Below are 114,840 nucleotides of genomic sequence, written 5' to 3' on the forward strand. Positions count from 1 at the left end.
GCTGGGGCTGGGCGCTGCGCGCCCGCCGCTGCAGGCGAAACGGCAAGCCGTTCCGAAGAACTCGCGGACTCGGTCGAAGCGCTGCGCGCCTTCGCGGTTGCATCTGTTATTCGATCGCGCTCAATTTGCAATTTGCAATCGAGAATTTTTCGAGGGCGGTCGAACCGAAACCGGCTCGCCGATGCATGGTGTATTCAGCGAAACCGGTTTCGGATCAATCGCATTCAAGTCATTCGTTACGGGATCGCTCGGATTCTGCATCGAGCGCAGCGGGCCGAATCTGCTCCCACAGCGCCGGGTTGATTCCCGCGTTGTATGCGCGTTCGAGCAGCTGCCCCAAGGAATGATCGGGGGCGAGCCCACGGGCAACGTTCATTGCCTCCCGCGCCGGCACCGCCTCCCGTCCGATCCAGTAACTCAGCGAAGCGAGGACGAAGGCGGGGCCTGCCTCGCTGGCGGGCAACACCGCGCCAACCTGCCGCCACAGTTCGCCGAGGACTGCGGCGTTGGCTTCGGTGAAGTGAACGAACAGCACATCGCGCACGCGCACGTCAGAGGCGGCGGCTGCGAGCATCGCAGCGTGGTAATCCGATATCTCGATTCCGCGGTTGCCTGAATCGAGATACCCGGCGAGTACCTCGCGGTGGATGGTCTCTGCGGCCGAGATCGGCCCTACTGCCGGGAACGCCCCGCGTGCAGCCCGCATCATGTCCACCACACTCGCGGCGCGTTCGGCACCGAACTGTTCGGCAACGAAGCCCGCGCGGATTTGGGCGCGAGAGGCCAGACGTACCTGCCCCTCGAGCAACGCTCCGACCACGTAGGGGTGAGCCGTCAGGTCGACCGCCTCGCCGACCTCGTGCGGTCCCGCCAGTACCCCGTTCATCAAGTAGCGGCGCGCACGTCCCTCGTGGAACTGGAACACAGCAACGTCATCGCCCGAGAACTCGTGGAGAACGGCCATCGATGCCGCATCGGCGTGTGTGTCACTGCCGAACACGACCACCACGCGCGGTCCGGATAGATCACGCACGGGGTGACCGCTGGGCACCAGCAACGGGGCACCACCGATCGGCGCTTCCTCCCCCAGCGGGCAGGCCATGACGGCCCCGCCTGTCGAGTTTGGGGTGAACACCACCATTTCGTTCTCGGGAACGTAGCGGACCAGCATCACGGCCACGGCAACAGCATCAGCGGGTGAGGAGATACGAAAAACAGAGGACATCGGACAAACCCCTTTCAGGGCACAGGGGCAGATGGTCAGTCCGCCCGATCAACAGAACACCCACAATCTAGCCGAGACCACCGACAAGAACGGCTCACGCGCAACACATTTGGTCCCCGGCGCACTCGGTGCCGGGGACCGCACCGAGTGCGCCGGGGCTCGGTGGGGAAAGACAACAGGCCCGCCCATGTGTTTCGCTGGGCGAGCCTGTTGTCGAACGTCTAGGGAGAAGCGAAAGGATCAGAGCGACAAAGGCTCTCGCTCTAACTCCTCGGGAGCGGAGTCGGCTTCCGAGGCCCATCTAGGGCTCACGTCCATACCCGACCACACTTTCGGATCGGTGTCGAGCCGATCAGGAGACGTTCGGATCAGCACACACGCCAGCAGCCGACATTGCAAGACGCGCCACACCGTCGATGATCAACGTATGGCATCCGTTCGACGCTGCGGAGGTGACCGGCCCTGGTACCGCGTACACCGCCCGCCCGAGCCTGTGCACTTCCCTGGCCACAGACAGTGCACGTCCGCGTGACCCGGCCTCGGGCACCACTACCGCATCGGAGAGAGCCGCCAGCAGCGCGCCACTCCCGTTGAATCGTTCTCGTCGAGGCTCTGCACCGAACGAGTACTCGCTCACCACCACACCCTGTTCCGCGACGCGCTCGAGCAACCGAGCGTGACCGGACGGATACGCCCGATCCAAGCCGCACGGCATTACCGCTACCGGTCCTGCACCGACCCCCAACGCTGCCCGCAACACCGCTCCCTCGATCCCGAACCCGCTGCCCGACAGGACCGCCACCCCACGCATCGCCAGATCCCCGGCAAATTCCGACGCGACATGCTCGCCGTAAGCGGTCGCAGCCCGGGTGCCGGTGAGCGCCACCGCCGACACATCAGCACCGGGCAGCGCGCCCTGTCCACGAACCCACAGAGCGACCGGAGTCGATCCCTCCAGCCATCCGGCCATCCGCAGCCGCTGCGGCCACTCAGCGTCCGCAGGAGTGACCAATCGTGCTCCCAGCGTTGCCGCCGTCTCGAGGTCTGCCTCGGCACCTGAGTAGTCCCACGAGCGAGCCGTCGCACGCAACAAGTCCTCCGACACCTCCCGATGCCGCACAGCCTCGGCTGCAGCCTCCACGCCCGATAAGGACACCGCCAGATGCACCAACGAGCCCTGCCCCCGCGCCACGTGAGCGAGATACGCCCACGCAACACGCTCACGCCACACCATCTCGCTACCCGACACCGCGTTCTCGCTCGACACACCGCTCACGACGAAACCCTCCCAGGGCTAACACAAGGGCAGATGGTCAGTCCGCCCGATCAACAGAACAACTCGAACCTACCCCGACACACCGACAAAAACAGCACCTGACAAGCGAAAATGTCCCCGGCGCACCCGGTGCCGGGGACAGCGGGTGCGCCGGGCGGTAAGTTCACGAAGCGGCCAAAAGAGCAGACCGAAGTGTCCTGTTCGAGTGATACAAATACCGGAGCAGATCTCACGGGCCGCCGACGAAAAACGCACCAACCGCGACGTTCGAGAGGGAAGCTGCACACATGACCGAGCCCGAGCCATGGCGTCGAAGCAAGACGCCGGCCCCGCTCCCCTCGAATTCCGCCGACGCCCGAGCGATCAGCGAACTGACGGACCCGGAACTGGCTGCGATCATTCGTGACAACCTCCTGCCGCGCTCGAACACCGCCGGCGATACAGCCAATTGGCGTGCATTCTGGAACACCCTCACTTTCGATCCGCAGCTCAACGATCGCGCAAACGCGATCATCGATGTCTACGTCGAGCAAGCAGCAGCAGCGCTCGATACCGGCGAACTCGACGACGCCCAATACAAACGTGCCGGCAAGTTCCACGACCTGTGTATCCACGCCCTCGACAGGCTCGACAAGGTGGTCGACGACCCCCTGGCCTGGGCTGGTGCGCGAGCTGCCGGATTCAATCCACGCTCTCGTGAGGTCATCAACACCCTCGTGCAGGCCATCGCCGATCACCGAGACGACGGCGACGACGCCAAGCTCTGGGCGATTCTCGCCGAAGTTCGTTTGGATCCAGGCCATCGACGCCGGTAAGCGCTCCGCTCAACATGGCCGCCCGCGGAGCCTCTGACCGATGAGCTTCTGGGATTCACTTGCGGCCGGCCTCTCGGAGGAGCCGCCGCGACGGGTGATCGTGTCGACCAGAACGCTCAGGTCGGCGATCGAGGACACCTTGATCTATGGGTTCTCGCGAGCCGCCCTCGAAGTGGTCCTACCCGACGAACTCGACCTGACGTGGGCAGGTACAGGTACCCCGGTTGAGGCCGACACCAAGCGGTCGCTGATCGATGGTTACCTCGTAGGATTCGAGATCCCCCAGCTCGTCGCACTGGCGCGTCGCGTGCTTGCAGAATGCGACGTCGCGGACCACGGGCTCGCGGTGCTGATCGCAGAGTACGAAAAGGGCTCCAGCGGTGTCGATTCTCCCGCAAAGAACCTCATTTTCGCGGCCAATGGTCCCAAACCGGAGATGGTGCTCCGCGACGCGGTCAGCAACGACATCCTGATCACCAAGAATGCTGAGTTCTGCCTGGTCTACGACAGACCGATAACCGAGGCCGGCCTGTCCTTTCAGGAGCTGATTCAGTGGTGGCGTGAGCACCAAGCAATGGCAGACACGGACGATCGCGATGTCGGGCGGTCACTGTACAAACGGCTGCGAGAGAGCCTCGGTAAGAACGAACCCGAGCGGATGGTCTTGGACGTCTACTCACGTCGATACGGAGAGCACGGCTTCGGTATTCCCGCTCTGATCCCGCAGGTCTACCTCCACTACGACCCGTACACCAAGTATCAACGCAAGGGCAGCAGTCCCCTCGAACGCCAACGCATGGACTTCTTGCTGCTCTTCAGTGCAAGAAAACGCGTCGTCATCGAGGTCGACGGTCGTCAGCACTACGCCAACGAAGACGGCCGCGCCAGCACGCAGCTGTACGCCGAGATGGTCACCGAAGACCGACGTCTCCGGCTAGCGGGATACGAGGTCTATCGGTTCGGGGGCAAAGAGTTCGAGAGCCCCGACGCGCCGTCGATGCTCGCAGCATTCTTCGACGAACTGAGCTCGCGAATGAAGTAGACCGACGGGGAACTCATGCCGGGGCGAGGTATCGATCCTCCTCAGAGCCGATCTGGAGTTCGTCCTCGGCGGCTGCGATGACTGCGTCGACGACCTCAATGGGTAGCCCGGTCTTGGTGGCCACTGCAGCGTGCTCGTGGCCTTCGCTGGCCAGTTTCAGGACGTGGACACACAGAACGGCTGTTTCGGCCTCTGTGGAGCTGTTCGGGGCCGAGTGACGCTGGTCGGTGCTGTCGTCTACAGCTGATGCTTCGAGTCGGACCAGCTGGATCATCAGGTGCGTGGTGACCAGCAGCACCAGCGGCGGCGCAGCAGCGGCCAGCGCGGCCACGGTGAAGGTCGAGCTGTAGTCCACCATCGAGACGTGCACGATGTTGCCGGCCGTCGATGCGATCGACCCGAGAATCAGCAAGGCCCACGCGAACCAGCGGTGTGAGGCGTCGACGACGAGCATGAGTGTTGCGAGGATTACCATTCCGTCGAGCACCAGTGGCAGAACCCATCCCAGTGTTGCCGGGTATCCGCTGGCAGTAGCGAGCTGCCACAACGATATTCCGCTCTTTGTGAAGGCGCTGATACCGATCACCGCATTGCCGATCACCGCGCAACGTTTGATGGTTGTCAGATTCCTCATCAATGTCCTTCGCTGGTGGTGATCGAAAAGTGGCCGGCCGCTGCCGTCGGGCGTGCTAGATCGGCGTGCTTGAGGGTGGGTGTGTTCGACAGTCGGTAAATCGACCACAGGGCGGTGAATGCGATACACCCGCCGATCACTATCTGAGCCGCGGTGTAGTCACCATTGTTCGCAATGACGAATGCATTCCAAGCTGTATGGGCCAGAACGAGTCCCGTGAGACTGCGGAGTCGATAGTAGACGTAGACGGCCACAGCGCCCCATACGAACGCCGACAACGCTTGCCCTGTTCCCTGGTACAGATGGATGGAGGCTCGAAACAGAGCTGAGCTCGCGATGACGATGCCGAGCATCCACGGCTGGACGCGCCAGACCAGTCCGACGACCCCGAAGAGCAACAAGACCGGAAGCGCACTGAAGAACGGTTCCTCGGCCAAGCCGGCGACGAGAAGGTGCGCACTGTTCCACCATTGTGCCGGGTTGCCGTAGTCACTGGTGCGCGAAAGGTTTTCGGCATCCTCGGGGGACAGCAACGAGGCCATGCACAGGCCGATGGGGAACAATCCTGCACTCATCAGCGTCCGCGCTCGCCACGTCCCAGGGAAGCTGTTCGGTTCGGTCTCGTTCGGTTCGATGAACCGGCGCACCGCCGCGACGAGAGCGAGACCGGCAACTGCGGCGAAGAAGAGAATTAGGAAGCCAATTTGAGCGCCGGGCATCGTCGGCGGGGTCGACTCGGTGACTACCTCGGATCCGGTACCGAGATGCCTCTGAACCGAGACTAATGCCTCGAAAGGCCAACACACGACTAGGTAGGCGGCAGCAAGCCCGAGCGGAACAGCAGCGATATACAGGCTTGAGTTCCAGTTGTTGTTGCGATTCATCGCGATTCACTCTTTCTTTGACATTCTCTCGTCGCGGCGACACAGGACAGTCATGGGTGCGGATACGAGTACTGAGCGTGGGTACGGCGGTCGAGGCTGATCAGTTGTCGAGTAGGCCCGCACCGCGGGCAATAGCGGGTAGGTCGATCGGTGGTGCCCATGCGGCCCACACGCGGGTTCGGCCGAGCTCGACGACACGGTCGTCCGGATAGAGCCGCCATGGGCCGACGCGGTCGAGCAGTTCACCGACGAGGGCGTCGGCGTGGAAACGGGTGGGAACGGTGACGAAGTCATCGAGCGGGCCCCGCTTATGTAGTGCCGCGACGGGGCGTGGTGCGCCTCTGGCGATCGCTACCTGCCGCAGGTCCGGAGAGCCGTGGGGACGGAGGATCGCCACGACATGGGGGTCCAGCCATCGTCGCTCTCGCCATTCCTTGCGGACACCGCGGCCACGGGGAAGATCGAGCCCGGTCAAGACAGTTCGTGCATTGTCGAGGGTCTGCTGTTCGACACGTCGGATTTCAGGAAGGGGAAATTGAAGTTGCTGCAACCGGCGGACGGGAATGGCCGCTCGAGCGCGAGGTGAGCCCTGCAGCCAACGCTGAACGGTACGGCGAGTCACCCCGAATGCCGCTGCGACATAGTCGATATCGACACCACCGTTGACCAAGGGGCCGTAGCACGCGGTGAATGCGACCTCGAGCTGTCGTTTGGTCCACCGCGGCCGCTTCGGGTTCATGTCGCTCTAATGGAGTGGTCCGAGAAAGACGCCGTATCCCATTTTGGCCTGCACAGCCATGCTGACGAGGATCAGACCCGCCAACGCAGAAACGACGCGGGTCTTCCACTGCTGAGACTTGGTCTCGAACATGTCTTTCTGATCCCTCCTGCAGAGCGCTGCCGTGCGCGATTCCACCGATACCGTAGCGGTTGCACCGGACACTCCGAACACCTGAACTCGCAGACTCTTATGGTCAGACCGGGTCGATGGAGATGTTGTCGATGCTCTCGAAGGTCCATCCGTCGACGTACCGATCGCTGGCGTAGCCGCTGAGCCACTTCGAGAGCGCTTTGTCGCCGCCGCGTTCGTACGCCGACCACATCGACTCGACATCGGATGGCGACATACCACTCTGATCCGGGGGGATCTGGATGGAACGATTGCGAATGTAGAACCCTCCCCCACCGGCGACGCCTTGTCGGCCCTTGATCTGTACGCGCGCACCGTATTTGGCGATCGACTTGCCCTGTTTGCTCTCTCGGACAGCTTTGATGGCGGCGCGCCGGCCCTGTTGCGTCGTCGCTGCCTGCCGCGACTTGGTGGTGAGCTTGCTCAGAGTCTCGGCCTTCGGCTTCGAGATTCGCTGGCGTCCCTCGGCGGCAACCCAGCGTTCCACCGTACGACGTGAGACTCCGAGATCGCGCGCAGCTGCGGCAGTGTTCACCCCGCCCCGAGTGCCCGGGCCGTACGCGGCGAGGAGCATCCCACGCATGTCAGGGGTGGTGCCGGCCTTGCCGGAGACATCGGCACCACGCCTGCCCGTCAAGCCCTGGAACAGTGAGCTGCGTCGGCGTTCGTCTGCTTCCAGGTTCTCTTTGAAGCCAGCATGCTTGCGCCCGGCCATTGGCTATTCCCCCTTGCCTGTCGTGGCATCCCAGTTCATCGTCAGCGCTTCCTTGCCCTTGTAGCGGCCACCGACGAGGAACTCGAGATGATCGCCGAGTCGAGCGGAGCCCTCCCACTTGTATTGGCCGAACCCTCGACCGAGCTGCTTGTCCTCCCCAGGCCAGGACGCGATCGGATCCGGATCGTTGCTGGTGTAGAGAACCGTGTCGTTCGTGATGGCCACCGGCCACCGGTCGGAGACGGTGCCGATCTTGACGATGCGACGAGTGATGTTCGCCCGCGCTTTGGCGATGATGTGATGGCGTCGCTCAGGCGAGAAACCTGCTCGTCCGGTCATATGAACCGAGGACCCCATCTGGCCGATCGTGCGCGTGTAGACGCCCTTGAGCAGATCTCTGGCCAACTGAGCGTCGACGTCGTCGACGTCCAAAGCTGTTCGTGCGTCCCGGATTCGCTCGTACCACGGATCGAGTACTCGGCCATGTTCGTTCCACACGTAGGCCTCGACAGGTTCGAGCTCGTAGCCGAGTTCTCCGGCGACCTGCAGACTCGGTGTGGTCACCCACAGCAGGCCCGGCCGGCCGCCGAGAGGCATCAATGGATGTGGGATGCGCCAGTCCCCTGCCTCGGGAACCTCTACCCGCCAATAGCCCGGCAGCTTCTTGTCGAACGCTCGCCCGTCTGGATGATGAGTGGCCGATCCGATCGGCATCTCCAAACCGGCGATTCCCGCAGCATGCGAGCCTCCTCGGTCGTACGCGTGGACGTAGATCATCGATGTCTCGTCGCTGGTCGGTTTGCGGGACCATGCGTAATCGTCCTCGAGGGAGCTGATGGTGGCCGGGCCGACGGGAGTCTGTGCCCCGAACATCCGCTCGCGGTCCTTGAATCGAGTCGAGATCATCAGGTCGAAACCTGTGGACTGCGGGGTGATCACCCACGGCATCTTCAACGCGCTGGCGAACAGCGACAATCGACGCGCGAGTTTGCTCGGGGACGGTCGGTCTCCGAGAATAGGGATATCGCGTGGATCGGCGTTCATGCCGGCAGCCAGGACGACCCACACACCGCGGTGCTCGCCCTGGGTGCGCCACACACGGGTCCACGCACCGAGCCGGTCACCGGGCTTGCCCAGGGTCCAACCGTCGGCGATTGCATCTGTGACGAACGCTGTGCCGGCAGTGGCCTCGCCGACGTCTTTGCGTCGCTGCGACGGATCGTCGCTCAGCGTGCTCAGATCCACCCCGAACTTCTCGGTCATCGCCGCGGTCACCCAGATCTGTCCCGGTTCGCTCTGCCACGACGAAGTCTGAGTGCCCAGACGCAGCTCCTGCACCAGCGCGGCGACATGACCGACGTGAGAGATGTTCTGTGGCAAATTGATTCGACTTCCGTCGGGCATCCAAATGCCATCGACGTCCAGGACGGCGGCAGGGGCAGCGAACGGGTTGGCCGCGGTCTTCGCGGGAGCTGAACGCCGAGGCTGCGTGGTCTCGAGCGGCGCACTGGGTTGCGCAACCGTAGGAGCACTCGACTCGGCGGCCTCGGAAGCAGCTCGACGAGCAGGTTCGTTCGACGGCCGCGGGCCAGTGGAGGCGGGTGCAGGCGGCTTCGCTGCGGCTGCGGTATCGGCAACCAGTGCAGCGCGGGAGGCAGCTGTGCTTCCGAACCAGCACTGCGCGTGCAGAACGTGGCCATCGAAGCGAAGGCCCGAGCCCACTCCGCACTTCACGCACGGGACGCTCGGCGAAATATGTTCTGCCACAGCGATATGGCCCTCGGCATCGGGGTAGCTTCCCACTGGAATGTCCTCCTGTTCGGAGTTGTCAGACGTAGCTTCCGCGTCGTTGGCACGAGAGCTGCCCGTCGTCGATGAGGTGTCGCTGTTCGATACCGAGAACAACGTCGCGAGGTCGGCCACTGCGGAGGTCGAACCCGGAACGTCGCTCGGTGTCGTACCGTCCGGTGCATCGTCGGGTCCGCCATCAGCGTCGAAGATGCCGATCTGACCGTCGTCGGGGCCGTCGCCGAGGATCGCCCACAGACGGAGAGCGGTCATCCGCTGCCGCCGTTCCTCACAATGGATGGTGCGTTGGACGGTGTAACGGGGTGTCTTGCCTGCGCGTTCCTCGGCGATCAGAACTCCCTCGTCGTAGAGGGCCCGCAGCGCCGTGCCTCGATCGATCTGTGGAGCATCGGACATCGTCGATGCCGCGGCTTTCAGAACCTGTTCGAGGGCAGTCGATTCGATCAACAGCTGCGCTTCACCGTCGCGTGGTCCGGGGTCGGTGAGCACGTACCCCAACCGGATCCCGCGTGCGTCTTCGCGGTACTTCTTGACGTCCTGATAGTCCGAGACCAACGTCCGTCGCCACCCCAACCGGCCGGCGAGCGGGCGGTCGGGTGCTTCACCGGTACGAACGTCGTCGACGTAGGCCAACCCGGTACGCAGTGCGTGCGCAAGGAGCTCGCGCACCCGCGCCCCGGTACGTGAAGGCAGATCGGGATCGGCCGCAGCGACGACCGCGTCGTGCAATCCGCCGTCGACGACGTCGAGAACTTGCTCGACCTCATCGGCATCGAGCGCGCCGACATCGAGCAGAAAAGCGGTGAACGCCTGCCACCCTGCCCACACTGCACCGACCGCTTCGGCCTGGCGCACGGTCTCACCCTGCTCACGTAAGCCCTCGGCGTAGTGCGCGCCCTCGTTGAAGACCTTTTCCCGCAGTTCCTCGAGGCGGGGGCACAACCACTGCAGGAACGAGGCCATCAGCAGGGCGCGTCCATGTCGAGACTGCTCACTGTCGAGTCGAATCAGCTCGTCGAGTTCGATCTCGTCGGACTGCAACGGCACCACCAACATGCGCTGAGCGCCGGACCCTGGTCGAGGCATGACCTCGGAGGTCACCATCGCGGACGATCGGGGGGCGGTGCCGTCGAGGATGCTCAACCCGTCGCGACTGGAACGGCTCCGTTGTTCGCCGTTGTGGACCATGCGCGCGAACTCTTCGAGCGCTTTCTGTGCAGCCCCCCAGTCTCGTGTGGGAGCGACATCATCGGCCCAGTACAGCGCATCTTTCGACGAATTCAGTTTGATGCGAAGCGCATTGAGAGTGTCACCGTTACCTGACATCGACGATGCCGGCCGCCGACGATCCCACAGCTCACCGAAGTGATGCATCGCGATCGACGCGATCGAGGTCTTGTACGAACCGGGCGAACCAATGAGCGAAAGAACCCAGGGGTTGGGTCCCAAGGCCGCGCGAAAGACGTGCCCGAGCAACGGAGCAGCGATTCGCACCGGCAGACGCGTCAGCATCGATCCCGAATCGACCATGAAGGCATCACGCAATCGAGGTGCATCGGCGATCGGGCACGGCAGGTCGTAACGCGAGAGCGGTCCACTGAGCAGAACCGGCGCAACACGGGCACCGGCAGCACTGATAGCGCCACCCGCGTGCACGTAGAACCACTCGTCGTTTCGGTCCTTACGCCAACCGGTGGAACGGAATCGAACCGTCCGGGCAATCGTCACTCCACCCGCCACTTTCAGGGCGTCGCGAAGTTTGGCGATTCCAGAGGGTTTGGAGTCGTACGTCGGCGGCCCGGGAAGAGAATCCGCCCAGGTGCAGTCCCGATAGTCCTGTGCGTCCACCCGCATACGCATGAACTCGCCCGTATCGGGATGGGTGTACCCGATGACGACAGCGGAAAGCTGTTCGGGCGACGGCGGATTGGCTTCCCGCTGCCCGACGATATCTTCGCGTCCGAGCAGGGTCGGTGCGTCGACGTCGAGGCCGTCGTCCTGCGATTCGAGGTATTCCATCTCCACGATCCGAGCATCGATGCTGAGCACCATTTTGGCGGTCTGCTCGCCATCTCGGTTGGTGACGATTTCGACGAGGCTTCCCTCTACGACCCGATACGTCGGTGCAGATATCTGAGCGCCGCGGGTGGCCGCCCCGACCAGGTGCAGTCGGGGTCCGTCAGGGAGCGGATGTGTCGATTCACCGGCGTCGATGTGGCTGGATCCGGTCGCCGGCGGCACCGCGTCGTGCTCGTCCTCGTCGTGCAGCAGCGGTGGAATCGGAGTGCGCGAAATATCGTGTGCGGCACGGGCAGCCGTGCGGGCAGTACGCCACACAGCGGTAGCGGCATCGACCGCTTCTTGCGACCACTTCGTGCCCTCAGCGGCAGCGAAACTACGCACCGCATCGACGGCTTCGCTCAACGGCTCGAACAGGCGCTCCGCCTCGACGGCCCAGCGCCCAGCGAGGCGGATCTCGTCTGCGCACTCATCCTGGTGACCTGATACTCGCCCGCGCTCGGCACGCGCAGCCGCTTCCTGAGCCGCCTTTTCGACCTCGGCGGCCTTGCCGCGCAGCTTGGCCAGCGCAGCATGTGCCGCAACCTCACCGACATGGACGGGAATCAACCCGTTCCACATATCGTCCGGATCCCACAGCTGGGCCTCGACGTGATCTGTGAAGTCTGATTTGTCATCTGTTGTGCCGGGTAGCAGCAGTTGTACCTCGGCATCAACTGCGCCGAGCAGCGACGCCAGTTCGATGCCGCGCTCGTATCCTGCGGCGTCACGATCGAGCACAACGCGCACTGCGGCACCGGCGAACACCTCGGCGAGCTGTGGCGGAAAGTTCAGGCCACCCTGGGCATTCGTGGTCGCGCACAGACCGAGACGCATCGCGGTCTCGACATCCTTTTCGCCCTCGAGCAGCCACACCGGCTGGCCGGCCGACAGCGCCGCTTGCAGCTGCGGCATCGCGAACAGGACCGGAGTGAACACCGCAGGCTTACGTTTGACGTACGTGCGATTCGGACCGACGAACAACTGCCGGAATCGTTTGTGTTTGACGCCGCACGAGGTGCACTCCTCGCGGATGACCTCCTGCACCAATACGCTGTCGGCATCGGTGTAGGGATAGCGCGCAACTTCCGACCAAGAGTGCTCGACCTCGGGCTCCGGCATCGGACCGGCAATCCGAGCAGGCAGACGCCCCAGACGCCCACGTCGTTTGCCCGCTGCCCGTTGCTGCGGGGATCTACCGACACGCGGTGCGCTCGGATCCCGACTCGGCAAGGGTTCGTCGAACAGATCGGACACACCGATATCGAGACGCTCGGCGATTTCTGCGGCCGTCGCTGAGCAGCCATGGCACCGCAGCAGCACCATTCCAGAACCGTGGTGGCCCGGAGTCCAGGTGACAGACAGCGAAGCGTGACGGTCGTCGTGAACGGGGCATCTCGCCTGAAACTGGGTACTCGATGTGGCTTTGAAGCCGCCGAGCTGCTCGAGGCGTGGACGGATGTTGTCCATCGACCACATGTGGCCGCGGTTGGGAGTCGGTGACGTCACGACTCACCGCCGACACGTAGATGTACGACGCGCGCTGGGTTCGGAGCGCAAATCACGGCGAGGCAGGGGTACTGAGCTATGATGTCAATACACCTCCTGTCGTGTTCGTGGTTGTTCCCGGTGGGTGGTTGGAGCGGAGCGATTCGCTCACTTGTGAATCCGGAAGACCCCCCTTCTCGCCGCCAAGCACGAGGGGGGTTTTTCACTGTCTAGGGGTAGGTCATCACGCGCCCAGCTTGTACTGTGCGGGATCGATTCGATCTTGGATGTAATGCGGCATGGGTAGATCATGGTGCAGCGCCATGACATAGACGTAGTAGTCGCTGAGGTCGAGGCCAAGGGCGTCGGCCTCGTTTTTGTAATGCGCATACTGCGTGTCGGGCGTGCGCACCATTGCGGGTATGCGAGGGCCCTTCGACTCTCTCCCAGGTTTGCTTCCAGCCATGCGATCACATTAAACGGATTCGGTAACAGAAACAGGGAGGCCGCGACATCCGGTGTGTCGCCTGCCTGTCGTGCCACGTTCACATGTTCCTCCGCACCTCGTCCGTACCCGCCCTCGCACCACACATGACAGGTAGATCCGTCTCGATCTACCTCTGTGACAGAAGTGGCGAAATCTCTCGACATTGTCTCTGCGGCACCGGACACGACGAACACCCCAGCTCGTCGAACCGACCCGCTGCGCAAGCCCCTTCATCGATATACGCGTGACCTTGGCTCTTTTATGTGGGGAGCATGGGGAGCATGGAGATAAGGGCAGCTCAAAGGCAAAAAAACGCTCCCCACCGGAGTGGGGAGCATGGTGGGGAGCACGGTGGGGAGCCAGGAGCAAGACGCTCTGGCCCGGCGGATCAAGAGATCAGATAGTCCTCAACGACCGCAGCAATCAGCGCGCTTCGTGAGGGGATGAGCGGACTTGCTTCTACCTGCTCGTCTATCCATCGGGTCTGGGCTACCCACAGATGTGGACGCACCTCCACTCCCCCGCTCGCGACCTTCGGGCGGGCCAGACGCGGCATGCCACCGCGTGGCGATTCGACGGCGCGAGGGGCGAAGAGGCGAACCAAGGTTTCCGGGGTGTGCGCGGCGAAGGCATCCTCGACGATCTCGCCGTAGGACTTCTTCTCCCGCTGAGATCGCGTCTTCCAGGCCTCTTTGACCGTCGCGGGAACGTAGACCGCGATCGGGCGCACATCTTCATCACCGACAATCGCAGCCAACGGCTCCGCTGTAGCGGTGTCGGCCCCGGTTTCGGGTGTGGTGGCTACGTCCTCGGTTGCGGCAGTGCTGCCCCCGGAGGGCGAGGCAGATGTAGCAACCTCGGTCGGAGGCTCTGGTGCAGGTGCTACAGGAGCATCCGGTGCAGATGTCACGTCCGGAGCCTGTACGTGCGGCTCGTCGACGGCTCTTTCGGCAGCCACGTCGGTCGAGCGTGGTTCCACTGCGGCAGGCCTGGCGAGGGAACCCGTTCCATTGCGAGGGAAAATGTTGGCGAGGCCAGATCCACGGGGAGCGGGCTTGTCGAATTGGTCCGCCAGGCTGGGTCGCTTCTTGCGATCAGTGGTGCTCATGCGGGTGCTACCTCTTCTGCGTGATCGGCTTCGGCAGCAAGCTCGGCCAAGCGTTGCAAGACCTCAGCTGCTAGGGCCTCGTAGTCATCCGCCAACCCGGTTGCATCCCGAGAGAGCAGAAGGCTGGGTGGTTTCACCTTGTCCCTCAGCGCTTTCAACCGAGCCTTCTTTGCGCTAGCAGTAGCGCCTTCGAGTTCGTGAGCTAGGAGCCCATGCCGCCGCGCGTCGGCAGCGGCGCTCTCCATGTAGCGGATTGTCGTGCCGAAGATGGGGGCAATGGTGTCAGGAATGGCTTGCGTAATACTTTCCCTCACCTGGTCCTGGAGCCGTTGTGACCTACTGCCGACCGCAAACAGAAGCATGCCAGCCAATCTCAGTTGCGGATTGTGCTCCCGGGCACGCGCGAAGCGCTCGGCGACGCGGTCGAGGCCGTCGAGGCTGCCATCGTCGGCGCGAGTAGGGATGAGAACGGACGACGTGCAGTACAGCACCGCATCACCGATGATCACGTCGCCTGGCGGGGTATCGAAGAGAACAATGTCGTAGTCGGGAACGATCGGGGCAAGGACTTTGTGGAGGATCTGCCCCAGCGATTCGCCCCCGCGGCTGAGCCTGGAGAGCATCATGCCAGCAACGTCGACGAGCGCAGGACCAGCGGGAATGACGTCTAGACCGGGTCGGACGTCTTTGATGATCGGGGGTTGTCCGCCTGACATCAACGACATCAGAAGTTCTTCACCGGACTGCTTTTCGTAACCGAAATCGCGGGCCAGGTTGCCCTGAGGGTCGAACTCCCCGACGAGAACACGGTAGCCGGCAGCGGCGAACAGGCCTGCGAGGTTGGCAACAACCGTCGTCTTGCCCACTCCCCCTTTACCTTGGGTGACTGCGAGGGAATTTGATATTGCCATCGATAGAACCTTCCTTCCAGAGTCCTGGATCCGCGTGCATCTATTCGAGCGCTGCCGTGGAGAAGCGTGACCGGGAGGCGTTCACGGTGCCGAATCGGTACGTGCGAGCGGCTCGACTTGTCCCGCACGCTCTTGTGCGGGCGGATGCGCAGGTTGTCGTGCGTGGTTGTGTGCGCGAGAGTACGCCCAGTCACGCACGTCAGTCAACACGGTCTAAGTCGTGTAACACCATGCGTATCAATGCTCGCACTCTTACGCGGCAAAACACGCGCAATAAAACATGTAGTGCTGCGCCCTAGTAACAGCGTACCAATACGCACGTTAAGTCGCATATCAACACCCTTGTTAACACGTGAAGAAACACGGGCATTGATGTGCTGACCAAAACGGTAATTAACCCGCGTGTTGACGTGCGGAGTTATACCCGGTATTGCATGCGTAGTATTACGCGTATTAACCAACGGTGTAACAAGCGTATTTGTACGCCCTCAAACACGCGGTTTAGTACGCGATGAAACCAACGCTTTACTGTGCGAGGAGTACTACGAAGTGCTACGCCCATTGTGTTGGGATGATTGCCCGGTAGACGGTAACGGAGGTAGGGGAGCAGAGCACTGGGATGATGAACGGGATCGAGAGTGGGTAGTTATGTCGGATCAACAAAGCGTCGATATGTGCGAATCAGCGTGCGATTCGAGCTGCGATCATGGCCGCGACTCCCAATCCGCAGGCTCTGCTGGCTTCGCGAAGGCTCAAGCGAAGTGTTGAGGGGAGAGGTATCGGTAGGGGAGTGCGAGGATTGCTACGTAGTTCGACGCGAGCCTGGCACGAATTTCACATAAGACGCCAGGTCAACGGGGGACTGTTCGCGTTCCAATCAGCGTAGATCCGAATAGCTCTGACGCAGTCGGCGGCGGGGATCGCCAGGCTCTCCGCGGGTCGTTCGCTGTTCGGCTATCCGTTGTTCCAGACCGATCTTCGACGCCATTTGGGTGGCCCACAGCAGGGTGGCGTCAGGGACTGATTCTGAGAGTTCAACGGTGAGATCTACAAGGGTGTCTTCGAGCAGTGTCTCGGCGGCTCGGTAGAGGCTCCACAGGTGGCTCAATTCCCAACTAAGAATGAGGGGATTTCCGAACATCATGCGCTCACAGGAACGTTGAATGCGCCGGACTTGAGGGTTGCTCAGAGCTGTCGGATCGTGCGGGTCGGCCCAGGTCGCAAGGTAGCTGCTCTGCTCGCATGTCCACGGCAACAGCAGGAGCGCATCAGTCGCGAAAGTCCAGCTCTGCGTGTCGAGAACGTGTTGTGACTGTTTGAGGGCGCGGCCCAGGGCTCGCTGGCAGGTCGTGGTGTAGTCGGCGAGCGCTAGCCGACATCGCTCCAGTTGTGCCAGGTCGTGCACTGTGTGGAACTGGTCCTGTCCACGAGTGAATTCGGTGGCAACGAGCGCGGCCTCGGTGTCCCACCAGCGAAACTGGGACTGACGATGGAACTCGCGGTGCCATCGTAGGTCGTCGAGCGTTCGGGCTGCGACGCCGCTGCCTGGCGCGGTGGCGGTGTCGGAGAAGCTCATCGTTCAATGGTTGCAGGTAAATGGTGGTGTGTCACCACCCCTCTGGCATCAGTTCTATGACTGTGCCCACGGCCGAAGAGGTAGATGTGGTGGTTTTCCTGGTGAGCTCTGCATGGCGATCGGTTCAAGATCGTCGGTGAACGACGCTGCGTTGAAGAAACATTGGCGGCAGATTGTGGACACACATGAAAGCCATCAAATCAAATAGCACTGAGTCACGAGAACCACATCAGTCCGACATGAGTGTCAAACGATAACAAAATCGTGTTGTGATCACGTGGCAGTGATCATAATCCAACTTGTCTTGGAGTCAAGAGGCAGCGCCGAGTGCAGTTCGGTTGAGAGTCAGTCAACGGCCCGTAGAAGTTGCAGAGGACATTGCTTGCGGCACGGACCGTCAGGGGTCGGTGCCGCGCCGCGTTTGCTTCGGAACTGAACGAGTGCGCGATCGACTACCTTGTTACTGAAATGTTATGTACCGCGTGTTGATCACCACTGTTGTTGAGGTGGAGATAGCCTTTGTCCTGGTGGGGAGGGGATGGGGTCCTCTTGCGGGACGAACACGGGGTTCGTTTTGCAGGGTTCGGTTCGGATCGACGCTGTTCGCGGTGTCCGGGAGACCCGGTATATCTCGTACGTCGCACTCAAGCCTGCGACTCAGGTACACGGGGACATCGGAAGGATCGTGAGTGAGGACCGACAGCGCTGAGAGTGCGAACGTGCCGACATCTCCGCCTGCGCGACAGTCGCTCGGGGCAGCCTTCATGCCACCGCCGCCGGCCGGATCGATAAGTGCTATGTCAGCGGAGGTGGTGCAGTTGAGTTCAAACGAGGAGGAGACATCCTCTGGTGCAGCTGAATTGGGGCACGACGACACGATTGTGCCGTCGACGGTTCATCTTGCTGTCGGGGTTGCACACGGTCTGGCGAAGGAGAGCAAACGGACAGGGAGAACCCACGGCGAGGTGGTCATCACTGCTATCGAGGATGTCCACAGCGATCTCGAAAGCCTTCTGTTTCCGGGAGGCAAGGTCGGCGGAGGTCTGTTCCGCGCCAGGGGAGTAGGTGGGAAGCCGTCTGAGGGTAAGGCGGAGAAGAAGGGAGTCACGGTCGGGTTGTACGCCGATGACTGGGTGATCATCGATCAACTGAAAGACCAGTTCAAGGCCCGTTCCCGCAGCCACCTCATCGGAACTGCCCTCAAAGCACATCTCGGCCTCGACGCCACGACACAAACGGAAAGTGACTGAGCTATGCCCATGTTCGGCAATCTCAAAGAAAAGACATCGACCGCCACAGTGGGGGAGCCGCGCAGCGCAAGAGAGGCATCTCCTAAGCCGGGCCATGACTTCACCGAAGTCGTATCCACCACCAAAGTGCGCCGTCGACGGTCGTACTGGATCGCGGGAGTCGCCTTGATGACCGTCGCAATCGTAGGAGCGGTCTTTTTGGTGAACGCCATGCGCGCCACCACGACAATTCTGGTGCTCGCCCGCGACGTGCCACAGGGGGAGACGATCACCACCGACGACCTCAAAACCGCAGAGGTCAACAGCGATGCGACCATCGCGACCGTTCCTGCCACAGACAAAGCATCGGTCGTGGGCCAGAGCGCAGCAGTTCCGCTCCTGAGCGGATCGGCACTGAACCCATCGTCGTTCACCAACGCCGTAATCCCCAGCGGGGACAACACTTTGGTCGGCATCACCGTCGCAATCAGCAAACTTCCCGCAGAGCCACTGCTCGCAGGCGACAACGTCCGGATCGTCGACACTCCCCGAGATCAAGACGATTCCCCGGTGCAGGGTCCGGTCACCGCGAACGCACAGGTCGTTGCCGTGAAGGACATCCCCGAGACCGGACAGACGACAGTGGACGTTCTGGTCAAGAAAGACGAGGCCAGCTGGATCGCCGCCCGAGCCGCCACCAACCGCGTCGCCATCGTCCTCGACTCCCGGGAGCGCTGAGCCATGCTCGTCACCCTGACCTCGATCTCCGGCTCGCCAGGCGTCTCGACGACCGGCCTGGGCATCGCTCTCACCGCAGACTCCCGCAAGCTGCTGTACATCGAGGCCGATCCGATCGGATCGTCCCCGACGCTGGCCGGGTACTTTCACGCGCGCCGCCGGCACGACCGATCGATCATCCAACTGGTCGAGCCGAACAGGCACGGCCGAATAGGCCCAGCCTTCCAGCACCAAATAGTTAGAATCGGGCCGTTCGATCCAGAGGAGCCGACCAAGGCGCAAGGATGGTTCGTCCCCGGCCTGGTCAATGCAGCTCAAACGGAATCGATGAAGTCGACGTGGGGCCCGTTGGGGGCACATCTGGCGTTGTTGTCGAAACAGGGCGGCGGTGACCTGCTCGTCGACGCCGGTCGCCTCAATCTACGGTCCGGACATCAAGACCTGATCCGTCACAGTGACGTTATCGCCATAATGCTCAGACCGACCAGGACCGCAGTGGCAGCGGTTCGTGCTGGCTTGGGCCCACTACAGCAGCATCTGGAGAATACGAAGTCGCCGGCCAGCATCGGCCTCATTGTCAGGGGTACCGAGCCCTACAGCGCAGCCGAGACCGCCGCGGCGACCGGCCTCGACGTCATCGCAGTCCTTCCCGAATCACCGGTACACGCGCAAGTTTTTTCCGAAGGTGCCTCGCTCAGTAATTGGCGGCGACGTCGATCAAGCTATCTACGCGCAATCGACGGAACCTGGCAAAAGATCGAGCGCTTCCACGAAACGCACCAGCCCGTATGGATCGCCAACTCGCCATACAGCTCACAGCCCGCGTAACGAGCCGACAAGGCCAAAGGGAGAACACCCGCATGACCAACAACGCCCCCGACTTCGACTACGACGAGCGACCAGCCCTACCCGACCTACCGATGTTTGCCGCCGATCCGATCATCCTCGACGATGGCGACAACGAGATAACTCGTTACAGGAGCGGGCAATACGGCTCCTCATCTGCAGGTCTGCTCGCCGCAGCCGGCAAGGACGGTCGCCACTCCCACCCGGAACCCGAGCGACTCGAGACGGTCCCGTTCACATCGCCATCACCATTTCCAGCTGAGCGGTCGGACGTCGCGAGGACCAACCACCAATTGGTCAAGCAACTGACCAAAGAAGCATCCGAAATCCTCTCTCTCCGTAAGACCCAACGAGCAGATCAGGCCCTCAACCCTGAGCTGGGCGTCACTGCCATGACCCCGGACGAGGAGCGTGAGTCGGGCAGGCAGATCGTCATAGATCTCGTCAGCAAAGAAGTGCAGTCCGCGATCGACACCGGTCACGAACAGCTGAGCGTCCAAGAGGAACAGACGCTGGTCAAAGCGGTCTTCGACACGCTGTTCGGACTCGGCCCACTTCAGCCGCTCGTCGACGACCCGAACGTCGAGAACATCCTCATCAACGGCGACAGCGTCATTGTGATGTACCCCGACGGGAGTCTGCAGGCACGACCGCCGATCGCGGACAGCGACGAAGAGCTCTACGACTGGCTCACCAACCTCGCGCAGCGCGCACCCGGTGGTGGACGACCGTTCTCGCAGGTCAACCCCAACCTCCGCCTCAATCTGCCCGGCGACATCCGCTTGTCCGCGATGGGCTACTCGGTCCGCCATCCCAGTATCGCCATCCGCATGCACCGCCACAAGGATGTGACCATCGACAAGATGGTCGAAATGGGTGTTATGCCCCAACTGTTGTCCGAGATCCTCAGCGCCGCAGTCATCGGTGGTGCCTCCATCGTGATCTCCGGGCCCATGGGATCAGGTAAAACAACCAACCTTCGTGCGCTCGCCAACTGCCTTCCCCTGCAAACACGGATCGGCACAGCAGAGACAGAGTACGAACTGTTCCTCGACAAACTCGACGGTCGCAGACCGTATGTTGTTGCAGCCGAGGCAATCACCGGCGGCGGCGAACGAAACGAGCTGACCGGAGCGCTACGCGGCGCGACGACGCTGTCCGACATCCTTTACCAGTTCGTGCGAATGCAGCTCGACCGTGTCATCGTCGGAGAGGTAGCCGGCGGCGAGATCATCGACATGTTCAAAGCAATGCAGATGGCCAAAGGCTCCCTGAGTACCACGCACGCCGAGCATGCCGCCGGCGCGATCGACCGCCTCGTCACCTGCGCCCTCGAAGCAGGAGTGCCGGTCGAGTACGCCTACCGCCAAGTGGCACACCACATCAATCTGATCATTCAGCTGCAGACGGACTACGAATTTACCGACACCGGCGAGAGGCGTCAGGTCCGATTCGTCAGCGAGGTCATCCATATCGAGGCCGGCGAAAACGCCATGCCCGCAGTAACCAAAATTTACGAAGGAAAGCCGGGCGGGACCGGCGAATACGGAACTTTGCCCCCAGCTTTGCTCCGCAAGCTCTACGCAGGCGGTTTCAGTCCGAACCAAATCCCCATCAACACGATCACAGGTGGTGGGCTCTGATGTACACGTTCACGGCCGTCGGTATCGTCCTTGTCTTTGCCGCCGGGATGTGGTTTTTTGCCAACGGAATTCGCGATCGCCGCGACCCGACTGCGCCGACACGCCACCGCACCTCACGTGCGCGGATTGCCCGGCGGACAAAATTACTCCTCGCCATCGGAACTGCCGTCGGCCTTGCTGCATGGCTCCTCAGTGGATGGTTCGTACTCTTCCCCATCATTCCGATCGCAGCAGTAGGCGTCCCCTACCTACTCGGATCGTCAGCCGCCGCCGACGACATCGAACGCCTCAATGCCCTCGAAGAATGGGTGCGCAACCTGACTGGAGTGCTCGCAGCAGGATCCGGCCTCGAACAGGCCATCATCGCAACGCACAGGGGAATGCCTCAAGCATTGCGTCCGGAAATTACGAGCCTCATCACGCGCCTGCGTGGCAATGTGTCGATCGACGAAGCGTTGCTTCGGTTCGCAGACGATCTCGACGATTCCACCGGCGACTACGTGGTCGGTGCACTGCGGCAGGCAGCTCGCCTGCGCGGCTCCGGACTCACCGCAGCCTTGAAGCGACTTTCAGAATCGGTGGCAGAGAACGTGCGCAACCGCAGAACGGCCGAAGCGGAACGGCAAGGGCCCCGCACGACCGCTCGCGGGGTCACCGTCATCACCGTCGTTGTCATCGTTGGGTTGTTCCTGTTCACCAACTACATGGACCCGTACAAACAGCCCCTCCTCCAGCCCGTTCTGTTCCTCGAATTCATCGGTTTCGGCCTGGTGCTCGGGTGGATGAAGCGATACACCTTGCCAGTGAAATACCCCAGGTTCATCGGCACCAAGGACCGCGACGCAGCAAACACCGCACGTGAGAGGAGCGCAGTATGAACAACTTCGAGCTCTGGGCGATCGCCCTTGCCGCTCTCGCCGCTCTCGGCTTGATCCTCCTCGTTCTCCGCATACTGCCGGCCGACCCAGCACTCGGCGATGCCATGGAACGACTGTCCGGTGCAGCCCCGGACCCGTACACCGTCGACACCCGCGGCGGTGACGACCTCACCGGTTCGGATGCCCTGTCCTACAAGGTCGGTGCCCGCTTCTACCCGCGGCTGCGATCGCAGGCGTGGTTCAGGATCCCGACCGCGGACCTGGCGATCCTCCGAGAAACTCCACAAAAGTTCATCGGAGACAAAATCCTTTCCGCTGCAATAGGTCTGATCATCGCGCCGATTTCGATCGCACTCCTGGCGCTGTTCGGCATGGCAGTGCCCCTGACTTTTCCCGTAGCCGGTTCCCTCGTCCTGGCGCTGGTGGGATTCTTCGCGCCCGACGCCGACGTCAAGACTCGCGCCGCTAGTGCCCGACTCGAATTCACCCGAGCATTGGCGGCGTTCATCGACTTCGTTTCGTTGAACCGAAGTGGCGGCGTCGCTGCATTCCAAAGTCTCGAACGCGCTGCCGCAGTGTGCGATAGCTGGGTGTTTCTACGTCTGGATGCCGAGCTTCAGAAAGCGTCCCTCGCCGGACAGGCACCATGGGCTGCTCTGTCCAATCTTGCAGCCGAACTGGCGCTGCCGGAGTTGGGAGATCTCGCGGACATCATGACCTATACCGGCGACCAGGGAGCGAGCGTGGCCGACACTCTTGCCGCGCGGGCCGGAGCGCTCCGCAGTGCCCTGCTCTCGAAAGAACAAGGCGAAGCAGGAGCCAAAACGAAGAAGATGGACGCACCTCTCGGCACCTTGGCCGTGCTGTTCATGATCATGCTGATCGTGCCGGCCGGAGTGAACATCATGGGCGGCGTCTAGACCGAACAACCCGAATGCGTTGTCATTCAACGATCAACTACCAAGTTTGAGCTGTGCAAACACCGATCCGTGCACTTCACCTGCTCGAAGTGTCCGGTCTTGGCGATAGTCTGACCGGCATCCAGAACCGTCATAACCAGGGCTTTTACATATCGAAGGGAAACGTCACATGGCAGCATCGCGCACAATCGCAAACCGGATCGCAGCAACCACCGCAACACTGTTCGCATTGGCACTGTTCTCCTATACCCGGATGACCGAGCGCGCCGGCGGACGCAAAAGCGACAAGGGCTACAGCATGGAGACCGTCGTCATCACCGCCGGCCTCGTCATCCTCGCCATCGCTATCGTCGCCGGAATCACCGTGGTTGCACAGCGCTACCTCAACCGAATCCAGTAACCCCACCACTCGCCCAACGAGACAGGGGAGGACCAGCGTTGCTCACCGACACACATGTACCACTACGCGAATGGCTCACCCGCATACGTCGAGACGACCGCGGCGCAGCCCTCGAAACAGTCGTGGTATTCGGCGTCGTCCTACTGCTCTTCCTCATCGCAATCCAGGCAGCTCTCTACGCTCACGCACGGACCGTAGCGATTTCGACCGGTGAAGAAGCTCTACGACAAGCGCGATCGCAATTCGGCAGCGCTGCGGCCGGAACAGCGGCGGGCTACGCCTTCGCATCCACCGCCGGCCCGACGACCCTTCGAGCACCCGTCATTGTCGTCAACCGAGGCTTGCGAGAAGCAACTGTCCAGATCACCGGACAACCCATCCGCCTCATCCCCTTCTTCTCCCTCGACATCAATGTCAGCGAGACGCTTCCCGTTGAACGAGTCACTGCCCCAGGAACCAGATGAACACCGCGAACAAACTGCGCCAGCTGGCAGCCGCAGCCAGAGCCGACGACCGAGGATCGGCCCTGCAGACTGTCATCGTCGCCCCCGCCACACTGTTCCTGATCGCACTGATCGTCACCTTCGGCGTTCTCGCGCAAGCGCACCAGAAAGTAGTCCACGCCGCGAACGAGGCCGCGCGTACCGCCTCCATCGCGCGAACGGCGTTCTCCGCAGCCCCCGATGCGCAAGCAGCCGCGCGAAACGACCTGGCAGCACGAGGGCTCACCTGTTCCGCTCTCAACGTCAACACCGACCTCGGCGGATTCAGAACTCGCCCCGGCGTCACGGCTTCCGTCTCGGCCACCGTCACGTGCGTCATCTCCCTCGACGCACTCGGATTCCCGCAAGTCATGGGCTCACGGACCATCACAGCAACCGCGACTTCACCCGTCGACACCTACCGGGAGCGCGCCTGATGACCGAAGCACTACGCCGGGCGGTGGCCGCCTGCACACGGCGAGACGCGCACAACGACGCCGGAACCATCGCCATGTGGAGCGTCATCACAGCCATGGCGTTGCTGATCATGATGGGTCTCGTCGTCGACGGCGGCGGCAAAGTTTACGCCAAGCAGCGCGCCGAGCAAGTCGCTGAAGAAGCAGCCCGCGGGGCAGGACAAGCCATCATCGAACCACTCGCAGTCCGCGGTACCAACGTCGTCGTCAACCCGCTGACAGCCCAAGCCAAAGCCACCAAATACCTTGCCGCAGCAGGAATCCCCGGCGTCGTCGTGCAGACCGGACCGACAACACTGCTGATCACCACCACAACGACCTACCAACCCCGTGTCCTCGGTTTGATCGGCGTCGGGCCACAGCAGATCATCGGAACAGCCACCGTCAACCTGAACCGCACCAACCTCGGAATCCCCGGCACACCATGACCAATCGACCGCAGAGCAGACGAGTCGCAGAACTCCACGAGAAGACGGAGGACGTGATTCGACAGCTCGCGGCGCAACGCTGCACGACCCCGGCCACCCTGCAGCCATCGGAAAGGACACCCGCATGACCACCATCCGACGGCGCTTGACTGGTTTGCTCTACCTGATCGTCCTACTCGTCCTCGTCGTCGGAATTCCGCTCGCACTGTGGACATTCCGCGGCAACCCAATACCGACGACGCTGCCCGATCTCGACCAGATCAAAACAGCTCTGACCACCCAAGACGACGGATCACTCTTCCTCGGATTCGTGACCTGGATCGGCTGGCTCGCCTGGGCCACCTTCACCTTCAGCACCGTCATCGAACTCGTCGCAGCACTACGCGGCATCAAAGCACCTCAACTCCGAGGCCTCGGCTTCCAGCAGCGAAGCGCCTCCGTTCTCATAGGCGGAGCGCTCATGCTGGTAACAGCGGGCACCGCCACAGCCCAACCCCTCACCGCCACAGCACTACCGCTCTTCGACGCCCCTGCCCACTCGGCACCGATCCAAGTAACGCAACAAAGCCAACCGCATCCAGCAGAAGCCCCCGCCCGCCCCATCAACGGGGAAACCATCACGGTGCAGCAGGGCGACAGCCTATGGAAACTCGCAGAACGCCACCTTGGCGATGGCTTTCGATACACCGAGATCAAGCAACTCAACGCCGACGTCCTGACCGTCGACGGATGGCTGCAACCAGGATGGAAACTTCAGCTCCCCGCCGCCGCACCCACAACCGTCGACGGGGCCTACACAGTTCGAGAAGGCGACAGTCTCTGGAGCATCGCCGAGCAACATCTGGGTGACGGACACCGCTACAAAGAAATCATCAACGCCGACGGAACTGCACCGTCGACAATCATCCACGTCGGCCAGCAGCTCACCGTCAACGATCAAACCGCCGAGACCGTCACGCCCGAACCGGGTCCGGTTGCTTCCCCCGACCCGGCCCCGGTTGCTGCCGCTCCTGTACCTGCTGCTGTGCCCGAACCGACCGTCGCTCCTGAACCGGCCCCGGTCGCTGCCGCTCCCGAACCGGCTCCGGCTGCCGCTCCTGAACCGGCCCCCGCAGCAGCGCCTGAACTGTCCTCCGCTGCACCTCTCCTGGGTGGCACCGACGTTCCGGAACAAGCGGAGATGGTTCCGGGCGGTGACGAACAGGCTCAGGCAGAAGCGCAGGCCGCTGCCGCCGCCGCTGCGAAGATTTTCGGCATCGAACTCAACAGCGCTTCGTCACAGCTACCTGCTCCGACAGCGGCGGCTCCTGAGCCAGCGCCTGCTCCAGCAGCCCCTGAGCAGGCAGAGGCCCCCGCCCCGTCGGCGGTTCCTGAGCCAGCGCCTGCTCCGGTGGCCGCCCCTGAGCCAGCAGAGGCTCCCGCCCCGGTGGCAGCTTCCGAACCTGCTGCTGAGTCCGCGGGCGCAGATGTTGTGGCACCCGGGCCGGCACCCGCTCAAATGCCTGCTCCAGCGCAGACGTCGTCACCCAGTCCTGCTGCAGCTCCCGCCCCGACTCAGCCAGCCACCCAGATCCCACTGAATACATCGACGACAGACCCGGTATATATCGCCGCCACTGCGCAGCCAAGCGATGTCTCCGAGGATCAGAACAGCACATTGTGGCTCGGTATCTCAGCCCTAGCGGCCATCGGACTGGCTGGGGCCTTCGGGCTGCGCCGGCACCGTCAACAGCACGATCGCCGCAGAGGCGAGACCCTCCCTCAAACCTGGGGCGCTGCAGCAGTTGTGGAAGAACAGATTCATTCTGCAGCGGACAACAACGTCCTCACGCGGCTCGACGAAGCACTGAGGACTATCGCCGAACACGCTCGGACACAGGGCAACGCACTGCCGGCATTACTCGGCGCATTCATCGGTCCCGATGCGGTGGAGCTAGTAATCCTTGATGACTCCGTACTGCCGGACCAGTGGCTCAGATCAGAGACCGGCACCTGGACCCTCCCCGCCGACGTCCGGATCGCCCCAGCACCCACCACAATCAGCCCGTACCCCACGCTCGTGACACTCGGTTCCACAGACGACCGAACCCAAGTTCTTCTCAACCTGGAAGAACTCGGCTACCTCGGCGTCTCAGCTTCACCAGAGCACGCCCGCGGCACTCTCCAGGCCCTGGCCCTCGAACTCGTCGAATCCCCGCTCGCCGACAATCTGCACCTGACGCTGATCGGTTTCGGACAGGAGCTCCCCGAACTGTTCGGCAACGGTCGAATCGAGCACACCGACCAACCAGGCGAAGTGCTGGCCAGACTCGCCCGACAAGCCGAACGTGACCAAGACACCCTCGTCGAACAACACATCGACAGCATTGCAGCGGCCCGTTCGATCTACGACACAAGCGAAATGACCGCCCCCGAAGTAGTTCTCATCGCGAGTCAGTTGACGGCCGACCAACAGCAATCACTCGATCAGATCCTGGCCGCCACACCGCGCGTGGCGTTCGCTGCCGCCAGCACCGCCAGCACCGCCAGCGAGAACACCCAGGCCGCGTGGACACTCGACATCGTCGACCGCAACACCGCAAGCCTTGTCAAACGAGACACCGACGGCGGCTTCGCATTCCAGCCAGCATTTCTCGAGCCGGACCAATATGAAGGCATTACCGCCTACCTCGCGACCGCCACACAGCCAGCTATCCCCACAGAGTCGTCCATGCACGACCCCTGGGCTGCAGCCGAAATCGACGCACACCTCACCGACGCCGAAAGCGCTGAGACCTTCCTCGACTCCGTCACCACGATCGACCCCACCGACCAGCTGCTGCTGAACGGAACTACCGCATCGGAGACCGCCCCCGACGTCACAAACGTTCCGACCTACAGCCCGGACGCCGCGCAGTGGACATCCCCAGAAGCGATCAGGTACGACGACCAGGCCCCACCCATCGCTCCTGTCGCTGGTGACGTACCGGCCCCGGGACATCTCTGGCTCCATCTTCTCGGGAAACCAGCAGTCACCACCCCGACCGGGGAGCCACCCAAGGACGGCCGTGAAGTACTCCTAACCGAGATCGCCGCTCTTCTCTCCATCCACCCGGGAATCAAACACGACTCCATCGACAAAAAGATCTGGCCTGCAGACAATTTCGACAAACTCCCTCTGGAGGATCAGCCGAAAAAGAAGGCGACACGACGCCAGAACTACCTCTCGAGACTGCGAAATTGGTTGGGAGAGACAGAGAACGGTGAGCAGGCATTTCCGAAGCACGGCGACCGCACCGGCCGCACCGGCTACCGACTGCACCCCGATGTCCGATCGGACTGGGACTACTGGCAACAACTGATCGACACCACTCCGGCCGCCGCCACCGATGCGGAATTGCGGACGGCTGCAGAACTGGTAAACGATCAACCATTCGCCGGGACACGGTCAGACCGTTACGGGTGGGCACGAAACCTACAGCAGCACATGATCTCGACCCTCGCGGATGCCCTCGAAGAGCTCGCCACCAGACAAATAAAGACCGGAGATCTTTCCGCCGCGCTCACCACCGCAAACCGCGGCGTCACCGTCGAACCGTTCCGAGAAGGTCTCTGGAGACTGGCGATCATCGCTACCCACGGGAGCGACGAGATCAGCAAGACCCAGGAGCTGATCGACCAACTGCTCGCGAACCTCGCCGACATCGATGTCGACCCAGAACCCGAAACCGACGAACTCTTGCGCGCCCTCGCGCAATTCCACAATGGCGGCAACGCCCTCTACCGGATCGGAGCAATAGCCAGTTGATAGCAGTCGCGTCAATCGAGGTGTCTGAAGTGTCCGGTAAGCACGTTACGGTCCAAACAGCCGCACCATTATCGTTATCGCAGTACAACGCACAGAACAACGTAGGGGGTCCACGATGATCAGCACACGACGTCGCACAGGCGCGGCAATCCTCGCAGTAGCAGCCGCTGCAAGCATCAGCGTCGCATGCGGGAGCGGTGACATTGAGGCGACCCCCGTAACGACCACCACGCAGCCGGTCCTCACGGGACCAGAGGGCGTCGAAAAGTCCCCGGAACAACAGGCGACCGAGCAGGCAACAGCAAAGGTGAATGAGTTCTTCGCCGTTCTCGCGAAGGTCGAGAGCGATCCTGCTGTAGACATCAACATGCTGGACTCTGTTGCGAGTGGAAAGATCCTCGATCAGTTGAAGGCAAACGTGAACCTGCGCCGATCTCAAGGAATTGTCTCCACGGGTGCTGCGACTGTCGCAGATGCATTCGTGACGGAACTGCAGGCACCAAAGGATGCTGACGGGAACCCAATTAAGGAAGAAGCGTCGGCAACATTGCGAGTCTGCATCGACAGCTCGAACTATGACCAGATCCGTCCGGACGGCACGAGTGTGCTCCCTCCTGACCGAGTCCGGCGGGAGCTGGGCAAGCCGACTCTGGAGAACGTGGCGTGGCCAGATTCATCAGGCTGGCGCATTGTTTCCGATGCAGTGACTTCTTCGGGTACCCCATGCGACGCACCATGATCGACGGTTTGGCAAGTAGGCAACTGGAATCCATAAGGGCGGTGGGTCATGCGTAAGCCGCTTGGGGTTATCGCATCAGTGCTTCTAGTTGGAGTGTTCAACGCGAACCCAGTATTTGCGCAGCCGGGGATCGGCACCGGAACTGGCGGTGCCTTCGGCGGAGGCTTGGGTGGTTCGACAGTTGTGGTCGAAGGTACGTACACGAGTGTGCCGTCAGGGGGTGGAACGACTGGATCCGCGCCAGCTGCTGTGGGCGGGGGAGGTGGTGGGAGCGCCGCGCCGTCCGGACCGCCGCTCGAGTTCGTTCCGTCGACTGACGCCGCCAATATGACGCTTGTTCGAAATGCTGATAGTGGTGCCCCGATGGCAGTGAACGTCGTTAATGATGACGGCACAACATGGTCCTGCGAAGCGGCCGGTCCGTGTGTTCAAATTCCGGACGTTGGGGTGCCGGCTACGCCTCCGGTGGTCGACGTTATGACCGTTGTCGGCCAAGCGGTTACGGCAATGCAGTTGGATCCGCCCGGAATAGGCATCACCCCGAACCCCGCAAACACAGGTGCTGTCGGCCTGGTTGGTCTACCCGGCTGGTTCTGGGTCGCTGACCCACGGGAATCGACAGTCGGCCCCGTGACCAGAACTGCAGCAGGACCGGGTGTCATAGTTTCTGCTACAGGGGTCAATACGTCCGTGGTCGTCAATTGGGGGGACGGATCCGTGCCGTCGGTGTGCCCAGGTGCGTTACTGCCCTTCACGCCGTATACCGATGTTGCACAAGGGCTTCCAAGTCCGACGTGCGGCAATATCGTTTATCACAAGACGTCCACTACCGAGCCCGGTGGGACATTCAAGGTCTCCGCGACATCGAATTGGCTCGTCACGTGGACAGCGACGACACCCAACGGGACGGTCGGTGGAGTCATACCCACGCCGCTGACTTCGCGTACTGAAGTTCGGATTGGTGAACTGCAGGTCCTGGTCACAAATTAGAGCCGTGCGCCCCCGCTCCTCGGGTGCGAAATTGAGTCACTCCAGGCTTACCGGTTTGTAGGCTGGTGGAATGCCTGAACGGTTGACTGTCAACGTCACGATGCCACCGGAATTGGCTGGGGGGCAAGTGCAGGCCTACCTGGAAGAGTTGGGGTTCGAGGTCGCCCACACGTCCGCGCCCGATGTGTGGGCGTTAACCGAGCCGGCTGCCAGCATGGACTGTGTCGATTTTATGACCGTTCGCACCCTGTCGGGTTCGGAAGCGGACGTCGATGACGAGCTCGTCGACCTCCCGCAAGACCCTTACGTCTCCAGGCTGGACCATGGGCGAGTCGTTGAGGAGCGCCTTCGCGCGATCAGACAGATGAGCGCGGGTGCGGTGGGATCGTTCCTGTACGGACTCCAGCTACCTGTCATCACCGCCAGCGATCGAGCCTTGTCCGCGGCAGTACAGGACGCGAGTAGGGAGTTGGCCGGAACTTCGGACGACGATGACGAGCATCCGTTCGACCGGCATGCTGTCCACGTTGTTCGCTATGGCAACGCCACGCACCGTCGGATCAGGTTTCCTGGTTTCGTGTTACGTCTGAATCAGGACCCCGAACTTCTCGACGACATACGACGCGGGCCGATCGACGTCGATGAGACCATTTTCGCGTCGGGATCGTCGATCCTGAGCAGTGTCTTGATTCCCGCGAGCCATCTCGGTCCGTTGTTGGCCGCACGGTCTCCATGGGTATGGGCGTTTCAAGCGAACAGGGTGTCGGGTGCGGTGATTTTCACTCTCGGCACAGATATTGTCGGGAGGTCTCCTGTTCCGTACGAAGCGCATCAGGTACTTCCCCGATCACCAGTGGGTCGCCTTCCCCAGCGGCAGGAGCCGCCGGCACCGGAGGCGTGGGGTGCGGCCGTCGCTTGGTGGGTTGCTCAGATGAACTCTGTTCTCGGGCATCTCCTGAACCCATGCCTGTTCGCAGATGCTGACGGTGACTACCTCCCCTATGCGCAGCAGAACCGGTTGATGGAATTTGCGGATCTTCTGCAACGAGTTACCTCGACGCTGCTATCGCTGCACGACGACTACGCAGCCGGAGTTCTGATGTGGTCAGCAATGGACCTGATCGAGGCGACCTGGCTTTCATGGGATCTCACGGCACTGTGCAAGCCCTCGGTTGCGGCGAAAGCGCTGCAGCAAGTTCGAGAACGTATGCCTGCTGATGTTCAGTCCGTCCTGCTTCCGTACGCGGCTTTTGGTGTGGAAGCGTTGACCGAAGTGGGGGACGGGTTCTTCATCAAGAATTACCGTAGGTCGGAGAAGGTAATTCTGAAGCTGCCCGGTGGAGCGGACAAATCCCTGTCACTCGATGACGCAGTGAGTCAGTTCATGCGTTTGCGCAGGAACACTACACACGGGTTCGACAAACCTGATCCCGTCCGTGACCGACTTTTCGCGCAACACAACGGCCGGCTGCCGGCGACACTGATGTACCTGCCGCTGCTGTACTTGATGTACATCATGTCCGATCCTGATGACCTGAGACGTCGTCTGCTCCGTCGATCCGCTCGAAGACGCAGGACGCAGTGAGAGGTGTTCACACACGTTGCCGGTGGTGTGCTGAGACAATATTGCGGTGAGTGTCATGGTGCGCCGGCTGATGGGTGCGGTGTGGCCGACGAGGTTCGGCGCAGCCGAAATTGATGTCGAAAAGGGGGCGCTAGCAGTGGAATCGAACGACCGGGGTGGGCGCGAAAATGCTTCACCGGACTCCGCTGCTGGCGAAGAGATGGCGTCCGAGCTCAACCCGGTGAGTGTCGAGCTGAATCCGGCGGCAATCGAGATGGTGCACGCGAGCATCGAACGGACGCTGGATTCTCAGGAACGCCGAGTGACGAGCATCGATCAGCGCGGGGGTGTGCTGCTGGGATTCGCGGGCATTCTGGTGGGGATCGTGTTGCGCAATCCCGCGGGGATCGGTGTGTGGGAGGTTGCGGGTGCTGCCCTGGCCGGTGCGGCGGCAATCATGGCGGCATTCGTGATTGCACCCAATACCGCGTCGGGGCTCAATCCGGAAGTGGTGTTGGAGGAGTATTCGACAGTCGATGAGACGACGGGCCGGTTCGAGATCGCGTCGACACTGGTGTCGATTTATCAGGTGACAGAGATGCGGCTTCGGAGCAAGCTGATGCGGTTGCGGATCACGACGGGTCTGTTGGCTGGATCTGTGCTGGTGTTGCTCGTGACGGCTATCATTCGGATGTAGGAGGACATCATGGCTACGGTGAACGAGCAGCAGAAACCTGATCGACCGGTGGGCTCGGCGAGCCCGGCGACGGCGTCGCGGCGTCGCAAGGTGGCCTTGCGTCCCAATCCTCGGCTGGTGGGCAACTACGAGGGCAGTTCCCGCACGATCGACGAAGTGCGACGCCAGATAGAGAAGCAGCAGGGGGCGTCGGCGTGACGGCCTCGAAAGATCAGAATCCGCCGGCGGGGTCGTCGGCTCCACGTGCCAGCGCGCGCCCTGTGGTGGTGGTCCCGACATCGGCTGCGGGTGATCGCACCATTGTTCGGGCAGCACCCAACGAGAGAGCTATCCGCAGCATCACTGCGGGGGCTGCACCTCAAAATGTGCGGTCCGCTGTCCGCCGCGAGCACTAATTTCGCGCGCACGCCTTTGCGCTGTGTCGTAGATGATCCAAAATTGGGCTAGCAGACGGTGCCAAACGTGTTCGTCCAGGTCGCCGATCTGCAGCGTCGACTGTGTCTGCTCCCGATCACGCTTGGCCGTTACCTGGGCAGCTGTGGTGATCGATGCAGCAGCGGGGGAGGGCTTACGATGCGGCCACCGACCCGCGTCGAGTGCTCGATGTAGTAGTCGAGCATCGGGTGAAACTCGGCAGGGTAATCCCTTAGCCAAAAGCTTGCACGGTGTTCGACGAATTTCGACGCAAACCCCGCGACACTCAGACAGCGGTGGTGTGGGCAACCGGACCGCATGTATGGATCTCATAGCGATACTCCATTGCCGCGTGTCCGAACGGCGAGGACCAAACGTGGCACAACCAGCCATTGCTTACGACTTTGCGACGGACTCCTGTCACGGGCGGCGAAGTAGCCCTGCAGGTGTGGAAGCGTACGCGGGGTCGTTGAACACGGCGCTGTCTTCGCCGACATGCTCCGCAACGCCAGCGGGGGGTGGCCCGAGGATTTCAGTTTTGATGCAGCCTTTGGTCGAGTCGAGCCAGGTACGGGAATCGGCCCCAAGTCGAAATGGATGGGCCATGTCGTTGGAAATGATGTTGCGCATGATGTTGTACACCGCCGAATTGGGTTGCCGGGCCAGGAGCTGATTCATCAGCGATTGCCGGGTGGGCACCAGGTATTGCGGTTTCTTTCCTGTTGGGGACATGCACTCGAGCATCACGTTGGTCGATGCAATCAACTTCACGAGCTGGATAGCCGTTGCTCGCTTTTCCTGGGCGATGGCCACATTGACGGAAAGTGCGTCGGTATAAAGCGGTATCCCCACTTTTTCGATAGGTTCGGAGCTCAGCGGCATGACTGAATAGGTCGAGGCGTCGACGTTGTCGATGAAGTGGAAGATTTCGGTCAAGCCTACGAAGGCTCGACCGATCCGCTGGTTCCATTTCGTGATTCGGTCGTAGCCCGAGTCGGGATATGTCGCCTGGGCGTACCCGGCGATGTTTCGCAGCACCTGCATGTCGGCGAGGCCTTGCTGATCGAGTCCTGGACAGGGGGGAAGGGCGGGAGTGAGCGGAAACTGGCCCGACTCCTCCATGACGGCCTGCTCGTACATGCACGCGACGGTCGTTCCCCCAGTAAAATCCAACAGCATGCCTTGACCCTGCGCGGGCCAGACTGCTTTCGGATCCCCGTCGCCGAGGATTTTGTGTAATTCTTCGACAGTCATCCCCGGCGCACCCAGTGCTGCGTCAGTGAGACGGCGAATCAAAATTTGCATGCACCCTAAATACGGTATTCCTTGATACTCCGAGGATTCCGTTTTCAGCGATGCGAGAGACCACGGGTAAAAGTCTGCGGTGCCGTCGATATCGAACTCGACACAGAACTGACGCATGTGATCAGCGAAGATGCAGTCGTAGGCAAAAACGTCCACAGTGGACGGCGGATCGCCTTTGTAACAGTCGTAGGTGTAGACGAAATTGAGAGCGACATCCGGTTGGACGCTGTGCCACGCGGCTCTGATGGTGGACTCGAACCATTTCGGTTCGGGCGTGTACGGGTACAAGGCGACGTTCAACGTGGATGCGTCGCTGGCTGGAGGTGGCTGGTTGGTGGGGCCGGAATCCTTGTTCAAACTGCGTCCGAACTCGGTACTGGTCACTGCACACTTCCCGTCATCACACTGTCTGCAGGGGAACGGCGATTGCCTCATACAGTCGCATGATTTTCCGAAAGTGGCAAGGATCACATTTACTTACCCTCGATCCACGGACTGAGGTGACCCACTGTGGTCGATGACCGAATTGTGGGGTCGGGACTGGTTGGGCGTGTTTCGTCCGCTGGTCTACCCAGCATTTCCACGATTGTCGTTGCTCGGGCCGAGTCGGCGGGTCGGGTGAGGATCAGGCGGGTGTGGGTGGGCTGATGCCAATGATGTTGCGCCATAATTGAAGCCACGCATCGAGCCACGGCCAGTGTCGCGGCAGGTGCAGTGTGGGTGTGCGTTGTGGCCGCACGAAACGCGCGGCAATGTTGACGATTTGCGCCGTAGCGTTATTCCGCGAGCTTTCGCGTGACGCCCGCCGGAGACGGTTCCGGCGGCGCGCAGCAGGTTGTGGGCGATCGCTGCGCACTGCACCCAGGCAGAGCTCGCGCCAAACGATCCTGACGGCATGTGCGCGAGCGGTCCGTCGATCAGATCCGAGAACACAGTCTCGATGACCGCGTGTGCACGGTGGACGACATCTGCGGTCGTCGTCGGCAGGGTGCTGTTGGTAAAAAACGGGTGATACCGCCACACCGGAAACAATGCATCGCGGTAGCGGGCGTCTTTGACCCGCCGCACGATCAACCGTGCAGAAACAGGATACGCGGTGGAAGAGAAAGCGGTGAACGATGTTTCGGCGACCTCGGCGTCGGAGATCCAGCCGTCGGTGTCGGGGTCGCGGACCGCTCCCGGGTAGCGCACGGGCGTCCACGCGGTGTCAGGGATGGAGGCGATCGCTCGTTGGACGATTCGGTTCTTGATCAGTACGAACGAGAACTTGATGCAGGCGCGTACGACGCGGCTGTTGCCGTAGGCGGAGTCGCCGCGGACCATGATTTTCCCGCTGGCGAGACTGGATGTCGCAGCTCAGCCCTAGTCATCCGGGCGAGCACGGGTGGCCCATTCTAAGTCGACTCTCAGCCCGGTCGCCTGCCCTCCGTACGATCAAGGGGGTGCTGACCGATCCACTGCCGAATTCCGGCTCACTTGAGCGCTATGAGGCTTTGCCCACGATTCTCCAGCTGAGGAGCTACCTCTCGGAGATCCAGGCGGAGCCGACCGAGTGGATCTCGGTTCTACGGAATCGAGGGAGCGGAATCAAGTACAGCTCGCTTCAACCTCTTCTGGTGGCGACATCGGACCAGCGCAAATTCCTCGCCACTACCGATTGGTCCATCAACGACCTCGGCGAGCCCAGTTACAGCTCTGATCGCCTCCCGGCCTTCCGCGACGGCTTGACCTCCAACCCTGATGGCTACGACCTTCATCTGTTCGTCAACGTGTCCTGGGTGCCATCGGCAACCACAGAACCCGTTATCGAATTCACGCCGTCGTTCGTATGGTGGTTGGGCCTGATCACGCGATCGAACGAGACAATGTATCGAACTAATCACGCGGGCCGCGATGAGGAGGTCGTCGAGATCGTCAGACCGAATCCTGGTGAATACGAGGTTCGAGTCAATGCACGGCACCTCCGAAAGTATCTCGCGGCCCGGAGCATGAGCCTGGTGATCCAGCACGCCCATTCTCGGGCTGACGACAGCGTGCATGAAGCTCGGATCGACCTTGAGATTCGCACCAAAGACGCAGCGTTCGCCTACACGGCGTGGGACGCGTATCGGGGGCCTGGTTTCGTAGCGCAGTTGGTTGGGAAACAGGCAGTTTTGCCGTTCGCGTCCGCTGGCGAGCACCCCGACGATCTGCAAAGGCCTGAGCGGTTTCAATCGTTCATCGTTGACATCGACCCCTCGACCGGCGACGAGGTTCGTTTGAGTTGCGAGCGCGATGAAGCGAACTACCTCACCCCAGTCTTCTTCGACACGGATGTTCTGACCCGATACCGCGACAACCCAGACCGCTACACGGTGCTGCGGACCGATGTCTCGTGCCACGGTCGGTGGGCCATCGATGTCGACATCAACGGTGCCAACCTCGTCCAGGTGTGGCTGGGACACCTCATCCGGCTACCCGAGACCGAGCGAGAGCACTGGCTCACACACAACGTCCCGCCGAACGGTGGAATAACCATCACACGTAGCGTGCGGGACCTAGCGGGCCAGTGGGTAGAGGACGAACGCCCTGACCCTGCTCGGCTGAGACGAGCTAAGGCAGAACTCATCGAGGCGTTCACTGGCTACTTCGGTGAGTCGTTGTACAAGCAACTCGGCCCGGCTGACCTCCGTGCGTTCGATGCCTTGGCATTGTGTACCAATCCAACCGAAGGCCAAAGCGACAACGGTGTCATGGTTCTGTCGAAAGGGATCGTGGATGCACTCGATGTCAAGACTCTTCGAGAGTCCTCGGGCGCGGACACGAATAGTCCTTCGCTTGCCTGCCTACAGCTACTCGTCGAGAACTTGGGTGCCGACCCGAATGGTCTCGTCGGACCCCTACGCCAGCTTCAGGGAATCCGATCGGCAGGCTCGGCCCACATGAAGGGCACGAAATTTACGACTGCGCTGTCGGCCGCAGGACTGAATTCTCTTCAGCCGGACAAACAATTCGAGACAATCGTAGATCGGGTTACGATGGCTCTGCAGGGCTTGTCCGAGCTGTTCCGAAGGACGCCCCCGCAAGTGTGATGGTGCCGGTCATTTTGTTCCAGTCTCGCTCTGATCATGGGTTCGCATTGATCTCACCCCACGCGTCTAACGCGTGTTGGTAGGTCGCCACAGCACCCGATTCAGTCGGAGCATCGCAGAGCGCGATCGCAGCCCTGGCAAGCGACGCGAGCGCAAGATCTCCCAGATCCAAGATCGCGTCGTCGCCATGACTGAGCAGAGTAAGCATCGTGGTAGCCATCATCTTCGGATGTTCCAGGACTTCAGCGGGCTGAGGCTGGCCCAACTCGATCAAGGCCAGCGCTTCGAGAAACATCGGTACAGCGAACGCCACCCTCGGATTGATTGCGCTCATAGCGTGAAGGTTAGCAATCGGCCGAATACCGGATGTTCTGGAGAATCTCTGAGACGGTGGAGGTATGACATCGAAACGTACCTCCGCCGGCGACAAACGCGCCCGCAAGGTCCAGCAACGTCGAAAGCGACTTGCACAGCAAGGGGTCTCACGTGAGCAGCACGCTGCGCTGGTGCTCGAGCGCAGCGGTGATCCCTCGTTCGTGCAACGGCGCACCAACGCCGACGGTGGGCGCACTCTGTCGTGGAGCAAGGACATGGTGGGTGGTGCGGAGCTCAACGACTCTCTCGAAGAGCAGCGACAGGCGTTTCGGGACAAGTTCGGCCGAGATCTCGGGCCGAACGATCCATTGTTCTTCGACCCAGCTGCTGACACGCCGCAGGAGATCAGTGAGGAGAACTTGTTGGCGGACGTGGACTCCCTGATCGACAAGGCCCGCGAAGCAGGGGAGAACCCCGCCTACTTCCAAGCATGGCGCGACACCGGGTTCTTGCTCACCGAACACAACATGCATCTGTTCTCCGCGTCGGATATCGACGAATGGAACGCGGCGCTCGAACGGCATTGGGACGAAGCGGCATTCGGGCCGTTCGACGATGCATCTTAGGACCTACGGCATGTTCGGGCGGCTGCAGCGAGTCCGAGAGCGGTGGTGAAATTCCCACGCCGCTGACCGCGCGCACTGAAGTCGGATGGGCGAACTTCGGGTTTTGGTCACCAGTTAGTGCTGTGTCGCGTCGAACGGCAATTGCACCCTCGCACTATTTGCGCTCTAATTATGTACATGACTACTTTGCCGGTCGCGGATGCGCGTGCGCGTCTGTCCAAGATTGTGGACGATGCAGAACAAACCCACGCCCGGTATGAGATCACCCGTAATGGGCACCGGGCTGCTGTGTTGCTCGCTGCCGACGATTTCGATGCGCTGCAGGAGACCATTGCAGTGCTATCGGATCAGGAACTGCTGACATCTCATCTTCGGGGCGTGGCGGAGCTGCCTGAGGGTGACAGTCTCGATGCGAAGGAGTTGGCCGAGGTCATGCGGGTCGCTGGCCGGTCTACCCGCGCGTGAGTGAGCCTGAAGCGCCGTATCGGCTTGTGATTGCTCGATCAGCGTCTCGCGCTATCAGTCACACTCTTCCCGAGAAGGTCGCCGCTGCGGTGTACGAGTTCATCACCGGAGCATTGCTGGAGAATCCGCAGCGGGTCGGGAAGCCCCTGGCCCCGCCGCTTTCGCCCGCCTACAGCGCCCGCAGAGGCACCTACCGGGTTCTCTATCTGATCGACGCCGGGCAGCGCATCGTGCAGGTCACCGCGATCTCACACCGGTCAGATGCCTACCGCTGAGAAGATTGCGTAGCTACCGGATTATGTTGCGGAGATCAAGCCTCGTAGGCGTAAGGCTTCCACCAATGGTGGGTGGGTCGCGGTCTCCATCCAACCAGATTTTCGGTCCGCCTTGCTGCCGAGTGAGTCGGATACTGCGCTTCGCAGAATTCGGAGGGCATCTTCGATCGCCTCGCGATCGGCGTGATCGCGATCGAACCAACTCATGTCCGCGCCGATGACTCGTTCGTACTGCACCAGGGCACCATCCTTGTTCACTCCCGCTGTCTCCATCAGATCTAGTGAACCGATCGAGAAGACCAGAGCCCGAGTGATCGTTGTCGGCATTCCGCGCCGGTTTGCTTGGTAGACGGTCGGATCGACAATCCGGCCCATTGCCGGAATCCACAACACTAGGTGTCCTGTCCACCATGTGTCCGACTCCCATTTCGGTGTGCGGCTTCCCAGCTCCACCCACTGCTCGTCCGACCACGCCACCTGCCCGTACACGACCAACGGCTCAGCCTCGATCCCGTAGTCACGCAATGCCGGAATCAGGCAACGCACCGCAGCAATGCAGGTGCCGGAAAAACCGCCCTCGGTGTAGGCCTGCCAAATCTGGCAATGCCGGTCGATGATCTGCACTTCTGCCGGTGCAGTCACGCCAGGATTCGCAGGGGGACGGATCCCCGCTACCGGTGGTGTGACGTACCCGGCCCGCTGCGCCCATTCTGGCAATGCAGCGGCTCCCGGACCGCTACGCGATCGCCCTGACCCCTTGCCTGCACCCTTGCGTTTCTTGCTCACCGGTGACATTTAGACGCTCCCAACCCACCTCGACTCTCTGCCCCGTCGCAGGAGTTTCGCGTCCCGACCGTACCGGCCAGGTACGACACTTCCCGCACGCTAACGATCACATCCCTGTATTCAGGTTGACATGGTTGACATGACGCGAACAGCCGGGGATGATCAGGGTATGTCCACTGTCGAGAAGGATTTCGAGGTCATGGCGCACCGGCTGGTCGAGGCCAGTGGCGCGCCGGACGAGCGTGATCTGGCGTATGCAATAGCGGGCCTCGGCGGCATCGTCAACGGCCTCAAGGCGCGTCGCGCGTGGAGTGAGCACGTAGGGGAAATCTTGACCCCCAGTCAGGCCCTCGACGTTGCGGGTTGGACGCGTGCTGCCTTGAGCAAGGCTGTGAAAGAGAACCGCGTTCTTCGGTTGACCGGCAGCAACGGCAAATACGGCTACGCCGCCGCAGGCTTCACCGATGCCCAACCGGCGAAGCCGATTCTCGGCATCCAAGAGGTGCTGCGTGTGTGGGCGGGGCAGGACCCGCGTGGATGGTTGGCGGTCGCGTGGCTGACTACCGAACAGCCAGAGCTCGACGGCCGTACACCTCGGCAAGCACTTCTCGACGGGGACGTTCCTACGGCTGCTCGCGCTGCCCGGGCTGCGGTCAGTCGGCTTGCGGCGTGAGCGCTGAACGCGCCGTCGTTCATCTGTTCGAGCCCAAGCCCGTCGGTGAATTGGCGGAGCGATTTCCGTCGTGCGTCTACCCGGCTGGGGCCGAGCTGTTTCGATCGCATCAGGCCAGTCTGGGACCGTGGTGGTACTCATCGAATGGCGGCGGCAGGTTCGACCTCGAAGCCCCTGATGGGACTTGCTACCTGGCCGAAGACGAAGTGGTCACTCTCCTGGAGATTTTCGGTGGCCAACAGGTCGTGCCGAGATACGAGGTCGATGCGCGTGCAGCGTCGACGATCACGTTGGATGCTGATATCAGGCTCGCTGATCTGACTGCGAACACCGGTGTCGCGCTCGGAGTCACGGCAGAAATCTTTACTACCGCCGACTATCCGCTGACGCAGCGGTGGGCGGCCGCGTTACGGGAGGCCGGGTTCGAGGGTCTGCGGTACTGGGCCCGCCACGACCTCGAACATGCCCGGCGGTGCATTGCACTGTTCGGGCAAGCGGGGGTGGCAGGCGAGGAGCATCGTCATACCGTCCAGGCCACGGTCACCCTGTCTGAGCGAGCGGACCTGCTGGAGCGGTGGCGTGAAGAAACTGGTGTCGCGATCTTGGACGTACCAGATCTGTTGTAGCGATCGTGGTCAACCGCCCGCAAGGTATTGCTAACGAAACTTACAGTAAGTACTGTAAGTCTCATGAAGATCAGCGCACGTCCTCTGCTCGACAATTCCGTCGACGCCGAACTGTTCGTCGGCCGGCGAGACGAACTCGCCGCGATATGGGACGGATTGAACGCTGAGCTCAACGTTCTGGTGACGGGGGACCGCGGCACAGGCCGAACGTCGCTGCTTAGACAGCTGCAGCTCGACAGCCGAGAGCCGTTCACCGGTGCCCGCCGCGAAGGCGACTTCCCGATGAGCTTCGTTCGGGTCGAGGGGATCTCGGACGGCCGTGACGTGCTCGCCCGCGTCGTAGAACAGGTCACCGGCGAACCGGCAGTCGACAGTGACGGGCCCGACGTCTTGCTGCGGCGATTGAGTGACTTTCGCCTGCAGTTCATCGACGCCACGCTTCGGAGGTGGGCAGCAGAAAGCGACGACGGCACTGCTCCGCTTGGGACGCGGCTGTATCCGGTGATCATCGTCGACGACGTCACCGCATCGGCCGGGCACGCACTGTTCGGGCGGTACCGCGATGAGGTGTGGGCGACGGGATACCTGTGGGCGGTGTCGGTGCGTGAAAGTGACCGTCAAGGTCTCCTGACTCCGCCTGCAGATGCATTCTTCGAGAAGATCGTCGACGTACCCCCGCTCTCGAGAACGGAAAGCATCAAGTTGATCACTCGCCGCGCGGGAATCGACATGGAACCGCAAGCCAGCACCCTCGCTGATGCGGTAGGGCGAAACCCCCGAGATCTGGTAAGTGCTCTGCGGGGATTCCTGCAGGACCCCGGGTCGTACGAGGACAACTACCTGGCCCTCGCCGATAGAGACAATGCGCTCTGGGCTTTGGGTCGCCCAGCGTCGATGCTGGCGGCCGAAATGAAGGTGCGGGGCCCGGTCAGCGCATCGGATGAAGACTTGCTGGCCGCGTTGGGGTGGACGCGTCCTCGTGCTGTACAAGTCTTCAAGCAACTTTACGAGAAGGGGCTGGTCCGGAGCAGCGAAGTCTCGTCAGGTCCCGGGCGGCCGCGGCGGGTGTACGAGTTGACTCCGCCGGCGGAATGGCTGCGGACCGAACACGCTGATCCGGAGGACCAGAAATGAGTGACGCCCTACTGCGTCAATTGCGGGACTCGAAGGCCTTCGACCCGTCGCCGGATCCGGATCGTATGTGGCAGGTCCATGTGCCGTTCGACGTCCTCACTGGCCCCGTGAGTGGTGACTACGAGCAGCGCTTCATGGACGCTGTTCGGCGGCGTGAGCGTGTGGCTCTGATCGGTGCCAGTGGCTCGGGTAAGTCCTCGATCACCGAGTACGTGATGGACGCTCTTCACTCCGAAAACGTTGCAGCACTGAGGATCAGGATGGGATTTCAGACCGACTCCCTCGTCTCCGATCCGGCTGAATTCCCGCGTCTGTTGGTCAACACCATCGCCAAACAGCTCGACGAGAACCGGGCAGTCCAGAAGATTGCTCGGGAAATGCGTGGAGGTTCCCCACATCGACCGGTCAAATTCTCGGTTGGTCTCCCATGGTTGGCCGGCAATCTCGCGATCGAGCTCGGCAGCGTGGTGAACGAACCATCGCAAGGTGAGGATGTCGTGGATCAGGCCATCAGGGTCCTGGAACTGATTTCGCGCAGTGGCTTGATTCCGACGCTCGTGCTCGATGACACGGACCAGTGGATACGTCGTCCAGGTATCGGCGTCGATCCGGAGCCGCGGATCGCAATGTTCTTCGGCTTGACTCTGAGGATGATCGCCGAGCGACTTCCGGCAGCATGTGTCGTCGCCGTCCATAACGACTACATCGACAGCCCCCACTACAAACAGGCTCGCGAATACCTGAACACGCGAATCACCCTGCCCGCCTTAGCTAATTCAGCCGCGCTGGGGTCGATCATCGGTAGGCGGGCCCGCCAGGCCGCGGGAAATCCGAATCTCGGCGCGGTCGACGTCATCGACGCTGACGCCCTCCAGCATCTCTTCGACCACTACGGGGCCGGTCGCAGTGTCCGCCGGGAGCTGGTCGTATTGCAGGATGCGTTGGTACGAGCGTGTTCTGCAGTAAGTGAGACCATCGCCGCAGCTCACGTCGTCGCTGCGATCGCTGCAGGCTAGGACACGACTACCGGCGTAGGTAGTTCGCAAAATGCATCGCCTGAACTGCAATTCGGGTTTACCAACCCCTTTGCAGCTTCAGTAGTAGGTGTGAAACTGCTTGGCCCTGTCCACCGCATCGAGGACCTCAGCGTCGAGGCCTTGAGCTTCTCGTTCGATCGCGTTTACCCGTCGCTTCATGCCTGCTCTGGCGAGCCACGGCGACCACATCAGTCGACTGAGCTGCGCTGCTGACAAGCGCACACATCGCCCCAGCGCAGTGTTGATTCCCCCGGCTTCTTCCTGACCGTCTTTCTGCTTTACGTCGTCGTCGCTCGTCAGGCGCGCCACAGTGGCCAGTTGGATGTACAAACGCAGTGGCCGTCGCGGAACCCGTGCAATGATCGCGGCCGTCTCAAGCTCGCGGACACTGTCCTTGAAGTGCTGAAACGACGGATCAGTGGACGACGACCCTGCCCATCGGGTGCGTTCGGTGCTCGCCAAGTGCCGGAGAACCTCGCTACGCAGTTGACGGCGTTGCTGACTGCCGATCAGGTACTGGCCCGCAAAGGATCCGATACCGAGAGCTCCGATAATCGAGGCCACACCACTGATATCCATTTCGTAACAGTATTCGGATCCAGAACTTGGGGTCGGTTGACGCAACGTGAGTGGTGAAAAAGGAGAGATTTTTCCGTACCTATTGCGCCTCACGCGGCAGCAGATGTTCCGACTCCCGAATATTTGCCGGTGCTCGAAGTGTCCACCTCCGCAGGCATAATCGTGGACTGTTGGAGCCGATCGACTTTGGAATGGCGAAATTCCTCGCCTAGGGACGGTAGTGCTTCGGTCGCCGACAGATGGTCGGATCCGCGCGTGCGAATCGGAGTAGAAGGCAGTCCTATGTGGCGATGGACCGGAGAGAGTGTGACATGACGGTTGCCGATCAGAAGGTTTCGGAGCGGGAGAATGCCGAGCATCGCGCGCGTCCTCCGCAGAAACGTGCGCAACGGACCCGTGACGCGTTGATTACCGGTGCGGCTCGAACCATCGCATGTGGGGGAAGCGGCGTCACGGTCAACGACCTGATACAGGCTGCAGGGGTGACCAAAGGGGGCATGTACTTCCACTTCCCATCGAAGGACGCTGTTGTTCATGCAGTGGTCGACCAGGCTGCTCGACAATGCGAGTTCCTCCGGGCGCATCGCCCGTCTACAGGAGACACTGTGGCCGATGTTCAGGACTTGCTCGGCGGCTACTTCACTCATGCGAAACGGTATTGGTCTCTGAGGGCAGCAGCGGTGTTGTGGACCGACCTCCACTACGAGGACGTCGCACGGGCCGCGACCTACCACCCTCTCAGGGCCGCGGTCCTGGCCCTTCTGACCAGCAACGGCAGGCTGCCGACGATATCGGTGGACACTGCCGATGCTGTCATGGCCATCGTGTGCGGCGTGACGACCACCGCCGGGCCGGGGGGCTTCGGTGACGGCGGCGATCTCGACACCGTCCTGCGGTTGACGGGGCCCGTGATCGCGGCTGCCGGTGCAGTGGCGGTATGAACAGCGGTGGCGGGGACTCCGGGAAGCCTTGATCTCCGCCGGTTACCCGCGGCCGGTAGTGGGCGACGAGCCGGGCCAGCTCACGTTGTCGTGGGGCACCGGTGTCGGCGTACGAGAGATGTGTGTGAGCCCTTCAGGGGTGGTCGCCCGGACACCGGACGCGGTCTTTGCCTTGGGCCTGTTACGTCAGTCGGCAGCAGACTGGGTATCGCCGCTGCACCCGCTGATCGCAGAGCCGATCGTGCGCACATCCGAATCGCCCTTTCGGGTAGTCGAGCCGGTGACCAACATCGTTCGGAGCGCGTCGGTGATCCGGCGTTCGATGACGTGCCAGGTGAGTTTCCTGGGCTGTCAGTGTGCGGCGTTGTACGCCTCTTCGATGTCGGTGGGGATGCGGCCTCGATCGCCGATCTCGTGACCGTTGTCCGCCGCCCACTGCCGAATTGCGCGAGTCTGCGCCGGGTCACGCTTGGCCGGTGTCCCGGCTGTCGAAGGCGTCGACGCGGTTGCGGGGAAGGGTTTACGTTTGCGTCCGCCAACCCGCGCGGCGTGCTTGATGTAGTAGTCGAGCTTTCTGTGAAACTCGCTGGCGTTCTTTGCTTTCAAGTCGATCACGTACTCGACGCCCTGGACCGCGAACTCGATCGTTTCACCGGAGTCGTCGATGACCGATCCGTCGATGTCGTCGACCAATTGAATCGTTTCTAGCTTGGCCACAGTGAAGAAACCCTCTCGCAAAAATGTATGGAAGACAGCTAAGTGAGCGTATAACGGGTCTGCGTGGTCGTGACAACTGTGGGTGCGGCGCGCGTGGTTCGGATGCAGGATCGAGAGAGTGCGATTATGGGCAGCGCTCCATTCGTGGTCGGCGATGAAGCCCAAGTTACTAGTCGGGCGATGACGTCGACGCCGTCGAATGTCTGGTTGTGCTGTTCTGACGACCGTTCGATCAGGGAAATGAGGCGGACCAGCCCTTCCGCGTATCGGGCCAGGGTCCGCGGCGAGAGGTCGTAAAATCGGTACACCCATATCGTCCCGGAAGTGGCCTCGTTGAGAACGCGCGCGGCCGTGCGCGGATCGATGACAACGCTGCCGCCTACATCAGAGGGGTCGTATTCGCCCGTGTCGGCGGGTCCTTCGACATTCTGCGCGTAGTAGCCCACAACGTTGGTCGCGTCTGTGTAGCGGTACCTCTTCGCTTTCAGTGCGCGGAGCAGGAAGCCCTCGTAGATGTAGTTGTCACCACGCTTGGTGGGGTAGACCGTGCCGTCGTTGTATCCCTGATACGCACTACGCTGATCATCAGCGACATCGACGCCGCCGAACCCCCTGATCAGGATTAACGGTCGGCATTTTATTTCGCCCATCTGAACCTCCACGAGTGTTCGTCGCAGCAGGCACATGCCCCCGCTGTAACTCGTCGTCCTTGACTCAAATCGACGGGTGGAGATACCTGAGGTGCAACCGCGAACCCGCTGAGCTGGTCGTTGCGGCCAGGCCGCTTCTGATGGTCCTCGTGTTGGGGGGCGATGTCACTGGTAGTTAGGGCTGACAACCGTTTGAACGGCAGACCCGTTGGCCTGCGGATGAGAATTCGAGCTGTTCGTGGTGTCCGGTCCTGACGCTAGTGTGCATCGACAGAGACAGCCAACAGGGGCCTTGGCCTATCGGTGGGGGTGAATGATCATGCGAGACAAGAGCGGTGGAGATGTGAACGTCGACGGAAGCGGGGACGCCGTAGGACACGTCGTGGACAGGTTCGCCGCGGTGATGACCGAATTCGACGTCGATACTGCCGGCGTGGGTGTGCCGTGTATCGATTCGGTGTGGCAGGGGGAGTTGCGGGGATGAGGGGCCGGCAGCTCGTCGTTGTTGACGTCCACACCACGGGGCCGTCGTTCGAGGCTCACGAGGCCTTCGAGCTCGCCGCGATCGACGGTGCATCCGGGAGGGTGTGGGATCTCGCGCTGCCTTTGACATCGGCACAGCTCGAACGGGCGGATTCAACATTCCTGCAGCTCAGCGGATACCACCGTCGACGGCTGGTGGAAAAGGCGCAGCATGACGCGTTGACCATTGGAACGGAGCTCGCGGCGCTCAGTGATGTGTTGGCTGGAAACACGCTCGGCGGCGCAGATCCGGAGATCCATGCGGCATTTTTGAGCAAGGTCTTTCACCGGCATGGTGTCCGGTCGCGTTGGCACCACCTGCCCGCAGATATCGCGGCGTTGACCGCCGGTGCCCATGGGATCCCCGCAACCAACATTCCGCGGCTGGAGGTGTGCTGCGAATTGTGGAATGTGCAGCTCGCGGAATTTCCTTCGGCGCTGGATCGGGCGCACGCTGTCGCCGATTGCTTCGCGGCGTTCGACCGCAGAAGCGGACGGGAATCGGTGTCGGCAACGCTCAGAGGCGAGTAGGTGTTGAAGCAGCCGCTTATTGCGCTGGGCCACACCTGAGCCCCGCAGTTCTGTCTCGGTAGTCACGCTATCGCAGGCGGCGAATCCAGACGAATGGTATTCTACGAGTTAATACTCGTATTTGATGGCAGCGGCCGTCACCGTTGGACGTGGGGATCTGATGGATCTGTTCATCGATGTCATAGCCTCAATCGCTTCCTGGTGTGCTCCGATGGTTCTGCTCGTGGCTGCCGCAATCCTCTTGGTGGAATCCGGCTTGCTCGTCGGGTTTCTCCTCCCGGGTACTGGCACGGTTCTGGCGGTCGGTGCTCTCGTGGGGCTGGGCGAACTTGATCCCGTCGTGACGGCGATCGTCCTGATCGCTTCGTCGACAGCAGGGGCTCAGCTGGCCTTTCGGTCCATCAGGCGTGGATCGTGTCGCGCTGATATCGCCGGCGCAGGCCGCTTTGCGCGCCTGATCAACAGGGTGCTTGCTCGGGCACGTCAGTTGTTTTCGGGGGATGCGCGCGTCGGGACAGTGACCACGCATTTCGTCGGAGGCGCGAGGACCTTGGGGCCACGTCTCGCTGCGGGTTCCTCGTTGTCGTTCTCGAGGTTCGCGGTGTTGAATATCGTCGCCGCAACCGTGTGGGTCACTCTTCTGTTGACCACGGGAAGCGTGTTGGGAGCCAACCCCGCGTGGATCCCCTGGGCCACTGGCGCTTTCGTCGTGGCCGTAGTTGGAGTCATCGCAATTCGGGCATTTCGGCGCAGTGACGCTCCGGTTCCCGGCGGCACAATTCCCGCCCGTCGATCTGATCGACGGGGCGGGAATGCGGCTGTGCCGTGCAGTTGTGCCCGTGTCATTCGCGGCCGGCTGATACCCAACTCATGTCGGGTGCTCGGGTTCCGGTGACGGCGTCGGCGAGGGTGTCGAGGACGGCGAGCTGGTCCGCGGTGAGTTCGATGTGCACCGAGCCCGCGTTTTCGGTGACCCGATCCGCATTCCGAGTGCCGGGTATCGGAACGACGGGCAGCGCGAACTGTGTACCTTTCACCCGTAGCCACGCCAATGCGATCTGGGCGGGCGTGGATCCGTGCTGTGACGCGATGTCTGTCAATGGGGCGAGGGCGTCGGTGTTCGTTTCGAATGCGTCGAGTTGAAAGCGGGGTAGATACCGCCGAAAGTCGTTGTCGCCGAGCTGTTCCTGTTTCACTTTTCCGGTGAGCATTCCGCGTCCCAGTGGGGAGTAGGGAACGAATCCGATGCCGAGTCGAGCTGCGGTCGGGACGATGGCGTTCTCGACGTCGCGGCTGAACAAGCTCCATTCGGACTGGACCGCGGCGAGCGGATGGGTCCGGTGCGCTCGTTCTAGTTCGGGGGCGGTTACTTCCGATACTCCGATGTGCCGGACTTTTCCGTCGGCGATGAGCTCGGCCATCGCTCCGATGGTGTCGTCGATCGGGATGTGTGGGTCGACCCGGTGAAGGTAGTAGAGGTCGACGACGTCCACGTCGAGGCGACGCAGGCTGTTGTCGATGCACTGGCGGACGTAAGCCCTGTCTCCGCGGCTTCTGCGGCCGGGTTCGGTTACGGAGGTATCGATACCGAATTTGGTGGCGACGGTGACCTCGTCGCGACGGTCGGCGAGGAGTCTGCCGATCAGTTCCTCGTTGGTCCCGAGGCCGTACACATCTGCGGTGTCGATGAAGTCGATGCCGAGGTTGACGGCGTGATGCAGGGTCTTCAGTGCTTGGTCGGGGTCGGATTCGCCGTACATCGAGGTCAATGCCATGCCGCCGAATCCGAGTGCGGATACTTCGAGGCCTGTTCCGAGGTTCACGTGTGGGAAGTCGGTCATGATGCTGTCTCCTTGGAGGCGCTCGTTTCGGGTCGACCGCGTTCGACTGCCTGTGTGTCCGCGGGTCCGGCCACTGCGGTGAGGTAGGTCCGTATGGCTGCAGGGTTCTGCAGCGAGCCGGTCATGCCCACTATGCGGTCGGGACGCACGACAGCGACACCGCCCTGTCCGAGCTCGCTCGAAACGATCTCGTGGGTGTCGATCACGGTGGGAGTTGCGCTCAGAAGTGTGGTGGGGGAGTGGACCACGACCACGACGTGCAGCCGCGACCCCCACGAGTCGAGGATGGCATGTAAGGCCCGGAGTTCGTCGATACTGGTGATGGTGGCCAGCGCCAGGACTCGTCGGTCATCGAGGAGGTCGGGCAGCAACTTGTCGACCTCTCCGTCGAACTGGACGGGATGCGGGGGCAGGAACTTGCCCGGCGAGATGGTTCGACCGCGCCCGCCCCCGCGGGCCACTGACGGGCCGTAGGCCGTATCGATCTGCGCCAGTTGAGGAACGACACGCCGGGTGAGGAGCCCTGTCGCCGAGAGGATTCCGAGGATTCGGTCGCGGATCCACCGCGAAACGGCAGCACGAGTTGTCCACAGTTTCGTCTGAAGATCGGTCATCGCGGCGACCGATTCTGCGACGGGTCGTCGTTCGAGTTCATATGTTTCGAGTAGTGCTGCATCGGCTCCGTCGACCGCTACTGCTGCAAGTTTCCACGCGAGATTCGCCGCGTCCTGTATTCCGGTGTTCATACCTTGACCTCCCGCAGGACTGTGAATATGTGCAGCGTCGCCGGCAAGGATGAATCGGCCCGACACGTAGCGCGAGGACAGTCTCCGGTGTACTCGAAAGTCGCTCTGCCAAAGCACATTACTGACCCGGAAGCGGCCGAGGCCGCGTTGGCCGAGCATGATGTTGGCGCGATCGGTGATCTGAGTCGGCGGTATGAGCGCAGGGGAAGCGGACTGACGGTGTCCGAGAAATACCCGGTGTCCACCACCTGGGAGCGGGACGACGACCGTCACCCCGTCCGGGTGGAGATGGTACTGAGCCTCCCCGACCGACCCATCGGTTTCTAGGGTGCCGTCCACCAGCAGAAAAGCGTCGTCGTAGCTGTCGCCGTCGAAGTCGATGGCCGCTGTTTTCCGCACGGTGCTGTGTGCACCGTCGGTGCCCACGATCCACTCTGCTGTTGTGGTGAAGCGGATTCCGCTCGGACCGACCAATGACGCCCTCGCCCCGTCGCTGGGCCCGGCAGGGTCCGGATCGAGGGCACCGAGGAACTTGTGCCGCCAGCGGACCGTACCTCCCAGCGCCTGGTAGAGCTCGAGGAGAGCTGCCTCGACGAGGGGCTGCGGAAGGGACAGGGGTTTGTGCAGGCCGGGCTGGTCGAGGCCGGTGAAGTCGACGTGGCCGATCTGTGACCCTTTCGACCAGTACGACGCTCGGTCGAGAGTGACGCCGGCATCGAATACCGCGGGATCGACACCGAGGATGCGCAGGCTCTCCTGGGCGGCACTCCAGAGTACGAGGGCTTTCGGTTCGGTCGAGGGCCCCGACTTGCCGTCGATAATCATGTGGTCGACGTTCCTGCGGGCGAGCTCGCAAGCAAGCGTCAGACCTGTGGGGCCCGCGCCGACGATGAGGACGGTGTGCTCGGTCATGTCCGGACTCCTGACGGGCGAGGCGGGGCGAGGCTGGATTGTTCGGCCGAGATCACGTCCTCGTATCCGGTGGACGGCGCGTCGCGGGGTAGGGGAGAGGCCGCTGCGTGCGGGTCTGCTGCCGCGGGGTCGACGAGGAAGTCCTTGCGTCTGATGAGGGTGAATGCCGCGATCGCACCGATGAGGGTGACGATTCCCGCGATCGTCGTGACCTGATGCAGCGCCGAGATGAACGCGATTTCTGCTGCCACCCCAACGTCCTGCCCGGTCTCTTGCAGCGCCGCGACGGCCCCGGAGGCCACGGCGTCGACGGTGGCGTCGAGCTGGGCCGGAGTCAGGGCGGATCCGTACGCGGTGTCGAGTTCGGATTCGATGGTGCGATGAGCCAAAGCTCCGAGTACCGCCACGCCCAATGCCGCACCGACCTGCTGGAATGTCTCGTTGATCCCAGCTCCCATCCCTGAGTCTTCGGCCCGAACGAGAGCCACTGCCGCGCTCGCACGGGGTGGATTGTGTAGTCCCATACCGAGTCCCGCGATCACAAACCCCGGTAACAACGCCGTCCAGCTGTCACCGACGTCCGCGAATCGAAACAACAGAAACCCGATTCCTGTGCACAACAGCGAGATTCCGATCAGAATCGATGTCGAGATCCGGGCGCTCAGTATTCCGCCCACGGCACCGGATATCAGCAGGACGCCGGTAAGCGGCAGGAACCTCAATCCGGTCTCGATAGCCGAGTAGCCCAGCACGCCTTGCATCCACAGCACCGAGAACAAGATGGTGGCCGTGACGGCGAAGTTGATCGCAAACGTTGCCGCGGACAGGCCGTTGAAGGAACGGTTTCCGAACAGGACCATGTCGAGCATGGGATTGCGGACGCGGCGCTCGACCACAGCGAAGCCGAGGAGGGCGAGCACACCGACCGCCAACGCTACCGCGGTACGTGGGTCGGTCCATCCCACGACGGGTGCCCGGATGATTGCAAAGATCAACGCGAACAGACCTGCGGAGAACAGTGCCAGACCGAGGGGGTCGAGACCGCGGCGCGCGGTCGATGTCTGGTGGTCCCGGACTTTCAGAGCGACGACGGCCAGAATGATCAGTCCCACAGGGATATTGAGGTAGAACACCCATCGCCAGTCCACTTCGGTGAGGATGCCTCCGATCAACGGTCCCGCAGCGATGGCGATGCCCGAGGTGGCCCCGAAGATGCCGAAGGCGGTTCCTCGTTGGCGGCCGTGGAACGTCGCTGCGATCATCGCTGGGCCGACGGCGTACATGATGGCCGCGCCGAGGCCTTGAACTCCACGTGCTGCGTTGAGCAGAGTTGCTGACCCAGCGAGACCGCAAGCCACGGACGCGAGGGTGAAGGCCAGCGCGCCGACGGCGAAGATCCGGGTGCGGCCCAGTCTGTCCGCGATCGAGCCGGCGGTGAGCAGAAACGCGGCCAGTGCCAGGGCGTAGGCGTCGATCACCCATTGCAACTGCTCGAAGCTGGCCGAGAGGTCTCGTTGTATCGCGGGCAGTGCGACGTTGACGACGGTGAGGTCCAAGAACAGCATGAATGTTCCGAGGCAGACCGCTGTCAGCGTCCACCAGCGTTCGGGGGCCGACTGCAGCGGTTCGGGGGTGCTCATGCGGACTCCTCGAGGAGCGCGTCCGCGGTGGGTTGCGCGGCCGGCTGCTGGCGTCCGAACCAGGCGTCGATTGCCTCGATGGCTCCCGCGGTGTCGGTGAAGTGATGTATCTGCATTCCGTGCGCTCGGGCGGCTTGGCAATTGCGTAGGTCGTCGTCGACGAACAGGCATCGAGCGGCAGGGACGCCGAGTCGTTCGGTCGTCCGGCGGTAGATTTCGGGTTCGGGTTTGCGGACACCTTCGTTCGCGGAGACGACCTCGACGCTGAACAGGCCTGTGGGGACGATTCCTCGCCACTCGGGTTCCCATTCTCGGACGTTGTTGGTCAACAGTCCCAGAGTTCGTCCTTCGGATTTCAGCGTGTGCAAGTAGTCGAGAAGTTCCGAGTTGGGGACCCGGCCGGAGAACCATGCCGGCCGGAACTGTGACAGGTCGATAGCGCGTCCGGTCATGGTTTCCAGTGCCGATCCGACTCGGTCGAGGAAGGCCGCTTCGGTGATTTCGCCGCGTTCGAGCGGGGCCATGATCGTTTCGTCCGGGTCATCGTGCGCGGTGAACAGGGCACCCATCAGGTCCTCCGGTTGCACGGACATGTACTCGGTGAACGCCGCGATGGTGTCGGCGATGGGGTTGGTCAGGACGCCGCCGTAGTCGACGACGAGAACGAGGGGACCGGTGTCGATACTGTTGTCGGACATCGTCATCCCACCTCGACCTGCGAGCGGACGATGACGACGTCACCCTGGACGAGTTCGAAAGATGCGACGATCCCAGTCCCGGACTCGGTGGGTGCGGTGTCGATCAAGCGGCAGTAGACAGGAAGCTCGTGTTCGGCGAAGTCGAGGAACTGGATGTCGTAGCGCACCGGGGAACCGACCGACGATTCCGGCAGTGAGTGGGTGTCGAGGACGGCGCACACCGATGCCTGCCTGCACGCTTCGGTCAAGAGCATCCCCGAGACGTGGTCGACCTTGTGATCGGAGAGCGACGGGTGGTTGTTGTCGACGACGACCTCGTACGTCGTGTCGGGGTGTTCGGTGCCGGTGGAGGCGATGACGACGTTCTTCGAGTCCCGCCGGGCAACGCGTGCAGGCGGAAGCGGAACGGCGGCAGAGGTATACGGCTGATCGGGGGTGTTCTTCGCTGCCCGCCCGGCCGCGCGCATCTCGGCGAACATCTGCTTGGGCATGAAGCTCAGGGATCCGACGAATTCGCCGACAGGCACGCCGTCGAGAACGGTCTGGTACCTACCGACTGCCCCGGTCAGGTACCCCTCGACGTGGAACCGCTTCTCGAATTCGACTCGGATGACCAACCGGCCCGGTGTTTCCCCGACCTGGAGGGCAGCGAGGTCGGTCACCGACACCGAGGCCTTGCGGAAGACGAACGCCCAGTCCTTGGGTACTCCGTAGAACTGGTGACTGATCAGGATCGAGGCCTGCCTGCATGCCTCCACGAGGATCATGGGGTCGTACCGGTCGTCGAGTCGGTCGCTGTAGAGGGCATGCCCTCGCGGTAGCTGCGCGGCGACGACGAATCGGTTCTCGCCCGTCGCAGCAGCGTCGGTGAGGAAGACCTCGCTGACAGCTGCGCGGTGGACGAGGCTTCGCGGCACAGTGCGATCGAATGTCAGTTCACTGGCGATATCGAACGGTGGTGTGGTGACAGTCATTTCTTCCCCCAGGAAGGTGGTCGCAGATTTTCTGCTTTGTGCGAAACGCACCGATCGGTACGTGGTTTCAAGTACAGCGCCACGTTTTCGATAAGTCAATTCTTTTCACGTTAATTCCAAATGTTCGGAAAGTGATTCCCGTAACAATATAATTTCAGTTCGAGCGCAGATATACCGCCAGTAATTCGAGCACTATTGTGAGCCTGTGCACACGGTTAAGTGCACAGGCTCGCAATAGTGCGTTCAGCTATTTGATGCCGATCTGATGCGGTCAGTGGGGTTGTCGGGCGTCGAGCCACTGGTCGAGCGAGTCGAAGACGATGGCGGCGTTCCGTGCGTGGCCCATGTAATGGCCTGCGTGAGGAATCGTGATCGCCTTTCTGTCCGATGTTCCGGTGAACGATGCAATATGTTCGTCACCGAATTGCACGCGTGCGTCGTCCTGTCCGTAGAGGCCGAGAACTGGAATGTCTATGCTCGACATTTTGGCCAGGTCGAGAAGAATTCCGGGGCCTTGTGAAAGCATGTCGCCGCACGGGTGTTGGTTCTGATAGGGCGCTGCTGTATCGATTACTTGTTGTTCGGTATCGGCATAGTTTCCTGTCACGAATTCAGTGGTTCCTTGGTCGTAAAAGGTGTAGCCCTTGGCGGCGGGATTGTTTTCCGATGCCGAGCCTCCGGTGAGGCAGCGTGGTGTGGCGGCGAAGAATCTGACGTAGGCCTCGGGTGTCAGTCCGCGATCGGCCCAGTCCATGACGACGAGAGCGTCGACGTCGTCGAAGGTGTAGGCCTCGATCTGGACGATCTGCCCGCCGTTCGACTGGCCGGCGAGGGTGATGTGCCCGAAGGTGGGGGCCGTTCCGGATGCATCCCATTGATAGGTGCCGGTACGCAGCGCTTGGACGATCTGATGGGCCATCGTTGCTTGGGACCCCACGCACATGGCCCCGCCTGCCGGAGCGTCGCTCGTGTCGTATCCGAGTCTGTCGATCGTCAGTGAGGTCTGTCCGCGAGCGGCCATTTCGTAGGTGTGGTGGTATCCCTCGACTGGAAGACGCCAGTACCATTCGCCGGCTGCGATGCCGTGTTCGTAGAGGGTGATGGCGTTGCCGAAACCCTCTGCGGGAGCGGTGAGATGGCCACGGATGGTGTAGGTTCCGCCGTCGGCGGTGCACGGGACGGCTGTGTCGTTGGTGTTGCGGACTGTGAAGGACACCGGTACGTCGATCACGTCCGATCGGGTCGGCTGCGCGGAGGCGATGGCCGTTCCACCGAGAAAGATGGCGGTCGACGCGACGGTTATCGCAATCGCGGCGAGGAGCCGTGAGAGGGGGTGATGGCGGCTGTCGAGCATGGGGTACTCCGATCGGGGCGGGGATGTGGTGGCTGGGAGCGTGCGAGTGCAGTGCTCATACAGGGGTTTTGGGTCTTCCAGGGTCGACTTCGGTACCAGGTGTATCGACGCGTGGAGCATCGGTGATGCCGATGAGCTGGTGCAGGCGTGCCAGTGGGCGCGGTGCCCACCAGTTCCAGCGGCCGGTCAGGGCCATGATGGAGGGGACGAGGATCGCTCGGATGACGGTGGCGTCGATCAGGACCGCCAGTGCCATGCCGATTCCGAGTTGCTGAAGGAAGGTCACCCCGGAAGTGGCGTAGGTGGCGAAGGATGCGGCCAGGATGAGAGCTGCTGCGGTGACGACGGGTGCGGAGCGTGAGATGCCATCGATGATGGATTGGCGATTGTCTCCGGTACGGTCGAATTCTTCTTTGATGCGCGAGAGCAGGAAGACTTCGTAGTCCATCGACAGGCCGTAGGCGATGCAGAACATCAGGATGGGGATGCTCGGCTCGATGGCACCGGTAGGGGTGAAACCCAGCAGCCCAGCAAGATTGCCGTTCTGAAAACCCCACACCAGGACACCGAACATGACCGTCAGTGACAGCAGATTCAGAATGGTGGCTTTGATGGGGGCGATGATCGATCCGGTCATCACGAACAGAATGGCGAAGGTGATCAGTGCAATGAGCACGGCCACGAGCGGGAGCCGGGCGGTGACGCCGTCGGTGTAGTCGTCGAGCATCGCGGGTGAGCCGCCGACGAGTACCTGGCCGGGAGGCTCCACCGACCGTACCGCGGAGACGAATCCGGCTCTGTCGTCCAGTGATTCGCGAGTCGGTACCACCGAGAGGTAGCTGCCTGCGGTGTCGGGAGTGAAACGGACGGCGCCGTTCGGTGGAGCAGTGAGCGCCCTGTCGGGTTCGACGGTGCCCAGTGCGCTGTCCACTCGTAGCACCTGGGGCAGTGCTGCGAGATCGGAGGCGTACCGAGCGAGGCCGTCCGGTGCGATGGTCGGTGCGACGAGCAGAATTGCGTCTGCATCCTCGCTGGCGTAGTCGTCGCGGATGGTGTCGTACAGGGCGCGGACCGGAACCGACTGCGGCAGGATGCGATCGTCCGGTGCGCCGAACCGAACGCCTAGTACCGGCGCTCCGAGCAGTATCAAGATCACCACACCGGCGATCGCGAACACTGCAGGTCGGCCGGTCGTGGCCACGGTGATCCGCCGCCACACGGTACTTCCGTCGGTGTCCGGTTCCTTGCGCCGTAAGGCGCGGTGCCCGAGCAGCACCAATGCGGCCGGGAGTACGACCGTAGCGGCGAGCACGGCGGTGGCGACGACGGCTATCCCGGCGTAGGCGAACGAGGCCAGGAACGGGAACGGGAAGACCAGCAGAACGGCCAGTGACGCGGCGACGGTGGCGCCGGAGAACATGATGGTGCGTCCGGCTGCCTGCGCTGCTCGCTGCACGGCCAACGTCAGGTCAGCGGTGCGGCGGGCTTCCTCTCGGAAGCGGTAGATCAGGAACAGTCCGTAATCGACGCCGAGTGCAATGCCCATCACCAGCGCGATGTTCGCCGCGAAGGTCGATACTTCGGTGAAGGCTGCCACCACGCGCATGATGGCCAGGGTGCCGACGACGGAGAACAGTCCGGTTGCGAAGACCACTGCGGCGAGACGGAGCCGCCGTAGGACGGCCCACAACAGTGCGATCACCAGCGGGGCGATGATCAGCTCTGCTCGGAGAAAGTCGGTCCTGGATTGTTCTGCGACGGAGCGGAACACCTCGTCGCTGCCGCCGAGAGCGATGTCGATGTTCGAGGTAGCCGACCGGCTGAGTGCCTCGTCGAGAGCGGGAAGGACCTGTTGCCGGATTTCGGTGGCGTCGCCCGGTGCCCACGCCTGGATCAGCGCCGAGCTGCCGTCCCCGGCGGCGAGGGTCGGAACCTCTTCGGTCCAGTAGGACCATGTGTCGTCGATGCCGGGGAAGGTGTCGACGAACTCGGTCAGACGTAACCCGTCCGCGGCGACGGCCGAGCTGTCGACGTCGCCGGTCTTCGCGGTGACGAGGATGGTGATGTTGGGTGTGCCGGTCTGAAAGGTGTCGTTGAGCAGCGCCTCGGCTGCCGCAGACGGGGCGTTGGTCGCCTCGAACCTGTTCAGGGACAGTGCATTCATCGCACCGGCAGCGACTGCTGCGAGCACGAGGAAGAGGACGCCGGCCACTACGAGGGTGAGGCCGGGTCGAGTTGTGGCGAATCGGGTGGGCATCGCGGGTCCCCCTGCTACCGTGGATACGAGCGATTGCTCGTGATTTGCGAGAATACGAGCGAAAGCTCGTCTTGTCTACCGGAAAGCCTGGAGTTCACATGCCGAATACCTCGACGCCAACTACCTCTCCTGCACCCAAGCGTCAGGATCGCGGACTCAAGCGCATCGCTGCGATCCTCGACGGTGCGGAGGAGTTGTTCGGAGAAGTCGGGTTCGACGCAGCGACCACGAACGCTATCGCCAGCAAATCGGGCATGTCACCGGGTTCGCTGTACCAGTTCTTCAGAAACAAGGAAGACATCGCCGCAGCATTGGCGGAACGCTACGTCGTGGAGTTGACCGACGCCCAATCGGCCGCGGTCGATCCGCGACCGGACGGCTTCGTGGAATCTCTACCGCAGTTCATCGACCGGGCCGTCGACAATATGGTCGCCTTCAATGCGGCCAATCCGGCTTTCCTGCAACTGTTCTCGCGAGCAGATACCCAGCCTGCCCTGTATACCGCAGTCGTACCATTGCAGAGCGAACTCTCCCAGAGGGTCGCCCAGACCTTGGCCGCACTCGCACCGACCCTGTCCAGCGAACGCATCGACCTCCACGCGCTGGTGGCCTTGCAGATCACCCGCGGAATGATGCCCGTCATCGCCGCAGAAAAAACTAACAAGAAGGACCAGCTCGTGACCGAGCTCAAGGCGGCACTGATTCGTTACCTGTCCGAGGCACTCGCCTCACCCTGACGGAACAGAGACCCGCGCCGCCGCAGGCCGTGCGTACTCCCAGTCTGAAAAAAGCTGCAGCAGTAGCTGTTTTGACGTTTTTCAGTTGTGCTGCCAGCAATCACTGCTTTTCGTACACTATGGGATCCGCGCCGATCGATACTTCGATGCGTGGTGGAGCATTCGGTCGAGGCTCAACGCCCCGCGTCGTATGCTCGGTCAGCGATCGGCGACCTTAGGCGCGCACCCGGCGGCGGACCATGCGACCGGCGTGCATCGCCGCAACTTTGGTCCAATCAGGGTGTGCAATTAGCCGTCACAGCTGGACCGATGACCGCCGGACTCACGCAGGTTCCGGTGTTGCCGCGCCGGTCACCGCATGACCTGGGGGACGGTTCGCTGTTTTTCGTTCTTTGGGTGTGTCGATCAATGCGTTATGTGCAGCATCGCGTACCCAGCCTGTGATTCTGTCGAGGGTTTCGGATGGCAGGTGCCATCGTTGCCAATACAGGGGAATGGTGACGTTGTGGTCGGGGTCGAGGTGAACGAGTGTCCCGTCGGCGAGGTCGCGTGCGATTTGTCCTTCCGGTAGCACGCCCCACCCGAGTCCGAGTCGAGCTGCAGTCAGGAATTCGCGGTTCGATGGGAGGTAGTGGATCGGGGGCTCACGGTGCGCCTTGATCTTGCGTAGATAGGCGTGTTGCAGGTCGTCCTTTTTGTCGAATCGCAGCATCGGGAGGCGGCTGGGATCGCAACCGTCGGAGTCGGCGTCGCGAATGAGTGAGGGTGCGCACGCGGGCCAATAGACCATGGCTCCGAGCGGTTCGACCGTACAGCCAGGTGCTGCGGTGCGTGAGGTCGTCACGGCGGCCATGACCGCGCCTTGACGCAGTAGAGCGTCTGTATGGTCCTGATCTTCGATGTGGAGGTCCAGCAGTATCCGTCGGTCGACGGCTATCGCTTTCATCACCGGTTGGAACCACGTCGAGACCGAATCGGCATTGATAGCAAGTGAAAAGCGCAGCGGTGCAGCAGTATTCGTTGTCGTTGAGCCGCCGCGTAGCTCAGCGTCGGCGTCGACGGTGAGGACTTCGATCTGCCGCGCGAGTCGGAGCAGGGCTTGCCCGTTTCTGGTGGGTAGTACCGGCCTGGTTCGCTGTAGCAGCGCGGCCCCCGACGCTCGTTCGAGCGCGGTAATGCGTTGGCTGACTGCAGAAGACGAGATGTGCAACGCCGTTGCAGCTCCCTCGAACGACCCTGAATCGCAGATCGCGGCAAGTGTGGCGAGCTGATCGTGGTTGTACATCCACAAATACTAAACCTAGATCAGCGATACTTAGGAAACGTGCATCGATGCTGGAGCGGTCGTACCGTTCTTGCCGTGAACAACCCCGTTCTGGCCTATCTCCCCGTCGCTATCGTCTTCGGAATAATCCCAGGTCCTGACGTCATGTTGGCGGTCAAGCACTCGCTTACCGGCGGTGTGCGTCACGGCATCGCCGTAGCTTTGGGTGCGGCGACGGGGTCGATGGCCTGGGGCATCGCTGCGGCCGTGGGGTTGGCGTCCTTGCTCACCAGCGTCCCCGGGGCATTCGACGCGGTACGTATCGCAGGTGCCGCCTACCTGGTGTTTCTAGGAATTCAGAGTATCTGGCAGCGCAAGGGCAGCTTCACCGACGTCGATGCCGCGACTTACAACGCGCACCAGCCGAAGTGGTCGCGAGCGTTCATGACCGGTTTCGTCGCGGACCTGTTGAATCCGAAAATGGGTGCGTTCTACCTGGCGGTGCTGCCGCAGTTCATTCCGCGCGACGGGAACGTTTTCGTTTGGTCCATGCTGCTCATGTCGATCGAGTTCGTGGTGGCGCTGATATGTCTGTCCTCGTACGCACTTCTTGCCTCGTCCGCTCGCCGGTTCTTGGAGAAGGGCCGCTTGGGGGCGTGGCTCGAGCGTGGACTGGGTGTTGTTCTGGTGGGATTCGGCGTCCGGCTGGCCTTCGAGTAAACACCCCCGCCGTCCGAGCCCTTCTCCCTTCGCTCTTTCAACTACTCGACCCGAGCCCGACCTGACTTGATTGTGTAACGACGCCTTGGCCCGGGTCCGCGCCCCGGGCCGTCCAATCCCGCCAGGTCTTGGCTTTGCCGTGCCCTAACCCGAACTTTCCTGTACCGAAACCGAACCATCACGCACACAGAGGGGTACCGATCAATGAGCGAAAAGCTCTGGGGTGGAAGATTCTCCACCGATATCACCGACGATGTACTTCGCTACACAGAGACAGCATCGGTAGACAGCAGAATGCTCGAACACGACCTGTGGCAGAACATCGCTCATGTTCTGATGCTCGGTCGCGCGGGAATCAACACCGAACCCGACACCAAAGCGCTTCTCGCTGGGCTGCTCGACATGGAGAGCAGCCGAGCCGACGGTGGATTGCAGCTCGACGTCCGACAAGAAGATGTGCACCTCAACACCGAATTCATGCTCATCGAACGGATCGGACCCGTCGGCGGCCGCATGCACACCGCACGGTCCCGAAACGATCAGGTGCAGACCGACGCACGCATGGTCACCCGCGAGTGGCTGCTCGATGCCAGCGAAGAACTGCTCATGTTCGTGCAGGATCTGCTCGGGTGCCCCGAGTCGGAACGAGAAGCAGTTCTACCCGGCTACACGCATTCGCAGGCAGCGCAACCGATTTCGGTAGCATTTTGGAAGGCTGCGCACGCACAGGCCTTGCTGCGTGATGCCTCCCGACTGATGGATGCCTGGAAGCGCATCAACATCAATCCGCTCGGCGCGTGTGCGCTCGCCGGAACTACATTCGCCCTGGACCGCGATTACACCTCCCGGCTTCTCGGGTTCGATGCACCGATGGTCAATGCGCTCGATGCGACGTCGACGAGGGACTGGACAGTCGAAGTAGCGGGCGCAGCTGCCAGCGGTGCTGTGAATCTATCTCGCATGCAGGAAGAGATCGTCACCTGGAGCTCGAACGAATACGCTCTCGCCGAAGTGCACGATTCGTTCGCGACCGGTAGCTCGATCATGCCGCAGAAGAAGAATCCGGTGGTTGCAGAACTGGCGCGAGGGAAGTCCGGTCGCGCGGTGGGTGCGCTGGTGCAACTGCTGGTGATGGAGAAGTCGGTCGGTCTCGGGTACAGCTGCGACCTGCAGGAGGACAAACCGGTTTACTGGGGCGCCCTCGATACGTACCTCGACACCATTCGCCTGTGCCGACGCCAGAACCTGCACACCGCGTTCGACGGTGCTCGCGGCAGAGCCCTGTGCTGGGACAACTTCTCGACCGCGACAGAGATCGCCAACATCTTGGTCTCTCGGTTCGACGTTCCTTTCCGCACAGCCCACCGCATCACCGGTGACCTCGTCAACGCCGCCCTCGCAGCCGGTCACACCCTGCGCAACGTCGCGTTCACCACCACTTTCCTCCGCGAGGAACACGACATCGACATCAGTGAGGTCGACATGAAGCAGATATGCGATCCGCTCCACACACTGCGCAGCTACATCTCTGCCGGATCCACCGGACCGACGCGGGTCTCCGAACAGCAGGAGCAAGGCCTGGCCGACGTGACCGACAGACTCGCCGAAATCCGGCAAGCCAGAACCCGCCTCTGGGAGGCGAAGGCGGAATGCCTACGAGCAGCGCGATCCGTCGTCGGCGGCGTGAGCGTGCCCGAACTCGCGATGGAGGTCGGGGTATGAGCATCGTCCTGGCATATTCCGGCGGATTGGACACATCCGTTGCCGTGCACTGGCTCAAAGAGCGCTATCAGACCGAGGTCATCGCGTACTGCGCGAACCTCGGCCAAATCGAGGACCTCGAGGCCGTCTCGAAGCGCGCAACCGCGGCCGGCGCGTCGGAAGTTATCGTCGAAGACGTCCGAGACCTGTTCCTCCACGACTATGCAATCCCGGCTCTCGCCGCCGGCGCTGCATACGAGGGAAAATATCTTCTGGCTGCACCGTTGTCTCGACCGTTGATCGCCGAGCGGCTGGTCAGCATCGCTCGCGAACGCGGTGCATCCGCAGTCGCTCACGGTGCCACGGGCAAGGGAAACGATCAGGTCCGGTTCTACACCTCCGTGCGGGCGTTGGCTCCCGAGCTCGACATCCTCGCACCTGTCATCGATTGGGAAATGACCTCCCGCGGTAGCGAAATTGCCTACGCCGATCGTCACGGTATCGATGTGGGTGTCAGCAAGACGACGCCGTACAGCATCGACACCAATATCTGGGGCACCAGCATCGAGTGCGGGGATCTCGACCTCATCGACCACGCTCCACCGCCCGATGCATGGCAGATCACGACCGCGCCGGTGCAGGCACCGGATCGTCCAACAACGATCACGATCGAGTTCGAAGCAGGCATCCCCGTCGCTCTCGACGGCCGCAAGCTCGACCTGATCGACCTGGTCAGCGAACTCGGGGACACAGCGGCCGCGAACGGTATCGGGCGTACCGAAATTCTCGAGAGCCGCATCGTCGGATTCAAGAGCCGCGGAATCTACGAAGCACCCGCTGCAACAGTTCTTCTCGCTGCACGAACCGATCTCGAAGCACTCGTACTGGACCGAGAGACGCTCCACCACAAGCGGTCCATCGCCGACCAGTACGCAGAGTTGGTCTACTACGGCTACTGGTTCACCGATCTGCGTGCAGCACTCGATGCTTACTGCGCCCGTCTGGCTCACCGCGTGACGGGCACAGTGACCGTCGAGCTGTACAAGGGCTCCGCTCGATGCATCGGCCGGACGTCCCCGAAATACGGCCGATACAGCTCGGCTCTGGCCGATTACGAAGAGGCAGACACCTTTCTACACGAAGCAGGTGCCGGATTCGCGTACTGCTGGGCTCTCCCACTCACCGAAGGAGTTGTCACTCGATGAAAGACACCCGCTCTGTTCTGCTCATCTCCGACGGATCACGGTGGGGCGAACTCGCCCACGACTTTCTCCGCCGCAGATTCGCCGACGTCGACTGGTTTGCCTGGGACTACGGCGATCCAGTAACTCGATCGTTCGATCAGTGGCACGGGTGCGACCTGCTTCTGTCCTTCAAATCGGACTTCATCCTGTCCGAGGCCACACTCGATCGAGTGCGGGAACTGGCCGTGAACTTCCACCCGGCGACCCCGAACTACCGAGGGATCGGCGGATATCGCTACGCGATCGACGACAACCAGACGCAATTCGGGGCCACCTGCCACATCATCACCCCGAAGGTAGATGGCGGTCCGATCATCGCAGTCGACCGATTCGACATCGTCCCAGGCGAATCCGAGACGAGCTTGAGCGAACGCACCGCCGCCGCCGCACTGGCTCAATTCCATCGAATCGTCACCACAATATGCAACGGCACCGCTATCAGCGCCGATCACAGCGAACAATGGGGACAACGTCTCTACACACGCCGCGCCCTCGACGCAGACCGCCGAAAGCGTGGGGAGCTGGTCGAAGCGTGAGAACACTGCACTCACCCTCCGCCACCCACGAGCCCCACGATCGGCCCAGGTCGCCCGAAGCCCATGGCGGTACTGCAGTTCGCAACGGCCCCTTGGCGATCATCGAATTCGACGGTGAAGGACACAACACGTTCTCCACAGACAAGATGCGCGGCATCACCGAGTTGGTCTGGCAGCTAGGGGACACCCCGGATGTCGAGGGGCTGGTTCTGTACGGGGGAGACGGTCGATCCTTCGGTGTCGGCGGTGACTTCAACGAAGTCAAGGACTTCACGGGAGGCTCCGAGGTCAACCGATGGATCGACGCCTGCGTGGACATGTATCGAGCAGTTCTGTCGATCTCGAAACCGACCGTGGCAGTCATCGACAAATACTGCATCGGCATCGGTCTTCAGTTGGCACTGTGCGCCGACTGGCGCATCGGAACGTCGACGTCGGACCTCCGTATGCCCGAGCTCAAGTTGGGTATCTCCTGCATACTCGGAGCTCCGCTCCTGCAACGCCGAGTAGGGCCTGCCGTGGCGAATCGAATGATCATCGGGTGCGATCGATGGCTCGGTACCACCGCACTCTCCGACGGCCTCCTCGATGAACTCGTTGCAGCCCATAGTGACCCGCTCGCTGCAGGATGCACCCGAGCACAGGCACTGGCCGAGTACCAATCGGTGCCGTTTGCCCGCACCAAGGCGTTCGTCAACCACGATCTGCTGCTCGACATGGAACGAGCCCGTATTGCAGCAATAGCCGGCCACCGAGCGGGGTTCGCTGCAGGCGATGCGGCCCAACAGAAGATGCGCACAATTGTCGGAGACAACCCATGACCCCAACCGATCATGGGTGGGTCGTCTTTTCGCACAGCGGCCGCATCCGCCGTGTTGGCGGACATACCGGCCCCGTTCTGAACCGCAACGACGGAACAGTCATGATCACGACGCCGCTGCACGGCGAATGCCGAGTCTTTCTCTCCCGCACCGATGATGCACGGACATGGGCGGTGGGAGCGCAATTCGCGGCGACCGCCGCGAGTGTCGGTCACCGCGCAGGAACCACCACGGCACTTCGCCCCGGGACGACTCTGGTCTGCTCCGCCGACGGAGAGTTGTCGGTGCACCGCGCTGTCCCCCGATCGTCGCCGTCGGGCGGTGTCCCAGGGTGTTCGCTCGAACAGGCCATGGGGTGGCTCGACCATGGATTACGCACTGCAGCAACGGAAATCGCATCGTCGGGTCGTCCCATTCGCTTACTGCTCTCCGGTGGTGTCGACTCCGGACTCCTCGCCTCCTACTTGTGGAGGGCCGGTGCCGACGTCCGTGCACTGACCCTCCGCACACCCTGGGGTGACGAAATCGACGGTGCCTCTCGAACAGCGCGCCACGTCGGTCTGCCGCTCGACGTCATCGACGTCACCGCACAGGAATCGACAGCGGCGATCTACCCGTGCATGCAGCACACTCAATCCGATGATGCAGAAGTCATCACCGTGCATCTGCTGGTGACAGTGGCCTTCGAGTTGGCGCGAGCATGTGGTGCCGACCTCGTGACCGGACTCGGCAGCGATCTGCTCAACGCCGGAAGCGATTTCGGTATGGGCGCAGTCGCCGGCGATCTGAACGAACGTATCGACGACGCCAGCGCATCAGGAATGATGGTGACCGGCCAATTCACCCCAGGGCCGCGCATGTACCACCCGTACTGGAGTCCTGCTCTACTGCACCTTCAACAGAGTGTCCCCGCTCAGCTGAAGACCGTCGACGGCATCGAAAAGTACTACCTCCGCGAGCTCGCGGCCTACCAACTGCCCCGTGAGACTGCGTTCGGGAGAAAAGTCGCAATCCACCAAGGGGCGGGTTTGTCAGCAGGGTTGGACGGCGCGCTCGGAGAACAACTGGCTGCCGTCTGTGCCCAAATCCGGGCACAGACCCTCGATGAGGTCCCTCTGGGAAACCACGATGTTGCGGTCGGCGGTGAGCAGCGGTGACGGCCACCGATCCCGGAGATCTCGCGGCAGTGGCCACCCGGGATGGATTCGCTCTGGTCGGCGACGTCGACTTCGGCAGAAGCGACTTCGAGGTCTTCGTGCAGGGGCTCGGGACTCTCGCCACACATCGGTTCGGCACCGGAAGCGCAGGTCTGCTCGATCTCGACGCAAGCCCGCTACCGGACCGCGTCGTCACCGGGCGCAGTGCCCTGCCTCTGCACACCGACGGCACACTTGTCGGGACCTGTCCCAAATACATTGCGCTGTATTGCAATGCAGTCGATCAGCCCACAGGATCCGGACGCACAGAACTCTGTCTGCAATCGGATCTACTCGATGCAACACTCCCACCGGACCTGAGCACGGTGACCGACGTGGATTGGGAGTACTACGTCACCGACCAATCCCACTTTCCCGACGTCGCGCACCGCTGGCTGTCGATTCCACCTGCAGTGCGATCAGCAACGGGGACAACGCGGTTGAACGTGGCACTCCCGTTCACCGAGGAACGGACCACCCCCGCAGGATGGTCGGTCCGTCTGGCGGGCTCGACCGAAGAAGACAGCCGGGCCGTCTTCGCACGGCTCGACTCCTACCTGCGGGGCAGTACCAGCTTCTACTCGCACGACTGGGCCCCGGGTGATCTTCTCGTCCTCGACAACGAACAGGTTCTGCACGGGCGGACAACGATCGAACCGGGCAGCGTCAGACACTTGTTCCGAGGACAGATCAATGTCTGACGCGCGAGGGTTCCTCGCCGCACTGAACAGCATGCCCCAACAGGATCAGGACGCACTTCACCAGGGACGACGCCATACGACGTTCGGGGAGCTGTCGGCCGCGGCGATGGCATGGCGTGATGCACTGGCACCGGTGATCGACGAAGGCGACGTGGTCGTCGTCGATCATCACCCCGGGGCCGCAGACTTCGTTGCAGCACTACTGGGAACGATGGCCGCCGGCGGCGTGCACCTGGCGAGCCGGACGCGGCATCCAGCATGGGACCGACTGAGCGCACTGGGCCGCCGCTGGCACGCCATTACCGACCACGACATCGACCCCGACCTGCCCGAACTGGCCTCCGTGTTCGATGCAGCAACCCGAAAGCTCCGATACTGCAACCCAACGCGTCAATGCGACGTGACCGAGCACGACACCGTGCGAGGAAGAATCCTCGAAACATCCGGATCGAGTGGTGAGCCGAAATGGGTGTACTGGACCGAGGAATCGCTGTTCGCCGACCGCACCGACTGGTGCCAGCAGCTCGGTCTGACAGCCGACGATGTGATCATCAACATCCACCCCCTCGATTTCGCGCACGGGATGGACGTTCACGTTCTCGCGGGCTTGCTCTCGGGAGCACCCACGGTGCACCTCGACGCCGGTCTCCCGGCCTCTGCCCACGCGAGAGCGATTTGCGACTGGAACGGTACCTATATGAGCGCCCTTCCCTCGCACTACGACGCGATCGCAGCGTCACCGGCGGCATCGGAGCGAATGGGTGAACACCTGACCACCGCACTGACGGGCGGGGCTCTCCTGACGCCGACCACTGCGCGACTGATCCACCAGCGGTGCGGGGTCCACCTACGCAGGCTCTACGGGGCCACCGAGTGCGGCATCATGTGCGCAGATCTGCGGCCACAGTTGCAGAGCGCGGCCGAACTGCGGCCCCTACCCGGGGTGGAGATGCGAGTGCGCCCCATCCACGGAATCGACGCAGATACCTATCGAGTGGGCGAGCCCGAATTCCGCCGAGCGCACCGAGCCGAAGGCTACTGGGGACACCCGGACCGTACACAGAGCGCATTCACGGACGGCTGGTATCGAAGCGGGGACGCGGTGATGGTCCACGACAACGGTGCCATCAACGTCCTGGGCCGCATCGATGACGTATGGACAAACAACCACGGTCAACTCTGTTCGGCAGGCGTCCTGGTCGACGAGATCACCGCACTCGACGAGGTCGACGAGGTCGTCGTCTTCGCCCCAACGGCCACAGGAGCAGACACACCGACGACAGTACTGTGCCGCCTGGCACCCACCGGGGCAGACCTCGGACGAATCCACCTTCGCGTCACCGAAGTGATGAACAGCTGCGGTCTCATCGGAAAGATCACTCTGATGTCCGACTGGCCGAAAACGTCTGTCGGCAAGCCCGACCGGCGCGCATTGCTGGCATGGTGCAGAGCGTCCTGAGTTCGACATCACACGGATCAGAAAGGGCAGACATGAGCGCCGCGTCCCCACAAGGGTTTCACTGCTGGACAACCCATTTAGGACTGGCAGACGAAGGTAAAGACGACTTCTCCATGGTCATCTCCGACAGGCCGTGCACCTCGTCGGTCGTTTTCACGAAGTCACTGTTCGCGGGCCCCTGCGTCACCTTGAGCAAGACCTCGATCGAGCAGACCAGTCCGCGCGGGGTCCTCGTGTTGGCGAAGAACGCCAACGTCGCGACCGGCGCGGAAGGGCTCCGCAACGCCAGCGAGATACGCGCATCCGTCGCACGAACCGTAGGAATCGAACCCGATGCCCTGATAATGGCCTCCACCGGAGTCATCGGAGTGCAATATCCGATGGACACCATCCGCGCCGGACTCGACGGGCTCGGCCAGGGAACACCACTCGACGCGCACGCGGTGGCCCGAGCGATCATGACCACCGACACCCGCGCCAAGGTCTCCGAACGAGCCGTCGGCACCAGCACCATCGTTGGAATCGCGAAGGGCGTCGGGATGATAGAACCGGACATGGCGACCATGCTGTCGTTTGTCTTCACCGACGCCGACGTCCCCCAGGACACGCTCAACCGAATCTTTCGTGACGTTGTCGACCGCACCTACAACTCGGTCTCGATCGACACCGACACCTCCACCAGCGACACAGCGGCGGTCTTCGCCAATGGTGCCGCCGGCCCGGTACCCGATACCGAGTTCGAGCAGGCTCTCGAGGAAGTGTGCACGGATCTGGTGAAAATGATTGCCAGCGACGGCGAAGGTGCGACCAAGCTGATCGTCACTACGGTCTCGGGTGCATCGAGCGAGCGCCAAGCGCGCGTGGTCGGGAAGTCGATCATCAACTCTCCCTTGGTCAAGACGATGATCCACGGTGAAGACCCCAACTGGGGTCGAGTTCTCATGGCTATCGGAAAATGTAGCAACGAGGTGGACATAGAACCCGACAGAATCCGAGTCGCATTCGCGGACATCGATGTGTATCCGAGCTCGTCACTCGACCAGCACGACACCGTCGAGGTGGTTCGTGAACACCTTGCAACTGCCACCGTCGAGATCAACGTAGACCTCGGAATCGGCACCGACACCTGGAGAGTGTTCGGTTGCGACCTCACCGATGAATACATTCGAATAAACGCGGACTACACCACATAGAGATCACTCCAATCACTTCACCAACAGGCCGCAGTAACGTGGAGTGGGCATCCGGCCTCGACGCCTCGACCTGTCGAAGCCGTTACAGCACGTCGCCTGTGGCCGTTGATGTTGCCGGTTCTGCCGGACTCTGGACATGAGCAAATTAAAGACCGAACACGATTCGCGCCGGGGGGCGAAAATGGCTGCAACCGATAGAGAACCTTCAAAAAGGTTCCGAGACAATGCCCATAACGACCGCAATGCCACAACTCTGATCAAAACTTCCGACCACGCATCTAGCGAAGAGCGTAGTCACGAGCTGTACACCGTGTACGGAACCGCGTGTCACGCGCCTGAACGACAGTGTATGACACGACTCACTGCGCGAATAGTCGATGGGGACAGCTTAGCGTCGATTCGGTGCGGACCAGGAGAAATTACTCGTCGACAGGTTGATCTCGAAGCCGATCCACGATTCTCCGTGAGGATTCAATACGTCTTATCGGGCGAAGTAATTCTGTCGCAGAACGGCGTCCAAATATCGCTGAAGAGTGGAGGCATTGGCCTATACTATAGCGATTACAGTTATACAATGACTGTAACCCGTGCCAGCTGTTTAGCGGTAGTCACGTTACGGCAGAGGGTGGGCTCAAGAGAAGACTTCGACGCCGCCTCGGGTCGAGGTCTTCGCGTTGTGCCAAACGCTGAAGGTACGGGGAAAATACTCTCAGATACTTTACATTCTACTTCGAGAGAAATTGGAATGCTGAACACGTTCACGGCTCATAATGTCATCTCAGCCGTTCGATTACTGGCGTGGGAAGGAATGCACCCGCCCCATGGCCACGCACCGCCTGACCAGCAATCCGGCCTCGTAGCGACGGCGCGCTTGATGATCGAGAAGAATCTTTCTGATCCCACGCTCAATCCCGACCTACTCGCGCGCAAACTACATGTATCGGTTCGTCAGCTGCATCGCGCTTTCGAGCGAGAGGAGCGAACTCTGTCCGCTTATATAGCATATGAGCGCATTGAAAGGTGCGCTGCCGATTTGATCGACCCAAGCTTACAACAGATACCGATAGGCGACATCAGTGCGCGGTGGGGGCTTAGTGACCAGTCGAGACTTTCTCGGCTATTTCGCGAGTTGAAGGGTTGCTCGCCTTCGGAATTCAGAAGGTTTTACGCGGAACCCAGCTAATTCGAGAACACATCCACCGATCAATTCCGAGTGGTCAAGACCGGAACGAAGGTTCTCGTACCGGCGCGCCGCGTCGACGTGATCGAACTCGCTGGGCAACAAGTACACGACCGGGTGACGGATTCATCAAGACAAAATTCTTGACCTTGCTCGAGGTAGTGACGGTCCGGCTATCCGTCCACGGTAGCTACCACGCAACTCCGTCACGTCCGCGCGCACTCGCGCCGATCGGGGCATCGCCTTCACGGCATAAGACGATTGATCTGCGGGTTCTCGCGGTAGACGTGGCTGTAGTCGTTGTCGACTTTGGAGGGCCCGACTCCGAGGACTTGATCGTTGGCCGGTTGCGGCTTCCATGGTCTCCTCACGGCCGGCGCAGATGGGTGCCTACCTGCACTGGACCCCGTAGGGGACTTCGACCCCACTTGTCGCACGGTGCCAAAGTTTTGTCGCTTCGCGACGAAGAGCTGTGGAGGTATTTCCGCAATTAATTTCGATAAGTAGCGTCGAAGACATCATCAAGTCGCCGACCTTGCAGGTCGCAATGGTTCATTCGACATGTCGACTTGAGATACAGAAATGATGGGGAGAACCGAAGAAGGAGACTGTGATGATCTCGGCAGATCAATATGCGCGCGATAGCTATGAACGTGAGTTGAAAGCTCACTGGGACGCTAAAACAACCGATGACATCAATCTCCTACTGGGCGCTGATGATGATCTTTACCACCATCACTACGCGATTGGCGATTTCGACCGCTCTATTCTGGATTCCGTAGGTGAGGAGCGAGAGAACGCGATTTTGCGAGAGTTGCATCGAATGGAGAATGATCAAGTCGGACTGATCCTCGACGCCCTCGGTCCTTTGCCGCCCAACTCTCGCGGCATGGATGCCGGGTCAGGTCGCGGGGGAACATCTTTTCGTCTCGCTGGAGCGACGGAGAGCCGAATCGACGGCGTCAATTTTTGCGAACATCACGTCGCGTTCGCCGAGCAGATCGCACGCAAACGCGGTTGGGATAGCCGCGTTCAATTCCACCTCGGGAACATGCTGCAGGCACCATTTCCTGATCACACTTTCGATTTCGTGGTCTCAAACGAGACGACGATGTACGCCGACGCGTACGAAGCAATGGCCGAGTTCTCCCGCCTACTGCGACGGGGCGGTCGCTACGTAATGACCACCTGGTGCCGCAACGACGCAGTCGACCCACGCTCGGACGCGACAAGGCAGATCGATGAACATTACGTATGCCGAATGCACCGCCGAAGCACTTACTTCAAGGCCTTCGCGGCAAACGGCCTGATTCCGTACCGCGTGGCTCAGTACACACACGAAGCTATGCCGTACTGGGAGCTACGCAACAACAGCAAACTCCGCACCGGCGTTGAGGATGCGTTCCTCAGCGGCTACAGCGACGGTTCACTGAACTACCTAGTGATTGCGGCCGAACGCATCTGAGACATCCACCCGGAAACCACAAACTTGAAGGAGCCTGAAATGCCGAACCTCGACGTGGCAGTCCTCGGCCAGCATGACGTACAGCAGCGCCGCTACTGGGATGCCAAAAAATCCGACGATATCAACCTGCTGCTGGGCACTGAAGACGGCTTGTACCACCACCACTACGGAATCGGTGACTACGATCACTCTGTACTCGCTGCACCTGCGGAGCTGCGGGAGTCACTGATCCTGCGCGAACTTCACCGGATGGAGTCGCTGGAAATCAACCTTATCGTCGATGCATTAGGGGAGGTCTCACCGAGCTCTCGTGTCATGGACGCGGGATCGGGGCGAGGCGGAACGACCTTCACAATCGCTGATCGATTCGGCTGCCGGGTAGACGGGGTGAACTACTGCGCTCACCATGTCGAGTTCGCAGAGAAGTTGGCCCGTGAACGCGGGAGCTCGGACCGTGTGCAATTCCACTTCGCAAACATGGTTCAGGCCCCCTTCGAGGACAACACCTTCGATTACATCGTCTCCAACGAAACCACGATGTGTGTCGACCTAGGGGAGGCGTTCACCGAGTTCGCCCGGTTGCTGCGCCCCGGCGGCCGCTATGTCGCAGTCACCTGGTGCCGCAACGACGTAGTTGCTGAGCGTTCCGAGGCATCACGGTTGATCGACGAAGAATATCAGTGCGCTATGCACACCCGCAGTACTTATTTCCAAACTCTGGCAGCAAATGGTCTGGTGCCGTATCACGTTCAGCGATACACCGACGAAGCCATCCCGTACTGGGACCTGCGCAACCAGGCAGCGTTGCGCACAGGTGTCGAGGAACCATTCCTCCAGGGCTTCCGCGAACGCAGCATCGACTACTTGGTTATCGCGTGCGAGCGTCTGTAGCGGTGGCCTGAGATATCCGAGTTATCCACGCGCCAGCGATCCTCGGCATCGGCGCGCCACTTCGTCCTTCTACAAACAATCGAAGGGATTCCGGTATGGCCGGAACGGCTGATTTACCTTTAGAAATGCGACGCAACGGCCTGAACCCGACCGAAGAGCTCGCCCAGGTCCGTGACCGCGACGGTGTTATCCCAGTAGGAGAACTCTACGGGGCCCCGGCTTTTCTCGTCTGCCGTTACGAAGACGTCCGGCGAATCTTCGCAGACTCAAACCGGTTCAGCAACGCCCACACGCCAATGTTCGCAATACCCAGCGGCGGCGATGTGATTGAAGATGAACTAGCCGCCATGCGCGCCGGTAACCTCATCGGACTCGATCCCCCCGACCACACCCGCTTGCGTCATATCCTTGCTGCGGAGTTCTCAGTGCACCGGCTCAGTCGCCTGCAGCCGCGCATCGCAGAGATAGTGGACAGTGCATTGGATGGTCTCGAGCAAGCCGGGCAACCCGCCGACCTTATGGACCGTTACGCGCTACCAGTCTCTTTGCTCGTACTGTGTGAGCTGTTGGGAGTGCCCTATGCCGATCGCGACGAATTGCGAGATCGAACAGCACGCCTCCTGGATCTGTCGGCATCTGCAGAACAACGAGCGGTTGCCCAGCGAGAAGACCGTCGATACATGGCCACCCTGGTTACCCGTGCGCAGGAACAACCCGGTGACGACTTGTTGGGAATTCTGGCGCGCAAGATTGGCGACAACCTCAGCACCGACGAACTTATCAGCATCATCAGTCTGATCATGCTCGGTGGACACGAGACCACAGCAAGCATGATCGGCCTCAGTGTACTGGCCCTTTTGCATCACCCGGAACAAGCCGCCATGATGATCGAGGACCCGAACTGCGTCAATTCCGGAATTGAGGAATTATTGCGGTGGTTGTCGGTCGCCCATTCGCAGCCACAGCGCATGGCAGTAACCGAGGTGCAAATCGCCGGGGTGACCATTCCGGCAGGATCTTTCGTCATCCCGTCCCTATTGGCCGCTAATCGCGACAGCAATCTGACGGACAGACCCGACGACCTCGATATCACCAGGGGAGTAGCCGGTCACCTCGCCTTCGGGCATGGCGTCCATTTCTGTCTTGGGCATTCACTCGCTCGGATGACCCTGCGCACGGCCGTGCCGGCGGTACTGAGGCGCTTTCCCGACCTAGCCCTCTCACCCTCGCACGACGTTCGGCTCCGCTCCGCCAGCATTGTTCTCGGCCTCGAAGAACTACAGCTGACGTGGTGAGAAGCGAGCGGTCATGAAAGTCGTCGTGAACGAGCGGAGGTGTTTCGGCTCCGGTCAGTGCGTGCTCGTCGCGCCCGAGGTCTTCGAGCAGAGTAACGACGGCACAGTCACATTGCTCGTGGACAAACCTTCCCCAGACAACCATTCGCTGGTACGCGCGGCTGCACGTTCCTGCCCAGCTACTGCTATCCGCTTCGAAGAGAATGCGATGCGACAAGAGCCAACCGAATTCAGCTATGACGATCTGCCTGCTCTGATCTCCCGTATGCGGGGAGACGAAAGGCACTCGTTCTCATCCTCATCGACGATGGACGTGCTGTGGGTACTCTACGACGAAATCCTCAACGTATCCCCCGAGAGCCCCGACGACGACGACAGGGACCGCTTCTTGCTGTCCAAAGGTCACGGCCCGATGGCCTACTACGCGGTACTTGCGGCCAAAGGGTTCCTCCGACCAGAGCTCCTCGATACCTGGGCGACAAAGAACTCACCACTCGGCTTCGCGCCGGATCGAACCAAAATCTCGGGTGTAGAAATGTCGGGTGGCTCGCTCGGCCATGGCTTGCCGCTCGCAGTGGGCGTCGCGATGGGACTCCGTATACAAAATCGTCACGCACCGAGAGTCTTCGTGCTCATCGGCGATGGAGAGTTCGATGAGGGCAGCAACCACGAGGCGATGGCTTTTGCAGGACGCGCGCGCTTGAACCAACTGACGGTCATCGTCCTGGACAACGGCACGGCAAGTATGGGTTGGCCGCATGGAATCGATAAACGGTTCGACGGTGAGGGTTGGGACACAATCAACATCAACGGTGCTGACCATGAGGAGATCGCTGCGGCACTGAATCGAGATCACAACGACAGACCGCTCGCGGTGGTCGCCACCGTGACTCGGCAATCGGCCCGTTCGTCCATTCAGCAGAGATGAATCGCCATGAATTCCGCAGACACGCAAGAACCAAAGTCCTTCAACCACACTGACATGTGGACCGCATTCGGAACGACCATGTCTGGTGCATTGGAAACAGACCCCCGCGCCGTAGTTGTGCTGGCCGACATCGGAGCCCACCTCTTCAAAGCGGCCGCGATCGCAGATCCCAACCGCGTGATCAACGTAGGGATCAGGGAACAGCTGATGATGGGGGTAGCCGGCGGGCTCGCCATGTGTGGCATGCGACCCGTGGTACACACAGTCGCCGCCTTTCTCGTCGAGCGGCCTCTTGAACAAATAAAGCTGAACTTCGCCCAGCAAGATGTCGGCGCAGTCCTGGTCAGTTGGGGAGCCTCCTACGACTTGTCGGAGTTCGCCTTCTCCCATTTCACCCCGGGCGATATCACCGTCATCGATTCGATGCCCAACTGGACAGTTCACGTGCCAGGCCATCCACAGGAGGCCGCCGATCTTCTCCTCGAATCGCTACCAGGCGATGGACGGGTCTACCTACGGCTGTCGAGTCAGGTCAACCGTTACCCCCATGCGGTCCGAGGGACATCGTTCACACCTATCAAGTACGGCACCCGCGGAGTCGTCCTCGCAGTCGGGCCCTGTTTAGATGCGGTGCTGTCGGCAACCTCCATGCTCGACGTAACCATCCTCTACGCGGCGACGATTCGCCCCTTCGACGCCACGGGCCTGTGTGCCGCGGTGCAAGCCGTGAACCGTCCGAACGTCGTGTTGGTCGAGCCCTATCTGGCAGGCACCTCGGCGCACCAAGTCTCGTCCAGTCTCGTCAGCCATCCCCATCGGCTGCTCTCCCTGGGCGTTCGACGTGAGATGGAAGATCGCCACTACGGAACCCCCGACGACCACGACCACATTCACGGACTTGACGCCCGTTCCCTGAGTAATTCGATCAATTCCTTCCTCGGCTGAGCACGACCCGCGAGAGAAAGGAATCGGGATGAAGGAATCAACCATGGCACAGACGCAAGCAAGGTTTGATCGGGTGCGATGGGAACCCGGCGTATACGCAATCGTCGGTGCCACCGGAATTGGAAAGAGCGCCGAAGCGAGCAAGTTGGCATTGAGTCACTCGGCTCCGATTGTTGTTGCCGACCGTATCCAGTGTTACTCCGATCTCCTGGTCACCAGTGGTCGAGCGTTCGACGCGAAAGTGGAAGGGCTCAACCGCGTTTGGCTCGACAACCGGACCATACATCAGGGCAACTTCGATCCGGACGAGGCCTTTGACCGGCTGATAAAAGTACTGACCTCGTACGTTGATCGCGGCGAAGCGGTGGTAATGGAGGGCGGTTCGATATCGCTCATTCTTCGATTCGCGCAAACGATATCCAACCTACCGTTCCCAGCTGTCGTGAATGTTATGCCTATTCCTGATAGGCAACACTACTTTGCCCAGCAGTGCGCAAGGGCACGACAAATGTTACGGGGAGATTCAACGGGCAGGAATTTACTCACCGAACTGGCGGAAGCGTGGGTTCTAGGCGATCAGCACAACTTCATAGCCTCGGTTGCGGGTCTGGACTGTGTACTCGACTGGTGCGCCACGCATTCCGTAACACCAGAGGAGTTGGCCAACCGAGACCTCACCACGGAGGTGCTCGACGAACTGGCGGCATCAATGGGTGGCCGGTATGTCGAGCACGGCGTCCTTCAGCAGGAAATATTTTTAAGAACCTTCGGTGCCCCAGGTGTGACCGCCAGATGAGCGGGATCTGGCACACCGACGACGTGCACCTGACATCCGCCGGGGCTGATTTCGGAAACTGCATCCATGCGAAACCGTCCGTCGTTGTCGTGCCACGGACCGTGGCCGACGTGCAGGAAGCCCTGCGCTACACCGCGGCGCGGAACCTATCGCTCGCGGTGCGCGGATCCGGACACTCGACTTACGGGCAATGCCAGGCAGATGGCGGAGTCGTGCTGGACATGAAAAGGTTCAACACCGTCCACGACGTTCGATCGGGGCAGGCCACGATCGATGCGGGTGTGCGATGGAGCGACGTGGTCGCTGCCACGCTCAGCCGCCAGCAAACCCCTCCGGTACTCACCGACTATCTCGGGACCACCGTCGGCGGAACGCTTTCGGTCGGCGGCTTCGGGGGATCGAGTCACGGCTTTGGCTTGCAAACCGACAACGTGGACTCTCTTGCTGTAGTTACCGGATCGGGAGATTTTCGGGAATGCTCCGCCGTATCGAACAGTGAACTTTTCGACGCCGTGCGCGGCGGCCTCGGTCAATTCGGCGTAATCGTCAACGCGACAATCCGTCTGACCGCTGCTCACGAGTCGGTTCGACAGTACAAATTGCAGTATTCCAACCTCGGCGTATTCCTTGGCGACCAACTCCGCGCCATGTCCAACAGACTATTCGACCATGTACAAGGACGAATTCGTGTCGATGCCGACGGCCACTTACGTTATCGACTGGACCTAGCCAAGTACTTCACCCCACCACGAAGGCCAGACGACGATGCGCTGTTGTCATCGCTCCAATACGATTCGTGCGCCGAATACAACTCGGACGTAGATTATGGTGACTTTATCAACCGTATGGCGGATCAGGAGCTTGATCTTCGGCACACAGGTGAGTGGTTCTATCCACATCCATGGGCCAGCCTGCTGATCCCGGCAGACAAGATCGAGCAGTTCATCGAAACTACCAGCTCCTCATTGACGGATGACCTAGGAAACTCCGGGCTGATCATGGTTTACCCGATTCCAACAACACCGATCACCGCACCGTTCATTCCGATTCCTCACTGCGACACATTCTTCATGTTGGCCGTACTTCGAACAGCATCCCCAGGGGCCGAAGCCCGAATGATTGCCAGCAACCGCCTGCTCTATGAACAGGCTCGGGATGTAGGCGGGGTGGCCTACGCAGTCAATGCTGTCCCCATGTCACCGGGAGATTGGTGTACGCACTTCGGTTCGCGATGGCAGGCCATCGCACGGGCTAAGCGTCGCTTCGACCCATACAGGATCCTCGCCCCTGGATACAGAATGTCATTCGACTGATGAACCTTCGACCAATGCCCGCGACTACGGTCTCGGCACAGGCCCGCCCGACCCCCAAGAGCGTCACGGTCTTCTGCGGAGCTATGCCAGGGCGCGGGACCAAATATGGAAAGCTCGCAGAGGGGATGGGGCGTGCGATTGCTAGATCGAAGCTGCGCCTCGTTTATGGTGGCGCCCGAGTCGGCCTCATGGGCACCCTCGCGAACGCGGCCTTGGACTCCGGCGGAACCGTCGTTGGCGTGATCCCTGAGAGCTTCACTGCGATACCCGAGGCTGCGCATCATGGACTGACAGAACTACACGTCGTCCATGACATGCACCAACGCAAAGCTCTCATGGCCGAACTCGGTGACGCATTCATTGCCCTCCCCGGCGGTGTCGGAACCGCAGAAGAGTTCTTCGAGGTCCTTACGTGGTCACACCTGGGGCTTCACAATAAACCCTGTGTACTGCTGAACGACAACGAGTATTACCGCCCCTTGCTCTCCTACATCGAGCACGCTGCCGTCGAAGGATTTATCACCCCCGCAACCCGGTCTCGCGTAATCGTCTGCAAAGACATCGAGGGGGCTATCGCGGCCATTCGCTCACCCTAATTAGTGGGACTTCTGCCTGGCCGGTAGATCTGCTCCGTCCTCGGTGCATTCTATATCGCTCACGTTCCACCCAGTTCGTCCGTATACGAAATTTGGAGGCACGTCGATGTCTGTACGAAAATTTCACCTAGGCTGGTTTGTCGGTTTCTTTGCTAACGATTTCACCGGCGACTTCTCGCCGCCTGAAGAGCCATGGGATGGCCGATTCTATGTCGAGATGGCGAAGTCGCTAGAGCGCGCAGGATTCGACTACATGATGTTCGAGGACACGGTGTCGGTACCCGATGCATACGGGCGATCCTTCGATGCGTACCTGAAACACGCCCTGTGGGTGCCGAAACACGACCCAGTGCCGTTGGCGTCGGTGATCGCGGCCGCGACCGACCGCATAGGCGTAATCGCTACGATGTCGACGGCCTTCTATCCCCCATACATGCTGGCACGCACTGTCTCTACGGTCGACCACATCGCTGGTGGGCGCTTTGGATGGAACATCGTCACCACCGGTCAAGATCAGGCCGCGCGCAACTTCGGCATGGATCGTCTGCTGCCGCACGACAAGCGCTACGAGGTAGCACATGAGTACGTCGACCTTGTCCGAGATCTATGGAATTCCTGGGATCGAGACAACATCGTCCGTGACCGCGAGTCAGGGACTTATGTTGCGCCCGGCACTGTTCGGGCAGTGAACCACACTGGGGAGCATTTCCGTTCGGCGGGTCCGCTCAACACGGTGCACCCACCCAATGGGCAACCAGTTTTCGTCCAAGCTGGCGGATCCCCCAAGGGCCGCGACTTCGCCGCGAAGTACGCCGACTCGATTGTTGCCAACGTCAACACCGTGGAGACGATGCGGGAGTTTCGTGACGATGTCCGTAACCGGGCGCAGGCACACGGTCGAGACCCTGACGACATCAAGGTTCTCTTCATCGCGATGCCAGTACTCGGTGCCACTATGGATGAGGCTCAGGCCGCGAATAAACGGAGAATGACCAGCGACCGGGCCATCGAAAACATTCTTTTGCAACTGTCTTTCGTCACCGACATCGACTTCTCTCAGTTTCCGCTCGACGAAGTACCTCCGCAAGACTTGACAACCAATGGCGAGCAGTCATCACTGGAGAGCTTCCTGCAGCACGGTAGCGGTAAAACTCTGCGCGAGCTGACCATTGATTACCTCGCTCCGTCTATCGAACTGGTGGGGACGCCTGATCACGTAGCGGAGCGCATGGGGGAGATCGTCGACGAGGTAGGCGGTGACGGATTCTTGATTTATACCGGGTCGAACTCGCTCACCCGCCGATTCATCGCTGAGATTACCGACGGCCTCGTGCCAGCTTTACAACGAATTGGGCGAACGCGGGTGGGATATTCGTCGGTGTATCTACGTGACAACCTTCGTGAGTTCTAGTTTTGGTGCTCGTTCGCGCCATCTCCCGAGGCCATCCCATGATCAGAAACGCTCCTGGTGGTGCCGGGCTCGTGATCATCGAGCTGCACGTCCCCTATCGAACAGCAATTTAAGTGACAGGAATTTGTGGTGACTGTGGATTACTCTATTCGGGGGCTCGCTCCCAGTGAGGCGCTCTACGTCGACTTGGGAGTTTTCATCGGGTATTCGGTGCGGGCTCGCGGCGATTTGAACATATCGGGGCTCTCGGCGGCATTTGCGACATTGCGACGCTCGTATCCTGTGTTGGCTGCGCACGTGGAGACGATCGATGGAGACCATATGATCGTCAAACCATCCGGTCCGCTGCCCGGCCTCAGCGTGCACACAGGGGATCCCGGTCAGCCGCTGAGCGGGGTGAACCTCAGTGCGGGCCGCGCCCTTTCCGGGCTACACGTCGTCGGCGATTCCGCCTGCGCGAGTGTGACTTTACTAACCCACCACTGCATAGCCGACGGTCGCCATTCTGTAGATTTGCTCAGCGATCTGTGGTCTTTCTACACCGACATTGTGGAAGGAAAGACCCCTGACGCGGTTGTTCATGGCTATCCCGAGTCGCTGGAAAAGCTGTTCTCCGAGAGAGGAATCGACACACCCGATGTCGGCAATGACGAACCATTAGAGTCGGCATTAAACAGGCCGCCGACGGCTGGCTATACCGAGCCACATCGTGCGATGACCCAACTGCGTTGTCGTTTGAGCAGGCGAGTCACGACCGGGCTCATCGACTTCGGACGTCACCATGGAGTTACGGTAAACGGCCTAGTATCTGCCGCTATCATGCGGACCGAGTCAGATCTGAGAAGTGTTCGGCTCGCCGACATCGCCTACCATTTTATTGTGGACCTCAGGCCTCACGTCACACCTGCAGTGGATTCCACCGCGGGAACAAATATTGTCGGCTTCCCCGTCTATCGGGCTACGGCCGAGTCCGTAGAAATCGTGGATCTGGCTCGCAGTTTAAATGAGGAATTGCACATCGATCTCGCCGCCGGCCACCTCCAAAGTGAAGCCCTGACAGCCGCGAAGATGGCAGTGCTGTTGCCTGAACCCAACGAGGTTCGTTGCACCAATGGAGGCACGGTTCCACCATTGCGATCGCCCGCAGGACTCAAACTCGAGGACTGCCGGCCCGCGCCAGCTGGGTTTTCCTTTCCTGTTTACATCGTCCATGGGTATGGCGGTCGACTGAACATCGAGTTTGCTTTGCCGCACGGAGCTTCCCGCTACGACATCGGCCGAGGCCGGGAACGGATCAGAACGCTCGAATCCCACCTTCGTTCCGTGGCGTGATTGACCAGGCACCGGTTCCGTGAGGCCGCGCCACGCAAGGTCAGCGGATCAACCGTTATTCAGACAGTCCCGGTCTCGCAGACGAGGCTCAGCGAAATTCCGCAACGCTTCGGAGATGCGTGGGGCGTTGAGATCGGTGATCGTGGCGAGGTAGACGTTGGCGCGGTGTCCGCGGTGAGCGAGGACGGACAGGAGTTGGAGACTGCGGTTGCAGGTGAGGCGGAGGGTGTCTACGACGCCTTCGAGGGAGTCGATGACGAGGTATGCGGGGGTGAAGTCGTGGGTTGTGGCTTGACCGTTGTCGATCAGAGTTTTGCGTTGGGTTGTGAATCGCCAAACGGAATCCATGATGTCGACAGGGTCCGGGTCGGTGTCCGCGGTGGTCGAGAACGTGGGGGTTCTGGACGGGCCAGTGATCATCCATACGTGCGGAGAGTGGCCGCTGAGGGTGTCGGCGAGGGTGTGTGCGAGGTGCGTCGACGCCGCGGGATCGGCGTTCAGGAGGAGATGACCGTCGCGCTGGGGGTGCCACGTTTTGGTACCCCCAGCGTCGTGCACGTCGATGCGGACAGCGATGTCGGTGTCGGGGTCGTCCAGCTCTGTCAGCATCGTGACGGTTCCTTGTGTTCGAGTAGGGAGGTGGGTCGGCTACGAAGCAATCTGTGCCGTGGGGTTGGTGATGCGGGTGCGGAAGAGGTTGGTGAGCTCGTCCGCTCCGGTTCGACCGTTGTCGGCCATCGGTTCGTTCGCGTAGGAGTTGTGCGAATCGGTGGCGAGCGAGGTGGCGTAGTTGAGCACCTCGTCGAGCACGCGGCCTGGGGTGAGATTATCGGCCAGCCGGTTCAAAAGGGGGAACTCGTCGAGGGGGAGTGCGCGGAGGGTCTTGCGGACCGCGTTGTTGACCTGGCCCACGAGTTTGCCGAGATCGGCCGGTAGAGCCACATAGTTCTGGGCCGCGGCGTTGGTGGAGATCCGCGCTGCGGTGGTGCCGATCGCGATGTACTCGTTGATAGGCAGCTTGGACACCACGGTCCCGATCATCGAACTGAATTGGCTCGCGAAGCTGATGACTTGGGGTGTGAGGGTCGCCAGCAGTGCCGGAACGGCGAACATGTCACCGCGGTGGATTGCATCGGTGAGCTGCGAGACGGTGGTGGCCATCGGGGCGATGTCTGCCCCGGGGATGGTCATTTCTGCGACCTTTGCGCTCAGTGTTGAGACGTTGCCGGCGAGGTCGAGTGCGAGCTGCGGCACGGTGAGCATGTTGCCTGTGGTCACTGCGGTGTTCAGTTTGCCGAGCGTGTCGGTCAGGGGTTGGCCGTCGAGACCGAGAAGCGTGGTGACGACTCCGGCGACCGAAGACGCGGGATCGGTGGCGTCGATCTTCGATCCGAGTTGCCCGATGAACTGTGTGGCGATGGCGTCGTCGGGGGTGTTGCAGTACGTGTCGTCGGGATCGCACACGCTGGCGGTGACGTTGTTGAGAGCTCCGAATCCCTTGGGTCGCGCACCGACGAAGCCGTTGCCGGTGGTCTTGGTTCCGAGTTGAACGCCGGCGGTCGGGCTCTGGCCGGGGTCGGCCATCAGGCCCACGGCAAAGATGCGATCGGCGCTCACCGGGCCCTCGCCGTTTCCGATCTTGCTGGCTAGATCTCCCGCGGCGTCGGCCCCTTGGGAGAAGCCGGTCAGCCCGAACTTGGTGCTCGGGCATTCGGCTGCCTTCTCGGAGATGTGTTGCGATGCGCGATCGATCGCTTCCTTCTTACTGGTTCCGTAGGTCTGGGCCTTGTCGTTCACGATCGTCGCGACGTAGGGAACTGTGTATGTCTGCAGTTCCTGGGATGAGAACTCGGAGTCGAGTGGGTCCACGACGTTGCGGAGCATTCCGACCGGCACATTCGGATCGGCCTGCTCGTTGGTTTCCGTGGTGCCGGGTATGGCCACCAAGATGTTGTCCGGGCATGCCGGAGCACCGGCTTGCGGATCGGCAATGGCGGAGGGAATGACGACGATGCTGGCAGCGACGGCGAGCCCGACTGCGCTGACAACGATCCTCTTGCGTGTACGAGATGCGGTCATGATGTGCGTCCTTTGTAGGTGAGAGCGGGGTTGGTGCAGGTGGACTTCAGCTCGCCAAGGCGGACTCATGGTGTGATCGGGTGTAGAAGAACGTCCGCTTTCCCGGCGAGGGAGTGTTGCCGGTGCGTGCTGCTACTCCGTCGCGGACTCGCGCGACAGCGCGGCTCAAGCGCTGTCGAAGGGCTGCCGGTGAGCAGTTCTCCTCGACGGCGAGCGATGCGAGATCGGCACCTTCGGTGACGAGATATGCACGGATCAGAAGTGAGTGCTCGTCGGCAGTGATGGTCTTGGACTGCACTGCCCATGCAAGAACCGAATGCAATTCCCGTGCCGATACCTCCCCCGGATTGCTGGTCGTGCGGTCATCGGATCCGTCGGCAACCCGGTGGAGCTGGTCGGGTTCGGCCGGCGTTTCCACCGCAGATTCGCAGGTCTTGGTGATCAGACCCAGCGTCCGAAGCGAGAGTGCCCCGGCAATCCCAGTGCCGCCGGGACGGTGCGAAGCGATCACCTCGTAGAACGCGGCGATGGTACGCGAGGCACGTTCTTCGCGGCTGTGATCGGTTCCGTCCAGCCGCGCGTAGCGATGGATTCGGACCAGCTTGGGGAGCATCAACCGGACCAAAACTGTGCCGGCGAGGGCGCTGCCTGCACTGTGCTCGGTGAGCAGAAGGGACAGGGTGGCGTCACTGTCCTGAGCGGCAAGCTCAGCGATGTCGGCCACGGAGCGAGCGGACGACCATGCGGGGTGTCGATCGGCCCACGTGCGGACTTCGCGGCCTGCGAGAGCGTCGACACAGAGATTGGTCCACTCGGCGTTGATCGTCGTAAACAGCGATGTGCTGTATCCGAGTGGGGTGGAGGAATGCGAGGAAGGCTGCGGCGAGGTCACTGGGGCGCTCCTGATAGAGGCAACTGAAGTTCGATCGCCTCTGACACAAACAGCGCCTTATATCCGCTGAGCTGCGGATTCTTACTCGAAAAGGCGGAGCTGTTATACCCGCCGGGTCCGGCGGAACCAGAAAACGGCAGCGCCCCGCGTTCGACATAGACCGCTGTGACCTGCGGTTACACGGCGACGGTGATAACAGCCCGACGAATCGCAGCGGGGCGGTGAAAAAAAGTTCGAGAAATTTCCGGTCGCCTCTGTCACAGACCCGCCCGCGAAGGGATCTACCTGTTCTCAGAAGCCCGTACACGGCGGGCTACCGACAGGAGGACCCCGGATGGACGACCACGATCCGTCGGCCGCATTGCTCTCGGACACCGCTCGCGTGCACTCGGTGTCCGAAGAGATCCGCGGCCTCGCGGCGCAACTCGGCGACAATCCGCTCAGCGCAGAGATCGCCAGCCGCGTCCGCGAGGTCGTGCTCGGTGAGCCGGCCGAGCAGGCGCGGGCAGCGCTCGAACGGATGATGGCGACCCGGGGTCGAGGCGCTCTGCGATTGGTCGACGAGGGCTTCGTACCCGCCACGGTCGAGCCGTCTCGGCACGAGGAGATCTCATGAAGATCCATCTCCGTAAGAAGGGCTCGAACAAGCCGACAGAAGCTGCGCCGGCCACCGAGCTTCATCAGTGGGCCGGCAAGCAAGCGGTCGCGACCAAGGCGATGAAGTGGGGTCTGTTCGCGGCGATCGGCTCCGGAGTGGTGGCACTGGTTCTCGTCTTGGCCGGCGTCGGGTCCACGACGCCGATCCAGAGCAAGGCAAACCCTCAGACGGTCATCGACACAGCCCGCGAAGCAGCAGCGACCGACCTCGCGCAGGACTTCGTGTTGACGTGGTTGCAATCCAAGCGAGGAGACGAGAAAGCCCTCGCGCGCTTCGTCCGCACCGACGGCATGTCGCTTCCGGCTCAGGCGAGCTATACCGCGTCCGAACCTCGAATCGCGAGCGTGAAAGCAATCGACCCGCCGGCGCGAAATCAGGGTCCCACAGGATCGACATCGCAAGGAGGACCGCTACAGGCGGCCGGCCAGAACTACGCGATCGTTGTGTCGGTCTCGGTGGTTCCGATCGGGGCAGACCCGGCGACGAAGCCGGAACGTCGATACTTCTCGGTCCCTGTCGTGTTCGTGGGAGACGACGCGCGGGCTGCAGCAGTCCCTGCTGCTGTGGCGGCCCCGGCAACCGGCGGTGACCTCACACTCGGCTACCGATTCCGAGTCGGCCTCGATCACTCGCTCACCCAGTCGATCAGCCAGTTCCTCTCGGCAATGGTTGCCGGTGCCGGAGAAATTTCTCGCTACACCTCACCCGGCACACCGATCCGTGCCGTCACCCCCGCGCCGTACACCAGTGTCCAGATCAACGACCTCGTCTCGGACACCGACTTCTCGGCGGGTGCGTCCGGATCCCCGGCAGATGGTGCGACGGTACGGGTGCTCGCCACCGCGACCGTCACAGCCACGGACCGAGCGCAGACCTCGACCGTGCAATACCCGCTGACAGCGATCGCCCGGGGTGGCCGGTGGGAAGTATCCGCGCTCGACCCGATGCCGTTGCTCGCGAACTCGACCGGACTCAGCGCAGCAACCCCAACCATTGCGGTGCCGACCTCGACTGGTGCCAGCACTACCTCCTCCGTTCCCGCAGCGCCCGTTCAACCGAACTGACGCTCTGCTCCCCCTATCCGAAAGGTACGAACAATGACCATTACCTCGATCCTGGCCGATCCGTCGTCGACCGTCGTCGCCGAAGGAATCATCGAATGGGCCAACAACAAAGGTGCGGAGGTGCAGGGCCTCATCCGCACTCTCGTGGGCGTCGGCGTCGCCGGGTTCATCGCCGCGATTGCTTTCAAAAGTCACTTCGCCATTGCCAAAACACTGGTGGCGATCGTGGTCGGCGGGGCACTGATCTGGGTGATGTGGAACATCACCGCCGTCAAAGACAGTGTCGGCGACGAGCTTCCCGGCTCCGCCTCGCCACAAAGCAGCGAGGTCGTCGTGGTGCCCGATCCGATCGCGGCGTTCATCTGACACTGCTCGGCCAACTCACGAACACCTCGATTCAACGACCCCCGCAGGAGTGTGACCGACCATGACCGAACAGCAGGCCTCCTCGCGGAGCGTGGTCAAGATGTTCACCAAAGCGCGCAATTTTCCGCAGCTGATCGGCAAAGCGCCAGACGGCCGAAAGATCCCCGGTGGCCCCTACACCCTGACCCAGTTCGTCGGCGCGGGTATTGCAGGCGGACTGCTGTGGCTGACCCAGTCGCTGTGGGCGCAGGGCAGTGTCATCACCAACGGTGTCATCTTCCTCGGTGTCACCGGCGGCACCCTGTGGGCGTTGGGGAGGCTGCCGCAGGGAGCACGGAATCCGATCTCAGTAGTCCGGGGTGTCGGGCGCGCGGCTACCGGGGCGATGTCACCGTCGAGGATCAATGGCGAGCCGATCCGGATCAAACGCCCTCACGCGGTACTGGGGTCGGTGATCATCCTCGACACCCCGCCAAGCCACGACGCTGCTATCAGTGAACCAGCAGTCATCAGAGCATCCAGCGATCGAGTAGAGAACGCCGCGGCACCGGTGGAGCTCGACGACAACGCAGCGCCGGCCGCACCAGCATTCAGACCTCTGACCCAACCGCGGCCGGAGCGAAAGATCGCACCAGCGCCAGCCCGGCCGCGATCGGACGGCGAACGCCAGCGCTCGCAGAGTCCAGCCCTGGCCGAAGCGTTCGGCGTCGCCAACCTGGCACCGGCGAGCAGCGTTCAGCAGCTGCTTGCCATGGCTGCAGCGGCCCCCACCCCGACCCGAGAGAAGGCGTAATGCAACAACCGAACCGGCTCGTCACCTCGAACTTGCGCTGGACCCGCTCCGGAGTCGTCTGGGCGGACTACGTCCTGACCGGAATCCCGTACGGGTACCGGCCGATCGAAGACCGACAGACCGCGCGGGCGATGCACAAGATGTTGCTGCGCGCTCTTCCTGGCGAATCTCTCCTGCTCAGTGTCGCGGTCAGTCTGGACCCAATGACCATCGTCGAGCGCATGGAACGGGGTGTCGATCTCGATCTCCATCCCGCGTGGGCAGACGAATGCGACGCCACGATCGACCGCCTGGAGGAGATCCGACCCGGCCAGCGAATCTACTGGCTGTCCATCCCCCTGGCCAACCACGGCTTCGGTGACACCGTCAAGGCCGCAACGTCCGCCGCATGGTCCTCGGTGGCCGATCTGCTGGGGATGCCGCCCTCGTCGATTCCCGTCGAGGAGAGAGAACGCCGCGCAGCTCAGGCCGCGCAGATCGCCGCGGCCATCCCTGCCTTCTACGATGCGACCCCCGCAACCCCCTCCCAGATGGTGTGGCTGCACCAACATGCTCTGCAGCGCGGCCTCGGCCTCGATACCGACATGCCCACCGCTCTAGATCATCCGGCAGGCACTGCTCGAGGATCCTTCACTGCCGCGCGGCTCGACGAAGGGGCTCAAAGCGATCGCCCCGAATCGGGCTGGCGGGCCAAGGCGCCGACCTTGTCGCGTGTGCTCAAAGTCGACCAGCCGTGGGAGGTAACGCCACCGCCGGCCAGCTATCAGTGCTTCCTGGTGCTCGCCGCCACTCCTTCGGGCGGCACGCTGTTTCCAGGCTCGGAGTACCTGACCCTCGCGGACAACCTGGGCGGCGTCGATGTCGACTGGGCAATTCGGTTCAAGAACTCCGCTGCATCGGAGGTTCTGAAGAAGAACCGCCGCGCCTTGGTGCAGATGAACGATCAATACACCCAGCGAGAAGACGAATTGAGCACCGGCAGCGTCCTCGACGACGCTGCCGTCGCCCTCGCGGAATACAACGCGCTTCTGGAGGCGGACGCAATGGAGATGGAAGTGCAATCCACCACCGTCTTCTGTGTCGCCGCCGCGGACGAAGAGACGGCCATCGCATATCAGCGCGAGCTGGCGAAGGAGTTCGAGGGTTCGACCTACAGGTTGCAGTCACCGATCGGATTCCAGGAGGAGCTGTTCTGGGCAATGACACCCGGCGTGCCGACGCCGGCGATCTGCAACGAGTTCGCGCAGATCACCACATCCGAACATTTCGCCGCGTACGTACCGGTCACCCGCAACGATCTCGGCGACGGAGACGGCCCGCTGATCGCACTCAACATTTCCTCGGCCCGCACTGGCGTCGTGCACCACGACATCGCCAAGAAAGCGTCACGTGACGTTTCGGGTTCGGTGGGAGTGTGTGGCAACTTGGGATCAGGCAAGTCCGGCTACTTGAAAACAACCGGTAACCAGGTCGTCGACCGCGGCGGCCAAGTCATCGTGGTCGACCGGACCCCTCTGGGCGAATACGCACTGTGGGCCGAAGCGATCACCGACGCGGTGGTCGTCGATACCGCAGCACCGGACGTCACGATGGACCCTCTTCGGCTGTTCTCGCCCGCACGAGGAGGGGAAGTTGCGGTGTCTATTCTGTTGCCGCTGTTGCAACTTCAGCCCGACGACCGTTTGGGGGTACTGCTGTCTCAAGTGCTCGAGCCGGAATACCGCGCTCGCTTCGGCAATTTCACTACCCCAGGCCTGGTTTCGCACCTCGAGAAGGACTGCACCCTCGACGGAGCTGCCGAGCTTGCCGGAAAGTTGAAGGTCTACGCGACCAAATCCTATGCAGCAGCGCTGTTTCGGCCGGACCTAGAGCCGTTCAATCCACGCGCAGGAGCCATCGTCTTCCGCACTCACACACTGGAATTGCCCTCGGAGCGAGAAGTGGAGAACGAGCATCTGTTCAAGCAGATGTCGCTCCAGAAGCGGGTAGGGCGAATGATGTACACCCTCATCGCGCAGATCGCCCGCGGCATTTGCTTCGCGGACCCCAACACCCTCGCGGTCTTCCTGCTCGACGAATGCCATCACCTGACGCGCTCGAGCGAAGGTGTCGAGATCATCATCGACTTCATTCGAGACGGCCGCAAACACGACGCCGCGGTGATGCTCGGATCGCACGACCCCGAAGCAGACTTCGGCTCCGAGACGCTGCGAGGGCTCATCCCCACCCGGCTCGTGTTCCGGCAGACGGATCGACGACTAGCGCAAAAATCGTTGAAGTGGCTCGGCGTCGGGGAAGACGATCTCGGACTGCTCAAAGAGCTGATGGAGAACACATCGCCCGTCGAAGGCAAAGACGGATACGTCGCACCGCATCGCCGCGGAGAGGGCTACATGCGCGATCCCGCCGGCAACGTCGGCCGCATCAAGGTCTTACTTCCGGCATCGGAAGCGAGATACCAAGCGGCGAGTACGACTCCGAAAGAATCGACTACCGAGCGCGCTGCGGAGTTGGCGACATGGTGATGTCGAAACGAGTTGTGCGCCGGCCAGGTTCGATTGGCGGCGGCGTCAAGATGGTTCTCGAGCTCGTGCTGTGGTCGTGGATCCCGCGGTCGTGGTGCAGTGTTCTCGCTCGCTTCCTCGGCCCTGTCTTCAAGTGGGTAGTGGCATCTCGAATCCGCCGCGCGATCGTCACAGGTGTCGCTGTCTGGCACATGATCGGTCTGCTGGCGATCGCCCTGGCGTCACCGGCTCATGCCGACCCGGGTGAAACCCTGCCCACCAACAGCACATTCAGCTGGATGGAAGTCCGTGACTCTCACGGAATTCTGGTCTGGGACTACTTCATGTCCATCGACGAAGGCTCGGTCGGGCACCCGATGTACACCGTGTTCTCCACCTTCATCATGCTCGAGTACGAGGTGTACCGCGGGGTGACCGGCTTCGCGATTTGGTTCGTCACCTACGCCTTGCGGTTCGAGTGGCTCGAATTGTTGACTGCGCCGTTCCGTTCGATCGGCGATGCCATGCAAACGGTCACCGATCAGTTCCAGCTCACGGGCCTTCTTCTCACCGCTGCTGCAGGCATCGGAGCGTGGTGGGTCATTCGCGGACGGTGGACGACGGGAGTGTACGAACTCCTGATGGCAGCAGCGATCGCCGCTGCGGCAGTGGGGATCCTGTCCAATCCAGTCGAACGGGTCGCAGGACAAGACGGCCTGATCATGCAGGCGCGCGACGCCGGCGTGCAGCTTGCGGCAGGCCTGGCCAACAAGGGAGACACGACGTCGAGTTCCGACGAACTCATCGACCAGATCTCGGAACAGATGGCCGACACGTTCATCAGGCAACCCACCCAACTGCTGAACTTCGGCCGAGTCATCGACGGCTCGCCCGACGGAGAACGTTGCACTCAAGCCTGGGACGCCGGCCACGAAAAAGCAGACGGCAACACACGAGACACCCTCAAAGACAACATCAAAGGCTGCGGCGGCGAAGGCGCAAAACAGATGAAGGACTTCGCCGATCACCCCGGACCGGGACAGGTCGGGTCCGGGGTCGCGATGCTACTGGCCGGTGTCATCCTGCTCGGATTCGCCACAATTCTGGCGTTCACCCTCATCCTCGCGGTACTCACCGCCCTCGCATCGGCCGTCAAGGGAATTGTGGTGACCGTCGTTGGAATTCTGCCCGGATCCGGCCGCGGAGCATTGTGGAAAACCCTCGCCGCGGTGCTGATGTCGATGGTCATCGTTATCTTCGCGGTGGTGTTCCTCGTCGGATACATGATCGTGATCGGACAGTTGTTCAGAGGAGACGGCGACTCTCCGCTGATGATGAAATTCATCCTGACCGACATCGTTCTGATCGCGGGCATCATTCTCTACCGCCGCGCAGTGAAAGGACTACGCAAAGCTTCCGACGCCCTCGCACGCAAGCTCGGAAGCAGACCAGGAGCCGCGCCCACCGCGATATCGACCAAGACACCGACCAGCCCCCTCGCCCAAGCTGCCTACGCCGGACAAGTGGCCCGCCAGGCCTATCAAGGTGGAAAGGGACTGGCCAAGACAGCCAGCCATGCAACGGCCCGAACCGCCAAGGCGAGTAAAGCTCTCGTCGACGGGACGGCAGCCGCCAGCAGCGCAGCCACACTTGGAACTGCTGCCGTGGTCTACTCGGCCGGGAAGATTGCAACCGCGGGCGTCAAGAAGGTCGTCGGTCGACGGAGCGACGCCAAAGCTACCCAGGCGGCCACCGACACCACCAATGCTTCCGAAACCCACCCCAGCCTTCGCAAACCGATCAACATCGACCTTCCCCCGACGCAGTCGGTCGTCGGCTCCGGTCACTCCCACACTCCGGTCTCCAGCCCCGTCGGAGACCGATCGGCGGTCCGCTCTCACGGCGACAAGACAACGAACGCACCCGGTATCAAGCGGCCGGTGGCCACCGCTCCCGCACTGTCGACTCCAGGAAACCGAGAAGTTCGGGCCAGCCGCGCCACGGTGACCGGCCCTGGAGGCGGACGATTCCGTGAGTACTCCACCGATGAGGGCTCGCCGCTTCTGCTTCCCGACCGGTCCACGCGGCCGTCGAGTGCTCCGCGTCGTGCCCGACCGACCGTCCAACCAGGTGCCACCACGAATCCGACGGAAATCCTCCATCGAGCTGCGTCAGGCGCACGGCGATGACCTTGGTGGCCCCGCCTGAGACAGCGGTGTCGCCGAACTCGAAAGCGCCACGTCGATGGTGGAAACTCGCCCTGGCGGTCGGTATCGCCGCTCTCGGTGTACTCGTCGTCATTCCATTGATGGTCGTCGTACTCGTCACATCGTCAGGTTCCAGCGGTTGTGCCCCCACGGTCTCGTCCGGTACCGGTGGTGATGATGCATCGCCGTTGACCCCGTCCGGTCCCATCGGCAAGCCGACCCGCGATGGCACGACCACGATGACGTCCCCCTTCGGGCAGCGGTGGGGCACGATGCACCAAGGCGTCGACTTCGCGGGCCCGATCGGCACCCCGATCTACGCAGCCCTCGACGGCACTGTGGTCAAAGCCGGACCCGCTCAAGGCTTCGGAATGTGGATCGTCCTCGACTCGATCGTCGACGGAAAACCGGTCTCCACCGTGTACGGGCACATGTATCCCAACGGCGTCCTCGTCAAGGAGGGACAACAGGTCAAGGTCGGCGACCACATCGCCGACATCGGCAACGCCGGCGGCTCCACCGGACCACATCTGCACTTCGAGTACTGGGAAGGCGGCCGTTTACAGGGCGGAACCGCTATCGACCCGATGAGCAAACTCGGTCAGGCGGGAAGCCCCCAATCGTCCGGCGCTGATTCACCGACCGGCGCCGGTACCGCTGTCGATTGTGGCTTCGGCACGGCCGGCGGAGATCTCCGAACCGGATCCGTGCCGCCGGAGTTCGAGCCGTGGATCCGCAAAGCAGGAGCCGTGTGCCCAGGCGTGGGTGCTCCCCTGATCGCATCCCAACTCTCCGCCGAGAACGGTTTCCGCTACGGCCCGTCCGCTCCGGTATCGAGCACCGGAGCGTTGGGGCCCGCACAATTCATGCCGGGAACCTGGGCAACGTGGGGCAAGGATTACGACGGAGACGGGCGAGCCGACCCGAACTCCATCGGAGATGCAGTGATCTCACAAGCCCACTTCATGTGCGCCATCAACGGAGATATCACCGCAGCCATCGCCGCGAGAAAAGTGAAGGGCGACCCAACTGCACTGACGATTGCCGCCTACAACGCGGGCCCCGCCGCGGTGCTCGCAGCCGGTGGAATGCCATCCGGCGGTGACTACACCACACAAACACAGCCCTATGTGGCGAAGATTCTGGCCGGCCAAGCGCAGTACACATCCGAAGGTTCCACAGGCCGGTTCGTGCCGACCGGAGCTGACGGAGACAATGTCGTCGAGGCTGCACGCCAGTACCTCGGAACCCCCTACGTCTGGGGCGGCGGAGATATCAACGGCCCCTCCCGAGGAGGATTCGACTGCTCAGGACTGACCAGTTTCGCCTACTTCGCGGGCAAGCACATCACCCTGCCCCGCACATCCGAGGCCCAATGGGGAGTGGGTTCGGAGATCCCGATCGATCAAGCGATGCCCGGTGATCTCGTCTTCGGATCATTCGAGGCGAACGGCCCTGGGCACGTCGGTATCTACATCGGCGGCGGTCAGATGATCCACGCCCCCACCACCGGAGACGTCGTCAAACAAGCTCCACTCATGGCTGGAATGAAAGCCCGGAGGATCTGATGTCCCTTGCCGGCCGACGTCTTATAGCCGTCCTCCTCGTCGTTGTAGCCGTGGTGACCATCGCCTGGTCCTGCAGCTCACCCGCCACCGATGAGCCGGAATCGGCACCGGAGACAACGAGCGCGCCAACCGCGCCGTCGCTACCCGAAATCAACACACAGCCAACCGAGACAACCGCTGTACCCGCTCCGATCAGCAGCGCCGCCACAGACGCGGAGACCGCAATCCGTCAAGCACTGACGACCGCCTTCACCTGGTACCCCAGCACCGACACGAGCTCGACCGACGCGTTTCTACGCGCCCGCCGATGGTTCACCGACAACCTCGCTGCAAAACTCTCCACCCCTGCAACGACCGAGCGAGGCCCCGGTGCCCAGTGGGAACAGTGGAAGAAAGAAGACGCCGAAATCACCGCAACCGTCTCGATCGGCTGCTCCGGATGCCCGGCAGATACCGCCGAGCGCATCTATCGAGTCGCGGAGATAACGCAATCGGCCGTCACCTCGGATGCCACGGTCCCCGTCGACTCCACCACGACCGTGTGGGTATCGGCAGTGCCGACCGCAGCCGGGTGGAGTGTGGACACTCTCGATTTCTGACCCTCGCCGCACATGACCCGGAGAGGGTCGCCGGCCACTGAACCGATCGCCCTGTACAGGCAACATGGAACGCACTATTTCCCGTGATCGGTGCCGCCGTTCATAGCCCTGTCGCGCTACGTGACAACCGGCTTCCGTCGGCCCTTAGCTCGCGGATCCGCGAGGAGGAGCCCCACCCCAGGCCGGTCGGGGTGGCTTGCGTATACCGAATCTCGTGGCAGTCACGCCGACGCTGGGGTTGGCGGATGGACGTTGCCCGAGGGTGCGTAAGAGAGGAATCGAACCGCATCCGATGAGCAGTTGATGAGGCGCCGATGCTGCCGCGAATTGGTGGTTATATGCCCCGGATGTGGGAAGGTCGCTGCAAGCCTTACTCGCTTCGCATCGCCGTTTGCAGCGTACCCCCCATGTCAAGGGGTGTCGAGCGCACATAGCTGTTCCCGCGACGGTCAGTCGCAACACGGAACGCGACTTGCCCGTCCCCAATCGCACCCTCACCGATAGAGCACTGGTGACCGATCGGTGCGCCACTGATGGGGCCATGAACGCATGCGCTGCAGCGCGAGATGAAAGGTTGTCGGAAAAAGATTCACCGCGGCTGTCACAGAAGTCGACGCACCTGGATCTACCTGTTCTCGAGAAGGCACGACGAGACAGGGAGTCCCCATGAGCGCACCGACACGACTACACGTAGCGAGGGCACGTTCGAGGAGCAGTCGATCTACGGCCGGCCCCCTGAGTCCTGTCATCGATCGAGGAGCGCTGCCGAACTTCGCTCGGATCGAGACCCTCAGGCTCGACGATCCCACCAACCGGATCGTGACCCTCGCAACCACCGACGAGGTCTGGTCGCTCGTCGTCGAGTGGAATTCGAGCAACCTGCTCGTCGACACCGAAGACGAACGATTGATCAGACTTGTCGATGCGGCTCTCCGCGCTGCGCACTGCCAGCCTCACGCCGCGTGCCGTTTCACCCTCGACTACAACCCGACCCATCTCAACAACGAAGTCGGCCGACGCAGCGTGGCCTTGACCGCAACGATGCGCCCAACTTCCGGTGACGGGATCCTGATCACGATCACCCGGGATGCATGATGTGCGCGCTACCCAACCCGACTCAGGCACCCCTCGACGGATACCGGTCGCTACGTGATGCACCCTCGCTCGACCCCCAGAACAATCCGTGGATCCGCAACTGTGTGCTCTACGTTGCCGGTGGAGTCGTGTCGGCAGCACTGGGCCCGATCCTGAACCTCGACACAGCGATCGCATGGGGTGGAGCAGCACTCGGCGTCGGCGCGGGCGCCGCCGTCAGCTACAACGGCTATCGCGCCACGATCCGAGCCGAAGAGACCGATCGTGCGATCGAGCAGCTCTGCCGGCTGACCGCGTCACCGCCGACCCGTGATGTCCTGACGGCGACTCGGTGGAGCGGCCAGTGGCCCGGCCGTCCGGGCAGAATCACCGTCCGCTACCAGTCGGCCGCGCTCCTTCTCGACGAACAGTGGGAGCCCCGCGTCGTCGAATTGCTCTCCCAGCAGAGCTGGGGCCGGTACCGGATCCAGAAGCACAACACACGCAAACGCCGTCTCGTTCTCGTCCCGGACACACGGTCCGTCTCCGAGACGCATGTCTCGCCCGAACTCGTCAAAGCCACGCGCACGATTCTCGCGCTGCTAGGGCCGACCGGAAAGATCACCAGACACGAGACGGACCCGAGCACCGGGGATCTTGTAGCTGTCGAAGCCACCCATGAGGTCGGACATCGACTCGAGTCCGAGGGCTATCGGGCCCGAGTACAACGAGTAGTGAGCGTCAATCTGCCCGGTCGGTGGCGTGCTCGCTGGAACCTCGAAACGGACTGGGTGCGTTTCGAGGTGCGCCCGACCTTTCCGAAGAAGCTCTACAACCCGGCCGGCCTCGGCGACGCGGAATCCACGACCGATCTCGGCGACCTCGCGCACTCCGACTACGACTCGGTCGCGATTTCGTACGGCGAGGACGAGGACGGCAACCCCATGGTGTGGCGGCCGGCGATCGACCCACACTTCATGCTCGTCGGTGCATCCGGAACCGGAAAGACCGTCACCGCACACACCCTGCTGACACAGCTCACCGCGCACGGTTGGCCGGTATGGGTCGTCGACGGAAAAGGGGTCGAGTTCTTGGGCTTCCAGGACTGGCCGAATGTACAGATCGTCGCCAGCCACATGGAGCACCAGGTCGCGGTCATCTATCGGTTCTGGAATCTCATGGAAACCCGGTACTCGCTGATCGTCAACGGAGAAGCTACCGAGGCCGACTTTGAGCCCGTCGTTCTGTTCATCGACGAGTACGCCGACTTCCGAGGCAACCTGCTCAACTGGTACTCGAGCATCAAAGGTAAGGGTGATCCCACCAAGCCGAAGACCCTCCAGGAAGTGGCGTCGATCGGACGAAAAGGCCGCACAGCGAAGTGCCACATGGTGCTGGGAACGCAGCGACCCGATGCCGAGTACTTCGGCGGCGACATGCGAGACAACTTTCGCCAGCGCGTATCGATGGGCCGTCTGAGTCCGCAGGGCGCGTTGATGATGTGGGAATCGGCAACCACTGGAGTCGGTATCCCGCGCGGATGTCGTGGGCGGGCGACCAGTGTCAACGACCACAACCAAGCGGTCGAAATTCAGACCTACTTCACTCCCGACCCCCGCAAGACTGAGCCCGGGGCCGACGACGCAGCGGTGCTGGACCGCCTGCGTCCTCTCGAAGTGCGGCACGAGCGGTTGGTGATCCTCGACCCGGATCCCGGCGGCACCGTGGACGGCGACGAAGAGATCCGTTTCCATCACGTCTCCGGCGCGCCCTGGGCGCGCGCGTCGGACCATCCCAATCTCGATCCCGTCGCCAGGCGAAAGACGCGCGCGGACAGTGATTCAGCTCGTCGCGCATCGTCGCCGATGGCAATGCTCAATCTCGACACCCCCACCGTTCGCCAGCCCAAGCCCGACGCGCAGACGCCGAAAGAAAAAGCCGTGTCCGGCGTCCCGGGCTCTCCGATGCACAAGGACCGCCCGCACCTGCAGGTGGTCCCCGACGCCGGTACCGACGTCGACGACTGGGAGGGCTACGGCGAATCCGAAGACACTGCTCCGGTCGACCTCGTTGCCGGCGACCTAGTTCTCCTCGACGAGGACGCCGGGATCTGGGTCGTCGTCGACAACGAACCCGACATCTACGGAGACGAGTCGGGTGACGACATGGTCGGGCTGACCTGGCGTGGCGACGGCGACGACGAGGGGGTGCTCGACATTCCTCTCGACGCGACTGTTCAAGTTCGTCGCCCCCTTGCCCTCGCCACCTGAATCACTCTGCGACACACACGATCAGAAGAGGAACAACCACATGTCCCAACACGGCAACAACAGCAAAGCCCTCTCCGACGACGATCAGATGGCGCTGATCTGGATCGCCCCACTCGCAGCCACCATGGCTCTCGGATCCGCAGGCCTGTGGTGGTCGACGGCAATCGCCTGGCTGGTCGAGCACTCCATTCTGATCGCCAGCGAGGCATCCCCGATGGTGCAGATCCCAGCATCGGACGGTGCCGGGCTCGACGGTCGACGACTGATCATCGCTCTCGCCGTCGTCGTCGCCCTCGGTGCCGTCGCGATCAGCGCCGGCCGCTCGGCCTACTCAGCCCGACAGGCTCGACTGCACCGAGGAGACCGGGGATGAGAACGAAAGCCACCAGTGGTCGCCGCGCAGAACTACGCGCGATCGCGAGCAGAGAATCGTTCACGATGCCGCTCGGTCAGTGTGTCCGAGACAGCAACTGGGCCGCCCGCGAAACGGCGGTCGCAGAGCTGCTGCAGTCACGGATCCCACGTCTCGAACGGCGCCGGAAAGCAACCGTCGCTGCAGCGCATCTCCTCGAATCGTGCGAGACCTGCCCGCTCGCGGCCTTCGTCGCATGCCGCACAAGAGCCGAGGCAGATAGCTATACCGGCGTCGCGGCAGGCGGACTGTACGACCGAGGAACTCTCATCACCGAAGAAAAACGACCCGACGGTCTGGACGCGATGCACTCCCGCGAGGTAGTGTCCCCAACATCTGATGTGCGGTCTGACCAACCGCATCAACTGAAAAGGGATGCACCATGACTGACGTCGACGTGGTTTCGCGTACGCAAAACAATCTTTCCCCCGCACTGTGTGATGCAGTGCCCGATAGCAATACAATGAATCCTGACCGGAATACCGGTTCATGGAGTCGCTCGACGACGTCGAGGGGTGGTTCCTTCGGCCCGACGAGCGACGGCAGTGACGCTGCGCGTGCGCGACGTCGCTCCACTCCCGCGGCGGGATCTAACAGAACATCCCGCCGCGGGAGTGCCTCGTCGGTACCCTCCGGACCCGCCCGCCGCCACCTGCTGTCGTTGCGGCTCGGCGGTATGCCCGACCAAATGATCCTCGATCTCACGAAGCTCAGCCTCAGTGATGTGGAGACAGTCGCCAACCACAAATGCTTCGAGACCACCGCAAGCATCTCGAAAGCTATTCTCGACGTCACCTTCCACCCCACCCGGGGACGGGCGATGACCTTAGGTGTCGGAGCTCAGCGACGGATCCGGGCCCTCGTCGCGATGGGCTACTCGGTGCAAGCGCTGTCCGAACTGACCGGGCTGTCGGTGCCCAAGCTTTCGACGTTGCCATCGGATCAAGTTGTCCCCAGTGAACTCTGGTCCGTCATCAACGACGTCTACGACCAGATCTCCATGACACCCGGCCCCGACGAGCAGGTCCGGAATGCAGCCCGTGAGCAGGGATGGGCGACGCCTCTTGCTTGGGACGATGACGAAATCGACGACCCCCGAGCACGTCCACATTCGCCCCGAGGCATCCGCGGCGTGGACGAGGCGGCCGTCTACCGTCGCCTGTGCGGCGAATGGAGACTGCCGCTCACTCTTGCAGAGCAAGCCGAGATCGTAGGAATTTCGCTCCGTCGGCGGTGGTCAACCGAGCACCTGGCCGACGTACTCGGAATCGATCTCGACTCAGCGGTGAAAAAGAAGGTCCGCTACCGTGCCCGGATGGCCGTGCACGCCGCTCGCTCCGATGGTGAACGAGAAGCCGATGTTGCGTAGCGACTACGTCAGAAGTGTCGTGGTCGCTCTGGCGGCAGGCGTCCTATGGGCCTTGATCGAGGCGTCGTCGGCATCCTGGGCCAGCACTCAGGCATCAACTGCTGCGACTGTCGGCCGCGTCTCGATTGTCGCGATAGCAGTGATCGTCGGGGTAGCTCTGTCGGCCGCGCTGCGGACCACCGTCATCGCGGTGTGTGCACGGGTCGAGATCTCCGTCGACGAGGCGGCGCTGGGGACGAAAATTCCCGTCATCGTCTCCGGTGTCGTGTGGGGCGTCATCTCCGCTTTCGTCAGTACTCCGACGAGTGCGCCGCCGGCGGCAATGCTGTTCTTGGCTCTGGTAGTGCCCTGGATTGCGTGGATCGACCAACGCGTGCAACGGATTCCGACTGCTCTTGCGTATCTGGCCGCCAGCGGAACTGCAGCAATGATCTTGCTCACCGGTGTCGTTCACGGCACCTGGGGCGCGGTCGGTCGCGCCCTTCTGGCCGGCCTGGCCGCCGGCATATTGTTCTTCGCGCTTGCAGTGCTTCTGCGCGGCGGAATCGGTATCGGCGATGCGCGACTGGTGGTCTCGCTCGCGATGGTCCTAGGCTACGTCGGCTGGACATCCCTCGGTGCGGCGCTGGTGTTCTCGATCCTGACGGCTTTCGTCGGAGTGATAGTCGTGCGGGTCCTTCGAGCGATCAGATCCGAGCCTGCACGGTCGCATATCGCGCTGGGCCCGTACCTCGCACTCGGCACCGCGCTCACTCTCGTCGCATCCTGATCCGCCTGCGCGCAGTTGCGTCCTGCTTTTTCTTCCCTCCCCGAACTCGACAGCTCCCGAAGAGGTGATTGCCATCATGGCGAAGACACATCAGACCGCATGGACAGCCATTGCCGCAGCCGTGATGGTCGCTGTGGCGGCCGCGGCTGCCGTGGTGATCACGACGGATCACCACGAGGCCGACACTGCGCCACCACCACCCCAGGTCTTCCACGACGTCATCACCGTTGCGAGCCTTCTCGACGCCCTGCCCGTCGTCGACGATATCGACAGCACGGCCAGGTGGCCCGACGGTCAGCGCTTGGCGGAACTTCTCGTGCGGCCGCCAGGCAGCGATCACGGATGCGACACCAGGAACATCGCATTGGCAGCGGAGCTCGAGGCCGTCACATTCGCTGCCGGAACGGACAATTGCGTTGTGGCACAGGGCGTGTTGAATGATCCATACACCGGTGTCACCGTCGAATTCGATGCAGCATCTGAGAAAGATGCTGCAGCAAGCGATTACGTCTACCCGCTGGACGCGGCGTGGGCGTTGGGTGCTGCTGCATGGGCACCCGAACAGCAGCAACGCTTTGTCAGCGACGTACAGACCAACATCATCGTCGCCAGCGCGCAGGCAGTTGAACATCGAGCCCAACGTGGGCTTTCTCAGTGGCATCCGAGCAACGACGACCTCGCATGTGCATTTGCGGCGAAATATCTTCGTGTGGCGCAGACATACGCCTTGCCCATCACCCGCGGTGATGCTGTCGCGGCCACGCAACTCTGCGGTCTCGGCAACACCGCGGTGACAACTGCGGGCGAGACCGAACCGGCGAACTGACCACACGATCGGCCACACAAATCTCCTCCCCAAGAGGAAATGAAAGTCCCTCGCACACAACATGAAAGAAGGAATCTCATGCCCAAGACCGCCGACCAGGCCGATGCAACCACCCGCGAGATCCTCGGCCCGCAGTTCACCGCAATGCGCAACCTTGTCGAAGCAGCCGAGAACAGCCGGCAGAAGGCCGAAGCAGTCGCCAAAGCGCAGGCCGAACATGTCGACTCGACCGCCGAATTCATCGTGGCCTACGACGCCGCCAAAGCTGCAGGCTTCACCACCGCCCAACTGAAGAAGGGCGGCTACGTCCGGCCATCACTGAAGGGAGTCGCAAAACCGGCCACCAGCAAGAAAGAACCCACGCAGACCCCGCCGGCAGAAACCGCCGCCACCGGCGGCGAACCCCACGGGCACGACAGTGGGCAGCAGAACCATGCCGCACCGGCGTCGGAGGAACACCGGAGTGATCACCACAACGAGCACGGCGAGCACGACGCCATGGCGAGCTGACATGACATCCCGTCGACAACCAGAGGGGGCTGTGCGATGAGCACCGACCGAACCGACGCGATCACCCATATCGAGCTGGCCTGCGACGTCTGCGCGCTGGAACCCAGGGACGGGGGAGCGGGACCGCGGGGCGCATGGTGGGCGGTGGCCATGAAAGATTGCTGCGCCGGCGGACAGCTCATGGCCCACCTCGCGTGCGACGAGCACTTCTTCGATCTGATTTCACAGAAGCTGCCCGGCGTATGCACGAGTTGTGGCCACCTGAGCCGGACCCTGTCCGACGTCGTCGATGTCGCATGGACGATAGGAACCGGAACCGACCTGCCCGGCCGGCCGGGACGATGACCCAAGCTGTCGCACTGCTCGGTGGAGGCGTCCGCCGAGCGTGCACTTGCTGCAGCGCTGTCGAATACTTCGGCGGCGCTGCAGGTCGAGTCGGTACCGCCGCCCCCCGCGGGGCCGCAGTACCGACTCTGTATCCGGGACCGCAAGACCCCCTCCGGGTGAGGTCCGATGTCCTCCGCGCGCCGTAGTCGTAACCGCGTCACCCCAGACGGGGGCGCGTTCGACCCCGATCGAGGATCCAGCGGAGAGCTGGAGAAGAAGCAAGGGGTGGTGCTCCCGCACGCATCCTTCGCCGACCGAGCCGCGAATCGCGAGCATGCCCGCGGCCTCGATACCGACATCGAAGGACTGCCCGGTCTGACACGCGCGCGCCGCGACCTCGAACGCGCCTTCCCCCGCAACACCGCCGCGCCGATCACGAACGAACGAAAAAGACGTTCGCTGCCGGCCGCGATCGAACTCCGTCGAAGCCTCAGCGCCCGCCAGCGCAATGCGCGATCAGCCACCAAAAGGACTGTCGAGCAGAGCGTTCCCCGAGCCCAGCACCGTGCGATGAGCACACTGATCGGAGATCCAGAAAATTGGAAACGCACCAACGACGCATTGTCCGATGTCAACGGTGATGCAGTTCGGCTCGACGACGACCAGCGCCGCCACATCCAGAGAGTCGACCGCGCAATCCAGCGATACGAGCGTGAGTCCGGACGTGGACACCTGGTCTACACCGTTGTGAGCTTGCCCCACGCCGTCATCCATCCATCCGAGCTACCCGAGACCCTCTCACCCGGCTCGGTCATAGCTTTCGACCGCTTCACCGGCGCCCGCCACTCGATCCACGAACTCGACGCACACAGCCATCCGACGGACGCCGTATTCGAGATCCAAACAACACGAGGGCTGTACCTCGGAGCATCGGACAAGGGCGACGACACGAGCCACCTCCTCCCACGGGGCACCCGCTACCGAGTCGTCAACTCGCACTTCGTCCCCTACGAGCGACCAGGTCAGAGGGTCAGGGAAAGGCTCGTCGTGCAACTCGAAGACATCGACACGGACTGACCATCAGCGAAAGGAACAAACAGACATGCCCACCGAAAAGGCCTCACCGCCACCACACCGACGAGAACGCCGCGCACCATGGCAATTTCATCCAGACATCATGCCGCGCGCCGACTTTCGCGCCGTCCAAGCCGAAGACCCCCAGACCGGACCCATCGACGGAGCCATCGACACCGGCGAAGAATCGGAATAGAGACGGTCACTTGTCATGGGCCCTGCGCGATCGGATGCTCTCGTCGAGCCACTCCGCACCATGATGACGGCCACAAAACGTGATACGCGCCCAAAACAAACCTCATCGGTTGCTTCTAACGTAGCCAGGGTGGAGCATACGAGTCATGCCTGTCTCTGAACTTCTGCGCCTCGGCAATGCTCGACCAATCGTCCGATGGGGCGACCCTGTCCTGCACACATCGGCTCGACCGGTGACCGACTTCGGTCCTGATCTGCAAAGTCTGCTTGCCGATATGTTCGCGACCAATACTGCTGCGGACGGTGCCGGCCTCGCCGCTCAGCAGGTAGGCATCGACCTTGCGGTGTTCATCTACGATTGCAGTGACGAGACCGGGACACGGCGAACTGGTGTCGTCTGCAATCCGGTAGTCGAACTCGCCGAAGGAAACGATCGACACCTCATCGATTTCGGTGAAGGATGCTTGTCCCTCCCCGGCGCATACACCGACCTCGCACGGCCAGAGTTCTCTATCTGTCGAGGACAGGACCAGTACGGTAACCAGATCGAACTCAACGCAGGCGGCACGCTCGGGCGTTGTTTCCAACACGAAACCGATCACATCAACGGTATCGTTTTCGGCGACCGCCTCTCGAAGCGCAAACGTAAACAGCTCTATCGTGACCACGAGACGGTCTCTGAGCAGTACAGCAACGATTGGCCAACACGATAGATTCTGCTCCGGAAGCAGTGACCGCTCTGCTCCGCCTACCCACCCGGTGACGTCAAGACCTTCACGAAGCCTGACATTCATCTACACGAAACAGTAGGTCGAACCCTCAACGCATCCATGGCTCGCTATTGCACGGCAACGGACCATATGGTCTTGTATCCTGGGCTAGGGAACAGGAGTTCGGGGAACATATGCCTTACGCAATGGCTGCGGCGTCGCTACGGGCCGCGATTCCAGAGGTAGTGACGGCGTACAGAACCACTTTGCTACGCGAGAATAGTCCCCTCGGGATCAATCCGGGGGTGTGGTCACAGTGCCGCCGCCAAGCACTGGCAATCCTCAACGAGTGCGTAGATGCATTAGGCCTTCCCACGTCTTCGACTACTCGGTCGGCGATTCCAGACGAGTACACCCGGTTGCTCGGCTCGCATCGAGCCCTACAGGCAATACCGGCTTCGGAGTCCGTGCGAGCTGTGGAGATTCTGTGGTCATCCCTTGAGCCTGCAATAGAGCTGGCCGCCAAAGAGGCACCCTTGACACACCGACCTGGGGTCTGGAGACGCATCAACGCCGCTTTTCGCCTTGCTGCCGGTGGCCGCCTTCACACGGGCATGCTCAGCTACGAGGAGACCCGAGGCCATTTGAGGGACAGGCAACTTCGAGTGCTTGAGGCCGCGTCAGACGCATCTTTGACCAACCGGGAGCTTGAAGTCTTGGAGGCTGTGGCGTTCGCGATGACCAACCGGCAGATCGCTCGCACTCTGAATATTTCAGAGCTCACAGTCAAGCGGCATCTGTCCAACGCCTATCTGAAACTTGGGGCGTCGTCCCGTATGGACGCGTTGCACAGGCTATTCGGCAGCCGCATCTAGCGGCCCGCAATTTCATACCGCGCGCACCAGGAGGGTGCCGAGCATCGCGAGGTTTGCTGCGTACTGGGTGGCCATGAAAGCGCGGTACCCGCAGCGCCGTGCCTTCAGGTCATAGTCGTTCGCCCGCGCGCATAGCGCCATCACCCAGAGAGCTCCAGCAGTCAACGGCAATGTTCCGAACAGTGCGAGCGGTGCCCATAGCAGTGAGGCGATCGGTGCGCATACTCCAACGACAGTCGTTCCGAATATGGCCAGCCGCCGTGCAGAGCTGAGTCCACGTTGCGCTGCCAGAGTGCGCCTCCCACCAATGGCGTCCCCGTGGGCATCGGATAGGTCCTTCACGACCGCTCCCACCAACGCCATCCATGTTGCCATCGATGCGCAGAAGACTTGTTCCGTACGCCCAAATCCTCCGCCGCCGGCGGCCGCTCCGGCAGCATAACTTGCCCAGCCGAGGCCGAATATCACTACAGAAGAAGACAAACTCCAACGCTTGGCAGCCAGTGGCGGTGCCGAGTACACCCACCCAAGCGTCAGGAAGGCGAAGGTCCAGCACCACATCTCGCGCCCCGCAACTGCAGCCATCAGCAGGGCTGTGATCGCCGTAGCCACGCTGACCCACCGGGCTGTACGGACTGCCAGTTCCCCCCGCGCAATCGGTCGCTGCGACGCGTTTGCCACATCCTCAAGGACGTCAGTCACACCATTGAACAAGTACGTCGATATCACGACGGCCCACCAGGTCAACGCGCCGGCCGCTAATTGTCCGACACCGACAGGCCCTGCAGTCGCTGATACGCCGGCAATTCCAACCGCGAATCGAAGCAGATAGACACCTTGGACCTGCGGTCTGGCCTCCACGAAGCACAACCATGCATTTCTTGCGGGACTCGACGCGCCCCCAGGACGACCTACCTGTGTGCCGTGCTTGACCGACTCACACCGATACGACCACCCATCTGACACAGCCGGAGCCTAGCTGTCGCAGTGCACGAAGGTTTCTGCCCGGACTTGTCTTCGCTAAAACTACATCCAAAGTTGTAGTTTTCTGAGGTATTACCTACTCCCTTCGTGCCACAAAGGGGACCAACGTATTCGCTGCTAGGCAGACTCGACTGGTACCGAAATGCACAGCAGGCGTACTGCAACTCTCCGAGTAAGCGAGGACCATGAGCAATCCGTTCGACGATGAAGACGGCAGCTATTTCGTTCTCACCAACGAGGAGGGGCAGCACTCTCTCTGGCCGGTCTTTATCGACGTCCCGGCCGGTTGGTCAAGAGTGTTCGGCGAGGCCAAGCGGACTGCTTGTCTGGAGTACGTCGACACCCACTGGACCGATTTGCGCCCCAAGTCACTCGCCATTGCTCAGGCCGAAAACCGCAGCCAGACAACTAATGTCGGACCAACTATGCGGCCGGGAACGACCAATTCGGTTGAGGGCATCCCAGCCGATGCCTACCACAACGAAATTAGGTCGTAGCTCGATGGGAGCACAGTCAGGCTCGTCCGTCGCGGACGTTGTTGGGGTCGGTTTTGGACCCTCCAACCTCGCTCTCGCGATAGCTCTTCAAGAGTCCATCCAGCCCGGACCGGTGCCGGCAAAGTTCAGCATGAAGTTCTACGAGCTCCAGCCTCGTTTCGGCTGGCACCGTGGGATGCTCATGGAGGATGCGACCATGCAGGTCTCTTTTCTCAAAGACCTTGCCACCATGCGCAATCCGATGAGTCGGTATACGTTTGTGTCCTACCTCCGAGAGAAAGAGAGAATTGCTGAGTTCATCAACAGCAAAACTCTCTACCCACTGCGGGTGGAGTTTCATGACTACCTGGAGTGGGCAGCTAGCCAATTTCAGTCAAACGTCTCGTACGGGTCCGAGATCAAAGACATCCGACCAGTAGTCGAGAATGGCGTGGTGGAGTACGTCGATGTAGTCGGCCCAGATGACGTTGTTCAGCGGGCGCGGAACATCGTGATCGGAATGGGTTTGACGCCTCGACTTCCCGATGGTGTCAACAGATCTGAGCGGATCTGGCACAGCTCCCAACTGCTGGGCAGAGCAGCCGCAGTTACATACGTCCCTCAAAATTTTGTCGTCGTGGGCTCTGGCCAAAGTGCCGCCGAAGTTGCTGACTACCTTCATCGGACTTTCCCTCGCGCCAATGTGCACACCGTCCTGTCCCGCTACGGCTACAGCGTCGCCGATGACAGCCCGTATGCGAATGGAATTTTCGATCCGGAGGGAGTTGACCGGTTCTTCTCCGCTCCGACCGACGAGAAGCAGAGGCTCCTCGAATACCACGCCAACACCAATTACTCAGTGGTCGATCTCGATATTTCACAGTCGCTGTATCTCAAGAGCTACCAGGAGAAGGTCCTGGGCAAACAGCGGTTACGGATGATCAACACCTCGCGCGTCACATCCGTCGACGAGGACACAGACGGCGTACGGGTCGAGGTCACATCCTCGGCCACCGGTCTGACCCATACCATCGAAGCAGACGTGATCGTCTACGCCACCGGCTACCGGCCAAGTGACCCGGCACCGCTACTCCAGGGCCTGATGCGCGAATGTAAGCACGACGAGCAGGGACGGCTCAGCGTGGGACGCGACTACCGAGTGACGACGTCGGATGCGGTGCGCGCCGGTATCTATGTGCACGGTGCCAGTACCGAACACAGCCATGGACTTTCTGCTGGTCTCCTGTCCAACACTGCAGTCAGATCCGGTGAAATCGCCCAATCCATTCTCAGGAGATGACCATGTACGTCCCCCGGATCTACAAGGCAAGTGATCGGACATGGCTGCGCCGCGTGGTTGCGCAGTACCCTTTTGCGGCTCTGATCTCAAACGGCCCCAAGGCCTCGTACGCCACCCATTTGCCAGTCATCTGTGCTCCCTGCGCCCCTTCAGAGAGCGAGGACTTAGAAGGATCGACACTGTTTGGGCACATGAACCGGGCCAATCCCCACTGGGACTCGCTCGTCGACGGTGCGGATGCCCAACTTATTTTCACCGGGCCTCATGGGTATGTCACCCCAAGTGTCTACCAACGCGATTCTGTAGCACCGACCTGGAACTACGTCTCGGTACATCTCCGAGGAAAGCTGCAACCTGTTGCCGATTTCGAGGAGACGCTCAAGGTCGTTCAATTGACAGTCAGTACGTACGAGCAGAAATTCGGCAGCGGGTGGGAGATGGACAGTTCGCTGGACCACTACCGAAGGATCGGTCCGGCTGTGGGTGCATTCAGTTTTGAGGTGGAATCGGCGGATGGCATGTTCAAGCTCAGCCAGGAGCAGAACCTCGAGACCAGGCGACGGGTGGCGGACCACTTCAGCGCGAACCACGCCGGGCGAGGCAAAGAACTAGCTTCGTTCATGCGGGAGTACAGCCATGGTGACTACAACAACTTCTGATGAGGACATGTCGGACGCACCGACGGAACCCACGGCCCGGGAGCCTTTTGCGCCAAAAGAGCATTCCGTGCCCGCCATTTGTAAACCTTCAATTTCGCACCGGCTCAGCCATTTCGGCCTGGTCTGTTCATCGGTTTACGGATGCAAGCGGAGTTTATAAATTGTGCTACTGCTCTCACGCACCTTGTCCGCCGCCATTCCGACTCGTCGAGCAGGTCAATCGTTCTACCTTCGGAATGAAGTTGGGATTCCGGGGGATTGCTTCCGGACCAAAATCCGGCAAAAGAGCCGACCGGCGAACGTGACCAAGTCGGTGTCATCGCCAGAGAAAGCCAGAAGGTTGGTAATGGATTACGACGTTGTTGTTGTTGGGGCGCGATGTGCCGGCGCTTCGGTGGCACTGCTGTTAGCCAGACAGGGGCGAAGTGTTCTGCTGGTCGATAGGGCCTCCTTTCCGGCGGACACCATGTCCACGTTGTATATCCAGCACCCTGGGGTCGTGAGACTCGCACAGTGGGGGATGCTCGATGATGTTGTGGCCTCCGGTTGTCCGCCTTTGGGCACTATTAGTCACGATGTGGATGGACTGAGTCTGATCGCTGCTACCCCGGCGAAGGACGGTGTTAATGCCGCTTACGCACCACGGCGGTACATACTCGACGATCTACTCATTCGAGCTGCCGTGTCAGCGGGCGCGGAGTTCTCGGATCGGACGTCGGTCCTAGAATTGATTTGGCACGACGAACGCGTCGCCGGAGTTCGCCTCCGGAGTGGAAATTCGACCACATCGGTGTCTGCTCGATTGGTTATTGGGGCCGACGGTATGCGATCAAAGGTCGCGGAACTTGTTCAGGCACCGATCCTCCGATCGGCACCCATAGCAAGCTGCGTGTACTACACCTTCTGGCAAGGCTTGCGAACAGGATTCGGATTCCATGAGCGAGTCGGCCGCTGGATAGCCCGTATTCCAACACATGACGACCTGACAATTGTGGCAGCTTACCTGCCGCAGAGCGAATTCTCGGTCGTTCGGCGGGACCCGCAGAGGGCGTACTTGTCCGCGATCGAATCGACAGCGCCGGATTTATACGAACAAATTATGGCACTCGACCGAGTGGATCGGTGGTGGGGTACGGGGGACCAACGCAACTATTTCCGTAAATCGCACGGTCCGGGCTGGGCATTGACGGGGGATGCGGCTCACCACCTTGACTCGATCAGCGCCCGCGGCATCACCAATGCGCTGATTCAAGCCGACCTGCTCACCGATTCTATTTCCGGGGTGGATGTCGGGAACTCGGTCGCAGTAGATGAGGCGATGGTGCACTTTGCACTGTCGACAGGAGCTGTTCTAGAGGAGCCGTACATGAGTACTCTCGCCCTGGCGAAGCTTCAACCGACGAAGTCCCGGTTGCGCATGCTGCATGCCATTGCCAATTCGCCCGAACTTACATCTCGGTACTTCGGTTTGGTTTCGGGGGCCATCGGGATGCGCGAATTTATGTCGGCCGAGCTCGTCGACTTGTTGTAGCTTGCTGATGAAATATTTCGGGTCTGAATCTAACGCTGAGGGTGGTCACCCGAGTGGTTCGCAAGGAAGTGTTTTGCTGGGCGCTGAAAGGGTTGAGCATTGATCCCGTTGTCTTTTGCGCAGCGTAGGCTGTGGTTTATCCACCAGTTGGAGGGATTGTCGTCAACTTACAATATTCCTCTGGTCTTACGCCTGACTGGTGAGCTCAGTGTTCATTCGCTGGGCAGGGCAATCGGCGATGTCGTGAGTCGACACGAAAGTTTGCGGACTGTTTTCCCCTCCCATGAGGGTGTGCCGGAGCAGCGTGTTCTTGGCTCGGCCGACGCAGACTTCGGCTGGGACGTAGTCGAAGCGTCAGGGTGGTCGACAGACGCGTTGAACGATGCAGTCGCACAGGCAGTGGGATACAAATTCGACCTCAGCTTTGAGATTCCGTTCCGAGCGCAGCTCTTCAGACTATCGGCCGATCAGCATGTATTGGTGCTCCTGATGCATCACATCGCGTCAGACGGCCAGTCCCTCACGCCCCTCGTACGCGACGTCGGGCTGGCGTACAGGGCCCATGTGGGCGTAGAGGTGCCTGCCTGGGTGCCGTTGCCATTGCGATATCGGGATTACACGCTCCGTCAGCGTGAGTCGCTCGGCGACGAGTCCGACCCCGACAGTGCGCTGAGCCGGCACCTCCTTTACTGGAAGAACACGCTAGCCGGATACGAGGGGCGGCTTGAGCTCCCAACCGACCGCCCTTATCCGGTCGTGGCCGACTATCGAGGCAATCGAATCCCCATCGAATGGCCCGTGTCGATGCAAGAGCAGGTGCGACAGTTGGCCCGGGAGCATCGTTCTACCGGCTTCATGGTGATTTCGACGGCGCTGGCGGTGCTGTTGTCCGAACTAAGCGGCACCTCCGATGTCGCTTTCGGTGTTCCAACTACGGGCCGACGTGACGCTGATCTTGCGGAGATGGTCGGTTTCTTCGCCAACACAGTAGTGCTCCGCGTTGATGTGTCTGCCAGTTCGACGTTCCGTCGCCTCTTGCAAAAAGTACGGGACGCGGTTTTGGACGCATTGGCCCACCAGGATGTCCCGTTCGACGCGCTGGTGGATCTCGTCAAACCTGCTCGGTCACAATCGCATCACCCACTGGTCCAGGTCATGCTCGGATGGCAGAACCAGATCTCCACGGAGTTGGACTTGCCGGGGGTGCTGGCAGAGGCGGTACCCACCATTTCTCGACAGGCCCGGATGGACTTGACCTTCAGTCTCCGGGAGCGGTACTCCGAGTTCGGCGAGCCGCAGGGAATCGACGGAGTGGTCGAGTACCGCTCTGATGTCTACGACGCTGCATCGGTCGAGACCATGATCGTCAGGCTTGGGCGAATCATCGCCGAGATGATCGCCGTGATCGACCAGCCAGTCATCTCGATCGACGTACTAGACAGAAACGAACACACTCATCTTGACCGCCTGGGCAATCGTTCTGCGCACTCTCAGACTGCCGCCAGTATATCCATAGCCGAACTGTTTGCAGCACAGGCGAATCGAGCGCCGGAAGCGCACGCCATGGTTTTCGAGGATCAGGTATGGACTTACAGGGAAGTTGACGAGGCCTCCACGCAACTGGCACATCTACTAGCCGTTCGTGGGGTACGCGGAGGAGAAGTTGTTGCTCTCATGCTCCCGCGTTCCAACAAGACAGTAATCGCGATCCTGGCAGTGTTGAAACTGGGCGCAACCTATGTACCCATTGACATCAAGCACCCCGATGAGCGGGTGGCGTTCATCTTGGGCGATGCCGCTCCAGCTGCCCTCGTGACCACTGCCGAACTGACTTGCCGGGTAGACTGTTTTGGTATCGAAGTTGTGGATGTCGACGACGACGCGATTGCCGTGCAGCCGGTTACGGCTCTGCCTGCGCCAGAGGCCGGCCAAGTCGCGTACATCATCTACACCTCCGGTACCACCGGTGTCCCCAAAGGGGTTGCCGTTACCCAGGCGAGCGTCACGCGATTGTTCAGCTCGACGGCTCCGGGGTTCGTGCCGTCCTCAAACCAGGTGTGGTCACTCTTCCACTCCTACGCGTTCGATGTGTCGGTATGGGAGATGTGGGGCGCGCTGCTACACGGTGGCCGACTGGTTGTCGTACCTGGAGAAATTGCCCAGTCCGCCAACGACTTTCATCAACTACTGCGAGACCAGAACGTATCCGTTCTGAGTCAGACACCGTCAGCATTTTATGCTCTGCAGGCAGTCGACATGCGCCGGCCGGGCGAGTCTCGGCTGAGCGGTCTAGAAGCGATTGTCTTCGCAGGCGAAGCTCTCGAACCGTCGAAGTTGCGACCTTGGCTAGATCAGCTGGATTCCTGGCCGCACCTGATCAACATGTACGGCACCACAGAGACCACCGTCCACGCATCGTTCCGGAGGATCGTTTCTTCTGACCTCGACAGCCATGTCAGTCCCGTGGGCGGTCCGCTTGCTGACCTTGCCTTCTTCGTATTGAATACCGGTCTCCGCCGCGTGCCGGTAGGAGTAGTCGGAGAGTTGTATGTGGCAGGTCATGGTGTCGGCCTGGGCTACTTGAAACGCATGGGGCTGACGGCGTCGCGGTTTGTTGCTTCTCCGCTCGGCCCGCCGGGCTCGCGGATGTACCGGACGGGTGACGTAGTGCGGTGGAACCGCGAGGGCGAGCTGGAGTATGTGGGCCGCTCGGACGACCAGGTGAAGATCCGTGGTTTTCGTGTTGAACCGGGTGAGGTCGAGGCTGCTCTTTCCCGTGTCGCGGGGGTGGAGCGCGCCGCGGTCGTGGTGAGGTCTTCGAGTTCGGGCAAGCAGCTGATCGGCTACGTCGTACCTGCGGAGACCGGTCCAAAAGTAAATGGTGCTGTGGTGCGTGGTGATGTGGCCGCGCACCTACCGGAGTACATGGTCCCCACAGTGGTGATGATCGTCGATGACCTACCGCTTACGGTCAACGGCAAGTTAGACAAGCAGGCATTGCCGAATCCAGAGTTCGCAGGCGGATCCTACCGAAATCCGTCGACCTTGGTTGAGGGAATTTTGGCTGAAATCTTTGCGCGTGTGCTGGACCTACCGCGGGTAGGGGTGGACGACTCGTTCTTCGACCTCGGCGGAAATTCGCTATCGGCGATGCGAGTGATCGCGGCCGTGCAGGAGTCGTTTGATTCATCGATCGGCGTGAAGGCGCTCTGGGAAGCCTCAACGGTATCGGGGTTCGCACGGTTGGTGGGTGGATCGCCGGGTGGCGGCGTGGCATGGGTCCCAGTAGCTCGTCCCAAGCGATTGCCGTTGTCGTTCGCTCAGCGTCGGCTGTGGTTCATCCACCAGATGGAAGGGCAGTCGGCGACGTACAACATACCGCTACTGATTCAGATTACCGGTTCTTTGGATGTCTGTGCGCTGCGCGCGGCGATCGCTGATGTTGTGGAGCGGCACGAGAGTCTGCGGACAGTGTTTCCAGCGGTGGCTGGTGTGCCGGAGCAGCGTGTCCTTGCAGCTGAGACTGACTTCGACTGGGACATCATTGACGCCACCACCTGGACGGAACTTCAAATATCCGACGCAGCGCGTGTTCGGGGTCAGCATGCTTTCGACCTAGCCGAAGACCTTCCTTTCCGCGCGGCGCTGTTTGTCGTGTCTGCCACTGACCATCGTCTGGTCGTGGTCATGCACCACATTGCAGTCGACGGGGGGTCACTTCCTCCGCTCCTGCGTGACCTATGGAGCGCCTACGGAGTCCGCGCTGCGGGCGAGTCGCCTTCCTGGTCGCCACTTCCCGTCCAGTACGCCGACTACACGCTTTGGCAACACGCTCTGCTGGGTGACGAAGCGGATTCGCAAAGCGTGCTCGCCGGGCAGTTGAAATTCTGGGAACACGCCCTGAAAGATCTACCCAGCAGGTTGGAGCTTCCCACGGACCGGTCGTACCCGGCGGAGACCGACACGAATGGGGGTCGAGTCGTCGTCGACCTGCCCGCGGATTTCCATGAATTGGCGCAGCGGATCGCGCGGGAACGCAATGCGACGACGTTCATGGTGATGTCGGCGGCGCTTTCGGTGCTGTTGGCGCGTTTGAGCGGGAGCGCGGATGTGGCGTTCGGGGTGCCGACGGCGGGGCGGGGGCGAACCGAGTTTGACGGCATGGTCGGGTTTTTCGTCAACACGCTGGTGTTGCGTACGCGGGTTTCAGCCGAGATGAACTTCGGTGATTTGTTGGAGGAGGTACGGGAGCGGAGCCTGGACGCGTTCGCGAACCAAGATGTGCCGTTCGATGCGCTTGTCGAGCGCCTCAATCCGGTCCGTACGCAGGCTCACCATCCGTTGATCCAAATCCTGTTCGCCTGGCAGAACGACCCGGTCCCCGACATCTCGGTGCCGGGTCTCGACGTGGAGACGGCGTCAGTCGACATCGGAGCCGCTCGAATGGACCTGGCATTCAGCCTGCGCGAGCGGTTCACTGCGGACGGTCAGCCCGATGGGATCAGCGGAATCGTCGAGTACCGCACCGACATCTTCAACGCCGAGACCGTAAAGCGCATGGCGGCTCGGTGGCAGCAGCTATTGATTGCGATGGCGGCGGGCCCGGATCGTCCTTTGGCTTCGTTCGACATCCTGGGTGAGGATGAGCTGACGCAGCTGGACGTACTGGGTAACAGGTCGGCTGTGACGGAGTCCGTTGCTGGCGTGTCGATTCCGGAGTTGTTCGCCGAGCAGGTGAGGGTGCGGCCGGACGTCATAGCGGTGGTGTTCGAGGGTCGGTCGTGGACGTATCAGGAGTTGGACGACACATCGACGCAGTTGGCTCATTTGTTGGCTGGGCGTGGGGTGGGAGTAGAGGACGTTGTTGCACTGTTGCTGCCACGTTCGGAACACACTGTGATAGCCATACTTTCGGTGCTGAAGCTGGGTTCTGCTTACTTGCCGATCGACATCAACACCCCTGACGAGCGCCTGGCATTCGTTCTACAAGACGCTGCGCCGGCCGCGATTTTGACCACGGTGAGCCTCGCTGGTCGCGTCAGTAAGTCCGGGGTCCCACTGATAGATGTCGAGGATCCCAAGGTCGCTGAACAGCCGACGACGACGTTGCCGGTGCCGAATGCTGACCTCCTCGCGTACATCATCTACACCTCAGGAACGACAGGCACACCCAAAGGCGTC

104 protein-coding genes and 1 pseudogene are annotated in these 114,840 nt (G+C 61.6%); 74 read left to right on the forward strand and 31 right to left on the reverse strand.

All coding sequences use genetic code 11. The features are described 5' to 3' along the window. Positions 1 to 229: 229 nt before the first annotated feature. Both CH289_RS26205 and CH289_RS26210 read right to left on the reverse strand, forming a co-directional pair. Complete coding sequence (locus CH289_RS26205; protein WP_015586055.1) at positions 230 to 1,225, reverse strand: DUF4192 family protein; 996 nt, start codon at positions 1,223 to 1,225, stop codon at positions 230 to 232. A 352-nt stretch (positions 1,226 to 1,577) separates the two neighbouring features. After that, positions 1,578 to 2,501 carry a DNA processing protein DprA gene (locus CH289_RS26210; protein ID WP_052047799.1) on the reverse strand — a complete coding sequence of 308 codons (924 nt, stop codon included), beginning with the start codon at positions 2,499 to 2,501 and terminating at the stop codon, positions 1,578 to 1,580. 287 nt (positions 2,502 to 2,788) lie between these two features. Between CH289_RS26210 and CH289_RS26215 the strand changes: the two genes are divergently transcribed. Beyond that, entirely contained in the window at positions 2,789 to 3,316 is a 528-nt protein-coding gene (locus CH289_RS26215) for a hypothetical protein (RefSeq protein ID WP_015586057.1), read from the forward strand. Positions 3,317 to 3,356: 40 nt separating this feature from the next. After that, positions 3,357 to 4,358, forward strand: a complete 1,002-nt coding sequence (locus CH289_RS26220; RefSeq protein ID WP_072692241.1) for a hypothetical protein — start codon at positions 3,357 to 3,359, stop codon at positions 4,356 to 4,358. A gap of 13 nt (positions 4,359 to 4,371) precedes the next feature. On the opposite strand, the gene CH289_RS26225 is transcribed toward CH289_RS26220, so the two are convergent. The 10 genes from CH289_RS26225 to CH289_RS26265 all read right to left on the reverse strand — a co-directional run bounded on the left by CH289_RS26225 (position 4,372) and on the right by CH289_RS26265 (position 16,938). After that, positions 4,372 to 4,992 carry a DUF2637 domain-containing protein gene (locus CH289_RS26225; protein ID WP_015586059.1) on the reverse strand — a complete coding sequence of 207 codons (621 nt, stop codon included), beginning with the start codon at positions 4,990 to 4,992 and terminating at the stop codon, positions 4,372 to 4,374. After that, positions 4,992 to 5,711, reverse strand: coding sequence for a CPBP family intramembrane glutamic endopeptidase (locus CH289_RS26230; protein WP_032394817.1), 720 nt, complete (start codon positions 5,709 to 5,711; stop codon positions 4,992 to 4,994). The genes CH289_RS26225 and CH289_RS26230 overlap by 1 nt, the downstream gene beginning before the upstream one ends. Positions 5,712 to 5,976: 265 nt before the next feature. Continuing rightward, complete coding sequence (locus tag CH289_RS26235; protein ID WP_015586061.1) at positions 5,977 to 6,615, reverse strand: hypothetical protein; 639 nt, start codon at positions 6,613 to 6,615, stop codon at positions 5,977 to 5,979. Positions 6,616 to 6,621: 6 nt separating this feature from the next. Next, positions 6,622 to 6,747: a hypothetical protein gene (locus CH289_RS28840; RefSeq protein ID WP_254924250.1), complete on the reverse strand. Its 126-nt coding sequence runs from the start codon at positions 6,745 to 6,747 to the stop codon at positions 6,622 to 6,624. A 103-nt stretch (positions 6,748 to 6,850) separates the two neighbouring features. Next, positions 6,851 to 7,501, reverse strand: a complete 651-nt coding sequence (locus CH289_RS26245) for a helix-turn-helix domain-containing protein (protein ID WP_015586063.1) — start codon at positions 7,499 to 7,501, stop codon at positions 6,851 to 6,853. A 3-nt stretch (positions 7,502 to 7,504) separates the two neighbouring features. Continuing rightward, the gene (locus CH289_RS26250; RefSeq protein ID WP_032364989.1) at positions 7,505 to 12,877 is read right to left on the reverse strand and encodes a telomere-binding protein; all 5,373 of its coding nucleotides are present in this window, start codon (positions 12,875 to 12,877) and stop codon (positions 7,505 to 7,507) included. A gap of 223 nt (positions 12,878 to 13,100) precedes the next feature. Beyond that, complete coding sequence (locus tag CH289_RS28415; protein WP_015586065.1) at positions 13,101 to 13,271, reverse strand: hypothetical protein; 171 nt, start codon at positions 13,269 to 13,271, stop codon at positions 13,101 to 13,103. Between the two features lie 460 nt (positions 13,272 to 13,731). Beyond that, positions 13,732 to 14,451: a hypothetical protein gene (locus tag CH289_RS26255; protein WP_032364990.1), complete on the reverse strand. Its 720-nt coding sequence runs from the start codon at positions 14,449 to 14,451 to the stop codon at positions 13,732 to 13,734. Beyond that, on the reverse strand, positions 14,448 to 15,362 hold the full coding sequence (locus tag CH289_RS26260; protein ID WP_015586067.1) for a ParA family protein: 915 nt from the start codon (positions 15,360 to 15,362) through the stop codon (positions 14,448 to 14,450). The genes CH289_RS26255 and CH289_RS26260 overlap by 4 nt, the downstream gene beginning before the upstream one ends. Before the next feature lie 877 nt (positions 15,363 to 16,239). Continuing rightward, complete coding sequence (locus CH289_RS26265) at positions 16,240 to 16,938, reverse strand: hypothetical protein (RefSeq protein WP_015586069.1); 699 nt, start codon at positions 16,936 to 16,938, stop codon at positions 16,240 to 16,242. Positions 16,939 to 17,627: 689 nt separating this feature from the next. Here CH289_RS26265 and CH289_RS26270 point away from each other — a divergent pair. From CH289_RS26270 to CH289_RS26340, 15 genes are all read left to right on the forward strand, one after another. Further along, positions 17,628 to 18,188, forward strand: a complete 561-nt coding sequence (locus CH289_RS26270) for a hypothetical protein (protein ID WP_139278540.1) — start codon at positions 17,628 to 17,630, stop codon at positions 18,186 to 18,188. Between the two features lie 168 nt (positions 18,189 to 18,356). Further along, a complete protein-coding gene (locus CH289_RS26275; protein ID WP_254924251.1) occupies positions 18,357 to 18,905 on the forward strand; it encodes an SAF domain-containing protein in 549 nt (182 codons plus the stop codon). A gap of 3 nt (positions 18,906 to 18,908) precedes the next feature. Next, positions 18,909 to 19,733: a hypothetical protein gene (locus tag CH289_RS26280; RefSeq protein WP_015586073.1), complete on the forward strand. Its 825-nt coding sequence runs from the start codon at positions 18,909 to 18,911 to the stop codon at positions 19,731 to 19,733. A gap of 32 nt (positions 19,734 to 19,765) precedes the next feature. After that, entirely contained in the window at positions 19,766 to 21,394 is a 1,629-nt protein-coding gene (locus CH289_RS26285) for a CpaF family protein (RefSeq protein WP_015586074.1), read from the forward strand. Continuing rightward, positions 21,394 to 22,272: a type II secretion system F family protein gene (locus tag CH289_RS26290; protein WP_052047795.1), complete on the forward strand. Its 879-nt coding sequence runs from the start codon at positions 21,394 to 21,396 to the stop codon at positions 22,270 to 22,272. Before CH289_RS26285 ends, CH289_RS26290 begins: the two co-directional genes overlap by 1 nt. After that, positions 22,269 to 23,192: a type II secretion system F family protein gene (locus tag CH289_RS26295; protein WP_094728883.1), complete on the forward strand. Its 924-nt coding sequence runs from the start codon at positions 22,269 to 22,271 to the stop codon at positions 23,190 to 23,192. The genes CH289_RS26290 and CH289_RS26295 overlap by 4 nt, the downstream gene beginning before the upstream one ends. A 169-nt stretch (positions 23,193 to 23,361) precedes the next feature. After that, complete coding sequence (locus CH289_RS26300) at positions 23,362 to 23,592, forward strand: hypothetical protein (RefSeq protein ID WP_015586077.1); 231 nt, start codon at positions 23,362 to 23,364, stop codon at positions 23,590 to 23,592. 38 nt (positions 23,593 to 23,630) lie between these two features. After that, positions 23,631 to 24,056, forward strand: coding sequence for a type II secretion system protein (locus tag CH289_RS26305; RefSeq protein WP_015586078.1), 426 nt, complete (start codon positions 23,631 to 23,633; stop codon positions 24,054 to 24,056). After that, positions 24,053 to 24,511, forward strand: coding sequence for a TadE family protein (locus CH289_RS26310; protein ID WP_015586079.1), 459 nt, complete (start codon positions 24,053 to 24,055; stop codon positions 24,509 to 24,511). Before CH289_RS26305 ends, CH289_RS26310 begins: the two co-directional genes overlap by 4 nt. After that, the gene (locus CH289_RS26315; protein WP_015586080.1) at positions 24,511 to 24,978 is read left to right on the forward strand and encodes a pilus assembly protein TadG-related protein; all 468 of its coding nucleotides are present in this window, start codon (positions 24,511 to 24,513) and stop codon (positions 24,976 to 24,978) included. Before CH289_RS26310 ends, CH289_RS26315 begins: the two co-directional genes overlap by 1 nt. Positions 24,979 to 25,102: 124 nt before the next feature. Next, on the forward strand, positions 25,103 to 28,765 hold the full coding sequence (locus CH289_RS28960; protein WP_015586082.1) for a LysM peptidoglycan-binding domain-containing protein: 3,663 nt from the start codon (positions 25,103 to 25,105) through the stop codon (positions 28,763 to 28,765). A gap of 115 nt (positions 28,766 to 28,880) precedes the next feature. Further along, complete coding sequence (locus tag CH289_RS26325) at positions 28,881 to 29,504, forward strand: hypothetical protein (protein ID WP_015586083.1); 624 nt, start codon at positions 28,881 to 28,883, stop codon at positions 29,502 to 29,504. A gap of 1,060 nt (positions 29,505 to 30,564) precedes the next feature. Beyond that, entirely contained in the window at positions 30,565 to 32,079 is a 1,515-nt protein-coding gene (locus tag CH289_RS26330; protein ID WP_015586085.1) for a hypothetical protein, read from the forward strand. Between the two features lie 46 nt (positions 32,080 to 32,125). Continuing rightward, positions 32,126 to 32,755, forward strand: coding sequence for a hypothetical protein (locus CH289_RS26335; protein WP_139278539.1), 630 nt, complete (start codon positions 32,126 to 32,128; stop codon positions 32,753 to 32,755). A gap of 9 nt (positions 32,756 to 32,764) precedes the next feature. After that, on the forward strand, positions 32,765 to 32,953 hold the full coding sequence (locus CH289_RS26340) for a hypothetical protein (RefSeq protein ID WP_015586087.1): 189 nt from the start codon (positions 32,765 to 32,767) through the stop codon (positions 32,951 to 32,953). Positions 32,954 to 33,589: 636 nt separating this feature from the next. Here the strand turns inward: CH289_RS26340 and bcmE are convergent. Then, positions 33,590 to 34,858: a thiamine pyridinylase gene (gene bcmE, locus CH289_RS26345; RefSeq protein ID WP_032364993.1), complete on the reverse strand. Its 1,269-nt coding sequence runs from the start codon at positions 34,856 to 34,858 to the stop codon at positions 33,590 to 33,592. 241 nt (positions 34,859 to 35,099) lie between these two features. Continuing rightward, positions 35,100 to 35,806: pseudogene (locus CH289_RS26350) on the reverse strand (transposase); the annotation flags it as partial. 14 nt (positions 35,807 to 35,820) lie between these two features. On the opposite strand from CH289_RS26350, the gene CH289_RS26355 reads away from it, so the two are divergent. Then, the gene (locus CH289_RS26355) at positions 35,821 to 37,545 is read left to right on the forward strand and encodes a hypothetical protein (RefSeq protein WP_143545127.1); all 1,725 of its coding nucleotides are present in this window, start codon (positions 35,821 to 35,823) and stop codon (positions 37,543 to 37,545) included. 34 nt (positions 37,546 to 37,579) lie between these two features. Here CH289_RS26355 and CH289_RS26360 read toward each other — a convergent pair whose 3' ends face one another. Continuing rightward, on the reverse strand, positions 37,580 to 37,879 hold the full coding sequence (locus CH289_RS26360; RefSeq protein WP_015586093.1) for a hypothetical protein: 300 nt from the start codon (positions 37,877 to 37,879) through the stop codon (positions 37,580 to 37,582). Positions 37,880 to 37,943: 64 nt separating this feature from the next. On the opposite strand from CH289_RS26360, the gene CH289_RS26365 reads away from it, so the two are divergent. The 3 genes from CH289_RS26365 to CH289_RS26375 all read left to right on the forward strand — a co-directional run bounded on the left by CH289_RS26365 (position 37,944) and on the right by CH289_RS26375 (position 39,226). After that, entirely contained in the window at positions 37,944 to 38,486 is a 543-nt protein-coding gene (locus CH289_RS26365; protein ID WP_015586094.1) for a hypothetical protein, read from the forward strand. Between the two features lie 177 nt (positions 38,487 to 38,663). Continuing rightward, a complete protein-coding gene (locus CH289_RS26370) occupies positions 38,664 to 38,951 on the forward strand; it encodes a type II toxin-antitoxin system Phd/YefM family antitoxin (protein ID WP_230591632.1) in 288 nt (95 codons plus the stop codon). Further along, complete coding sequence (locus CH289_RS26375) at positions 38,948 to 39,226, forward strand: type II toxin-antitoxin system RelE family toxin (protein WP_015586096.1); 279 nt, start codon at positions 38,948 to 38,950, stop codon at positions 39,224 to 39,226. Before CH289_RS26370 ends, CH289_RS26375 begins: the two co-directional genes overlap by 4 nt. A 21-nt stretch (positions 39,227 to 39,247) precedes the next feature. On the opposite strand, the gene CH289_RS26380 is transcribed toward CH289_RS26375, so the two are convergent. Beyond that, entirely contained in the window at positions 39,248 to 39,868 is a 621-nt protein-coding gene (locus tag CH289_RS26380) for a hypothetical protein (protein ID WP_032364994.1), read from the reverse strand. A 313-nt stretch (positions 39,869 to 40,181) separates the two neighbouring features. Between CH289_RS26380 and CH289_RS26385 the strand changes: the two genes are divergently transcribed. From CH289_RS26385 to CH289_RS26400, 4 genes are all read left to right on the forward strand, one after another. Next, positions 40,182 to 40,685, forward strand: coding sequence for a hypothetical protein (locus CH289_RS26385; RefSeq protein ID WP_015586098.1), 504 nt, complete (start codon positions 40,182 to 40,184; stop codon positions 40,683 to 40,685). Next, positions 40,682 to 41,311: an RES family NAD+ phosphorylase gene (locus CH289_RS26390; protein WP_015586099.1), complete on the forward strand. Its 630-nt coding sequence runs from the start codon at positions 40,682 to 40,684 to the stop codon at positions 41,309 to 41,311. Before CH289_RS26385 ends, CH289_RS26390 begins: the two co-directional genes overlap by 4 nt. Before the next feature lie 63 nt (positions 41,312 to 41,374). Further along, the gene (locus tag CH289_RS26395; RefSeq protein WP_015586100.1) at positions 41,375 to 42,445 is read left to right on the forward strand and encodes an ATPase AAA; all 1,071 of its coding nucleotides are present in this window, start codon (positions 41,375 to 41,377) and stop codon (positions 42,443 to 42,445) included. Further along, positions 42,442 to 43,461, forward strand: coding sequence for a P-loop NTPase family protein (locus tag CH289_RS26400; protein ID WP_032364995.1), 1,020 nt, complete (start codon positions 42,442 to 42,444; stop codon positions 43,459 to 43,461). The genes CH289_RS26395 and CH289_RS26400 overlap by 4 nt, the downstream gene beginning before the upstream one ends. Positions 43,462 to 43,539: 78 nt before the next feature. Here the strand turns inward: CH289_RS26400 and CH289_RS26405 are convergent, their stop codons facing one another. After that, a complete protein-coding gene (locus CH289_RS26405) occupies positions 43,540 to 44,061 on the reverse strand; it encodes a hypothetical protein (protein WP_015586102.1) in 522 nt (173 codons plus the stop codon). A 311-nt stretch (positions 44,062 to 44,372) separates the two neighbouring features. Here CH289_RS26405 and CH289_RS26410 point away from each other — a divergent pair, with 311 nt between their 5' ends. Then, positions 44,373 to 45,002, forward strand: a complete 630-nt coding sequence (locus tag CH289_RS26410; protein WP_015586103.1) for a TetR/AcrR family transcriptional regulator — start codon at positions 44,373 to 44,375, stop codon at positions 45,000 to 45,002. A gap of 351 nt (positions 45,003 to 45,353) precedes the next feature. Here CH289_RS26410 and CH289_RS28860 read toward each other — a convergent pair whose 3' ends face one another. Together CH289_RS28860 and CH289_RS28865 are read right to left on the reverse strand one after the other, a co-directional pair. Next, positions 45,354 to 45,719, reverse strand: a complete 366-nt coding sequence (locus CH289_RS28860; RefSeq protein WP_015586104.1) for a histone-like nucleoid-structuring protein Lsr2 — start codon at positions 45,717 to 45,719, stop codon at positions 45,354 to 45,356. Between the two features lie 38 nt (positions 45,720 to 45,757). Further along, positions 45,758 to 46,381 (reverse strand): hypothetical protein, encoded by a 624-nt coding sequence (locus tag CH289_RS28865; protein ID WP_230591901.1) that lies wholly within the window; start codon positions 46,379 to 46,381, stop codon positions 45,758 to 45,760. Between the two features lie 307 nt (positions 46,382 to 46,688). Between CH289_RS28865 and CH289_RS28420 the strand changes: the two genes are divergently transcribed. Then, positions 46,689 to 46,853, forward strand: coding sequence for a hypothetical protein (locus CH289_RS28420; RefSeq protein ID WP_155289035.1), 165 nt, complete (start codon positions 46,689 to 46,691; stop codon positions 46,851 to 46,853). 101 nt (positions 46,854 to 46,954) lie between these two features. Further along, positions 46,955 to 47,422, forward strand: coding sequence for a hypothetical protein (locus CH289_RS26420; protein ID WP_139278538.1), 468 nt, complete (start codon positions 46,955 to 46,957; stop codon positions 47,420 to 47,422). 842 nt (positions 47,423 to 48,264) lie between these two features. Here CH289_RS26420 and CH289_RS26430 read toward each other — a convergent pair. The 7 genes from CH289_RS26430 to CH289_RS26460 form a co-directional block, all read right to left on the reverse strand. Next, entirely contained in the window at positions 48,265 to 49,263 is a 999-nt protein-coding gene (locus tag CH289_RS26430; protein ID WP_015586110.1) for an aldo/keto reductase, read from the reverse strand. Beyond that, complete coding sequence (locus CH289_RS26435) at positions 49,260 to 50,921, reverse strand: FAD-dependent monooxygenase (RefSeq protein WP_015586111.1); 1,662 nt, start codon at positions 50,919 to 50,921, stop codon at positions 49,260 to 49,262. The genes CH289_RS26430 and CH289_RS26435 overlap by 4 nt, the downstream gene beginning before the upstream one ends. After that, complete coding sequence (locus tag CH289_RS26440) at positions 50,918 to 52,561, reverse strand: MFS transporter (protein ID WP_015586112.1); 1,644 nt, start codon at positions 52,559 to 52,561, stop codon at positions 50,918 to 50,920. Before CH289_RS26440 ends, CH289_RS26435 begins: the two co-directional genes overlap by 4 nt. Beyond that, complete coding sequence (locus tag CH289_RS26445) at positions 52,558 to 53,259, reverse strand: HAD family hydrolase (RefSeq protein WP_052047793.1); 702 nt, start codon at positions 53,257 to 53,259, stop codon at positions 52,558 to 52,560. The genes CH289_RS26440 and CH289_RS26445 overlap by 4 nt, the downstream gene beginning before the upstream one ends. A gap of 2 nt (positions 53,260 to 53,261) precedes the next feature. Then, positions 53,262 to 54,233: a ScbA/BarX family gamma-butyrolactone biosynthesis protein gene (locus tag CH289_RS26450; RefSeq protein ID WP_015586114.1), complete on the reverse strand. Its 972-nt coding sequence runs from the start codon at positions 54,231 to 54,233 to the stop codon at positions 53,262 to 53,264. A 271-nt stretch (positions 54,234 to 54,504) separates the two neighbouring features. Next, positions 54,505 to 55,587: an alpha/beta fold hydrolase gene (locus tag CH289_RS26455; RefSeq protein ID WP_015586115.1), complete on the reverse strand. Its 1,083-nt coding sequence runs from the start codon at positions 55,585 to 55,587 to the stop codon at positions 54,505 to 54,507. A 55-nt stretch (positions 55,588 to 55,642) separates the two neighbouring features. Continuing rightward, a complete protein-coding gene (locus CH289_RS26460; protein WP_052069823.1) occupies positions 55,643 to 57,844 on the reverse strand; it encodes an MMPL family transporter in 2,202 nt (733 codons plus the stop codon). A gap of 98 nt (positions 57,845 to 57,942) precedes the next feature. On the opposite strand from CH289_RS26460, the gene CH289_RS26465 reads away from it, so the two are divergent. After that, positions 57,943 to 58,581 carry a TetR/AcrR family transcriptional regulator gene (locus CH289_RS26465; RefSeq protein ID WP_015586117.1) on the forward strand — a complete coding sequence of 213 codons (639 nt, stop codon included), beginning with the start codon at positions 57,943 to 57,945 and terminating at the stop codon, positions 58,579 to 58,581. 322 nt (positions 58,582 to 58,903) lie between these two features. Here the strand turns inward: CH289_RS26465 and CH289_RS26470 are convergent, their stop codons facing one another. After that, complete coding sequence (locus CH289_RS26470) at positions 58,904 to 59,866, reverse strand: LysR family transcriptional regulator ArgP (RefSeq protein ID WP_015586118.1); 963 nt, start codon at positions 59,864 to 59,866, stop codon at positions 58,904 to 58,906. A 75-nt stretch (positions 59,867 to 59,941) separates the two neighbouring features. Between CH289_RS26470 and CH289_RS26475 the strand changes: the two genes are divergently transcribed. The 20 genes from CH289_RS26475 to CH289_RS26570 all read left to right on the forward strand — a co-directional run bounded on the left by CH289_RS26475 (position 59,942) and on the right by CH289_RS26570 (position 81,568). Further along, positions 59,942 to 60,565 carry a LysE family translocator gene (locus CH289_RS26475; RefSeq protein ID WP_032364998.1) on the forward strand — a complete coding sequence of 208 codons (624 nt, stop codon included), beginning with the start codon at positions 59,942 to 59,944 and terminating at the stop codon, positions 60,563 to 60,565. Positions 60,566 to 60,769: 204 nt separating this feature from the next. Then, positions 60,770 to 62,287 carry an argininosuccinate lyase gene (gene argH, locus CH289_RS26480; protein WP_052047792.1) on the forward strand — a complete coding sequence of 506 codons (1,518 nt, stop codon included), beginning with the start codon at positions 60,770 to 60,772 and terminating at the stop codon, positions 62,285 to 62,287. Beyond that, a complete protein-coding gene (locus tag CH289_RS26485; protein WP_015586121.1) occupies positions 62,284 to 63,471 on the forward strand; it encodes an argininosuccinate synthase in 1,188 nt (395 codons plus the stop codon). Before argH ends, CH289_RS26485 begins: the two co-directional genes overlap by 4 nt. Beyond that, positions 63,468 to 64,046, forward strand: a complete 579-nt coding sequence (locus tag CH289_RS26490; RefSeq protein ID WP_032364999.1) for a formyltransferase family protein — start codon at positions 63,468 to 63,470, stop codon at positions 64,044 to 64,046. The genes CH289_RS26485 and CH289_RS26490 overlap by 4 nt, the downstream gene beginning before the upstream one ends. Beyond that, a complete protein-coding gene (locus CH289_RS26495) occupies positions 64,043 to 64,867 on the forward strand; it encodes an enoyl-CoA hydratase/isomerase family protein (RefSeq protein WP_052047791.1) in 825 nt (274 codons plus the stop codon). The genes CH289_RS26490 and CH289_RS26495 overlap by 4 nt, the downstream gene beginning before the upstream one ends. Positions 64,868 to 64,968: 101 nt before the next feature. Next, on the forward strand, positions 64,969 to 66,024 hold the full coding sequence (locus tag CH289_RS26500; protein WP_033188359.1) for an asparagine synthase C-terminal domain-containing protein: 1,056 nt from the start codon (positions 64,969 to 64,971) through the stop codon (positions 66,022 to 66,024). Continuing rightward, the gene (locus CH289_RS26505; RefSeq protein WP_015586125.1) at positions 66,021 to 66,764 is read left to right on the forward strand and encodes a TauD/TfdA family dioxygenase; all 744 of its coding nucleotides are present in this window, start codon (positions 66,021 to 66,023) and stop codon (positions 66,762 to 66,764) included. Before CH289_RS26500 ends, CH289_RS26505 begins: the two co-directional genes overlap by 4 nt. Continuing rightward, positions 66,757 to 68,223: a class I adenylate-forming enzyme family protein gene (locus CH289_RS26510; protein ID WP_032365002.1), complete on the forward strand. Its 1,467-nt coding sequence runs from the start codon at positions 66,757 to 66,759 to the stop codon at positions 68,221 to 68,223. The genes CH289_RS26505 and CH289_RS26510 overlap by 8 nt, the downstream gene beginning before the upstream one ends. Positions 68,224 to 68,255: 32 nt before the next feature. Then, positions 68,256 to 69,416, forward strand: coding sequence for a bifunctional glutamate N-acetyltransferase/amino-acid acetyltransferase ArgJ (argJ, locus tag CH289_RS26515; protein WP_032365003.1), 1,161 nt, complete (start codon positions 68,256 to 68,258; stop codon positions 69,414 to 69,416). Between the two features lie 874 nt (positions 69,417 to 70,290). Then, positions 70,291 to 70,599, forward strand: a complete 309-nt coding sequence (locus tag CH289_RS29085; protein ID WP_368665489.1) for a helix-turn-helix transcriptional regulator — start codon at positions 70,291 to 70,293, stop codon at positions 70,597 to 70,599. A gap of 610 nt (positions 70,600 to 71,209) precedes the next feature. Continuing rightward, positions 71,210 to 72,061: an SAM-dependent methyltransferase gene (locus CH289_RS26525; RefSeq protein WP_015586129.1), complete on the forward strand. Its 852-nt coding sequence runs from the start codon at positions 71,210 to 71,212 to the stop codon at positions 72,059 to 72,061. Between the two features lie 39 nt (positions 72,062 to 72,100). Continuing rightward, positions 72,101 to 72,952, forward strand: a complete 852-nt coding sequence (locus CH289_RS26530; protein ID WP_032365004.1) for an SAM-dependent methyltransferase — start codon at positions 72,101 to 72,103, stop codon at positions 72,950 to 72,952. A gap of 95 nt (positions 72,953 to 73,047) precedes the next feature. Then, entirely contained in the window at positions 73,048 to 74,247 is a 1,200-nt protein-coding gene (locus CH289_RS26535; protein WP_094728885.1) for a cytochrome P450, read from the forward strand. Positions 74,248 to 74,260: 13 nt separating this feature from the next. Then, a complete protein-coding gene (locus tag CH289_RS26540) occupies positions 74,261 to 75,175 on the forward strand; it encodes a 4Fe-4S domain-containing protein (RefSeq protein WP_080730063.1) in 915 nt (304 codons plus the stop codon). 6 nt (positions 75,176 to 75,181) lie between these two features. Next, the gene (locus CH289_RS26545) at positions 75,182 to 76,120 is read left to right on the forward strand and encodes a transketolase family protein (protein ID WP_015586133.1); all 939 of its coding nucleotides are present in this window, start codon (positions 75,182 to 75,184) and stop codon (positions 76,118 to 76,120) included. Positions 76,121 to 76,148: 28 nt separating this feature from the next. Further along, complete coding sequence (fas4, locus tag CH289_RS26550; RefSeq protein WP_015586134.1) at positions 76,149 to 76,916, forward strand: adenylate dimethylallyltransferase Fas4; 768 nt, start codon at positions 76,149 to 76,151, stop codon at positions 76,914 to 76,916. After that, on the forward strand, positions 76,913 to 78,229 hold the full coding sequence (locus CH289_RS26555; protein WP_032365005.1) for an FAD-binding protein: 1,317 nt from the start codon (positions 76,913 to 76,915) through the stop codon (positions 78,227 to 78,229). Before fas4 ends, CH289_RS26555 begins: the two co-directional genes overlap by 4 nt. A gap of 14 nt (positions 78,230 to 78,243) precedes the next feature. After that, a complete protein-coding gene (locus CH289_RS26560) occupies positions 78,244 to 78,825 on the forward strand; it encodes an LOG family protein (protein ID WP_256977574.1) in 582 nt (193 codons plus the stop codon). Positions 78,826 to 78,931: 106 nt separating this feature from the next. Continuing rightward, positions 78,932 to 80,236, forward strand: a complete 1,305-nt coding sequence (locus tag CH289_RS26565; RefSeq protein WP_015586137.1) for an NtaA/DmoA family FMN-dependent monooxygenase — start codon at positions 78,932 to 78,934, stop codon at positions 80,234 to 80,236. A gap of 129 nt (positions 80,237 to 80,365) precedes the next feature. Next, positions 80,366 to 81,568 (forward strand): phthiocerol/phthiodiolone dimycocerosyl transferase family protein, encoded by a 1,203-nt coding sequence (locus CH289_RS26570; RefSeq protein ID WP_032365006.1) that lies wholly within the window; start codon positions 80,366 to 80,368, stop codon positions 81,566 to 81,568. 48 nt (positions 81,569 to 81,616) lie between these two features. Here the strand turns inward: CH289_RS26570 and CH289_RS26575 are convergent, their stop codons facing one another. The 3 genes from CH289_RS26575 to CH289_RS26585 are packed head-to-tail and all read right to left on the reverse strand — an operon-like array spanning position 81,617 to position 84,539. Continuing rightward, positions 81,617 to 82,177 carry a hypothetical protein gene (locus tag CH289_RS26575; RefSeq protein WP_015586139.1) on the reverse strand — a complete coding sequence of 187 codons (561 nt, stop codon included), beginning with the start codon at positions 82,175 to 82,177 and terminating at the stop codon, positions 81,617 to 81,619. A gap of 39 nt (positions 82,178 to 82,216) precedes the next feature. Next, positions 82,217 to 83,647, reverse strand: coding sequence for a cutinase family protein (locus CH289_RS26580; protein WP_015586140.1), 1,431 nt, complete (start codon positions 83,645 to 83,647; stop codon positions 82,217 to 82,219). Between the two features lie 46 nt (positions 83,648 to 83,693). After that, positions 83,694 to 84,539, reverse strand: a complete 846-nt coding sequence (locus CH289_RS26585) for a hypothetical protein (protein WP_015586141.1) — start codon at positions 84,537 to 84,539, stop codon at positions 83,694 to 83,696. Positions 84,540 to 84,873: 334 nt separating this feature from the next. On the opposite strand from CH289_RS26585, the gene CH289_RS26590 reads away from it, so the two are divergent. The 20 genes from CH289_RS26590 (at position 84,874) to CH289_RS28875 (ending at position 104,709) form a co-directional block, all read left to right on the forward strand. Then, on the forward strand, positions 84,874 to 85,155 hold the full coding sequence (locus CH289_RS26590; protein ID WP_015586142.1) for a hypothetical protein: 282 nt from the start codon (positions 84,874 to 84,876) through the stop codon (positions 85,153 to 85,155). Next, positions 85,152 to 86,261, forward strand: a complete 1,110-nt coding sequence (locus CH289_RS26595; protein WP_094631017.1) for a conjugal transfer protein — start codon at positions 85,152 to 85,154, stop codon at positions 86,259 to 86,261. Before CH289_RS26590 ends, CH289_RS26595 begins: the two co-directional genes overlap by 4 nt. 33 nt (positions 86,262 to 86,294) lie before the next feature. Further along, positions 86,295 to 86,627 carry a hypothetical protein gene (locus CH289_RS26600; protein ID WP_015586144.1) on the forward strand — a complete coding sequence of 111 codons (333 nt, stop codon included), beginning with the start codon at positions 86,295 to 86,297 and terminating at the stop codon, positions 86,625 to 86,627. A gap of 61 nt (positions 86,628 to 86,688) precedes the next feature. Continuing rightward, a complete protein-coding gene (locus CH289_RS26605) occupies positions 86,689 to 87,420 on the forward strand; it encodes a hypothetical protein (RefSeq protein ID WP_015586145.1) in 732 nt (243 codons plus the stop codon). After that, positions 87,420 to 89,945, forward strand: a complete 2,526-nt coding sequence (locus tag CH289_RS26610; RefSeq protein WP_015586146.1) for an ATP-binding protein — start codon at positions 87,420 to 87,422, stop codon at positions 89,943 to 89,945. Before CH289_RS26605 ends, CH289_RS26610 begins: the two co-directional genes overlap by 1 nt. 50 nt (positions 89,946 to 89,995) lie before the next feature. Further along, on the forward strand, positions 89,996 to 92,113 hold the full coding sequence (locus CH289_RS26615; protein ID WP_141214634.1) for a hypothetical protein: 2,118 nt from the start codon (positions 89,996 to 89,998) through the stop codon (positions 92,111 to 92,113). 119 nt (positions 92,114 to 92,232) lie between these two features. Continuing rightward, the gene (locus CH289_RS26620) at positions 92,233 to 93,699 is read left to right on the forward strand and encodes a peptidoglycan DD-metalloendopeptidase family protein (protein WP_072692242.1); all 1,467 of its coding nucleotides are present in this window, start codon (positions 92,233 to 92,235) and stop codon (positions 93,697 to 93,699) included. Further along, entirely contained in the window at positions 93,699 to 94,298 is a 600-nt protein-coding gene (locus tag CH289_RS28870) for a hypothetical protein (protein ID WP_015586149.1), read from the forward strand. Before CH289_RS26620 ends, CH289_RS28870 begins: the two co-directional genes overlap by 1 nt. A 666-nt stretch (positions 94,299 to 94,964) precedes the next feature. Continuing rightward, on the forward strand, positions 94,965 to 95,393 hold the full coding sequence (locus CH289_RS26630; protein ID WP_015586151.1) for a hypothetical protein: 429 nt from the start codon (positions 94,965 to 94,967) through the stop codon (positions 95,391 to 95,393). Next, the gene (locus CH289_RS26635) at positions 95,390 to 97,642 is read left to right on the forward strand and encodes an FtsK/SpoIIIE domain-containing protein (protein WP_015586152.1); all 2,253 of its coding nucleotides are present in this window, start codon (positions 95,390 to 95,392) and stop codon (positions 97,640 to 97,642) included. Before CH289_RS26630 ends, CH289_RS26635 begins: the two co-directional genes overlap by 4 nt. Before the next feature lie 40 nt (positions 97,643 to 97,682). Continuing rightward, positions 97,683 to 98,015, forward strand: coding sequence for a hypothetical protein (locus tag CH289_RS26640; RefSeq protein ID WP_015586153.1), 333 nt, complete (start codon positions 97,683 to 97,685; stop codon positions 98,013 to 98,015). A gap of 727 nt (positions 98,016 to 98,742) precedes the next feature. After that, positions 98,743 to 99,423 (forward strand): hypothetical protein, encoded by a 681-nt coding sequence (locus tag CH289_RS26650; protein WP_052049379.1) that lies wholly within the window; start codon positions 98,743 to 98,745, stop codon positions 99,421 to 99,423. After that, positions 99,413 to 100,192: an A24 family peptidase gene (locus CH289_RS26655; RefSeq protein ID WP_015586156.1), complete on the forward strand. Its 780-nt coding sequence runs from the start codon at positions 99,413 to 99,415 to the stop codon at positions 100,190 to 100,192. Before CH289_RS26650 ends, CH289_RS26655 begins: the two co-directional genes overlap by 11 nt. Before the next feature lie 76 nt (positions 100,193 to 100,268). After that, complete coding sequence (locus tag CH289_RS26660; protein ID WP_015586157.1) at positions 100,269 to 101,018, forward strand: hypothetical protein; 750 nt, start codon at positions 100,269 to 100,271, stop codon at positions 101,016 to 101,018. A gap of 78 nt (positions 101,019 to 101,096) precedes the next feature. Beyond that, positions 101,097 to 101,528, forward strand: coding sequence for a hypothetical protein (locus CH289_RS26665; protein WP_015586158.1), 432 nt, complete (start codon positions 101,097 to 101,099; stop codon positions 101,526 to 101,528). Between the two features lie 36 nt (positions 101,529 to 101,564). Further along, the gene (locus CH289_RS26670; protein WP_015586159.1) at positions 101,565 to 101,873 is read left to right on the forward strand and encodes a hypothetical protein; all 309 of its coding nucleotides are present in this window, start codon (positions 101,565 to 101,567) and stop codon (positions 101,871 to 101,873) included. A gap of 168 nt (positions 101,874 to 102,041) precedes the next feature. Next, complete coding sequence (locus tag CH289_RS26675; RefSeq protein WP_015586160.1) at positions 102,042 to 102,932, forward strand: hypothetical protein; 891 nt, start codon at positions 102,042 to 102,044, stop codon at positions 102,930 to 102,932. A 25-nt stretch (positions 102,933 to 102,957) separates the two neighbouring features. Next, on the forward strand, positions 102,958 to 103,125 hold the full coding sequence (locus CH289_RS28430) for a hypothetical protein (protein ID WP_155289036.1): 168 nt from the start codon (positions 102,958 to 102,960) through the stop codon (positions 103,123 to 103,125). A gap of 145 nt (positions 103,126 to 103,270) precedes the next feature. After that, a complete protein-coding gene (gene def, locus CH289_RS26680) occupies positions 103,271 to 103,837 on the forward strand; it encodes a peptide deformylase (protein WP_015586162.1) in 567 nt (188 codons plus the stop codon). 611 nt (positions 103,838 to 104,448) lie between these two features. Continuing rightward, on the forward strand, positions 104,449 to 104,709 hold the full coding sequence (locus CH289_RS28875; protein WP_080730074.1) for a helix-turn-helix domain-containing protein: 261 nt from the start codon (positions 104,449 to 104,451) through the stop codon (positions 104,707 to 104,709). Between the two features lie 12 nt (positions 104,710 to 104,721). Here CH289_RS28875 and CH289_RS26690 read toward each other — a convergent pair whose 3' ends face one another. After that, on the reverse strand, positions 104,722 to 105,675 hold the full coding sequence (locus CH289_RS26690; RefSeq protein WP_080730065.1) for a UbiA family prenyltransferase: 954 nt from the start codon (positions 105,673 to 105,675) through the stop codon (positions 104,722 to 104,724). A gap of 203 nt (positions 105,676 to 105,878) precedes the next feature. Between CH289_RS26690 and CH289_RS26695 the strand changes: the two genes are divergently transcribed. The 5 genes from CH289_RS26695 to CH289_RS26715 form a co-directional block, all read left to right on the forward strand. Then, positions 105,879 to 106,190, forward strand: coding sequence for an MbtH family protein (locus CH289_RS26695; RefSeq protein WP_015586165.1), 312 nt, complete (start codon positions 105,879 to 105,881; stop codon positions 106,188 to 106,190). A 4-nt stretch (positions 106,191 to 106,194) separates the two neighbouring features. Next, positions 106,195 to 107,469 carry a lysine N(6)-hydroxylase/L-ornithine N(5)-oxygenase family protein gene (locus CH289_RS26700; protein ID WP_015586166.1) on the forward strand — a complete coding sequence of 425 codons (1,275 nt, stop codon included), beginning with the start codon at positions 106,195 to 106,197 and terminating at the stop codon, positions 107,467 to 107,469. Then, a complete protein-coding gene (locus CH289_RS26705) occupies positions 107,466 to 108,128 on the forward strand; it encodes an FMN-binding negative transcriptional regulator (protein WP_218828473.1) in 663 nt (220 codons plus the stop codon). Before CH289_RS26700 ends, CH289_RS26705 begins: the two co-directional genes overlap by 4 nt. A 346-nt stretch (positions 108,129 to 108,474) precedes the next feature. Continuing rightward, complete coding sequence (locus CH289_RS26710; protein ID WP_015586168.1) at positions 108,475 to 109,659, forward strand: NAD(P)/FAD-dependent oxidoreductase; 1,185 nt, start codon at positions 108,475 to 108,477, stop codon at positions 109,657 to 109,659. Between the two features lie 99 nt (positions 109,660 to 109,758). Further along, positions 109,759 to 114,840 (forward strand): non-ribosomal peptide synthetase (locus CH289_RS26715; RefSeq protein WP_179276879.1); only part of this gene is annotated, 5,082 nt, incomplete at its 3' end.

This window comes from Rhodococcus sp. RS1C4, assembly GCF_002258225.1.
GTDB classification, from domain to species: Bacteria; Actinomycetota; Actinomycetes; order Mycobacteriales; family Mycobacteriaceae; genus Rhodococcoides; species Rhodococcoides fascians_E.

What these genes read in the sequence shown, in the direction of transcription:
- CH289_RS26405 (WP_015586102.1), bottom strand. Translation starts at nt 44,061, where the DNA reads ATGGATATCAGTGGTGTGGCCTCGATTATCGGAGCTCTCGGTATCGGA.
- CH289_RS26455 (WP_015586115.1), bottom strand. Translation starts at nt 55,587, where the DNA reads ATGCTCGACAGCCGCCATCACCCCCTCTCACGGCTCCTCGCCGCGATT.
- CH289_RS26525 (WP_015586129.1), top strand. Translation starts at nt 71,210, where the DNA reads ATGATCTCGGCAGATCAATATGCGCGCGATAGCTATGAACGTGAGTTG.
- CH289_RS28875 (WP_080730074.1), top strand. Translation starts at nt 104,449, where the DNA reads ATGCTCAGCTACGAGGAGACCCGAGGCCATTTGAGGGACAGGCAACTT.
- CH289_RS28870 (WP_015586149.1), top strand. Translation starts at nt 93,699, where the DNA reads ATGTCCCTTGCCGGCCGACGTCTTATAGCCGTCCTCCTCGTCGTTGTA.
- CH289_RS28960 (WP_015586082.1), top strand. Translation starts at nt 25,103, where the DNA reads ATGACCACCATCCGACGGCGCTTGACTGGTTTGCTCTACCTGATCGTC.
- CH289_RS26280 (WP_015586073.1), top strand. Translation starts at nt 18,909, where the DNA reads ATGCTCGTCACCCTGACCTCGATCTCCGGCTCGCCAGGCGTCTCGACG.
- CH289_RS26400 (WP_032364995.1), top strand. Translation starts at nt 42,442, where the DNA reads ATGAGTGACGCCCTACTGCGTCAATTGCGGGACTCGAAGGCCTTCGAC.
- CH289_RS26430 (WP_015586110.1), bottom strand. Translation starts at nt 49,263, where the DNA reads ATGACCGACTTCCCACACGTGAACCTCGGAACAGGCCTCGAAGTATCC.
- CH289_RS26705 (WP_218828473.1), top strand. Translation starts at nt 107,466, where the DNA reads ATGACCATGTACGTCCCCCGGATCTACAAGGCAAGTGATCGGACATGG.
- CH289_RS28430 (WP_155289036.1), top strand. Translation starts at nt 102,958, where the DNA reads ATGCCCACCGAAAAGGCCTCACCGCCACCACACCGACGAGAACGCCGC.
- CH289_RS26590 (WP_015586142.1), top strand. Translation starts at nt 84,874, where the DNA reads ATGGACGACCACGATCCGTCGGCCGCATTGCTCTCGGACACCGCTCGC.
- CH289_RS26605 (WP_015586145.1), top strand. Translation starts at nt 86,689, where the DNA reads ATGACCGAACAGCAGGCCTCCTCGCGGAGCGTGGTCAAGATGTTCACC.
- CH289_RS29085 (WP_368665489.1), top strand. Translation starts at nt 70,291, where the DNA reads ATGATCGAGAAGAATCTTTCTGATCCCACGCTCAATCCCGACCTACTC.
- CH289_RS26215 (WP_015586057.1), top strand. Translation starts at nt 2,789, where the DNA reads ATGACCGAGCCCGAGCCATGGCGTCGAAGCAAGACGCCGGCCCCGCTC.
- def (WP_015586162.1), top strand. Translation starts at nt 103,271, where the DNA reads ATGCCTGTCTCTGAACTTCTGCGCCTCGGCAATGCTCGACCAATCGTC.
- CH289_RS26435 (WP_015586111.1), bottom strand. Translation starts at nt 50,921, where the DNA reads ATGACCGAGCACACCGTCCTCATCGTCGGCGCGGGCCCCACAGGTCTG.
- CH289_RS26710 (WP_015586168.1), top strand. Translation starts at nt 108,475, where the DNA reads ATGGATTACGACGTTGTTGTTGTTGGGGCGCGATGTGCCGGCGCTTCG.
- CH289_RS26360 (WP_015586093.1), bottom strand. Translation starts at nt 37,879, where the DNA reads ATGAGCGCAATCAATCCGAGGGTGGCGTTCGCTGTACCGATGTTTCTC.
- CH289_RS26675 (WP_015586160.1), top strand. Translation starts at nt 102,042, where the DNA reads ATGTCCTCCGCGCGCCGTAGTCGTAACCGCGTCACCCCAGACGGGGGC.
- CH289_RS26575 (WP_015586139.1), bottom strand. Translation starts at nt 82,177, where the DNA reads ATGCTGACAGAGCTGGACGACCCCGACACCGACATCGCTGTCCGCATC.
- CH289_RS26555 (WP_032365005.1), top strand. Translation starts at nt 76,913, where the DNA reads ATGAGCGGGATCTGGCACACCGACGACGTGCACCTGACATCCGCCGGG.
- argH (WP_052047792.1), top strand. Translation starts at nt 60,770, where the DNA reads ATGAGCGAAAAGCTCTGGGGTGGAAGATTCTCCACCGATATCACCGAC.
- CH289_RS26450 (WP_015586114.1), bottom strand. Translation starts at nt 54,233, where the DNA reads ATGACTGTCACCACACCACCGTTCGATATCGCCAGTGAACTGACATTC.
- CH289_RS26245 (WP_015586063.1), bottom strand. Translation starts at nt 7,501, where the DNA reads ATGGCCGGGCGCAAGCATGCTGGCTTCAAAGAGAACCTGGAAGCAGAC.
- CH289_RS26635 (WP_015586152.1), top strand. Translation starts at nt 95,390, where the DNA reads ATGATGTGCGCGCTACCCAACCCGACTCAGGCACCCCTCGACGGATAC.
- CH289_RS26655 (WP_015586156.1), top strand. Translation starts at nt 99,413, where the DNA reads ATGTTGCGTAGCGACTACGTCAGAAGTGTCGTGGTCGCTCTGGCGGCA.
- CH289_RS26500 (WP_033188359.1), top strand. Translation starts at nt 64,969, where the DNA reads ATGATCACGACGCCGCTGCACGGCGAATGCCGAGTCTTTCTCTCCCGC.
- CH289_RS26615 (WP_141214634.1), top strand. Translation starts at nt 89,996, where the DNA reads ATGGTTCTCGAGCTCGTGCTGTGGTCGTGGATCCCGCGGTCGTGGTGC.
- CH289_RS26260 (WP_015586067.1), bottom strand. Translation starts at nt 15,362, where the DNA reads ATGGCAATATCAAATTCCCTCGCAGTCACCCAAGGTAAAGGGGGAGTG.
- CH289_RS26285 (WP_015586074.1), top strand. Translation starts at nt 19,766, where the DNA reads ATGACCAACAACGCCCCCGACTTCGACTACGACGAGCGACCAGCCCTA.
- CH289_RS26650 (WP_052049379.1), top strand. Translation starts at nt 98,743, where the DNA reads ATGATCCTCGATCTCACGAAGCTCAGCCTCAGTGATGTGGAGACAGTC.
- CH289_RS26595 (WP_094631017.1), top strand. Translation starts at nt 85,152, where the DNA reads ATGAAGATCCATCTCCGTAAGAAGGGCTCGAACAAGCCGACAGAAGCT.
- CH289_RS26445 (WP_052047793.1), bottom strand. Translation starts at nt 53,259, where the DNA reads ATGTCCGACAACAGTATCGACACCGGTCCCCTCGTTCTCGTCGTCGAC.
- argJ (WP_032365003.1), top strand. Translation starts at nt 68,256, where the DNA reads ATGAGCGCCGCGTCCCCACAAGGGTTTCACTGCTGGACAACCCATTTA.
- CH289_RS26510 (WP_032365002.1), top strand. Translation starts at nt 66,757, where the DNA reads ATGTCTGACGCGCGAGGGTTCCTCGCCGCACTGAACAGCATGCCCCAA.
- CH289_RS26340 (WP_015586087.1), top strand. Translation starts at nt 32,765, where the DNA reads ATGGCTACGGTGAACGAGCAGCAGAAACCTGATCGACCGGTGGGCTCG.
- CH289_RS26530 (WP_032365004.1), top strand. Translation starts at nt 72,101, where the DNA reads ATGCCGAACCTCGACGTGGCAGTCCTCGGCCAGCATGACGTACAGCAG.
- CH289_RS26310 (WP_015586079.1), top strand. Translation starts at nt 24,053, where the DNA reads ATGAACACCGCGAACAAACTGCGCCAGCTGGCAGCCGCAGCCAGAGCC.
- CH289_RS26580 (WP_015586140.1), bottom strand. Translation starts at nt 83,647, where the DNA reads ATGACCGCATCTCGTACACGCAAGAGGATCGTTGTCAGCGCAGTCGGG.
- CH289_RS26610 (WP_015586146.1), top strand. Translation starts at nt 87,420, where the DNA reads ATGCAACAACCGAACCGGCTCGTCACCTCGAACTTGCGCTGGACCCGC.
- CH289_RS26235 (WP_015586061.1), bottom strand. Translation starts at nt 6,615, where the DNA reads ATGAACCCGAAGCGGCCGCGGTGGACCAAACGACAGCTCGAGGTCGCA.
- CH289_RS26545 (WP_015586133.1), top strand. Translation starts at nt 75,182, where the DNA reads ATGAATTCCGCAGACACGCAAGAACCAAAGTCCTTCAACCACACTGAC.
- CH289_RS26440 (WP_015586112.1), bottom strand. Translation starts at nt 52,561, where the DNA reads ATGAGCACCCCCGAACCGCTGCAGTCGGCCCCCGAACGCTGGTGGACG.
- CH289_RS26355 (WP_143545127.1), top strand. Translation starts at nt 35,821, where the DNA reads ATGTCGCAGCTCAGCCCTAGTCATCCGGGCGAGCACGGGTGGCCCATT.
- CH289_RS26295 (WP_094728883.1), top strand. Translation starts at nt 22,269, where the DNA reads ATGAACAACTTCGAGCTCTGGGCGATCGCCCTTGCCGCTCTCGCCGCT.
- CH289_RS26490 (WP_032364999.1), top strand. Translation starts at nt 63,468, where the DNA reads ATGAAAGACACCCGCTCTGTTCTGCTCATCTCCGACGGATCACGGTGG.
- CH289_RS26220 (WP_072692241.1), top strand. Translation starts at nt 3,357, where the DNA reads ATGAGCTTCTGGGATTCACTTGCGGCCGGCCTCTCGGAGGAGCCGCCG.
- CH289_RS28420 (WP_155289035.1), top strand. Translation starts at nt 46,689, where the DNA reads ATGCGAGACAAGAGCGGTGGAGATGTGAACGTCGACGGAAGCGGGGAC.
- CH289_RS26565 (WP_015586137.1), top strand. Translation starts at nt 78,932, where the DNA reads ATGTCTGTACGAAAATTTCACCTAGGCTGGTTTGTCGGTTTCTTTGCT.
- CH289_RS26670 (WP_015586159.1), top strand. Translation starts at nt 101,565, where the DNA reads ATGAGCACCGACCGAACCGACGCGATCACCCATATCGAGCTGGCCTGC.
- CH289_RS26365 (WP_015586094.1), top strand. Translation starts at nt 37,944, where the DNA reads ATGACATCGAAACGTACCTCCGCCGGCGACAAACGCGCCCGCAAGGTC.
- CH289_RS26330 (WP_015586085.1), top strand. Translation starts at nt 30,565, where the DNA reads ATGCCTGAACGGTTGACTGTCAACGTCACGATGCCACCGGAATTGGCT.
- CH289_RS26370 (WP_230591632.1), top strand. Translation starts at nt 38,664, where the DNA reads ATGACTACTTTGCCGGTCGCGGATGCGCGTGCGCGTCTGTCCAAGATT.
- CH289_RS26395 (WP_015586100.1), top strand. Translation starts at nt 41,375, where the DNA reads ATGAAGATCAGCGCACGTCCTCTGCTCGACAATTCCGTCGACGCCGAA.
- CH289_RS26560 (WP_256977574.1), top strand. Translation starts at nt 78,244, where the DNA reads ATGCCCGCGACTACGGTCTCGGCACAGGCCCGCCCGACCCCCAAGAGC.
- CH289_RS26385 (WP_015586098.1), top strand. Translation starts at nt 40,182, where the DNA reads ATGTCCACTGTCGAGAAGGATTTCGAGGTCATGGCGCACCGGCTGGTC.
- CH289_RS28840 (WP_254924250.1), bottom strand. Translation starts at nt 6,747, where the DNA reads ATGTTCGAGACCAAGTCTCAGCAGTGGAAGACCCGCGTCGTTTCTGCG.
- CH289_RS26230 (WP_032394817.1), bottom strand. Translation starts at nt 5,711, where the DNA reads ATGCCCGGCGCTCAAATTGGCTTCCTAATTCTCTTCTTCGCCGCAGTT.
- CH289_RS26620 (WP_072692242.1), top strand. Translation starts at nt 92,233, where the DNA reads ATGGTCGTCGTACTCGTCACATCGTCAGGTTCCAGCGGTTGTGCCCCC.
- CH289_RS26255 (WP_032364990.1), bottom strand. Translation starts at nt 14,451, where the DNA reads ATGAGCACCACTGATCGCAAGAAGCGACCCAGCCTGGCGGACCAATTC.
- CH289_RS26315 (WP_015586080.1), top strand. Translation starts at nt 24,511, where the DNA reads ATGACCGAAGCACTACGCCGGGCGGTGGCCGCCTGCACACGGCGAGAC.
- fas4 (WP_015586134.1), top strand. Translation starts at nt 76,149, where the DNA reads ATGAAGGAATCAACCATGGCACAGACGCAAGCAAGGTTTGATCGGGTG.
- CH289_RS26700 (WP_015586166.1), top strand. Translation starts at nt 106,195, where the DNA reads ATGGGAGCACAGTCAGGCTCGTCCGTCGCGGACGTTGTTGGGGTCGGT.
- CH289_RS26205 (WP_015586055.1), bottom strand. Translation starts at nt 1,225, where the DNA reads ATGTCCTCTGTTTTTCGTATCTCCTCACCCGCTGATGCTGTTGCCGTG.
- CH289_RS26540 (WP_080730063.1), top strand. Translation starts at nt 74,261, where the DNA reads ATGAAAGTCGTCGTGAACGAGCGGAGGTGTTTCGGCTCCGGTCAGTGC.
- CH289_RS26410 (WP_015586103.1), top strand. Translation starts at nt 44,373, where the DNA reads ATGACGGTTGCCGATCAGAAGGTTTCGGAGCGGGAGAATGCCGAGCAT.
- CH289_RS26460 (WP_052069823.1), bottom strand. Translation starts at nt 57,844, where the DNA reads ATGCCCACCCGATTCGCCACAACTCGACCCGGCCTCACCCTCGTAGTG.
- CH289_RS26660 (WP_015586157.1), top strand. Translation starts at nt 100,269, where the DNA reads ATGGCGAAGACACATCAGACCGCATGGACAGCCATTGCCGCAGCCGTG.
- CH289_RS26535 (WP_094728885.1), top strand. Translation starts at nt 73,048, where the DNA reads ATGGCCGGAACGGCTGATTTACCTTTAGAAATGCGACGCAACGGCCTG.
- CH289_RS26630 (WP_015586151.1), top strand. Translation starts at nt 94,965, where the DNA reads ATGAGCGCACCGACACGACTACACGTAGCGAGGGCACGTTCGAGGAGC.
- CH289_RS26640 (WP_015586153.1), top strand. Translation starts at nt 97,683, where the DNA reads ATGTCCCAACACGGCAACAACAGCAAAGCCCTCTCCGACGACGATCAG.
- CH289_RS26465 (WP_015586117.1), top strand. Translation starts at nt 57,943, where the DNA reads ATGCCGAATACCTCGACGCCAACTACCTCTCCTGCACCCAAGCGTCAG.
- CH289_RS26290 (WP_052047795.1), top strand. Translation starts at nt 21,394, where the DNA reads ATGTACACGTTCACGGCCGTCGGTATCGTCCTTGTCTTTGCCGCCGGG.
- CH289_RS26695 (WP_015586165.1), top strand. Translation starts at nt 105,879, where the DNA reads ATGAGCAATCCGTTCGACGATGAAGACGGCAGCTATTTCGTTCTCACC.
- CH289_RS26485 (WP_015586121.1), top strand. Translation starts at nt 62,284, where the DNA reads ATGAGCATCGTCCTGGCATATTCCGGCGGATTGGACACATCCGTTGCC.
- CH289_RS26470 (WP_015586118.1), bottom strand. Translation starts at nt 59,866, where the DNA reads ATGTACAACCACGATCAGCTCGCCACACTTGCCGCGATCTGCGATTCA.
- CH289_RS26265 (WP_015586069.1), bottom strand. Translation starts at nt 16,938, where the DNA reads ATGAGCTTCTCCGACACCGCCACCGCGCCAGGCAGCGGCGTCGCAGCC.
- CH289_RS28415 (WP_015586065.1), bottom strand. Translation starts at nt 13,271, where the DNA reads ATGGTGCGCACGCCCGACACGCAGTATGCGCATTACAAAAACGAGGCC.
- CH289_RS26665 (WP_015586158.1), top strand. Translation starts at nt 101,097, where the DNA reads ATGCCCAAGACCGCCGACCAGGCCGATGCAACCACCCGCGAGATCCTC.
- CH289_RS26325 (WP_015586083.1), top strand. Translation starts at nt 28,881, where the DNA reads ATGATCAGCACACGACGTCGCACAGGCGCGGCAATCCTCGCAGTAGCA.
- CH289_RS26300 (WP_015586077.1), top strand. Translation starts at nt 23,362, where the DNA reads ATGGCAGCATCGCGCACAATCGCAAACCGGATCGCAGCAACCACCGCA.
- CH289_RS26600 (WP_015586144.1), top strand. Translation starts at nt 86,295, where the DNA reads ATGACCATTACCTCGATCCTGGCCGATCCGTCGTCGACCGTCGTCGCC.
- CH289_RS26225 (WP_015586059.1), bottom strand. Translation starts at nt 4,992, where the DNA reads ATGAGGAATCTGACAACCATCAAACGTTGCGCGGTGATCGGCAATGCG.
- CH289_RS26275 (WP_254924251.1), top strand. Translation starts at nt 18,357, where the DNA reads ATGACCGTCGCAATCGTAGGAGCGGTCTTTTTGGTGAACGCCATGCGC.